General features: G+C 58.2%; 83 protein-coding genes and 1 tRNA gene (2 of these 84 only partly in view). 36 read left to right on the forward strand and 48 right to left on the reverse strand.

From position 1 onward, the window contains the following. The 7 genes from lpxD to HFP54_RS19205 form a co-directional block, all read left to right on the forward strand. A protein-coding gene (gene lpxD / locus HFP54_RS19175) for a UDP-3-O-(3-hydroxymyristoyl)glucosamine N-acyltransferase (RefSeq protein ID WP_146415771.1) crosses the window boundary here: on the forward strand, positions 1–162 show its end. 894 nt of this gene lie to the left of the window's left edge; the window shows 162 of its 1,056 coding nt (coding positions 895–1,056); its start codon lies beyond the left edge, outside the window; its stop codon occupies positions 160–162. Positions 163–165: 3 nt separating this feature from the next. Further along, on the forward strand, positions 166–1,083 hold the full coding sequence (lpxI, locus tag HFP54_RS19180) for an LpxI family protein (RefSeq protein WP_146415770.1): 918 nt from the start codon (positions 166–168) through the stop codon (positions 1,081–1,083). 21 nt (positions 1,084–1,104) lie between these two features. Then, positions 1,105–2,196 (forward strand): 4-(cytidine 5'-diphospho)-2-C-methyl-D-erythritol kinase, encoded by a 1,092-nt coding sequence (locus HFP54_RS19185; RefSeq protein ID WP_146415769.1) that lies wholly within the window; start codon positions 1,105–1,107, stop codon positions 2,194–2,196. A gap of 206 nt (positions 2,197–2,402) precedes the next feature. Then, a complete protein-coding gene (locus HFP54_RS19190) occupies positions 2,403–3,125 on the forward strand; it encodes a SpoVG family protein (protein ID WP_146415768.1) in 723 nt (240 codons plus the stop codon). Between the two features lie 54 nt (positions 3,126–3,179). Further along, positions 3,180–3,479, forward strand: coding sequence for a hypothetical protein (locus HFP54_RS19195; RefSeq protein ID WP_168566414.1), 300 nt, complete (start codon positions 3,180–3,182; stop codon positions 3,477–3,479). Between the two features lie 73 nt (positions 3,480–3,552). Then, on the forward strand, positions 3,553–5,010 hold the full coding sequence (locus HFP54_RS19200) for a methyltransferase RsmF C-terminal domain-like protein (protein WP_168566415.1): 1,458 nt from the start codon (positions 3,553–3,555) through the stop codon (positions 5,008–5,010). Between the two features lie 15 nt (positions 5,011–5,025). Beyond that, complete coding sequence (locus HFP54_RS19205) at positions 5,026–6,354, forward strand: MFS transporter (protein ID WP_315853940.1); 1,329 nt, start codon at positions 5,026–5,028, stop codon at positions 6,352–6,354. Between the two features lie 15 nt (positions 6,355–6,369). On the opposite strand, the gene rnc is transcribed toward HFP54_RS19205, so the two are convergent. Together rnc and HFP54_RS19215 are read right to left on the reverse strand one after the other, a co-directional pair. Next, on the reverse strand, positions 6,370–7,179 hold the full coding sequence (gene rnc / locus HFP54_RS19210) for a ribonuclease III (RefSeq protein ID WP_315853935.1): 810 nt from the start codon (positions 7,177–7,179) through the stop codon (positions 6,370–6,372). A gap of 161 nt (positions 7,180–7,340) precedes the next feature. Further along, entirely contained in the window at positions 7,341–9,089 is a 1,749-nt protein-coding gene (locus tag HFP54_RS19215; RefSeq protein WP_235952084.1) for an alkaline phosphatase, read from the reverse strand. A gap of 168 nt (positions 9,090–9,257) precedes the next feature. Here HFP54_RS19215 and HFP54_RS19220 point away from each other — a divergent pair, with 168 nt between their 5' ends. After that, positions 9,258–11,936, forward strand: a complete 2,679-nt coding sequence (locus HFP54_RS19220) for an MGH1-like glycoside hydrolase domain-containing protein (RefSeq protein ID WP_168566417.1) — start codon at positions 9,258–9,260, stop codon at positions 11,934–11,936. A 29-nt stretch (positions 11,937–11,965) separates the two neighbouring features. Here the strand turns inward: HFP54_RS19220 and HFP54_RS19225 are convergent, their stop codons facing one another. Continuing rightward, positions 11,966–12,220 (reverse strand): hypothetical protein, encoded by a 255-nt coding sequence (locus HFP54_RS19225; protein WP_168566418.1) that lies wholly within the window; start codon positions 12,218–12,220, stop codon positions 11,966–11,968. Positions 12,221–12,554: 334 nt separating this feature from the next. Here HFP54_RS19225 and aroH point away from each other — a divergent pair, with 334 nt between their 5' ends. From aroH to HFP54_RS19250, 5 genes are all read left to right on the forward strand, one after another. Then, positions 12,555–13,058, forward strand: coding sequence for a chorismate mutase (gene aroH, locus HFP54_RS19230; protein WP_168566419.1), 504 nt, complete (start codon positions 12,555–12,557; stop codon positions 13,056–13,058). A gap of 40 nt (positions 13,059–13,098) precedes the next feature. Continuing rightward, complete coding sequence (locus tag HFP54_RS19235; RefSeq protein WP_146415762.1) at positions 13,099–14,058, forward strand: hypothetical protein; 960 nt, start codon at positions 13,099–13,101, stop codon at positions 14,056–14,058. An 80-nt stretch (positions 14,059–14,138) separates the two neighbouring features. Then, positions 14,139–14,894, forward strand: coding sequence for a TetR/AcrR family transcriptional regulator (locus HFP54_RS19240; protein ID WP_146415761.1), 756 nt, complete (start codon positions 14,139–14,141; stop codon positions 14,892–14,894). Positions 14,895–14,903: 9 nt separating this feature from the next. After that, on the forward strand, positions 14,904–16,454 hold the full coding sequence (locus tag HFP54_RS19245; protein ID WP_168566420.1) for an efflux RND transporter periplasmic adaptor subunit: 1,551 nt from the start codon (positions 14,904–14,906) through the stop codon (positions 16,452–16,454). Between the two features lie 59 nt (positions 16,455–16,513). Then, positions 16,514–19,687: an efflux RND transporter permease subunit gene (locus HFP54_RS19250; protein WP_235952054.1), complete on the forward strand. Its 3,174-nt coding sequence runs from the start codon at positions 16,514–16,516 to the stop codon at positions 19,685–19,687. Here HFP54_RS19250 and HFP54_RS19255 read toward each other — a convergent pair. The 4 genes from HFP54_RS19255 to HFP54_RS19270 all read right to left on the reverse strand — a co-directional run bounded on the left by HFP54_RS19255 (position 19,617) and on the right by HFP54_RS19270 (position 26,304). Next, positions 19,617–21,869 (reverse strand): glutamine amidotransferase, encoded by a 2,253-nt coding sequence (locus tag HFP54_RS19255; RefSeq protein WP_168566422.1) that lies wholly within the window; start codon positions 21,867–21,869, stop codon positions 19,617–19,619. The genes HFP54_RS19250 and HFP54_RS19255 overlap by 71 nt on opposite strands. Next, a complete protein-coding gene (locus HFP54_RS19260; protein ID WP_168566423.1) occupies positions 21,866–24,310 on the reverse strand; it encodes an N-terminal double-transmembrane domain-containing protein in 2,445 nt (814 codons plus the stop codon). The genes HFP54_RS19255 and HFP54_RS19260 overlap by 4 nt, the downstream gene beginning before the upstream one ends. Before the next feature lie 25 nt (positions 24,311–24,335). Then, a complete protein-coding gene (locus HFP54_RS19265; RefSeq protein WP_168566424.1) occupies positions 24,336–25,223 on the reverse strand; it encodes a DUF58 domain-containing protein in 888 nt (295 codons plus the stop codon). An 82-nt stretch (positions 25,224–25,305) separates the two neighbouring features. Next, positions 25,306–26,304, reverse strand: a complete 999-nt coding sequence (locus tag HFP54_RS19270; protein WP_168566506.1) for an AAA family ATPase — start codon at positions 26,302–26,304, stop codon at positions 25,306–25,308. A gap of 205 nt (positions 26,305–26,509) precedes the next feature. Between HFP54_RS19270 and HFP54_RS19275 the strand changes: the two genes are divergently transcribed. Then, complete coding sequence (locus HFP54_RS19275) at positions 26,510–28,828, forward strand: DUF4159 domain-containing protein (RefSeq protein ID WP_168566425.1); 2,319 nt, start codon at positions 26,510–26,512, stop codon at positions 28,826–28,828. Between the two features lie 4 nt (positions 28,829–28,832). Here the strand turns inward: HFP54_RS19275 and HFP54_RS19280 are convergent, their stop codons facing one another. From HFP54_RS19280 to HFP54_RS19295, 4 genes are all read right to left on the reverse strand, one after another. Next, positions 28,833–30,158, reverse strand: coding sequence for an acyltransferase family protein (locus HFP54_RS19280; protein WP_168566426.1), 1,326 nt, complete (start codon positions 30,156–30,158; stop codon positions 28,833–28,835). A gap of 116 nt (positions 30,159–30,274) precedes the next feature. Beyond that, the gene (locus tag HFP54_RS19285) at positions 30,275–31,051 is read right to left on the reverse strand and encodes an exopolysaccharide biosynthesis protein (protein WP_168566427.1); all 777 of its coding nucleotides are present in this window, start codon (positions 31,049–31,051) and stop codon (positions 30,275–30,277) included. A 324-nt stretch (positions 31,052–31,375) separates the two neighbouring features. Then, positions 31,376–32,854 (reverse strand): DUF1501 domain-containing protein, encoded by a 1,479-nt coding sequence (locus HFP54_RS19290; RefSeq protein ID WP_168566428.1) that lies wholly within the window; start codon positions 32,852–32,854, stop codon positions 31,376–31,378. 100 nt (positions 32,855–32,954) lie between these two features. Continuing rightward, positions 32,955–36,479 (reverse strand): PSD1 and planctomycete cytochrome C domain-containing protein, encoded by a 3,525-nt coding sequence (locus HFP54_RS19295; RefSeq protein ID WP_168566429.1) that lies wholly within the window; start codon positions 36,477–36,479, stop codon positions 32,955–32,957. 283 nt (positions 36,480–36,762) lie between these two features. Here HFP54_RS19295 and HFP54_RS19300 point away from each other — a divergent pair, with 283 nt between their 5' ends. The 3 genes from HFP54_RS19300 to HFP54_RS19310 all read left to right on the forward strand — a co-directional run bounded on the left by HFP54_RS19300 (position 36,763) and on the right by HFP54_RS19310 (position 39,429). Then, positions 36,763–37,086, forward strand: coding sequence for a DUF4404 family protein (locus HFP54_RS19300; RefSeq protein WP_196784522.1), 324 nt, complete (start codon positions 36,763–36,765; stop codon positions 37,084–37,086). Positions 37,087–37,522: 436 nt separating this feature from the next. Then, entirely contained in the window at positions 37,523–38,935 is a 1,413-nt protein-coding gene (locus tag HFP54_RS19305; RefSeq protein WP_168566430.1) for a sigma-54-dependent transcriptional regulator, read from the forward strand. Beyond that, complete coding sequence (locus HFP54_RS19310; protein ID WP_168566431.1) at positions 38,932–39,429, forward strand: methyltransferase family protein; 498 nt, start codon at positions 38,932–38,934, stop codon at positions 39,427–39,429. The genes HFP54_RS19305 and HFP54_RS19310 overlap by 4 nt, the downstream gene beginning before the upstream one ends. Positions 39,430–39,454: 25 nt before the next feature. Here the strand turns inward: HFP54_RS19310 and HFP54_RS19315 are convergent, their stop codons facing one another. Together HFP54_RS19315 and HFP54_RS19320 are read right to left on the reverse strand one after the other, a co-directional pair. Continuing rightward, positions 39,455–41,110 carry a bifunctional aminoglycoside phosphotransferase/ATP-binding protein gene (locus HFP54_RS19315; RefSeq protein WP_168566432.1) on the reverse strand — a complete coding sequence of 552 codons (1,656 nt, stop codon included), beginning with the start codon at positions 41,108–41,110 and terminating at the stop codon, positions 39,455–39,457. A 36-nt stretch (positions 41,111–41,146) separates the two neighbouring features. Next, the gene (locus HFP54_RS19320) at positions 41,147–42,055 is read right to left on the reverse strand and encodes a universal stress protein (RefSeq protein WP_146415747.1); all 909 of its coding nucleotides are present in this window, start codon (positions 42,053–42,055) and stop codon (positions 41,147–41,149) included. A gap of 342 nt (positions 42,056–42,397) precedes the next feature. Between HFP54_RS19320 and HFP54_RS19325 the strand changes: the two genes are divergently transcribed. Together HFP54_RS19325 and HFP54_RS19330 are read left to right on the forward strand one after the other, a co-directional pair. Next, positions 42,398–42,769: an ArsR/SmtB family transcription factor gene (locus HFP54_RS19325; RefSeq protein WP_197138252.1), complete on the forward strand. Its 372-nt coding sequence runs from the start codon at positions 42,398–42,400 to the stop codon at positions 42,767–42,769. 178 nt (positions 42,770–42,947) lie between these two features. Next, positions 42,948–44,606, forward strand: a complete 1,659-nt coding sequence (locus HFP54_RS19330; RefSeq protein ID WP_168566433.1) for an FAD-dependent oxidoreductase — start codon at positions 42,948–42,950, stop codon at positions 44,604–44,606. A gap of 111 nt (positions 44,607–44,717) precedes the next feature. On the opposite strand, the gene HFP54_RS19335 is transcribed toward HFP54_RS19330, so the two are convergent. After that, positions 44,718–45,563: a hypothetical protein gene (locus HFP54_RS19335; RefSeq protein WP_146415745.1), complete on the reverse strand. Its 846-nt coding sequence runs from the start codon at positions 45,561–45,563 to the stop codon at positions 44,718–44,720. Between the two features lie 137 nt (positions 45,564–45,700). On the opposite strand from HFP54_RS19335, the gene HFP54_RS19340 reads away from it, so the two are divergent. Further along, positions 45,701–45,991 (forward strand): Trm112 family protein, encoded by a 291-nt coding sequence (locus HFP54_RS19340; protein ID WP_168566434.1) that lies wholly within the window; start codon positions 45,701–45,703, stop codon positions 45,989–45,991. Positions 45,992–46,044: 53 nt separating this feature from the next. Here HFP54_RS19340 and HFP54_RS19345 read toward each other — a convergent pair whose 3' ends face one another. The 13 genes from HFP54_RS19345 to HFP54_RS19405 form a co-directional block, all read right to left on the reverse strand. Next, positions 46,045–46,287, reverse strand: coding sequence for a hypothetical protein (locus HFP54_RS19345; protein ID WP_146415743.1), 243 nt, complete (start codon positions 46,285–46,287; stop codon positions 46,045–46,047). A gap of 308 nt (positions 46,288–46,595) precedes the next feature. Beyond that, entirely contained in the window at positions 46,596–46,937 is a 342-nt protein-coding gene (locus HFP54_RS19350; RefSeq protein WP_146415742.1) for a rhodanese-like domain-containing protein, read from the reverse strand. Positions 46,938–47,003: 66 nt separating this feature from the next. Continuing rightward, positions 47,004–47,924: a hypothetical protein gene (locus tag HFP54_RS19355; protein WP_168566435.1), complete on the reverse strand. Its 921-nt coding sequence runs from the start codon at positions 47,922–47,924 to the stop codon at positions 47,004–47,006. A 159-nt stretch (positions 47,925–48,083) separates the two neighbouring features. Next, the gene (locus HFP54_RS25295) at positions 48,084–48,449 is read right to left on the reverse strand and encodes a hypothetical protein (protein ID WP_197138250.1); all 366 of its coding nucleotides are present in this window, start codon (positions 48,447–48,449) and stop codon (positions 48,084–48,086) included. Next, a complete protein-coding gene (locus HFP54_RS19365) occupies positions 48,449–51,703 on the reverse strand; it encodes an efflux RND transporter permease subunit (RefSeq protein ID WP_168566507.1) in 3,255 nt (1,084 codons plus the stop codon). Before HFP54_RS19365 ends, HFP54_RS25295 begins: the two co-directional genes overlap by 1 nt. Positions 51,704–51,713: 10 nt before the next feature. Then, the gene (locus HFP54_RS19370) at positions 51,714–53,333 is read right to left on the reverse strand and encodes an efflux RND transporter periplasmic adaptor subunit (RefSeq protein WP_168566436.1); all 1,620 of its coding nucleotides are present in this window, start codon (positions 53,331–53,333) and stop codon (positions 51,714–51,716) included. 163 nt (positions 53,334–53,496) lie between these two features. Then, positions 53,497–53,943: a hypothetical protein gene (locus tag HFP54_RS19375; RefSeq protein WP_168566437.1), complete on the reverse strand. Its 447-nt coding sequence runs from the start codon at positions 53,941–53,943 to the stop codon at positions 53,497–53,499. A gap of 208 nt (positions 53,944–54,151) precedes the next feature. Beyond that, positions 54,152–56,242, reverse strand: coding sequence for a biosynthetic arginine decarboxylase (gene speA / locus HFP54_RS19380; protein WP_168566438.1), 2,091 nt, complete (start codon positions 56,240–56,242; stop codon positions 54,152–54,154). Between the two features lie 158 nt (positions 56,243–56,400). Then, on the reverse strand, positions 56,401–58,020 hold the full coding sequence (locus tag HFP54_RS19385; RefSeq protein ID WP_168566439.1) for an acyltransferase family protein: 1,620 nt from the start codon (positions 58,018–58,020) through the stop codon (positions 56,401–56,403). 222 nt (positions 58,021–58,242) lie between these two features. Further along, entirely contained in the window at positions 58,243–59,043 is an 801-nt protein-coding gene (locus tag HFP54_RS19390; protein WP_168566440.1) for an SDR family NAD(P)-dependent oxidoreductase, read from the reverse strand. A gap of 134 nt (positions 59,044–59,177) precedes the next feature. Continuing rightward, entirely contained in the window at positions 59,178–61,667 is a 2,490-nt protein-coding gene (locus HFP54_RS19395; protein ID WP_168566441.1) for a carbohydrate binding domain-containing protein, read from the reverse strand. A 301-nt stretch (positions 61,668–61,968) separates the two neighbouring features. Beyond that, entirely contained in the window at positions 61,969–64,188 is a 2,220-nt protein-coding gene (locus tag HFP54_RS19400; RefSeq protein WP_168566442.1) for a serine/threonine protein kinase, read from the reverse strand. Between the two features lie 178 nt (positions 64,189–64,366). Further along, positions 64,367–64,846: a Crp/Fnr family transcriptional regulator gene (locus HFP54_RS19405; protein WP_168566443.1), complete on the reverse strand. Its 480-nt coding sequence runs from the start codon at positions 64,844–64,846 to the stop codon at positions 64,367–64,369. A 266-nt stretch (positions 64,847–65,112) separates the two neighbouring features. On the opposite strand from HFP54_RS19405, the gene HFP54_RS19410 reads away from it, so the two are divergent. The 3 genes from HFP54_RS19410 (at position 65,113) to HFP54_RS19420 (ending at position 71,977) form a co-directional block, all read left to right on the forward strand. Further along, positions 65,113–66,936, forward strand: coding sequence for a glycosyl hydrolase family 28 protein (locus HFP54_RS19410; protein ID WP_168566444.1), 1,824 nt, complete (start codon positions 65,113–65,115; stop codon positions 66,934–66,936). Between the two features lie 184 nt (positions 66,937–67,120). Further along, on the forward strand, positions 67,121–68,068 hold the full coding sequence (locus HFP54_RS19415; protein ID WP_168566445.1) for a dihydrodipicolinate synthase family protein: 948 nt from the start codon (positions 67,121–67,123) through the stop codon (positions 68,066–68,068). 246 nt (positions 68,069–68,314) lie between these two features. Beyond that, on the forward strand, positions 68,315–71,977 hold the full coding sequence (locus HFP54_RS19420) for a WD40 repeat domain-containing serine/threonine-protein kinase (RefSeq protein ID WP_168566446.1): 3,663 nt from the start codon (positions 68,315–68,317) through the stop codon (positions 71,975–71,977). Positions 71,978–72,299: 322 nt separating this feature from the next. Here the strand turns inward: HFP54_RS19420 and HFP54_RS25300 are convergent, their stop codons facing one another. Continuing rightward, positions 72,300–72,485, reverse strand: coding sequence for a hypothetical protein (locus tag HFP54_RS25300; protein ID WP_206036299.1), 186 nt, complete (start codon positions 72,483–72,485; stop codon positions 72,300–72,302). A gap of 4 nt (positions 72,486–72,489) precedes the next feature. Here HFP54_RS25300 and pelA point away from each other — a divergent pair, with 4 nt between their 5' ends. Further along, positions 72,490–74,835, forward strand: a complete 2,346-nt coding sequence (gene pelA / locus HFP54_RS25305) for a pectate lyase (protein WP_206036300.1) — start codon at positions 72,490–72,492, stop codon at positions 74,833–74,835. Here pelA and HFP54_RS19435 read toward each other — a convergent pair. Continuing rightward, complete coding sequence (locus HFP54_RS19435; protein ID WP_168566320.1) at positions 74,793–75,398, reverse strand: hypothetical protein; 606 nt, start codon at positions 75,396–75,398, stop codon at positions 74,793–74,795. The two genes, pelA and HFP54_RS19435, sit on opposite strands and share 43 nt — an antisense overlap. A 4-nt stretch (positions 75,399–75,402) precedes the next feature. On the opposite strand from HFP54_RS19435, the gene HFP54_RS26535 reads away from it, so the two are divergent. The 3 genes from HFP54_RS26535 (at position 75,403) to HFP54_RS19450 (ending at position 79,313) form a co-directional block, all read left to right on the forward strand. Then, positions 75,403–75,516, forward strand: a complete 114-nt coding sequence (locus HFP54_RS26535; protein WP_527249673.1) for a hypothetical protein — start codon at positions 75,403–75,405, stop codon at positions 75,514–75,516. Continuing rightward, on the forward strand, positions 75,497–77,347 hold the full coding sequence (locus HFP54_RS25310) for a glucuronyl esterase domain-containing protein (RefSeq protein ID WP_235952055.1): 1,851 nt from the start codon (positions 75,497–75,499) through the stop codon (positions 77,345–77,347). The genes HFP54_RS26535 and HFP54_RS25310 overlap by 20 nt, the downstream gene beginning before the upstream one ends. A gap of 349 nt (positions 77,348–77,696) precedes the next feature. Next, positions 77,697–79,313 (forward strand): alpha-N-arabinofuranosidase, encoded by a 1,617-nt coding sequence (locus HFP54_RS19450; RefSeq protein ID WP_235952056.1) that lies wholly within the window; start codon positions 77,697–77,699, stop codon positions 79,311–79,313. 434 nt (positions 79,314–79,747) lie between these two features. On the opposite strand, the gene HFP54_RS19455 is transcribed toward HFP54_RS19450, so the two are convergent. Both HFP54_RS19455 and HFP54_RS19460 read right to left on the reverse strand, forming a co-directional pair. Continuing rightward, positions 79,748–79,832, reverse strand: a tRNA-Leu gene (locus tag HFP54_RS19455). Between the two features lie 180 nt (positions 79,833–80,012). Next, the gene (locus HFP54_RS19460) at positions 80,013–81,623 is read right to left on the reverse strand and encodes a sulfatase family protein (RefSeq protein ID WP_146415728.1); all 1,611 of its coding nucleotides are present in this window, start codon (positions 81,621–81,623) and stop codon (positions 80,013–80,015) included. A gap of 221 nt (positions 81,624–81,844) precedes the next feature. On the opposite strand from HFP54_RS19460, the gene HFP54_RS19465 reads away from it, so the two are divergent. Together HFP54_RS19465 and HFP54_RS19470 are read left to right on the forward strand one after the other, a co-directional pair. Continuing rightward, a complete protein-coding gene (locus tag HFP54_RS19465) occupies positions 81,845–82,945 on the forward strand; it encodes a hypothetical protein (RefSeq protein WP_168566448.1) in 1,101 nt (366 codons plus the stop codon). A gap of 279 nt (positions 82,946–83,224) precedes the next feature. Then, entirely contained in the window at positions 83,225–84,319 is a 1,095-nt protein-coding gene (locus tag HFP54_RS19470) for a DUF5658 family protein (protein WP_168566449.1), read from the forward strand. Positions 84,320–84,426: 107 nt separating this feature from the next. Here HFP54_RS19470 and HFP54_RS19475 read toward each other — a convergent pair whose 3' ends face one another. The 3 genes from HFP54_RS19475 to HFP54_RS19485 are packed head-to-tail and all read right to left on the reverse strand — an operon-like array spanning position 84,427 to position 88,829. Further along, positions 84,427–85,671, reverse strand: a complete 1,245-nt coding sequence (locus HFP54_RS19475) for a M20 family metallopeptidase (protein ID WP_168566450.1) — start codon at positions 85,669–85,671, stop codon at positions 84,427–84,429. After that, positions 85,668–87,038 carry a hypothetical protein gene (locus HFP54_RS19480; protein WP_168566451.1) on the reverse strand — a complete coding sequence of 457 codons (1,371 nt, stop codon included), beginning with the start codon at positions 87,036–87,038 and terminating at the stop codon, positions 85,668–85,670. The genes HFP54_RS19475 and HFP54_RS19480 overlap by 4 nt, the downstream gene beginning before the upstream one ends. Positions 87,039–87,041: 3 nt before the next feature. Further along, positions 87,042–88,829 carry a prenyltransferase/squalene oxidase repeat-containing protein gene (locus tag HFP54_RS19485; RefSeq protein ID WP_235952058.1) on the reverse strand — a complete coding sequence of 596 codons (1,788 nt, stop codon included), beginning with the start codon at positions 88,827–88,829 and terminating at the stop codon, positions 87,042–87,044. A gap of 476 nt (positions 88,830–89,305) precedes the next feature. Between HFP54_RS19485 and HFP54_RS19490 the strand changes: the two genes are divergently transcribed. From HFP54_RS19490 to HFP54_RS19510, 5 genes are all read left to right on the forward strand, one after another. Further along, the gene (locus tag HFP54_RS19490; RefSeq protein ID WP_168566452.1) at positions 89,306–90,454 is read left to right on the forward strand and encodes a hypothetical protein; all 1,149 of its coding nucleotides are present in this window, start codon (positions 89,306–89,308) and stop codon (positions 90,452–90,454) included. A 126-nt stretch (positions 90,455–90,580) separates the two neighbouring features. Further along, the gene (gene rplM, locus HFP54_RS19495) at positions 90,581–91,009 is read left to right on the forward strand and encodes a 50S ribosomal protein L13 (protein ID WP_146415722.1); all 429 of its coding nucleotides are present in this window, start codon (positions 90,581–90,583) and stop codon (positions 91,007–91,009) included. 105 nt (positions 91,010–91,114) lie between these two features. Further along, positions 91,115–91,528 (forward strand): 30S ribosomal protein S9, encoded by a 414-nt coding sequence (rpsI, locus tag HFP54_RS19500; protein ID WP_146415721.1) that lies wholly within the window; start codon positions 91,115–91,117, stop codon positions 91,526–91,528. Between the two features lie 238 nt (positions 91,529–91,766). Then, the gene (gene infA, locus HFP54_RS19505; RefSeq protein ID WP_094411247.1) at positions 91,767–91,988 is read left to right on the forward strand and encodes a translation initiation factor IF-1; all 222 of its coding nucleotides are present in this window, start codon (positions 91,767–91,769) and stop codon (positions 91,986–91,988) included. 19 nt (positions 91,989–92,007) lie between these two features. Further along, entirely contained in the window at positions 92,008–92,502 is a 495-nt protein-coding gene (locus tag HFP54_RS19510) for an FKBP-type peptidyl-prolyl cis-trans isomerase (RefSeq protein ID WP_168566453.1), read from the forward strand. 22 nt (positions 92,503–92,524) lie between these two features. On the opposite strand, the gene yaaA is transcribed toward HFP54_RS19510, so the two are convergent. The 12 genes from yaaA to HFP54_RS19570 all read right to left on the reverse strand — a co-directional run bounded on the left by yaaA (position 92,525) and on the right by HFP54_RS19570 (position 108,604). After that, the gene (yaaA, locus tag HFP54_RS19515) at positions 92,525–93,292 is read right to left on the reverse strand and encodes a peroxide stress protein YaaA (RefSeq protein WP_168566454.1); all 768 of its coding nucleotides are present in this window, start codon (positions 93,290–93,292) and stop codon (positions 92,525–92,527) included. Between the two features lie 121 nt (positions 93,293–93,413). Further along, positions 93,414–93,926, reverse strand: a complete 513-nt coding sequence (locus HFP54_RS19520; protein WP_197138233.1) for a ferritin — start codon at positions 93,924–93,926, stop codon at positions 93,414–93,416. A 143-nt stretch (positions 93,927–94,069) separates the two neighbouring features. Further along, on the reverse strand, positions 94,070–95,287 hold the full coding sequence (locus tag HFP54_RS19525; protein ID WP_235952059.1) for a hypothetical protein: 1,218 nt from the start codon (positions 95,285–95,287) through the stop codon (positions 94,070–94,072). Between the two features lie 211 nt (positions 95,288–95,498). Then, the gene (locus HFP54_RS19530; RefSeq protein ID WP_168566455.1) at positions 95,499–96,269 is read right to left on the reverse strand and encodes a tetratricopeptide repeat protein; all 771 of its coding nucleotides are present in this window, start codon (positions 96,267–96,269) and stop codon (positions 95,499–95,501) included. A gap of 133 nt (positions 96,270–96,402) precedes the next feature. Further along, positions 96,403–97,566 (reverse strand): iron-containing alcohol dehydrogenase, encoded by a 1,164-nt coding sequence (locus HFP54_RS19535; RefSeq protein WP_146415716.1) that lies wholly within the window; start codon positions 97,564–97,566, stop codon positions 96,403–96,405. Positions 97,567–97,800: 234 nt separating this feature from the next. Then, on the reverse strand, positions 97,801–98,736 hold the full coding sequence (locus HFP54_RS19540; protein WP_168566456.1) for a hypothetical protein: 936 nt from the start codon (positions 98,734–98,736) through the stop codon (positions 97,801–97,803). A 1-nt stretch (position 98,737) separates the two neighbouring features. Next, entirely contained in the window at positions 98,738–99,289 is a 552-nt protein-coding gene (locus HFP54_RS19545) for a YceI family protein (protein WP_168566457.1), read from the reverse strand. 161 nt (positions 99,290–99,450) lie between these two features. Continuing rightward, complete coding sequence (locus tag HFP54_RS19550; RefSeq protein WP_168566458.1) at positions 99,451–102,792, reverse strand: UTP--glucose-1-phosphate uridylyltransferase; 3,342 nt, start codon at positions 102,790–102,792, stop codon at positions 99,451–99,453. A 3-nt stretch (positions 102,793–102,795) separates the two neighbouring features. Then, positions 102,796–103,725: a sugar phosphate nucleotidyltransferase gene (locus tag HFP54_RS19555; RefSeq protein ID WP_146415713.1), complete on the reverse strand. Its 930-nt coding sequence runs from the start codon at positions 103,723–103,725 to the stop codon at positions 102,796–102,798. A gap of 295 nt (positions 103,726–104,020) precedes the next feature. Then, the gene (locus tag HFP54_RS19560; RefSeq protein WP_168566459.1) at positions 104,021–104,968 is read right to left on the reverse strand and encodes a sugar phosphate isomerase/epimerase family protein; all 948 of its coding nucleotides are present in this window, start codon (positions 104,966–104,968) and stop codon (positions 104,021–104,023) included. 62 nt (positions 104,969–105,030) lie between these two features. Further along, positions 105,031–105,924 carry a rhomboid family intramembrane serine protease gene (locus tag HFP54_RS19565; RefSeq protein WP_168566460.1) on the reverse strand — a complete coding sequence of 298 codons (894 nt, stop codon included), beginning with the start codon at positions 105,922–105,924 and terminating at the stop codon, positions 105,031–105,033. A gap of 121 nt (positions 105,925–106,045) precedes the next feature. After that, positions 106,046–108,604 carry a c-type cytochrome gene (locus tag HFP54_RS19570; RefSeq protein WP_168566461.1) on the reverse strand — a complete coding sequence of 853 codons (2,559 nt, stop codon included), beginning with the start codon at positions 108,602–108,604 and terminating at the stop codon, positions 106,046–106,048. Positions 108,605–108,900: 296 nt separating this feature from the next. On the opposite strand from HFP54_RS19570, the gene HFP54_RS19575 reads away from it, so the two are divergent. Together HFP54_RS19575 and cutA are read left to right on the forward strand one after the other, a co-directional pair. Then, a complete protein-coding gene (locus tag HFP54_RS19575) occupies positions 108,901–112,404 on the forward strand; it encodes a PPi-type phosphoenolpyruvate carboxykinase family protein (protein ID WP_235952060.1) in 3,504 nt (1,167 codons plus the stop codon). A 1-nt stretch (position 112,405) separates the two neighbouring features. Next, a complete protein-coding gene (gene cutA, locus HFP54_RS19580) occupies positions 112,406–112,741 on the forward strand; it encodes a divalent-cation tolerance protein CutA (RefSeq protein ID WP_235952095.1) in 336 nt (111 codons plus the stop codon). A 46-nt stretch (positions 112,742–112,787) separates the two neighbouring features. On the opposite strand, the gene HFP54_RS19585 is transcribed toward cutA, so the two are convergent. Both HFP54_RS19585 and HFP54_RS19590 read right to left on the reverse strand, forming a co-directional pair. Continuing rightward, the gene (locus HFP54_RS19585) at positions 112,788–114,623 is read right to left on the reverse strand and encodes an ATP-binding cassette domain-containing protein (protein WP_168566464.1); all 1,836 of its coding nucleotides are present in this window, start codon (positions 114,621–114,623) and stop codon (positions 112,788–112,790) included. Positions 114,624–114,740: 117 nt separating this feature from the next. Further along, positions 114,741–115,343: the 3' portion of an ABC transporter permease gene (locus HFP54_RS19590; RefSeq protein WP_146416225.1), read on the reverse strand. It continues 1,122 nt past the right edge of the window; the window shows 603 of its 1,725 coding nt (coding positions 1,123–1,725); its start codon lies beyond the right edge, outside the window; it ends in the stop codon at positions 114,741–114,743.

Consider the following 115,343-nt stretch of genomic DNA (forward strand, 5'->3'; position numbering starts at 1 on the left):
CTGCTGGGGTCACCGGCGACCGGCCAGCGGGAACAAATGCAGATCATGGCGACCGAACGGAAGTTGCCCGAGATGCGACGTGAACTGAAATCGCTTCGCAAGGAACTGCAGTCGCTGCGTCAGATCGTCGGCGACGACGTACCCGTTCGAAAGGCGGCGTGAACCATGGCCCCGATTCGTGGTGCGGATGCTGCGGGGCCGATCGGGCTGATCGCCGGTTGGGGACGCTTGCCTGTGTTGGTGGCTCAAACGCTAAAAGACAACGGGCATCCGGTGCATTGCATTGCGATCAACGGACACGCGTCTGCCGAATTGGAGGACGTGTGTGACGCGGTTCAGTGGTCCGGCGTCGGCCGTATGGGCGGACACTTGCGGTACTTTCGTCGTCACAAGGTGACCGGCATTACGATGGCCGGCAAACTGTTCAAGTCGGATTTATTGTATTCCCGATCGGTGTGGCGTCACTTGCCCGATTGGACGTGTGTCAGGGTGTTCGCACCATTGCTGCTGGGGCGTCGGCCCGACGCCCGCGACGACAGCCTGCTGACCGCGGTGACAGAACTTTATCTACGTCAGGGAATCGCGGTTCATGCCGCGACCGATTTGGCTCCGGAGTTGCTTGTGAATCAGGGACATTTGGCCGGTCCGTCGCCCAAGCCCGCATTGCAATCCGATGCCCGCGCCGGTTGGCGGGTGGCGCGTCAGATGGGCGGGCTGGACATCGGACAGACGATCACCATCAAAGACGGAACCGTGATCGCGGTTGAAGCGATCGAGGGAACCGACGCCTGTATCCAGCGCACCGGTCAGTTGTGCTCTCGCGGCGGTTGGACGTTGGTCAAAGTGGCCAAGCCGGACCAAGACATGCGGTTTGACGTTCCCACGATCGGTCCGCAAACGATTGCCAACGTTCATGCCGCCGGCGGCAAAGCGATCGTCATCGAGGCGGAACGGACGATCGTTGTCGACCAAGATCAAACCTATCGCGACGCCAGTCGCGCAGGAATTTCCATCATCGCCTATGATGACGCCGAAGTTTGCGGGTCATCGACCGAAGAGACGGTGGTTCGACGTGCCGCTTGATTTTTCTGCGCGATCGGAACCATGTCCAAAACCAACGCATCGCAAATACGGATGCTTTGCCCGGCAAAGCTGAATCTGTTTTTGGAATTGTGCAAACGCCGCGACGACGGATACCACGACATCGATACGGTGATGGTCGCCATCGACCTGGTGGATGAATTGCAAATCCGTGTTCGGCAACAGCCCGGCATTTCACTGCAAGTGGACTGGTCGCCTTCGCGTCGCGAGCTTGCCAAACAACTTGGCGTCGAACCGTCTTCGAAAGCTGCGCTGGGGCCCGATGCCCATGTCGATCCATCGCTTGCACCGGAGTCCGCCGCATCATTGCTGGACATCCCTTGCGACGAACGCAATCTGGTTTGGCGGGCCGCCGAAGCCGCGGTCAAACACTTCGATTTGGATTTCGGATTTGAAATCACGCTTGGCAAACGCATCCCGGCCGGTGCGGGCATGGGCGGTGCCAGCAGCAACGCGGCGATGACGCTGTTGGCGATCGCCACCCTGGTCGGACGCCGGGGCGACCTTGATTCGCTGCACGGCTTGGCGGCCGAGATCGGCAGTGACGTTCCCTTTTTCTTGCGACTGCCGCCGGCCCCGGATCCGGCCGGCACGGTGCCTGCGGGCACTCCAAACGTCAGCGAAAACTCCGGTGCGTCAATTTCGCCGGTCGCCTGGGCAACCGGTCGCGGTGAAGTCTTGCAGCCGGTGCCTATCGGCGGCCGGCTGAATTTCGTCATCGTCTACCCGGCGATCGCATTGTCGACGGCTCGGGTATATCAGGGGGCCACCGTGCCCGATTCCCCAATATCTTCGGCACCACTACGAAATAGCCTGAAGACCTTGGCGATCAGCGAAATCGGGCAATTTATGGGGAATCGGTTGACCGATCCCGCACGGAAAATTGCGTCTCGTATCGATGAAATTCACGAATCTATGTGGCAAAGCGGTCTGAAAGGGGTTCAATTAACGGGTAGCGGTTCGGCCAGTTTCGGGATAGCGGATACCCCCAAATCGGCCGGCTTGGCGGCTGAGACGCTACGTCAGCAATTATGCCCCGGTGCAAGAGTGATGACAGCGTGTTCGTTGCCTCCGCCCGCAAAGACTCAGACGTGACAACCGTGAACCCGTATTTCCGGATCCGACGCACCGCCCTAACCCGTGCGGCAGCCCGCTTCCATTGCAGGCCGCCGTCCCTTGGTTTGATTGAAAACCATTGCAGGACTTTGGGCGTGTCGAGTGCAGTGTTTGGACCGGTCATCAGGATTCGCCAGCGACAAGTTCGGCCCCACGACGTGACGGCAAGTTAGGGAGGGTGTTCGGTGAACATCACTGAAGTACGCATCAAGTTGATGGAATCCAGCGAAGACCGTCTGCGAGCATTCTGTTCGATCACGATCGACGATTGTTTTGTCGTTCGTGATTTGAAGATTATCGATGGGACCAATGGCCCGTTCGTTGCCATGCCCAGTCGTAAATTGGCCGGACACTGTCAACGTTGTGGCTACAAGAATCATCTGCGCGCGAATTTCTGCAACCAATGCGGTGGAAAGCTGCGGTTGGATGCGGATTTCAATGATTCGCCACAGAAGCTGTATGCCGACGTTGCCCACCCGATCAACAGCGAGTGTCGCGAGCTGATTCAGAACGCGGTGTTGGCAGAATTCGAAGCCGAAGTCGCACGTGCCAGCCAGCCCGGTTACCGTTCGCGGTACGACGACGATTTCGGTTTCGAAGACGTGAGCGCCGATGATCTGGATTCCGAGGATCGACGAAACTCGGGCAACCGCCCCGCCGCGTCGGCAAAGTCCAATGTGAACGAACCTGCGGCCAAGCCCAAACGGTCCGATGACCAGCGACAGGAAGCCACTTTGATCGATTCGGCCGGTGAAGCTGGCCCCCCGAGACCTAAGATGTCGGATCGGCCCGGTGATCGTGCCGCGGCTCAAGCGCGCACGACGAATTCCGCATCCGTGGAAGACACCGAATCTGAAAGCGACGCGGACGACCATGACGGCTTTGGTGCCGGTATCTTTGACGAATAGGCGACGCGATGGCTGTTCGGTTTCGCGATGCCAACATCCTGATGGTTTGACCTGATGAACCCACCCCCATCCGCAACCCGCCGCAACCGACGTCAGATCAGTCTTTCGTTCATGTTGTTGGTGATGCTGATTTTTGCATTGATGTCGGCCGGGATGTTGTATGCGTCTCGTGTCGATGCCGTGCAAAATGAATTGCGGGTCCTCTTTGGTGCCGACGTGGTCCCAGCAACCGGCGACCAGGGGCGTCTGCCACATTTGGTGTTCATCCTGTTCACGCTGACGTCGCCACTGATTCTGGCCGGCCTGCTGTCGACCGGCCTGGGTATCTATCGGCAATTGATTCGTCCCCGCTGACCCGCCACTTGTTGCGAACGTCGGGTCTGATAACCCCATTTTCGGTTCGTCCGGTCCCCGCCACAATTCGGGCATGACCGGCAAGAAAATCGAACCGACTGGCCGGGAATCTGGCGACTGGCGCAGCGAATTACGGGATTCGCTGGGTGTCTGTGGATTACCCAATGATCAATGGGCCGATTTCTTGGCGGCCCTGGAGGTCAATCACGGCAGCGTCATGCGGTTGCATCGTCGCTGGATTGACGATGCAAAATCGCAATCCGAATCGGACGGGATCCGGGCCGGTCATTTGGGGCCGACCGTGCCCTGGTATCACGGTGCGTTCCGACACGATGGTACTTGGCAGGGACGCCGGCCTGCGGACACGTTGCGGTATGCGGCCGGTGACTTCTTTCTGCAGGACGCCGGATCGCTGTTGGCGCTGGCCGCTTGCGGTGCGGACACCGATGAACTGGCCGGCGGTCTCGTTTGCGACTTGTGTGCATCCCCTGGCGGAAAAGCAACCGCGTTGGTCGAAGCGGTCGGCGAAAGTGGGTTTGTGTTGGCCAATGAGCCGATCCGGTCACGGCTGGCGGCGTTGGAGTTCAACCTGACGCGGACCGGAAGCGATCGTTGGGCGATCAGCCAAAAGGACCCGGAGGATTTGGCGTCGGAGTTGACCGGACAGTTCGACTGTGTGGTGGTCGATGCGCCGTGCAGCGGCCAAACGCTGGTTGCCCGCGGCAAGCAATCCGAAGGCTCGTTCTCAGCACGTCAGGTTCGGCACAGTGCTGCCAGGCAAAATCGCATCTTGGATGCGGCCGTGCGTCTATTGCGTCCCGGCGGCAAACTGATTTACAGCACATGCACTTTCGCGGTGGACGAAAACGAAGCTCAGGTGCAACGAATGGTTGACACCGCGTCGATGGTGCCGGTTCAGTTGGAGGCATTGCGCGATTATCGTTCTGTGGCCGACGGTTGTTATCGCTTGTGGCCACATCTGCACGACTGCGCAGGTGCCTTTGCGGCGCGATTGGACGCTGGCGGGGACGCGATGTCGACGCGCGACGAAGCTTCACCGACCCATGGGGGCGACCGAATTTCATCGGCAAAACGACACAAGAATCGGCGTGATCGTCGTGGTCCCAGACGCATTGAATTCGAACCCGGTGATTGGGTCACAGACGACGCGGCGGGACTTCATCAGCGGACGATCATTCGCGGTGATGTTGCCATGTGTGTACCGGTGGATGCACCGCAGTGGGTACCGTTGATCGCTGCGAAGTTGCCCGAGTTGGCCTATTGCACCGGGAAAACATGGAAGCCCGCGCACGGATTGGCGCGGCGGGCATTCGCATCGGTCACACCTGTGCAAACGATCCAAGTTGATGATGCCCAGGCACGTCGCTACCTGTCGGGCAACGTCATCGATTGTGCTCTGCGCGGTTGGGTGGTCGTTACTTGGCAGGATCGTCCCCTAGGCTGGATCAAATCGAATGGTTCCACTGGCAAGAACCATTTACCCGTTCCCTATCGATTGACCGGCGGTTGAAACTTGTTGCGTCGTGTGGCCTGGCGATTCCCGTTTTTCTATGGCTACGTGATGCTGCCGGTGGCGATGCTGGTGCAAATCTGTACAAGCCCTGGGCAAACCTTTGCCGTCAGTGCGTTTATGCCCGCGCTTCGCGACGATTTGGGGATGTCCGACAGTCGGTTATCGCTGGCGTACATGTTGGGGACTTTCTTCGCCGCCTTTCCACTGTCCGGGGTGGGCCCATTGGCGGATCGTTTCGGTCTGCGAGGCGTGACACTATTGGCGGTCGTTGCCCTGGCAGGAACCTGTCTAGCCGCTTCGACGGTGTCGGGGTTTTGGGGCCTACTGGCGGTGTTTCTGATGTTGCGATTCCTGGGACAAGGATCGCTGACGTTGTTGGGCAGCAACAGTATCGCAATGTGGTTTCGCAGCCGCTTGGGGCGGGTGTCTGCGGTGATGAGCATCGGGACCGCGTTGGCATTCGCCTGGGTACCGTCTTGGATTTCCCAGTCCATTGATGCCTATGGGTGGCGTCAAACCTACGTCCGCATGGCCGCGTTGATCGCGATGGTAATGGTGCCCGTCTTGCTGTTGGTCTTCGTGAATCGTCCCGAGGACATCGGGCAAAATGTTGACGGCCGAATCGATCGGGGACCCGACACAGCGGACAGGCCGCTTGGTCGGGGCACAGCGGATGATCGGCGGGAAGTGGATGTCGACGCGAATCAAGGCGATGCACCGGAGCAGTCGACTGTGACAACGCCAGAAGATGCCTGGACCCTTTCCGAAGCGTCGCGAACGACCGCATTTCCAATTTTGGCCGCCTGCAATGCGTTGTGGGCATTGGTGGGCACTGGGGTCCTGTTTCACTTGTACACGTTGTGTGCCGATCGCGGCATGCCGGACGCGTTACCTTCGGATCTTTTCAAGGCATTGGGGCTGTCGATGCTGGCGATGCAGTTGGTCGGCGGCGTGCTGGCGGATTTTGTGCCGCTTCATCGCTTGCTGGGGATCGGCATGGTATCGCTCAACTTGTCGGTCGGCTGTCTGATCGGTTGGGATTCCGTTCCGGGCTACTATGTGTTTGCCGTCTTTTTTGGTGGCGGTCAGGGTCTGTTGATTGCCGTCGGCGTGGTCGTGTGGGTGCGCTATTTCGGACGCCGACACTTGGGAAAGATCCGCGGGACGGTTTGGTGTCTGACCGTGGCCGGCAGTGGTTGCGGGCCGTTTTTGATGGGAATCTCGCGTGACCAGACCGGCAGTTTTCAGGCGGCGATTTGGGGATTCCTGGCCTTGTTGTCGCCGTTGATGGTGGCCGCCTGGTTCGCGACACGGCCACGCCATATCGACCCGGCGGTTTGAGACGCCGGCGGTGATTCAGGCGGACGTTTCGGCAGACGATTCGCCGGCAGCGCCGCTGGGATACGGCAGTGGTTCTTCACGCAGTTCGGCCAAAGCGTTGGCCGCGGCGCGTTGTTCGGCGTCTTTCTTGTTATTACCCCACGCGGGCGTGAAAGATTGTTCGCCGATGACCGCAGCAATCAGAAACGCCTTGCGATGGTCTGGGCCGGTTTCGCGAACCAGCTGATACACCGGAGTGTTGGCCAGATCACGCTGGGCATGCTGTTGCAGCGACGATTTGTAGTTGCTGGCCCCCTGGCTTTCGACCGCCGCGTCGACTTCGTCCTGCAGCCAGTCACGAATGCGATCGCGGATCGCATCCCGGCCGCCGTCCAGATAGATCGCTGCAATGACCGATTCAAAAACGTCGCTGACCAACGACCGGGGGTAGCTGCGGTTTCGCGTCACGCCGCGACCGACAATCAGGCATCGGTCCAGGCCCAAGCGACAGGCCACACGGCCGCAGGAACGCCGGCTGACAACGGCCGATTTGATCTTCGTCAAATCACCTTCGTTGTACTCGGGGTATTCTTCGAAGAGCCATTCGCAGACCATCAGGCCCAGCACGGCATCCCCCAAGAATTCCAAGCGTTCATTGCTGGCCAAGCGGTTGGAAGCTCCCGACGCATGAGTCAACGCCGCACGCAGCAGCGTTTCGTCGGAGAACTGATAATCGATGATGTCTTGGCAGCGACGGATTTTTGCGTCCTGGTCACCCGCATCCACGTCATCAATCAGATGCACGGACGTGGATTCAGGACCCAGCAACTGGTCCGGAGAGTTCACGTGTATTTCATTCGACAAAGACAGGAAAAGCCGCTGCGAGAGCATTTCCCACAGCGTTGACTTTGTCACACGCCGGTGGATGGGGGAACCGATCGATCGCCCCAGCCACCGGTGAGCGACCGTTATTGCAGCATATCGACCGACGGGCCCCCCGGCCAGAATCATTTTTCTGATTTGCCGACTTTGTCGGCTCCCGCCGCGGCGATGGTTTCCGGCGATTCGATGACCAAATAGTGCCCGTGGTCCGCAGTCAGCAGAATTGCGGTTTCCTGCCAAGCGTCATTCTTTTCCACCCAGTCGACCACGGCGTCAAAGGCGGCTTCACCGCTGAGCACCGCGCCGATGCTGTTGTCCAGGTTGTTCGCGTGGTTGGCCCAATCGACGTCGCCCGCTTCGATCATTAGCCAGAATCCGTCGGGATCTTGCTGCAGGACCTTCAGGGCGGCGGTCGCCATTTCGGCCAGCGTCGGGTTTTCCTTGATGTCAGCCTGGCTGTATTTTTCGGTGCCACGGATATCGAAGGTCGGTTTGTAATCACCGTCGGCGGTTCGGAACGGCAGGTGACCACCGCGGACGCCAAAGAATCCGACCAAGCGATGGTTACCTTTGACGGCTTGATCGGCTGCTTCGTTTAGCACATCCGCCCCATCACGGTCCTCTGTCCGTTTGGCGACCACGTAACGCCCGCCGTTGGCGACGTCGCTGCGGCGGAGGTCACTTTCGTGCAGATAGGTGTTTCCCGGCATGAAATTACTGCCCTGGACCTTGTCGGCACCTTTGCCCTGGCCGTAACCGCCGCCGATCAGCACGTCGACGCCCTGATTCGGCGCATCGCGATGAAACGACGATGGCAAGCCCAGCAGGTCGCGGCTGATGTCTTGATAATCTTTTCGTGTCACGTTGTTGGCGTATGCGCTGGCGGGCGTTGCGTGGCTGACCGGCACACTGGTGACCATTCCGATCGCAAATCCTTTTTCCCGTTGCAGTTGATGGGCGATTGATTCGGCGGCCTGGCCGAAGGCGTCGACACCGATCGCGCCGTTATAGGTTTTGATGCCGCTACACAGACTGGTCGCCGAGGCGGCGGAGTCGGTCACGGTGTGTTCGCGATCACGTTCCAGGCCGACCAAGTAACTGCGGCGGCTTTGTTCCATTGCCGGAGTGTGGCCACCACGTTGTGGGTCGTAGCCACCGGTGATGTCTTTTTGTCCGGTGACCGTTTGGGCGTCGACGTCAAAGGTCGCGCCGGATTGGCGTGGGCTGGTCACGACCACGCCATAGTCGGTTTCGACGCCGCGGTAGTCTTGAAACGACAGTCCGGTACCGCGTCCGCGTTCGTATCGGACCTTGCCCGCCTTGTACAAAGCGGCGGCCCGAGTGGTTTGCCAATCCATCCCGTCAAAGACGAAAAGCACGATGTTCTTTTTTCCCGCCGCGATTGCTTGTTGCTGCAACCGGTAGACATCGGTCTGGTCGAAATAGTCGGCCGACGGTTGGTGGGTACCCGGAGTGACCGTACCGTAAAGCTTCTCCAGACGTTCGCGATCGCTGTACACACTGCCTTCCTGGCGAAGCGAATCCAGTGTGATGCCGAACGTGTAGACGGGAATCAAACGGTTGCTGTGATTTGTCCAGCTGCTGTACTTGGTGGCGTCGACACCCCAGTGGCCCCAAGCGGTGGATTGTTCGCGAATCGCGTTGCTTTGCATATCACGGATCGCGTCGCCGGACGATTCGGAAGGTTCGGTCGAGTCAATCGATCCATTCGCCGTCGCTTCTGCAGACGTGGTTTCATCGGCTCTGGTCGCATCGGCAACCGCGGGCTGTGCGGAAAGTCGCGTGGACCAAGGGGCGATCAGGGCGAATGCGAGGAAGGCGGTGTAGATGCTGGATTTCGTCAAGGCAGTCATTGACACGGTGGGGTTCCAATCAAAAAAAACAACGGGCGGGCCACCTTTCGGGGGTGCAGGATGCACCTTGCTATGCCATCGTCGGTCCGCCGATCAGCCTTAGAATACTTTCCCGACTGCTTTGCGTCCGACCCCCTATCCAGCCAAATCAAACAGTTTTCATCGTTCATGAATGATTCGCCGACATCGACGACCGTTGAACACCAACGGCTGAGTGAGAATGAATCCCGCCAAAAGAATTGGAAACGCTGGGGGCCCTACTTGTCGGAACGCCAGTGGGGCACCGTTCGCGAAGACTATTCGGCCGGTGGTGATGCCTGGGACGATTTCACGCATGACCAATCACGCAGCCGCGCCTATCGTTGGGGTGAAGACGGACTGCTGGGATTTTCCGATCGACAATGTCGACTGTGTTTCGCTTTGGCGCTTTGGAATGGCAACGATTCCATTTTGAAGGAACGTCTGTACGGGCTGACCGGCCCACAGGGCAATCACGGCGAAGACGTGAAGGAAGTCTATTACTATTTGGATTCGACTCCCACACACAGCTACTGCAAGGCATCGTATCGGTACCCCCAAGCCGCGTATCCCTATGAGTTGTTACAGACGCAAAACGCCCGGCGGACGTTGGACGAGGGAGAATACGAGCTTCACCATACCGGGGTGTTTGATGACGACCGCTTTTTTGATGTCCAGGCGGAATACGCCAAGGCCGGCCCGGACGACATCATGGTTCGCATCACCATTACCAATCATGGCCCCGAGGCTCATCCGATCTGGGTGTTGCCCACGTTGTGGTTTCGCAACACATGGGTCTGGGGATGCCGTCACGAAGGCTGTTCGTTAAAGCCGCGTATTGAAAAGGTCGATGGCAACGCGGTGCGGACGCAACACGAGTTCCTGCAGCCGTTTCGATGCGAATTCGGTGATCATCCTGATGGCAATCAGGTGCCGTTGTTGTTCACCGACAACGAAACAAACCAAGAATTGCTATTCGGTGAAGAAAACTTTACGCCGTATGTCAAAGACGCCTTTCATCGCTATGTGATCAATGGCCAAACCGACGCAGTACAGCCGCGTCACTATGGCACCAAGGTCGCCGGCATGTACGCGATGACGATTCCCGCCGGACAGTCCAAACAATTCACCGTGCGGTTGTACGATCCGGACGCCGCCGGTGCGGATTCCGTTTCAGTGCCAGAAACCTTTGACCGTCGTATCGATGAAGCCAATGCATTTTATGACGCGGTACTGCCCGACGGCTTGGAAGACGACGAACGAAGCGTTTGTCGCCAGGCCTACGCAGGATTGTTGTGGAGCAAGCAGTTTTATCACTACATCGTCAACGATTGGTTGAAAGGCGATCGTGATGTTGCGGTGCCACCGGCGCAACGCCTGTCCGGTCGAAACAGTCGGTGGCGACATCTGTATGCCAGAGACATTTTGTCGATGCCCGACAAGTGGGAATACCCTTGGTTTGCCGCCTGGGATTTGGCGTTTCATATGATTCCGATGGCTCGGATCGACCCCGAGTTCGCCAAGCGTCAGCTGACCGTGATGCTAAGAGAATGGTACATGCATCCCAACGGCCAAATCCCGGCCTATGAATACTATTTCGATGACGTGAACCCGCCGGTGCATGCTTGGGCGTGTTTGCGGGTCTATCAGGAAACCGTTCGGCAGGGCTGTCCCGATCGCACTTTTCTGGCGACGTCGTTCCAGCGTCTGTTGATGAACTTCACCTGGTGGGTGAACCAAGTCGACGACAACGGCGATAACGTGTTCGCCGGAGGCTTTTTGGGATTGGACAACATCGGCGTCTTTGACCGCAGCAAGGGGTTGCCGCACGGGACCCAGTTGGAACAAGCCGATGGAACCGCATGGATGGCGTTCTACTGTGGAACGATGTTGTCGATCAGCTTGGAATTGGCTCGTGACGATGATTCGTATGCCGAACTTGCGTCCAAATTTTTGGATCACTTTATTCGCATCATCGACGCGATCAACACGATTGATGGCGACGGTCTATGGGACGAAGAAGACCAGTTTTACTACGACAGTCTGCACGTCGATGGGCGTCAGGTTGCGCTGAAGGTTCGGTCACTGGTCGGACTGATTCCGCTGATCGCGGTGCAGATCATTGATCAGGGGCTGGTCGAACAGTTGCCCGTGTTCAAGGACAAGCTGGATTGGTTTTTGAAATACCGACATCACTTGGCAAAGAATATTCACTGGGCCAGTGAAGGCTGTAGTGGCGAATCAATGCTGTTGTCCATCGCTTCAAAAGAACGCCTGCAAGCGGTCGTTGATGTGATGATGAAGGAAACGGAGTTCCTGTCAGATTTTGGCATCCGTTCGCTATCACGATGCCACGCCCAGCGGCCTTTCGAGTTGGAATTGCGTGGCGAAACGCATCGTGTCGCCTATGTGCCCGGCGAATCGGACAGTTGGATGTTCGGCGGAAATTCCAACTGGCGAGGGCCCGTTTGGTTGCCGGTCAACTATTTGTTGATCGAAGCCTTGCGGCGGTACCACCAGTTTTACGGTGACCAGATTCAAATCGATGCGCCCGACGGCTCGGGGACCAAAATGAACCTTTGCCAGGCGGCCGACGAGATCAACCGGCGTCTGACGCGACTGGTTCTGCGTCCAGGCGACGGGGCGGTCCGGCCATCGATGGCGGGCAACGTGCCGAGCGGGGAAAACCCGCTTTGGAACGACACGTTGTTGTTCTACGAATACTTCCACGGCGATACCGGTCAGGGTCTGGGGGCCAGCCACCAGACCGGTTGGACGTCATTGGTGGCGACGTGCTTGGAACGCGCCGCGGTGGCGCCCAAAACGTAGCGGCCGGACGTGGGGCGGGTGGATCCGGGTCAAGCGAATTTTTGAATCGCTTCGGCAACCTTGGCCGGATCGTCGGCGGCACGCAGCTTTTTGATTTGTTCGGACTTGAGCCCGATTTTTTCAAGATGGCTTTCCAGCCGCTTCCAAATCGTTTCCCGCTTTTTTCCTTCGCTTAGATACAGTTCCGTGATCGCTTCCTGGGCTTTTTGCAGCCCGATCGCGTCGCGGTTCTGGTAGTAGTTTTTGATGATTTTGTCTTGGTACGGCGTGCGATTTTGGGTCATCGGCGGCTCGAATCGTAAAGAAAAAGCCGGTCAATCGGTCCATGGATTGGGGCCGATCGACAGGCACGGGTGGGCAAGAACACGGGCAAAATGACCCGCGATCAGATTGCCACTATCGTCATTTATCGGTTCGGAATTGAAGCCGGTCCAGGGCGAACGGCGCCGTGCGTCTGGCGGCCGGCACGTTCGGTCACCCGTCGGGCCGACGAATCCCCCGCGACGCCCTGCCCAGAAGCCTGCGGGTCCTTTATCGTAGCGTCCACAGGATCGGGCGATTTTCGGGGCCCCGTGACGAATTATCCGTGTTCCTTTCTTTGACTGAAATCTGGCCAAGATGACTGTTTGCCGTGGAGTCCGAGGGGCGATTACGGTCCAGCAGGACACTCGTGATGAGGTCCTGTCGGCGACCCGCCAGCTGTTGGCGCTGATGATCCGACGCAACGGCATCGATGCGGCCGACGTTGCCAGCGCCATTTTCACGGTCACGCGCGATATCGAAAGTGAGTTTCCCGCGCTGGCGGCGCGACAGTTGGGATGGCTGGAAGTGCCATTGTTGTGCGGTTACGAAGTTTCCGTCGACGGTTCGCTGCCACGGTGCATTCGCGTGCTGATCCATTGGAACACCGACCTTCCACAAGCCGACATCAACCACGTGTATGTCCGCGATGCGGTCCGGTTGCGTCCCGATTTGAATGTTCTGCCGCCGGTGGACTTCGAAGAACTGGAAAGGTGGATCAGCGAACATCTGTGTGAAGACCAGTCGACGGCTAAGGCTGTTCCGGCATCCCAGGATCCCGCGTCTCCCGGAAGCGACGTGAAGGGAGCATCCGGTGCCTAGGCCGACCCAAGTTCGGTGGTCCACGCACGGGCGGCTCAGCATGTTGCACGCGGCGCATGTGGTCGCCGGAGGTGCCGGTTGCGTGGATGCGGCCACGGAAAAAGCGATGGCCGCGCCGGTGACACAAATCAATGCCCGCTTGGTGTCCGAGTCTTTGGACGTGTATCGCTTTTGGGATGCGGTGATTCGGACCGCCGCGGTCCGCAAAGACGGACCGGTTCAACGCAAAGCGGCGATCAAGGACTATGAGCAGGCGTTGTTGGATGCCGGTGGATCGGAATTGCAGTCCGAACAAACGGCCAGCGCCATTGCCGATTTGTTTTCTTCGGCGGGATCGGCGTTTGATCGCCGGTTTCCCAAGCTGAACCAGCAATTGGAATTGCGTGGCCGGCCGCTTCGTGAAGCCTGGGAATCCTATGGTCCCGGCCTGTTGAACCAAATATCCAAGAAGATCTGGCAGGGGCAGCCGCCAGACGATTGGTGGCCCGCCAAAGTCAACGGGTACTGGGTCCAGCCCATGCGGGGAGGCGACGGAGGTGTCGCGCCCGATGGTCGCTTCTGGATCGAAGCGATGTTGACCGACGCCCACCGGGAATTGCCGGAAGTTCTGCGGATCGCCTATTTGGTCACGCTGATCGCCGTGGACGAACACATCCGGCAACGCAGCGGCGAACAGTGGTTCACCCTGCCCTGGCCCGAAGCGGTCGTGGTGGTGGTTCTGGATGCGGCCGCCGAACTGGACTTGGTCGACGATCCAGAGTCCCGCATTCATCTGGCCGTTCGCCACTGGTTGCACCGCGACCTCTGGCTGGGCGAAATCCTGAAAGAATGGTCGTCGCAGTGGCACAGCACCGGTGCGGTGATGCCGGTGGCCGTCAAAGCGTTGGCCAAGATGATCGACCAGCATCGTCGAAAACTTGCCGACGATATCGAATCCGCGGGCCTGAACCTGTTGGACGACGAAATGCTCAGCGAACTCGGCCTGACTGACGACGACTGAACCCGTCGCGATGTAAAGAAATTGACAAAATGTCAAATTTGACAGCTTGTCAATAAATCGCATCGACGAATACTGGGGGTATGGATGTATTGACCCCCAAGCAGATCGAAATCCGTCAGCGCGAATCTCGGATTTTGGCGGCCGCCCTTCCGATGATCCGACGCGGCGGCGTGTCGGCCGTCAGCATGGATGCGATAGCCAAGAAGATTCGCTACACCCGCGGCACGGTCTACAACCACTTTCCCAACAAAGAAGACATCGTCCTGTCGTTGGCGGCGCGTGCTTCGGCACGGCGGGTCGAACTGTTCAAGTACGGCGTCACGTTGGGCAAGGCATCACGGGAGAAGATCGCCGCGATCGGGATCGCCTGTGAAGTCTACGTTCACGAATTGCCCGACGATTTTTCGGTCGAACAGGTGATCCGTCACGACAGCGTGTGGCAGAAGACGTCCGCCGGGCGACGCGACGTCTTGATGCAATGCGAAAACGAATGCATCGGTGTGGTCGGAGCCGTCATTGAAACGGCGATCGAACAAGGTGATTTGCAATTGCCACGTGGAAAGCAGGTGGCGGATGTCGTCATGGGGTTATGGTCGCTGACCTATGGCGGTCACGTCCTGGCGGCGACCAGTCCGTCGCTTAGCGAAATTGGGATTCACGATCCTGATCAGGCGATTCGTCGTAATTGCAACGCGATGCTGGACGGAATCGGTTGGCAACCATTGTTCGATTCGTCGCGATACAACCGGTATGTCAAACGCATCTTGCCATTGATGCGTCAAAAGGCGGACGAACTGAAACGGCAAACGGGGCTTGCCACTTCCACCGAAACCTAGGCCCATGACATGATCCAACGAATTGGATTGCTGGTGTTTCGCCCGTCGAATCGCCCGCTGGTCGCCGCATCGGTCATCACGGCCGTTGGATTGGTCGCGTTATTTGCCGCGTGGTCATTGTCGGGCGGCTTTGCGTTGCAAAACGTTGCAGCGGAGCCCGCGGCGGATGTCGCGTTGCTGTATGTCGATGTGATCAGTGTCGGTTCGGTAAAGCCGCCTGAACAAGTATCGCGGTATCGGGGAACCGTCCAGCCGCGTCGTGAAAGCTTGTTAGCATTCCGGCGTAGCGGGCGAATCGACCGAGTCGACGTCCATGAAGGAGACATGGTTCGCCAGGGCGACGAATTGGCGATGCTGGACGTGTCGGATTTGAAAGCCGAGCGGGATAGCCTGCAGGCACAGCTAGACGTTGCGGTCGCCAAGCATGCCGAAGCCGTCGCCGGACCGCGACGCCAGACGATCGCTGCGGCCGCCGCGGAGGTGGATCGGTTGCGTGCGGAAGTTTCCGCGGCGCAGTCTCGTTGGCAACGGGAACAAGTCTTGCGATCCCGTGGTGCTGGTAGCGATCAGAGTTTCGATGATGCGAAATTCGCCGTTCGGCGTTTGGAAGCGGCGTTGGAATCTGCGACGGCGGCCCACGAAGAACTGGCCGAAGGAACACGCATCGAACAGGTTCAGCAAGCAAAGGCAAACATCGACGTTGCCAAAGCCATGCTGCAGCGAATCGACGTCGATCTGAAGGACAGTCGCATTTTGGCTCCGTTTGACGGTTCGATCGCGCTGCGTCAGGTCGATGAAGGGACGATCGTCGGAGCCGATCAGCCCGTGTTCCGACTGATCGAATCGCCGCCGTTGGAAGCCCGCTTTGGATTGCCCCCGGAAATCGTGTCAACGCTGGCGGTTGGGCAGACGTTGCGAACGGAAATCGACGGTCGACGTCACTCCGCAATGGTTTTGCGAATCCATCCGGCATTGGACGTGGACACCCGGACGCAACGAATCGATGTCCGGTTTGACGCGGCCGATGACGTTTTGGTCGGGCAAGCAGTCACATTGTTGATCGCCACCCCGCAGACGTCCGGCCATCGTTCTTCCGTTCGGTTTTGGGTCCCAACAACGGCGCTCGTTCGCGGATCCCGTGGTTTGTGGTCCGTGTTGGCAGCGGTGGAAAACCCCGCCGCGAAATTCGATGACAGTCAACTGCAGGTTGATCGTGTCGCCGGAACGACGAAGGCCCGGACGCAAGATGTCGAAATGGTTCCCAGTACGATCGAACGCCGTGATGTGCGTGTCTTGTCGACTGATGGCCCGTGGTGCGAAGTCACCGGGATGCTTCATCGCGGTGATTGGATCGTCGGTCGGGGGACACATCGCGTGGGGCCGGGGACACGCGTCATGGCGAAACGAACGCCGCCGCTGCGTGATCCGGATGATTCATCAGCCAAGCGTCCGAAAGCCACTGCTTCCGAAACCACGATATCGGACGACACCGAGCCGGACGGATCCGCACGATGCGATCGATCCACGCGGTCGGTCCCGGCATCGGGAGACGACGTATGACTCGGTCGACACAGACACGCGGTGATGCGAATAGATCGGACGCACCGAATACGGAGGCCTTGCCAGATTCGTCTTGGATCGGTTCGATCGCGTTCGGTTTCTATCATGATTCGCGGCTGGCGGTGTTGATTTTGACGCTGATCATGGTCGCTGGCTTCAGCAGCTTCGCGATTCTTCCACGAATGGAAGACCCTGTCTTGGTGAAGCGTGCCGCATTAATCACCACACCATTGCCGGGCGCAGACGCGCAGCGTGTGGAAAGTCAGGTTAGCGAGAAGATCGAAAACCGTTTGCGAGACATCGAAGAGATCAAAGAAATTCGATCGATCAGTCGTGGCGGCATCAGCACGATTTCAGTGGAGTTGCTGGATTCGGTCACAGAAAGCGGAACCATTTGGTCGCGCGTACGCAGTCGCCTGGAAGACAGCCTGCAAGACCTTCCGCCCGATGCGGGACGCCCCCAGTTCGATGAACTGGAAGTTCGCGCCCACGCTTTGATCGTCGGGCTGACTTGGAACCGCGACGAAGCACCGGACTACCGGGTGTTGCGACGATTGGCGGTGGACTTACAGGATGTCCTGCAAAACTTGCCCGGAACCGACACGGTGTCTCGTTTCGGCGATCCAGGCGAAGAGATCGAAATCGAAATCGATCCTGCTCGGGCGGCATCTTTGTCACTGACGCCTGCAGCGATCGCGGATCAGGTGACGGCTTTTGACGTGAAGCGGTCCGCGGGCCAGGTCCGTCGTGAATCGATGGAATTGTTGTTGGAGGTCGGCAACCAGTTGGACTGGGTTGATCAGATCAGAGACATTCCGATCCGCCAAAGTGGCGATGGTTTTGTCCGTCTAGGCGATTTGGCGACGGTTCAAATGGGAGTTCCTGATCCGCCATCACGATTGGCGATGCTGGGCGGACGTCCCGCCGTGGTGCTCGGTGCAACCGTTCGATCGACGTATCGGATCGATCGCTGGACAACGAAAGCCGAACAGGCGTTGGCGGGTTTTCGGGAGACGATACCGGATGGGATTGAGATCGATTCGGTGCTGCGGCAATCGGACTATGTCGATCAGCGTCTACAGTCACTGGCCAGCAACCTCTTGATCGGTGCGGCAGCCATCTCTTTGGTGATCTATCTGTTGATGGGTTGGCGTTCGGCGGTGATGGTGACATTGACATTGCCGCTGGCCAGTTTGATGGTCCTGTTTTTCTTGCGTGTGGTTGGCATCCCGATTCATCAGATGTCCGTTACCGGGCTGATCATTTCCTTGGGATTGTTGATCGACAACGCCATCGTGATTGTCGACGAAGTGCGTGGACGATTGCGATCCGGACAAAGTCGAATCGACACGATGGTGAATTCGGTGTGTCATCTGGCGATCCCGCTGTTGGGTTCCACGGTGACAACCGCCTTGGCTTTCGCACCCATTGCGTTGATGCCGGGCCCGGCCGGCGAATTCGTCGGCTCCATCGCCATTAGCGTTATTTTTGCGATCTTCTCGTCATTGTTTCTAGCGTTGACACTGATCCCGACGATCGCCGCCCGGTGGCTGCCGAAGGTCGATCCGAACCAGGATTTCACACATCCAAAGCAAGGTCGGCTGCGACAGATCCATGAAAACGGCCTTCGCGCCGACGGCTTGGCATCCCATTTTCAATCGCTACTTCATTGGCTGTTGCGTCGTCCGTTGCGTGGCATCGCGGTATCAATTATCGCTCCGGTGCTTGGTTTTGCGTTGTTTCCGACTTTGAACGAACAGTTCTTTCCACCGTCGGATCGCAATCAGTTTCATATCACCGTGGAAGGTCCGGCCACCAATTCGCTTTCCCAGACACAGCGAACGGCTGCCGAAATCGACCTGGTTTTGCAGCAGTATGGGATGCAACGCGTCGACTGGTTTTTTGGCGAAAGTGCACCCCAGTTTTATTACAACGTCATTTCCAATCGAAAAGGGACCAGCAATTACGCCCAGGCGTTGGTTACCACAAGGGATGCCGGCGATCCGGTACCGCTGATTCGAAAGTTGCAGAGTGAACTGAGTCGCCGAATCACGTCGTCACGGGTGTTGGTCCGACAATTGGAACAAGGGCCTCCCTTTGATGCTCCGGTGGAGGTGCGCGTCTTTGGCCCCGATCTGCAGACGCTGCGCAATTTGGGCGATCATTACCGACAACTGTTGTCGACCATTCCCGAGGTCACGTATTGTCGGTTGGACATGAACGAAGTCTTGCCGCAAGTGTCCATCGGGGTGGATGGTGAATCGGCACGGTTGGCGGGATTGGAACCCAATCAAATCGCACGGCAACTGTTCAGCAGTTTGGAAGGACGCGTCGGCGGAAGCATTCTGCAGGACAACGAGGAACTGCCGATCGTTGTTCGGGTCAAGGATGCGGATCGAGGATCGTTGAATCGAATCACCAGTATGGATCTGGTGGGCCAGACGCCCGACGGCGCGGTGCGTTTAGTGCCGCTGGACGCGGTGGCCGATGTCACTCTGAATCCGGAAACGGCAGCCATTCCACGGTTGAATCGTCGGCGAATGAACGAAGTCGCCGCGTTCGTTCAAGCTGGTGTCTTGCCCAGCGTCGTGCAAGCACAGATCGAGCAACTGATTGCCGAAAGCGACGTGCCGTTACCGCGTGGATATCGAATCGAATACGGGGGCGAAGCGTCCAAGCGTGATGACGCGGTGGGGAATTTGTTTTCGACCGTTGGCGTGCTGGCGGTGTTGATGGCAGCGACGTTGGTGATGTCCTTCGGCTCGTTCCGATTGGCTGCAATCATTGCGTCCGTTGCCGCACTGTCGATCGGATTAGGACTGGGAGCTTTGGAGATTGCCGGTTATCCGTTTGGGTTCATGGCAATCATCGGAACCATGGGGCTGATCGGTGTGGCAATCAATGATTCGATCGTGGTGTTGGCGGCCATCGGCGCCAACGATCGCGCGGCCGGTGGCGACATCGATGCCATTGTGCACGAAGTGATGCATTGTTCGCGGCACGTCGTGGCGACGACGTTCACGACGATGGTGGGGTTTGCACCACTGATTCTGGATGGCGGCCGGTTCTGGCCGCCGATGGCTGTATGCATCGCTGGTGGCGTCGCGGGGGCAACACTGTTGGCCTTGGTGTTGGTGCCGTCGGCCTACCGTTTGGTGTCCGTCAAACCAAGCCCCATCGCCGACGCAGAATCCATTCCGATCCCAATGCCGTTGCGAACAGCAGGTACATGATCCAGCCGCTGATCGGGCCATCGCCCAGGCGGTTCTTCTGGACAATCGTGGCCACGTTGCGTTGTTGGCTTCGGCGGATCAGGTCGACCAATTCATCGGTTTGGTCGACGCCGAAGGATTGCCCGCCGCTTTGTCGGGTCAGCCCTGCCAGTTGTCGCATCAGCACGGGGTCAGCGGATGACCGAGACAGTTCGGCAATGTCTTGCAAGACTTCAAAACCCAGCGACGTGTCTTTGGTCGGTTCCGAAGTCGAACCTCCGGTCACACGCAACTGATAGATCCCCGCGGCCAGCGAAGTCGGCAATTGACCTTCCAATCGCAAACGCCCATCGTCCTGCGAAGATTGACGGTCAAAGGTTAAGGGGGTGACCGATCCATCATCGGCCACGGCTTGAACGGTCCAGTCGTCACGGGGCGACAGAGGTGGCGGAATGATGGCCGTGAATCCCGCCGGTGCATCGTCGGAGAAACGGCGGGCGGTCATGTTCAGCTGGATTTCTTCGCCGGAATCTCCGTCACGAGCCAGCAGCCACAGAACCAGTTGACGCCAGAATCGCCGGTGGAAATTTTGGAACCCATAGCGATGCCAACGAAACGTTTCATCGATTCCCAAGACGGCGACTCTGCCTCGCCCATATTCCCCGACGACCAAGAGTGGGTTTCCGTCGGTGGATTCCAGCAAGGTTTGCACCCCCGGTGCCGATCTTGGTGCGCCCAGATTACTGGCCCCGTTCAACGGGGGCAGTTGTGCCCAAGTCGTTTGCCGGGGAGTGTCGATCATGGTGATCGGGTGGCGGATGCTAGGCCGCAGTGTCAGAGGTCCTGGAATATCGGCGTTGCCGATTCGCGAAAGATCCACCGGCAAAACGCCGGCCAGCGGCGTGTCTTGATAGCCGCCGGCCGACAACGCTTCCATGCCACCGAGCATGACCAGACCTGAGCCGCTTGCCACCGCGTCGGCCAGCGATTGCCACTGTTGATCGCCAACAGCGGATGCTTCCAAATCGCCGATGATGAACACGTCGTGGCTGTCGGCCGTCAAATCATCGCCCAACGAAACCGGCCAGCGTGATCGGCTGTCCGCGGGAATCCATTGGTAATCCAAATCCAAGTCGGGGAAACGCAACGCACGACGCAGAAACTGTTGTTCTTCTCTGGGCTGGCCTTCCAGATAATAAATCCGGCCACCGCCCGGCATCACGTCGACAAAGGCCACTTGCGTGTTGTTGGGCCGGACGGTTTCGCCAGGCATGACGTCGGCTTGAACTTCCAGGCGATAGCTGCCCGGGGCGGGCGTGTCGACAGCGATTTGCACCGGAGTTCGGCTGATGGCGGATTCGCTAACAATACGTCGGACTGCCGCATCCGTCTCGCTACCCTGTGAATCGATCCAGCGCAGGCGAATCGGAATTTCGGTACCGGCCAATCCACGGCTTTCCAATTCGAAACGCAAGTCAAATTGGGTTCCCGCGAACAGTCGAAAACTTTCGGGCAATCCCGACACCGCGACGTCGCGCCGCTGATCATTCTGGCTGGCCGGTCCGATCGGGATTGTCCACAGCGGCAATCCGATGGAATCCATCACCGATGCCGCCTGATCCGCCGACAATGCGCCGCCGCCGGCGGATGTCGTTTCAGGCCCAACGGTGTTCGCGCCGTCGCCGATCAGAATCAATCCTTCGATCGATTGGCGATTGGCACTTTGCAGCGTCCAGCGGATCGGCGACGCCAGATCCGTCCGGCGGCCCACCGGAGACGACTGGTCGATCAGCGTTGCAGGATCGCTGTTCTCCGTTTCCGCCGTGGATGCGTACGTCAGCGGAATGATCTGCAATCGTTCAGAAACCGTTTCCAATTGGTCGGTCAGTGATTGGACCACGCTACGTTGGATGTCCCAGCGACTGGCGGCATCTCCGTCGGAAAGCGACATGCTTTGCGACGTGTCTATTGCAATCACCAGTGATGATTCTGATGGTTGTTGGTCGACGCGGACCCATGACGGCCCCAACAGGACCAGCAACAAACAGCCTGCCGCCAGTGACCGAAGCCCCAAAAGTGTTCGAAAACGACGCGGGTCACTCATTGACGGTGTGATCATCAGCAGCACAAGGGCCACCACGACGGCCACCAGCAACGCTAGCCAGGATGAATCAAACAGCGGATCGATTTGCCACCGCGTCATGCCGATATCCTTCGATTACCGGCAAGGCTTTGGATTCCGGACGTCGGTTGGGCCCCTTTGGCTTGACGATAAAAGCGGTTCCCCAAAACCTGTTCCAGAATGAACGCGATGACGGCCAACAACAATATTGGCGAACGCAAGGAGATCGACGGCGCGCCCTTGGTTCCGACCAACTCAATGTTGCTCAGGTCGTCGGTCAGCGTGAATCCGGTCTTGTCGTCCTTCGGACCTAACCATGCCGTCAGGTCATCGACCGATGCCTTTTCGGCAATCAGGTCGTCATCGTTCCAGTTGCTGCTGAACCCTAGCGTCCCTCGAGGGGATCGCAGCCAATAGGTTCCCACTTGGCTGATTTGGCCGACGGTCAAGCGTGGTGCGTCCGATGCGGTTTCGATTGGGGTCGGCAGATCGGATCTGGGCGAAAAAAGTTGCCAGCGGACGGTTGGGTCGGCGGCATCTTCCGAACGGTTGTTTGCACCGGAGCCTGTCGGCGACTTTTTCAACGCCGATAGTGACAACTGAAAAGGTAATCCGACGCGTGCCTGTAGCGTCCCCACTTTCGGCGTTGCCAGCCAGCGGACCAATTGCCGTGTCAGGATAAATGTTGGCCAAGCATCCGACCCAAAAAGATCGTTCCACCGGTCGGACGGGAAGGCGCCAGCGGCAAGCGGTGTCGTCATGACGGCAAGTCTGCCTTGGTCCCGTTGCATGGCGATGATTGCCGGATGGTCGGTGCCGGCGTACGCGGCCAACGTTTCTTGGTCCTTCTTCGGTTCAATTTGCCAGTAACGACGAATTCGAAAATCGCTCCATCGCGGCTGGGGATCTAGCGACGCCAGTTCGTCAAAAATTTGGTGACCAGGCCGGACGATTTCTAGAAAACTGCCTGGCGCCGGTACTTTCCATACACGTTTGAAGGTTGGCAGGACTTCGTGTTGATCAAACCCGCCGGTCAAGCGTGAGCCAGCGATGATTCCGGCGGCGGATCCTTGGCTGAAGAACGCATCCCAATCGATTGCGGCTAACAGGGACGCCGATGGATCCAGAAAAATGACGGCATCAAACCGCGATTGGTCGATGGCGGCGAACACGTCTTCGCTAATGACGTCGACCTGGAACGCTGAATTGGGATCGTCGGGGGCCAGCGGTGAAGTGGCTGCCCAAGCGATCAAGTCGGCTTGATCAGGGTCCTGGGTCACGATCAGCAACGGACGGCGTGGCTGGATGGACCAACTGAGGAATCGTTGATCGTCGGCCGCCAAGGCGTCGGATGACGCTAGCCGAATCATTCCATGTCGGATTCCAACATCGGGCTCCGGTGGCAGAGTGACGACAAATTCGCTGGAACGCCCATTCGCGATCGACACCACTGCTCGATCGACGACTCGGGATTCAGGGTCGATTCGAACGCCGTCACGGATCAGAGGACGCGTCGGATCGTCCGCGAATTGAATCAATTCCACCGTGGCGGTATCGGAACGGTCGTCGGCAGAGCCCTGGACAGTGATCGTTCCGCGGACCGCGGTTGCCTGCCCCAGTGGTGGATGTGGATCGTGGTGCAGCAATTTCAGCGATCGATTCGAAGCGTCGAATTTGCCAACGTCCAGCACGGATACCGCGACGCGATCGTCGACCAAAGCCTGTTGTGGAGGCGTCATCCAAGACGATCGCGACAGATTACTGACAATGATCAGATGGCGGTCTTCCAAATCGCTGTTTCCCAACAGGCGAAGCATCGCATCCAGCTTGCCACTGATGGGGGCGGCATCGGGACGCATGCGGACATTTTCGATCTGGTTGATTGCCGCGGCAGTGTCGGTGGCAAATACCACGGGGCGACTGGAACGGTCGGCGATCACAACGCGGCTTCCGGGCGCCGCCCGTCCCACCAGTTCTTTGGCGGCCACGCGGATGGCATCCAGATGGTTGGTCCCACCCGCGTCCCACTGCGAAGTGGGGCCGTTATCCAGCAGAATCGCCAAAGCAATCGGGTTCCGGCTAGCGGCGACCGGGGCATCGGATGCCAACAAAGAAAATCCGGCCCATCCGATCGATGCCGTACAGGCGATTGCACCCGAGATGGTGAGGGCCGCAATGGTTGATTTCGAAATCCCTCGAAACAGCGATGCGGTGGCCAAGCCCAACAACGCAAGGCCGGCGACCAGGCCGATTCCCGCGGCTAACCATGCGGTGGACAGTTCGCTGCGGACCAAGGGGCCCGCCAACGCGATCGCTAAAGCGGCCAATGCCAGAATCCGTAGCGCCAACAGCCACCAACGTTTGATTTTCAGTCGTGTACGGTTGCTTTCGAAACGCTGGGTCAGAAACCTCACCGTGGGAAAGGATTCGCGTCGCGGTTGTTTCGGCGCAATCAGGTGCAACGCGATCGGTACGGCGACCGCGAGAGTACCCAATATCAGTGTGGCGTTGACGAACGTCACGCAAGGCTCCGATGACAGGCTGGGCTTAGAACCGTGATTGACGTTGTTGAAGGTATTCCGTCAAGGCTTTATCGAACGGCATGCTGGTGTCCAGGGGAACATAGTCGATGCGAAGCTGATGACAGGCCTGTTCGTGCTGACGTCGAAAATCGTCGATCTGATCGATGTAGTCGGCACGAAATGCGTCTGCGTCGACGCTGACTGTTTCGCCCGTTTCGGGGTCTTCGAATTCGATTTGACCGTGATAGGGGAAGTGGACTTCTGCTTCATCCAGGATATGAAAGACGATCACGTCGTGCCCGGCGTGGCGCAGTTGTGCTAGCGACGCGATTGTCGATTCGGGTGACCCCAGCAGGTCCGAAAATAACATGATCAACGTGTGTTGTTTCAGCATCGCGGCGACCTGTGTCACACACGTGGCGATGTCGGTTTGACCGTCGGGGGTCAACCGTGACAATGCGGCCAAGCAATCGGCGACCTGACCGCGACGACTGCGGGCCGGCAAGACCGCGTTCAATTTTTCGGCGAATGTCATCAGGCCGACCGGGTCTTGTTGCATCGTCATCAGGTAGGCCAACGAAGCCGCCAGGCAAGTCGCATATTCGAACTTCGTCATGCTTTGCCGATGCGTGAAGCCCATCGACTTGGACAGATCCAACACCAAGTATCCGGTCAGATTGGTTTCCGCTTCGTACCGTTTGACGTAGTACTTGTCGGTCTTTGCGTAGGCCAGCCAATCGATACGTTTCGGGTCGTCACCGGGATCGTAGCGTCGGTGATCGCTGAACTGGACGGAAAACCCTTGATGAGGGCTGCTGTGCAGACCCTGCAGAAAGCCCCTCACGATCATCCGCGCGCGCAGGTCCAGTCGCTGGATCTGCTGAAGCGTTTCGGGGGACAGTGAATCAGTCACCGGCTGGGAAAGCTTTGTGTTGTGAAAAGGCGAATCCGATGGGGGCCGAGGATGGTGATCCGGGGCCTCGTTGGTGACGTGGTCAAGCGTTCTTGTCAGCCATGCGTGGCGGTTTGGGGACGGCAACATCGTCGATCAAGCGGCGAACAATTTCGTCCGTATCGACGCCTTCGGCTTGTGCCTGGAAGTTGGTAGCGATTCGGTGCCGCAGCACGGGCAACGCGATTTTTTGAATGTCGGCAACGTCAATACTGAATCGACCGTCCATCGCCGCAATGGCTTTGGCACCGCCGATCAAATTTTGCCCGGCGCGGGGACCGGCACCCCAGTCCACCAGCGATTTGACGTAATCGGGCGCCGTTGGATCGCTGGGGCGACTGGCGCGAACCAGATTCGATGCATAGCGAACGGTGAACGGATTCACGGCGATGCTGTTGACCAATTTCTGGACGTTCTGGATCGCGCGAGACGACAAGACTTTGTTGACCGTCGGTGATTCGCCACGTGTGGTGGCCGTCAGGATCTGTTCTTCTTCCGCAGCGGTCGGGTAGTCGATCCGGATCTTGAACATGAACCGGTCCAACTGGGCCTCGGGCAACGGATACGTCCCCTCCTGATCGACCGGGTTCTGGGTGGCAATCGCGAAGAATGGATCTGGCAACGCATAGGATTCGCGGCCCACGGTGACCTGCCGTTCTTGCATCGCTTCCAGTAAAGCGGCTTGAGTTTTGGGCGGCGTTCGGTTGATTTCGTCGGCCAGCAAGATGTTGGCGAAAATCGGGCCCTGAACAAAACGAAAGCTGCGACGTCCCGCTTCGTCTTCCTCCAAGACCTGCGTGCCGGTGATGTCCGAGGGCATCAAGTCGGGCGTGAATTGGACCCGCTTGAACGACACGTCCAAGATATTGGCCAACGTGCTGACCAAAAGTGTTTTCGCCAGTCCGGGGACTCCTTCCAATAAACAGTGACCGCGCGTAAAGATGGCGGCTAGCAATTGTTCGATGGTGTCTTGTTGGCCGACAATGACTTTGGCCAATTCGTTTCGCATCGTCTGTTGATGTTCCGCGAATTCCTTCAGCACATCGCCTAAGTTGCGTGCCTTGCCAGCCGGTGGTGGATCCGGCGGCGCGGGGGGCGGGCTCGCAGGCACGTTAGAATCACTCATGGACGCAACATTCCCTTCTTGGTTTTGTGATTCGGCGATGACACCAAACCGATCGGGCACGATCAAGTCGTATTTCACCCGTCGGCATCATACGAAACCGCGGTCGCGACGGACACTGTTCGTGTGGGCGGTGCTCGTGTGGGTGGTGGTGATCGCGCCGAACGCGGCGATCGGTCAAGACGTTGATGCGGTGTCGGTTCAACGAAGCATCGATCGTGGCGTTGCGTACCTGAAACAACAGCAGACCGAATCGGGTGGTTGGCCGGAATATCCGTCCTATTCATGCGGGCTGACCGCGCTGTGTACGTTGGCACTGTTGAACGCGGACGTTCCACCGAATGATCCGGCGATGGTGTCCGCATTGGCCTATTTGCGTCGAAACCGACCGGATCGGACCTATCCAGTCGCCCTGCAAACGCTGGTGTACTGCGAAGCCGGTGCGGCGGAGGACCTGCCACGCATCCGGCGCAACGTCGATTGGCTGGTGAAAGCGCAAAACAATCGCGGGTTGTGGTCCTATACCCAGCAGAAGGAATTCGGAGGCGATCCGTCCAATTCCCAGTTTGCATTGCTGGCCTTGGCCGCCGCGGTGGATCGGGGCGTGACCGTTCCCGAGGACGTTTTCGCGAAAGCAAGAACCTACTGGTTGGCGACCCAGCAATCCGACGGCGGATGGCGATACCGCGATGCCATGCCGGTGACGGGCAGCATGACGTGTGCGGGAATCGCTTCGCTGATCATCACCGAAGGCCGGATGACCGGCGTGAATTCAAGGGTCCAAGGCGACAAGATTCAATGCTGTGGTGGCGGCGATGAAGGGGCCGATCCGGTTCAAGGTGGTTTGGGATGGCTGGCACGATATTTTTCGACCCAAAGCAACCCGCAAGCGGGCGGTCAGAGCTACTACTACTACATGTACGCGCTCGAACGCGTCGGGCGTTTGTCAGGACGTCGTTTTATCGGCCAGCATGATTGGTACCGTGAAGGAGCTGATCGGTTGCTGCGTCTGCAAGATTCGTTTCAAGGATTCTGGCGAGGCAGCACCAATGGCGAAGATCGACCATTGGTGGCGACATCTTTTGCATTGTTGTTCTTAAGCAAAGGGAAACGGCAGGTGGTCGTCGGCCGGTTGCAGTATCCGTCATCCGATGCAACCGCTTGGAACCGTCACCCTGAATCGCTACGGCAACTGGTTCGACATTTGGAACGCGACTGGGCAAAAGACCTGACCTGGCAAACGATTCGCAGCGAAAACGCTCGCGTGACAGATTTGTTGCAAGCCCCTGTTTTGGTCATCAGCGGTCGACAGGCGATCGCCGGTGGTGATGTCTTGGCGGACCGACTGGGGGAATACGTCGATCAGGGCGGGACGATCTTATTCGAGGCGGAACAAGGTGACGGATGTGGTGATGCCATAGGATTCCGTCGTCAGTTTGCCGATTGGGTGACGCGCTGGTATCCGGAATCCAAGATTGAAAAGCTGCCAATCGAACACCCTGTCTGGTATGCCCAACGCAAAGTGGATCCTGAAATGCTGGGAAAGGATTTCTGGATTTATGGTGTGCAGGCTTGTTGTCGTACGCCGATCTTTTTCGTCCCCAAGTCCCTGTCATGTCGATGGGAGTTGTCGGGGTTGCTGTTTCGGCAATCCCAATTGTCCGAATCGGCCCGTTCACAGATCAGTGCCGCCGTTTCGGTGGGTGAAAACGTGATTGCCTATGCGACCGGACGTGAATTGCAAGACAAACTACAGCAACGATTCTTGCTGACTGGATCCACCGAAACGTCGCGGCAACGGGGCCAGTGGCAATTGGCCGAACTGGCGTTGGGGGCCGGTGGCGAAGACGCACGCCGGGCGTTACCCAACGCTGTGGGACTGCTATCGCAAACGCTTCCTGTCGCGGTGGCCCCGGTCGGCGATCCCGTCACGTTGGACGATCGAACCCTGAGCGACGTCACCGCATTGTGGGTGCACGGCAGAACCGATTTTCAGTGGTCTGCGGCACAGCGAAAGGCCGTTCAAACCTATTTGGATCGTGGCGGCTACTTGATCGCCAACGCGGTTTGCGGCGCGGAAGAATTCGTCAAAGCCTTTCGTCGCGAAATCGGCAAACTTGATTTGGACGAACCTCTGGCGGCGATCGCCCCTGATCATCCCGCGTTGACCAACCGATATGGCGGGTTCGATGTGCGACGTGTGACCATTCGACGTCCGAAACGAGATGCGAATCAGTTTGCGGTGCAAACGCGAACGACGTTTCCGATGATCGAAGCGGCGCGGGTGGGGCCCGCCGACAATGTCTTTTTTTCGCCGTTGGACCTTAGCTGTGCGTTGGAAAGCCAGAACTCGATTCAGTGTGCCGGCTATGGCACCGAAGACGCGACGCGCATCATTGCCAACCTGTTGCTATATGCGATGCAACAGCCGCCGGCCGATTGACCTGCTATGCGGCTCGGCGTCGTGGGGTGGCCGCGGTCTGCAGATGTTTCAAGATCACCGGGTCGGCATTCTCGGTGCCAGATGTATCCGGTTGTGGCGACCAAGTCATGCCCAACCAACGTCCCAATGCTGACTGCCGGACCACCGCTTCGTAGGTCAGCAGGGAAACCGACAATGCGGCAAAGAAGCAGCAGATTCCCTTTACCAGCGAAGGAATCTGTGGCAACAGAAACTTTATGTCGATGTGCATCAGGCCCAGCAAGGGATGATGGACCAGGTAGATCCAGAACGACGCGGCAGCAACATACTGTGTCTTCTTCGATATCGGGCGTTCTTGTGCCTGAAAGAAGCCGATGGCTGCCAAGCTAACCGCCCATGCGGCCAACGTGGTGGTGGTCCCCAGCAAGATGCCCGATGCCTGGGATATCACCGTGTCGGGCTGGTGTCCGGCCAGATTCCATCGGCCGACGGCCACCGCGGTACCAAGCGACAGTACGGCGGTGATTATCAACGGTCGCGCCAACGCTTGAATCCGGTGCAAGCGTTTGTCTTGACTGACGATCCAGATGCCGCCCAAGAAGAATGTTCCGCTGTAAATCCATTTACTGGGGACCGGCAAGAAATCATGCTGAAAACCCCAGACCACTTCGGGACGACAGCACAGTGTGCAGATTCCGATTCCCGCCAATAGAATCATCCCGGCAACTGAGCCGAACTGTTGTTGGCTGGATCGAGATTTCTTTTTGACGGGAGTTCGCTGCATCCACGTTGAGATGCCGGCAACGATGCCGACGTAAGACAACACGTACAGCAAGAACCAAAGGTGACTGGTGCCCCATAGGCTGTTACCCAGGGCGCCATCAATCTTCAGGCTTTTCAGTTTGACCGCGTCGACCCAGCCCTCGTACACCCAGCCGCCGACCCAGATATAGAGCTCCGCCGGCAGAATCACCATCATCCCGAACAGGAATGGCTTTCCCAATCGCGACAAACGCGTCCGCATCAAGTCGGCGGCACCGCGTCGCTGCAGTGTTTGCCATGCAAACATGCCGGTCATCACCAGGAACACCGGCATGATGAAGATTTCGATGCCCCAGAATGTGACGTCCAGCCACTCGCTCGGCGTGTCGCGAACGGGCCAGGCCAGTCCAGGCATCGGGTGCTTCAGATAGGGAACACATGCGTGAAGCAGGACCACGCCCAGCGTTGCCACGACGCGCAAACGCTCCAATCCCCCGTGTCGTGGTTTTCCGGCAACCGTGCCGGGATCCGCGGACCGGAAGGGGACGGAATCGACGTTTCCAGACGCATCGATGGATAGGACCTTCATGCGGGTGCCAGTACCAAACGGCCCGCCCAAAAATCAAGACCAAGCCATCGGTGGTCCGCATTGGGGCCGCGTCCGAATTCGGTCGATTCGGCATCGACGCTGTGCGGCTGGATGAATCATCCCATCGCGTTGAATCCGATCACCCCGACGGTGGCGATCGAAAAAGCGAATGCGACCAACGCGATCACGCCGTCGCGGGACAGCAAGGCCAACCCAAACGCAGCGAAGGCGGCACCGGCCAAGCTGCTGCTCATCGGAATCAACGACAGGATCGGTGTGGTTAGCGAAATCAAGATACAGATCACCGCCGTGGCGTATTGGCCTCCGCGTGTGACCAGAAACTCCAGCCGTGGCCGAGAACATCGGTCCATGAAATGTGCTGGTTTTCTTAGCCAGCCGACCGCTTTTGAAACTCCGTCGGACTCGACATTGCGGTTTTCCAACCAGTCTGGAATCCAAAAGTGGTCTCGGTTCATCAACAGTTGTGCCGAGATGATGATGATGAAGATTGCCAGCAAAATCGGGACGCCCGGGATGTCGGCCGGTCCCGGTGGAATCAACAACAATCCAGGTACCAGCAACAGCGGCCCGAAGGATTTGGAACCCAGTGAATCCATCACGTCGCCGATCGAGACGTGTGATTGATCCTCAGCCAAATCATCAATTCGGTCCAGCAGTTCGTCCAGAGATTGCACCGCCTTTTCATCATCGTCACCCTCATCGCCGTGATCGTCTTGGATGGCCTCCGCGTCGTCATTGAGGCGTGCACGCATTGACGAATCTTCAGGTGGCAAGGCACCGACATCAATGCGTCCCATGGGTGTGAATTCACCCATCCGGCCAATTTCGGGGGCAAGCTTGGGCGTGTGGTCTTGATGCGAAACGACGGTCATGACGTGCAACGGGCATGGGAAGGGCACCGATTCGGCCATCACCATGGATGGCGTCGAAGCGGCAAAGCGCAGACGCAGCCGTCGGGTATAGGTGCAGCGGTCGCAGGCGGACGCGGAGTGGGCGCTCCGCATTCGTCACAGACCCGCTGAAGTGAATCCGCACAGAGCGATCGGTAATCGATCATCGCGATCACCAATGACGGCAAGCACACGGGACGTCCGCGTGCAGCGGAATGGAGTAGCAACCGCTATGCCGCAAATCGTTCGGGGCGTTTCACCCGTCGAACGATCATGATTGTGTACCGCCTCGCGACGGAGTCCCCGTCACGCCAAGATTTCGTCCACCACGCGTGATGGTTCCACGCCGGTCAGTCGCTGGTCCAGCCCTTGGAAGGGGAACGTGAATCGTTCGTGATCAATTCCCATTTGATTCAAAATCGTCGCGTTCAAGTCACGGATGTGAACCGGGTCTTTGACGACGTTGTAACTGAACTCGTCGGTTTCACCGTGAACCGCACCGGGCTGGATCCCCGCGCCGGCCAACCAGACGGTGAAGCACTTGGGGTGATGGTCACGACCATAGGTTTCGTTGGTCAATTTGCCCTGACAATAAATCGTCCTGCCGAATTCGCCGCCCCAGACGACCAGGGTGTCGTCCAGCAAACCACGTTGCTTCAGATCGGTCAGCAATCCCGCCGACGGTTGGTCGGTGTCACGACACTGGTTCGGCAAGTCCTTGGGCAGATTGCCGTGTTGGTCCCATCCGCGATGGAAAATCTGTGTGAAACGGACGCCGCGTTCGGCCATGCGGCGGGCCATCAAGCAGCAATTGGCATAGGTGCCTGGTTTGGTGACTTCGGGGCCATACAAGTCCAGAACGTGTTGGGGTTCGTCACTCAGGTCGGCCAATTCCGGAACGCTGGTCTGCATTCGGAACGCCATTTCGTACTGCGCGATTCTTGCGCGTGTTTCCGGGTCGCCCCATTGCTGTGCGGTGTGTTGGTTCAAGCGTCCCAGCGAATCAAGCATTCGGCGACGAACGACCGGATCGATGCCTTCGGGGTTGCTTAGATACAGAACCGGGTCACCTTGGCTGCGTAGTGCGACCCCCTGGTATTTGCTGGGCAGGAAACCGCTGCCCCACAACCGGTTGTAAAGCGCCTGGGCTTCTTTACGACCGGTCCACGAAGCCGTCATCACCAGGAACGCAGGCAAGTTCTCGTTTTCTGTTCCCAGTCCATAGCTGAGCCATGATCCCAAGCTGGCTTTGCCGGGTAACTGGTCTCCGGTGCAAATGTACGTAATGGCCGGGTCATGATTGATCGCTTCGGTGTGCATCGATTTGATCAACGCAATGTCATCGACCTTCTTGGACATGTGCGGCAACAATTCGCTGACCATCGTGCCGTTTTGCCCCTGTGGCGCAAATTTGTAGATGCTGGGTGCGACCGGAAACCGAGCTTGGCCACTGGTCATCGTGGTCAAACGCTGCCCCTGACGGATCGATTCCGGCAAGTCTTTGTCGAACCAATCGGCCATCGTGGGTTTGTGGTCCCACATGTCCATTTGGCTGGGGGCACCCGACATGAACAGATAAATCGCACGCTTCGCTTTGGGCGCGTGGTGTGGTAATTCGGGCAACCCACCGATCCGTCCACTCGATGCATGGGGATTAGTGCCGGTCGACGATGGATTCGGTGTCGCCGCGTTGGCTTCCAATGTCGCCAGTGCCGCGGCGCCCAGCCCGACGGATCCGCGACGTAGAAAGGCACGACGCGATAGTTCGTTGATCAGATCGTTCATAAAGGATTGATCGCCAAGTGAAGCCGGCGGTAACAGTCCGGCAGGAAAGTGGAGGTTCTGTGGAGTGGCCGTCGACGTTCGGAAATTTTGCCGTCGACGCCTATTTGCAAACGACTTGGTCCAAGTTCATCACGGTGCTACAGACGACCGTCCACGCGGCATGTTGGGCGGACGAATCTCCCGACAATTTTGCGGCGGTTGTCGGATTTTCGGCGTAGTAGTTCCGCAGATCATTCAGCAAGACCACCAGTTCGTCGACCTGCGATTCGGACGGTTGTCGCAAGGTGACATGTCGCATCAGCCAAGCGGCGCGGTCGGTATCGTCGGACAAATCGGAGTGTTCGATCACGCGTGTGGCCAGTGTTTTGGCCGATTCCAGGTACTGCGGTTCGTTCATCATCAGCAACGCCTGCAACGGCGTGTTGGTTCGTTCCCGGCGAACGGTGCACGATTCGCGACTGGGGGCATCAAACGTCGACATTTGTGGCGGCGGGCTGGTCCGCTTCCAGAACGTATAGATGCTTCGGCGGTAAACGTCTGGACCGCTGTCAGCCTTGAAGTTTGCGGTGTTGCTGCGGGTGTAGCCCACTGCGTACCACAGTCCGGACGGTTGCGGTGGCTTCACGCTGGGGCCGCCCATGGTCGTGTTCAACATTCCGGCCAAGTGCAATGCCTGGTCGCGTAAGACTTCCGCATCCAAGCGGAACCGCGGACCGCGTGCAAAGAACCGATTGTTCGGATCGACGTCCAAGTGTTCCGGCTGTGCTTTGGCGGATCGACGGTAGGTTTCTGTCATGACCAACCGCTTCATCAGTCGTTTGACTTGCCAACCAGATTCGACAAAGTCGCCGGCCAAGTGATCCAGCAATTCCGGGTGGCTGGGCGGTTCACCCTGGCTGCCGAAGTCTTCGCTGGTTTTGACCAGTCCGGTGCCGAACAGTTGTTGCCAAAAACGGTTCACCGCGACGCGAGCGGTCAGCGGATGATCGGGCCGCGTCAACCAACGAGCCAACCCCAGGCGGTCGTTGTTCACGCCGTCGGGAATGGTGGGCAACCAATCGGGAACCGCGCGAGCGACTTTTTCACCGGGCGAATCGTATTGGCCGCGATTCAATACGTGAGCCTGACGCGGTTGCTTCGTTTCTTTCCAAACCAGTGTCGTCGGGATCGCTTCGTTTAAATCCGTTTGGGCTTTTTGGATCGCCCGTTCCTGCATCGTGATGGCGATCCAATCGGGGTGCTGACAGAAACCGCTGCGGAAGTATCGCTGCATCGCTTTGGTCAATTCCGCCGACCGCGTCGCCGGATCGGTCGCTGCGACTTGGTGGACATGGTCCGGGATCGAAACGCTGGGACCGGCCAAGGCGTAGTTCCAACGTAGCGGTCGATCATGCTGTACTAATCGGAACAGCAAGTGGTTTTCGCCTTTGCGCAGGTTCAGTTCCCACTGGTCACCCAGCGGGTCCAGTTTGCGATCTTGACGACGCGAAGCGACTTCCTTGTTGTTCAGATAGACGAGAAAGCCGCCGTCCACGCCCAGCATCAACCGGACCTTTTGGGCCTTGGGCGATTGAATCGACTGGTGGATGAACAGAACACTGGGGGTATCGGCCGATGCGACCAACGGGTTGATGGCGATCGCCGGCAGGTCGCCGCGATGTTGCCAACGATAGGTGCGGCCGCCGTAGTTGACGTCACGGTCGGCATCAAACGCTTTGCGGTCGATCGGGAAATCATCTTGATATCCCTGGTCGGCACGCTGCAGTTGAAACGGACCGACGGAATGCATCGGGCCGACGGTGACACGATCACCTTCAGGGATTGTCGCGCCGCGATCAGACAATGCCAATCGAATCGATTGAAATTGGTGTTTTCCGTACTGCGACAAAAAGCTCAAGCGAACCTTCAGTTGCACCGGAGCCTTTTCCTGGCCGGTTCGAATCGGCGGAAATGTAAACCAAGCATTGCGGTCGCCGACGCTTTGATGACCACCGACCGCCCAGCCGGCATTGCCGGTTTTGGTATCGCCGTCGATGGCATAGCTGACCGCAAACTTACCATCCGCCTGTTCGACATCCGCGGTCGCCGATTGGATTTTCAGCGGTTCCCAATTCCCGTCGCCGCGGCGAACCTGCAAATCGATTTCGCTAAGAACGACGTTTCCGTTGGGCGACGCACCCACGCGATTCGTATTTGCGTCGGCAATCGCGTGCAGATGCAGCGTTTGCCAGTCCGCATCGGCCGGAACCGTCGCCGTGATCGTGATCACGTCGGTATCGGCGGCGGTTTCGTTCAGCGAAATGGTGCCATCGTCGTCGACCGTCATCGCGACGCCGGACTTCGAATGAACGTCATTGATCGTTGGGGCTGCAATCACCGGATCGGATTTCAGCGACCGTTCCCAACGGCGTTGGTCTGCATCGACCGATGCGATGGGACCGTCCATTTCTTGTCGAACTTGGCGCAGGTCACGAGCCAATTGTTGTTGTTCGGCTTTCTGTTCTTCGCTGGGGACCTGGATGGTCGGCGCCGGATCCTCGACGTTCTTGTCCATCGCCGACCCGTCCAGACTGTTGAAGTACGCCGACAGGCTGTAGTAGTCCTTGCTGGTGATCGGATCAAACTTGTGGTCGTGACAGACCGCACAACCGGTGGTCAGGCCCAAGAAGACCGTTCCGAACGCGTCGGTCCGGTCGATCACGTTGCGTGCAAAAACTTCGTCATAAATCGAACCGCCTTCGTTGGTGGTCACGTTCAAACGGTTGAATCCGCTGGCGATCAACTGATCCGTACTGGGGTCGGGCAACAGATCACCGGCCAATTGTTCGGTGATGAAGGTGTCGAAACGTTTGTCGTCGTTGAACGCTTGAATGACCCAGTCGCGATAAGGCCACATTTCGCGATAGTTGTCCAAGTGCAGGCCGTGAGTGTCGGCAAATCGAACGACGTCCAACCAGTACCGCGCCATGTGTTCGCCATACGCGGGCGAATCGATCAGGCGATCGACCAGTCTTTCGTACCCTTCGAGGGATGGATCCGCCAAATACTCAGCAGCGATCGTTTCATCGGGCGGCAGACCGGTCAAATCCAAGCTGACGCGACGCAACAGGCTTTCTGGGTCGGCTTGATCATTGGATGACAAGCCGATGCGCCGGAGCGATGCTTCGACAAAGGCGTCGATGATCGAAAGGTCTTTGGCGTCGGCAATCTTTTGGACGTTCGCGGGGACTGTGTCGTCGATCGGTCGAAAGGACCAGTGCTGTTCAAATGTGGCGCCCTGGGCGATCCAACGCTCGATCGTGTCTTTCTGTTTAGCCGACAATGGTTTGTGGTAATCCGGCGGTGGCATCACCAGATCGGGATCACTTTCGCGAATCCTTTCCAACATCAGGCTGTCGGCCGGTTCGTCGGTGTCGACCACATCGAAGATGCCATCGGCGGTGTCCAAGCGAATGCCGGCTTGGCGATCATGTTCGTCCGGGCCGTGGCAGGCGAAACAGTGATCGGACAGGATCGGTTTGATATCGCGGGCGAAATCGACATCATCGGCATCGCTGGTCTTTCCGTCCGGGCCGTCGGCGAACCCAGGCCCTGGGACCGCCAGCGAAGCGATGACTGAGGCCATCAGGATTCCTGTCCAAGCCGCCAGCTTTCTGCGACTTCGTGCGAACGGTGGACGTTCGGCTGCAGGGTTCGCGGCAGTGGCGGCGGTGCGCGCGCGTGGATTCAGCATGGTGTCGACGAACCGTCGGAAAGGGGCGGGCAGAAAGGCGGGGCGGTGCGATGCAACCGCGTTCGCGTCATTGTACCGCACCCGCGGCCCGAATCGAACTGCTTTGCTAACAACTAACGCTTGCCAAGTCGCGACGCGGCGGTTCGTGGATGGTATTTTGAGGATTCAGAGACTGTTGATTCGTGTTATTTCGCGATACAGCAGGCTCGCCTCTCCCTTCACCCCCATCGGCAGCCCCAAGATGCGGACCGAACTGGAAAAAACACTCGACGACCTGCACCACCAATTGGAGTCCGCCGCGACGTTGGATCAGGACCAGCGGGCAAGATTGCGGCAGGCGGTGACCGAAATCCGCCAAAGCCTGGATCGGGAGGACGTCAGTTCCCAGACCCTGGCGTCAAGGTTGCGAGAGGCGACCGAGCAGTTTCAGGTCGAGCACCCGTCGCTGACCAACAGTGTCGGTCGCGTCGCCGACATCCTGTCGCAAATGGGCATCTAGCCTCTCAGGCGACCATCGCGGTCCGGCGGTGCACATCGCCCGGCGGGCCGACCGCGTTCCGATCGCTACTTTCGTCCGATCTTGCCTGCGATTCCCGAAGGCGATGGTGCGACGGGTGAAGGTGGGACAGTTTGTCCGCTTTTTCAAGCGTCCTGTGTCATAATGTCCCGATCGTCGAATGCGACGTTTCTAAACGCGATTTTCAGGCACAAATTCGTAGAATGCATTTGTGCCATTGTCGCGCACCGGAGCGCATCAAAGCGGACCGAAATTGCATCGTCGTACGAAAGGCGGTTGTGTCGTCGGTCGCCCAATGATCGATCTCCACGCGGGTTCGTATCCCGTCGCTCGCGGTGTGACAGCAGGGCACCGGCCGCGGGACCGGTCCCAGGATCGCCCGTGAATGCCTGGACCATCCCCATGTGTGATCGGAACCATGGACAACCGACTAATGAAGCTGCTGCTGGTCGACCACGACGATGACTTTCGCCAAGGCTGTGCACGTTGGATGCAGCACAAAGGACATCGCGTGACTCAGGCCACGTGCGGTGTCGAAGCGTTGCAGTTGTGCGAGCGGCACGGATACGACGTGGTCGTGATCGATATCGATATGCCGGGTGTAACCGGGCTGGAGTTCCTGCAGCGCGTTCGGCACGACGACCTGGATCTGGAAGTCGTCATCCTGACGGGCCAGGGATCGATTGCGTCCGCCGTGGCGGCGATGCAAATGGGGGCCTGTGATTATCTGACCAAGCCCTGCGCGTTGGGTGAACTGGAACACCACTGCCATGTTGCCCACGACCGAGCCGTCTTGAGACGCGAAAACCAGAACCTGAAAGCCGTGATGTCACGACAACGACCGTCGGCGCGTTTGGTCGGCCATTCGGCCCCGATCGCCTCGGTGAAACGGATGATTGAAAAGGTCGCTCCGACCGACAAGCCAGTGCTGATCGAAGGTGAAAGTGGCACCGGTAAGGAAGTCGTCGCCCGCTTGATTCAAAAGCACAGCCACGTCGCCGAACGACCGTTCGTCACCATCAACTGCGCCGCACTTCCCGAACAATTGGTCGAAAGCGAATTGTTCGGTCACCTGAAGGGATCCTTTACCGGTGCAACGGCCGATAAGCCTGGTCTGTTTGAAATTGCCGACGGAGGGACGCTGTTCATTGATGAAATCGGTGAATTGCCGCCATCGCTGCAACCCAAGCTGTTGCGTGTCTTGGAAGACGGGTCGATGCGGCGGATCGGTTGCCACAAAGAACGGGTGGTCAATGTCCGCGTGATCGCCGCCACCAATCGTGATTTGGAAGCCGAAGTCGAACAGGGGCGATTCCGGCGTGACCTTTACTATCGAATCAACGTATTGTCGTTGCGATTGCCACCGCTGCGTGATCGCGTCGGCGATATCGATGTGTTGATCGATCATTTGTTGCCCGATGACTGGCACGTCGACGTCTTGGCCCGACAAGCCATGAACGCCTATCACTGGCCGGGCAACATTCGGCAACTGATCAACGTGTTGGAACGCGCGATGATCTTGGCCAGCGGGCAAGAAATCACGCTGGATGATCTGACCCATGATGTCGCCGACTGTACCGGCGACGCCGAATGCCAAGTCGCTACGGCCACCCCACGTTCGATCCTGGACCAGGCCGGCATGCAAGAAGGTCGAACGCCGCTGACGATCGATGAACTGACCAAGACGCATGTGCTGGATGTGCTGTCAGCGTGCAACGGCAACAAGGCAAAAACGGCACGCATGCTGGGCATCCACCGACGAAAACTGTATCGCTTGTTGCACCGCTATGAAGGCGATGCCGTTCCGGCAACCGATGACGTTGTTCAGTGACACCGGCCCTGGATCCCTTTGAAGTCAACAAGACGGATCGTGTGGGATGGATGCTGGTCACCGCCCAGATGGTTTTGGCTGCGGCGTTGGTTCTGTCATCGCGGTGGTCACCACCGAACACATGGATGTTGGTTTTGATGGTGCCAGGAATCGCCGTCGCCATCACGGCATGGCTGGCGATTGGACTTCGGCGTCTTCGGATTCACCCCACTCCCGGGCAACAGACGGTTTTAACGATGACTGGGCCGTATCGTTGGGTACGGCATCCGATGTATGTGGGTTTGCTGTTGTTCACGCTGGCACAGTTGCCGTTTGATTGGCAGCCCTGGCGATTCGTGTCTTGGGTGTGCTTGCTGGGCGTCCTTTGGAAGAAGTCTTCGATTGAAGAGGACGCTCTGGTGCAACGATTCGAATCCTATCACGACTATCGATCAAACACCGGGCGTTTCTTGCCACGGCGAAGCCCATCACCGGATGGAGCAACCAAACGCTGAACGCCGCTGACGTGATGTCGAAAACTCAGCCGCTCGAACAGCCTGCTTGTCGCTCATCGGGAACTTGAACCACGTGGTACAGTTCCGATTCATCCAGTGGGTCGTGATGACGCTGTTGATGATCCAACACCGACAGGTCCGCATCGGATGCGCCGGACAATGGATGCGCTGATCGGCGTTGCAAACGTTGCCGCAAAATTGCATCGTCCGGTTGGCAGTCCAGGATGCCGAAGTGTGCACCGGTGCGTTCAGCCAATTCCAGAAATCGCATTCGGCACGCTCGTCGCAGGAACGTGGCATCGACGACCACCGAATCGCCATGATTCAAGATGGTTTCCGCCAATTGAAACAAGGCGTTGTAGGTGATGCGATCACCTTGAGGGCTGTACATGCGCCGGGCCACTTCATCGCGCGGCCGGTCTTCGGCTTGCAATCCAAAGTGCCGTTTTCGTTCCACGTCGCTGCGAATTCGAATCGCGCCGCACTGCTTGACAACGTTACGGCTGAGCGTCGACTTGCCGCTGCCGCTGAAACCGTGGGTGATCCAAAGCCGACGGTCGGTGGGACGAGAAAACTGTTCGGCCAAGTCGATGTGATTCACACAGTCGTCCAGTGCCTCGTGTCGCTCACTGTCGGTGACCCGTTGTTGGCGACTGCGGATCCAGGCAACTTTTGCTCGTACCAATGCCCGGTCAATCAAGTACCAACGCAACAGGTGCAGCGATTCATGATCACCGGTGCGATCCAAATAATCGTTGGCGAACGCGCGACAGAAATCCATTCGACCGCGTGCGGCAAAATCCATGGCCACAAATGCGGCGTCACACAATACATCGATGCAGCGAAATGCTTTGCAGAACTCGATGCCGTCAAACGGCGTCAGTTGTCCACGCCAGTGGATCAAATTGGCCAAGTGTAAATCGCCGTGACATTCACGCACGAAGCCCTGTCGGAATCGTTCCGCAAAGACATCTCCGTGCAAATCAACGAAGCGCCGCATCCAAGAGACCAGAGCGTCCAGATTTTGTTGTGCCCTGTCGTGCGGGACTTCCGCCAATGCATTCAAGTTTTGTTCAAAAGTCGACAAGACCTGATTCGGCGGGCTGCCGGCGGACTCACCGGTTACCCGCCCAGCTGACTGGTGAAACTGGGCGATCACCTTGGCCAGTGCTTGCACCGTCGCATCGTGAATCAAACCTTGGGCAAGTTGCGCATTCAGGAGTGCGTCGTCGGGGAACCGAACCATGCGAACGGCATAATCAACCACTTCACCGACGTTGGGATCGCCTTGGGGCATCGGGGAAACTGGGTGCGGAGTTTCCACACGCAGGGATGTGCCGTGGTGTCGGATGGGAACAACATCCAGATACAGTTGCGGGGCGAAACGACGGTTCAGCCGCAATTCTTCCTCACAAAAAAACTTTCGCTTGGCCAGAGTCGTGTAGTCCAAGAAATCGGTGCGTATCGGTTTCTTGACTTTGTAAGCATGGCTGCCGACCAGGAAGACCCAGGAAATATGAGTCTCGTGAACCTCCACCGGCCCGTCGGCGTGGTCTGGAAAAGCCGACGGGTCGCGAAGTGCACGGTGCAGGGGTTGGTTGCCCTGTGGTGATTGTTTGCCGCGCATTGGGTGGTGACGGCGCAGGGGATCCGACGAGCTGTGGTTAGCGATATCGGGCATGGTGAGGGCCGATGATTCGGGCGGATGCCGGATGAATCATTCGCTGTTGCTGGACGATGACTTCAAGCCTTCGATCATCCGGTTACGAGTGATCCAAACACTGCACGGGGCGTGCCGCAAAACATAGCGCGACACGCTGCCCATCAGCAAACGCCCCAACAGACCGCGCGGAGTTTCCCCGGCGACTACCAGGTCGGATCGCTTGTCTTCGGCAAAACGCACCAAAGCTTCGCCGATGTGCTGGCCTTCGATCACGTGGCAAGACGCTTTGGCGACATGGGGGGCCAGTTCCGACGCCAGCTCGGTCAGGTGCTCGGTGGCTCTGCCGGAAAGTTCTGGATCGGGTTCCAATTCGCCATACATGCCCGGCCAGTAAGGCACCACACTGACCAACGAGACGTCAGCCGCTTTGCCCCAGTGGGTGTCACGCAGTTCTTCGATCGCGGCGCGGGCCGGCCCGCTGTCTTCGTACCCCACCGTGATGCGGACTTGGCGTGGTTGTTTCGCCAGCCCCGTGGGACGAACGACCAGAACGCTGCACGGCGCATGGGTGGCCACGTAATCGCTGGTGCTGCCCAGCATGATTCGGCTGACCGTGCTGTGGCCTCGCGCGCCGATGACCACCAAGTCGGCATTGGTTTGTTCGGCGATGCGGACGATTTCCGGACCCGCCGAACCTCGCGGTGCGACATGGTCAATCGACACGTTGGCGCCTTCGAACATGTCTCGAATTCGAGCCGCCGATTGTTCGGCTGCGTCGCGTTCACGCTTCAACAGGTCCTCCAACCAGCTTTCGACCGGTTGGGCGCGATAGCTGTAGCTTGGCGGATGAATCACGGTGGCAATCGTGATTTCCAATCGGTCACGGTGGGGCAGATGCGACAGCAACCAGGCTGCTTCTTCGGCGTTGGCCGATCCGTCGGTGGCGATCACGATGCGCTTCATGACTGGGCCCTTTCCAATGATGTGGAATACGTTCGACCGTGGGACGCACTGCCGCAACGCCGTCGGTCATGGCACGGCGACACCGCAGCGAAACAATGGGCAATCGGGATGCCGATCCCTCGAAAACCCAAATGGGCGATCTTTCGTGTCCTTTCGGATCGTCTGCATGGCTCATTATCGCACACCGAAGGCCGCTGCGTGCGTTTGGGATCAGCCCGGCAGGTGCGTCCGACCGCCGCAGCAGAAGACCGTTGGCGGATCGCGGGACCAGAAAGGACATTCAATATGTCGTAAGCTGACGATACGTTGGAGGTATTCGTACAAGACACCCAGAGCACGCTGATGACCACACGTACAGCCAAGCCGAGGACCGGACGATCAAAAGCCGGTGCGGAAAAAAACGCCAAGCCAAAGAACAGCGGCAAGCCCAAGGGCAGTGTCGAAATGCTGACCGAGGCGGCGGAGTGCCTGAAGACTTTGGCCCATCCGGTGCGTCTGCGCATCGTTCAGTTGTTGCTACACGGCAGATTCACCGTCGGCGAATTGGCCGCCGATTGCCAGATTCCCGACAACGTCGCAAGCGAACATTTGCGACTGCTGCAGCGATGCGGCTTTTTGACCAGCCAACGCGAAGGCCGCCGGGTCTACTACCAAGTGGCCGAACCCCATCTGGAACAATTGATGGCGTGCATCGAAGGAAGATTCATTCGCTAACTGCGTCGCGGTCGGACCCACCGGCGTGTGGGCGATCTTTGGGCAACGACCATTCGTCACCTTACGAGCTGACGTGACATGCCCGCAGCATGACGGCCGGAACGTGGGTGATGTTCGGGCCGCCGCCACGACGACGCTTTCCATCACCAATGGTTTGAATACAGGAGATATCGGATCCATGAAGATCGTCATCATCGGCGGTGTCGCCGGCGGCGCCTCGGCCGCGGCGCGGGCACGACGCCTTAGCGAAGACAGCGAAATCGTCGTCATCGAACGGGGCGAAGCACCGTCGTTTGCCAATTGCGGGCTGCCCTATTACGTGGGTGGCGAAATTCAATCGCGTGACAAGTTGTTGGTCGCCCCGATCGAACGTTTGCACGGACGCTACCGATTGGATGTTCGGGTTCGCAGCGAAGTTGCGAAGATCGATCGTGCGAACAAGACCGTGGATGTAAGAGATCTGCGTGACGGGACGACGTATCAAGAAAGTTATGACAAGCTGATCGTTGCGACCGGCGCGGCACCCTTCCGTCCCGACTTGGACGGCATTGATCATCCCCGCGTGATGGAACTACGTGACCTGAAGGATGCCGACGCAATGCATGCCGCCGCGGTCGGGCAATCCGGAAAAGCGGTCGTTGTGGGCGCAGGGTTCATCGGCATCGAAGTCGCCGAAAACCTGGTCCGCCGGGGTTGGGACGTCACCGTCGTCGAACTCGGCGACCAGATTTTGCCGCCCTGGGATAAGGAAATGGTCAATGGTCTGCACGATCATTTACGCGGTCACGGCGTGACGTTGCAGTTAAACGATTCGGCCGACCGGTTCCAGGATCGCGACGGCGGCGTGACAGTCCACTTGAAGTCCGGCGGATCCATTGACGCCAGTTTCGTTGTTTTGGCGATCGGCGTGCGTCCGGAAAGCCGCATGGCGGCCGATGCCGGTATCGAATGTGGCCCGCGTGGCGGCATCGTCACCAACGCGCAAATGCAAACCAATGATCCCGATGTCTATGCCGTCGGGGATGTCGCCCAAGTGACCGATGTGGTGACCGGTTTGCCGACCCAGATTCCGTTGGCCGGCCCGGCCAATCGTCAAGGCCGAATCGCCGCCGATCACATCTTCGGGCGGGCGTCGACGTTTCGTGGAACGCAGGGAACCGCCGTCGTAGGCGTGTTTGACCGAACCGCCGCGATGACGGGGCAAAGCGAAAAGCTTCTGAAACGTGCCGGAACGTCGTATCAAAAGATCTACGTTCATCCGACTGACCATGCCGGTTACTATCCGGGGGCCCAGGGGATGACGTTGAAGTTGTTGTTTGATCCCGATTCGGGGCTGATCTTGGGCGCTCAGGCCGTCGGCGGTGCGGGCGTGGACAAACGGATCGATGTGATCGCGACCGCCATCCAAGCCGGTTGGACGGTGGAGGATCTGGAGGAAGTCGAACTCTGTTACGCCCCCCAATACGGGCACGCCAAAGATCCGGTCAACATGGCCGGCTTTGTCGCATCCGGCGTTGTGCGAGGGGATCAACCCGTCGTGCATGTCGAATCGATCGCTGACGCGATGCCGGTCGAAGAATTCCGGATCGATGTTCGCACACCCGGCGAATTCGCCAAGGGACATCTGCCCGACGCGGTCAATGTTCCGCTGGAAGAACTGCGGGATCGACTGGATGAAATCCCGCGAGATCGATTTGTCATTGCATATTGCCAGGTCGGGCTGCGTGGCTACATGGCCAGTCGCATTTTGATGCAGCGTGGTTACGACGTGAAGAATCTGAGCGGTGGCTACAAGACGTGGATCCAGCACCACGGCGAACAAGTGCCGGTCGCCTGAACCGGCTAGGTCATATCACCAGGTGCAAATGGACAAGACGATGCATCGGAGTTGATCCGGTGCATCGTCTTGTGCGTTTCAGATGATCGTTTCTTAGCGAAGCTTCCGAAGCTATCGCATCAACGTTGCCGCTGGCATCGTGGCAATGCCGACACCGGCGGCCGGCGGAGCCGCCAGACCGTATCCGCTGGTGCGTGGTGCCAAGGTGGTGGCCGGCTGTCCGGCCTGACTGATCGATCGGTTGTCGGCGGTCGATCCGACCGGCGTGGTGCCGGCGACGGTGGTCGATGACAACCGCGGCGCGTTGGTGGACCGGGCTAAGTTGGCGGATGACGATCCGAACGGGACGATCCGCTCTCCCGAACCCAACGGTCGCAACCGTGCGGCCAAGTCCGAAGTGGCTGTCGACGCGGCTTGACGGGTCACTTGGCCCACCGGTTCGTAATCGACGCGTTCTTCGCGAACGATTCGGTGAACGGTCTCGGGAACCTGGACGGTCTTGGTTTCCGCGACGTATTCGGTCCGTGTCGTTGTTTGATTGACGACGTCGGTTTGCGTCTGCCAGTGAACCTGAGGCTTGAATCGATACGCCAGCGACGGCTTGGCGAAGGGATTCCAACGGTTGGCGTAGTAGGGTTCCAGGACGGTTCGCGTCACCGGATACAGGGTGGTCCGAGTGGTCGGTCGCGTCTCGGTGACCGTCCGAGGCGCATAGGTGGTTTGCTGGCGTGAAACCATGCGTGTTTCTTGGACCGGCCGTTCGATCGTCTTCTTGACCGGGGCATAGCCGATTCCGGTGGTCGGATCGGTGTACAGCCCCGATGACGCTTGCTGGGCGGTGGCGTTGCTTGCGACCCCACACAAAATGCCTGCGGTCAACAAGGTTCGTGGCAGCAGAGCCGGGCAATGACGACCGCTGGCGACCGTCGAAACGCGGGATAGAATCCGATGCTTCATGGCTGGTCCTCGCCGTGTTCGATGTGTTTGAAAAGACAGCGGTGTTTCACGATTGTGACCTGACCGTAACCGGATCAAACCGGCACCGCTCGGATTGAAGCATCGGCCGAGATCAGACTCTCAACGCAGTAAAAAAAATGATTGATGCGGATTTCGTCGCGATGTTGCGGTGCCCCGTCGACGGCAGCCAGCTCGAATTGGTGCCCCCCGATTTGTTGGGGCAGATCAATCAGTGGATCGAAGAAAAACGGCTTTTTAACACTGCCGATCAAGCCGTCAGCGAACCGATCGAGGCTGGGTTGCGACCGACCGGAAGGCCGGTGATCTATCCGGTCCGCGCTGGCATTCCCACCTTGGTGCCCGATGAGGCGATTCGATTGCCCGACGAAAGTGGGGCGGGCGGTGAAACTGACGCAGCGGATCACTGACGCTAAGCCCACCGCAGTTTCGTTGGTTTGATGGCGGTCACCGGAAAGCCGCCTTATGACCAGTCCGGACCTTCGTCGCTGCCCGGATCGCCGCACCAAGCGGCCAATGCGGCGATGACTTGATCGCGACCGGATGCATTGGTCCACAACGAATCGTCGACGTCCAAACGGATTTCGTATTCGCCTTCGCGGGTACAGTCGTCTTCGCCGCAAAAGTGTGGCACTTCGCTGACCCAAACGATCCGGTATAGGGGGACGTGCTTGTCATCGATAACGATAAGCGGCGATTGCGACATGTCGTGACCTCATTCATCGGATGAATCGGTATCGCGGAAAACGGTCCCGCGTGTCGGCGGATGAACTCCCGGAGCTTCCTCTTTTTCCGCATTCCCGTGCTCGACCGCTACGTTCTGCAGTTTACAAGAAGTCGTCGAGATCGTAGCCGGGACTTTCGCGAATTTCGCTCGATCGGGAACCGAAGCGATCGAGCGTCCAAATTTCTGGGGCGTTGAATCGTCCGCTGCGGCGCACCTCCGAGGGGTGATTCCGCCGATCAATCACCGGAGCATTCGACGACGCGTTTGGGCAAGCATCCGATCTGGCGTCAGTAGCGTGGCACGTCCGCATCGATTTGTTGGCTCCACAAGTCGATCCCGCCAGACATGCTGGTTGAATTCGAAAATCCACTTTGTCGCAATGCAAACACCGCGTGCAGGCTTCGCACCCCGTGGTGGCAATAAACGATGATGGGACGATCGCGATAAGGTTCCAGTTCACCGATCCGACTCGGGAACTCGCTTAGTGGAATCAGCTTGGCTCCCTGGATCCGTGCTAGTTCAAATTCGTCCTGCTCTCGGACGTCGACTAGCACCACGTCCGGATTCTCCTGGATTGCGGTTTGTGATTGGACAACGGTGATTTCCAAGGGGACATCAGAATCGGGCAAAGCAAAGTCTCTGTCGGGCAAACTTAGGGCAAGGCGAGCATTGGGTCAGATCGACAAACGGATCACCTATTGAGACGGCGGCTGGTTGGGGGGCGAAATGGAGGCCAGGATCCGCGTGTGGAAGATGATTTGATCGGGGTACATGGAAAACACCATGTCCGGATAGAACGCCGAGATCAATCGCTCCAGCGAGACCGTGTCACGCCGTGTCGAACTGTACGAATTGATCATCGATTCGGACAAGCTGATGCGATGATCGGATTGATTCAACCCGGCCAGTTCCCTGGCACGCTGTTCCGCCGCTTTCATCGCTTGTTGCACCATCGTCAAACGTTTCTGGGTGGTCAAGTTAGCGGCAAACAACGCGATCGGGCGTGATATTTGGCTGGACGACGGTGAATAGATCACTGATCGCGAAGATGACGATGATTCCACCAAGTCCTCCGGTGGAAGGACTTGTAAAAGGTTTTGAAGTTGTTGTTGACCTTCGACCAAGTTTGATTCTTGGTCGAGTGCTCGGTCGTCCATTTCGTCCAAGATCAGCATGACACAGCGGGCGATCGTTTTCGGTTCGCTGGTGACGCCGTTGCGAGCCCGAAGAGCAATGGAACTGACGGACTGCGATTCCGGACCGGCGGAAAAGAACGCGGAGTGTATGTGAGCTTGGTCGCACCCCATTTCCGCTGCGGCACGTTCAATGACCAGCCGGCGTCGACGCAAACCTTCGATCGCGTCTTGGGAATCGGTCGCGCTGCTGGTTAAGGGAATCACCAGTGCGATGTGTGTGGGGGCCAACGCGGTCTGGCTGACATGCTGGATTGAAAAACGATGCGCCGTGTCGGTTTGACTTGCGGCGTTCGCACCGGCCGGATTCACTTTCGCGGTCGTTGTATCGTCGGCGCTGACCGATCGATGTTGGCCGGTCAACAACAAGCAGATGATCACCACCGTGGCAGCGACAAGCCGGTGAACGTTTGCGAACGACATGACCATGACCCCTCGTGAATAGACCCAAAAATCGGCTGGCAAAACCGAGAGACATCATAGCCAATCCACCACTCTGAAACATAAAACGACCACCGCCAGGAAGCGGCGGTCGTGTCATTTCAGGCACGGTCGCGATTCGCGTGATTGAACGCTGAAACGCTACATGGTCGGGGCCGGCGGGCGTTCGCCAAATTTGGCTTCGTAGCGTGCGGCGAACGCCTCAAAATTCTCCGGATGGCACTTGAAACACTGCGAATCTGGTCGGTTGTGTTCATCGCACCAGTCACCCTTGGCCTGGAAATCGGCCAACAGGGATGTGTCACATAGTGGGCATTCGGATTCGGGGACTCCGTGTTCGCGGCACCACCAGCCACTGTGATCATCCGCCATCGCCACGACTTCATCACCGCCCTGGCCATCGACCTGTTGTGTGGACAACGATTCGTCGCTTTCGCTCTGGCAACCGGTCAACAGACAGGCTCCGGTGCAAAGAACGACAGCCATGAAATGGTTCGTATAACTCATCACGATTCTCTCTCAGAAGACAACAAGGAATGGCCCGCGTCCGCAGATGCGGAACTTGGGCCGGAAGGAAGGGATGTGCAGCCCGTGCCAAGATCATCAGCACTTCTTTCCGCCGATGACGTCAGCGATGGGCGATCGGTGGGTGGGCGATCGGTGGCATCGCGAACGACCACGTACAAGACTCGTAACACCAACAACGACATCACGGTCGCACTGATAACGCCACCGATGACTACGGTGGCCAACGGACGCTGGACTTCGGCACCCATGCCATCGCTGAACGCCATGGGGACAAAGCCCAACGCGGCGACCAGAGTGGTCATCAGCACCGGACGTAAACGTGTCATTGCCGCTTGATGAACCGCTTGCTGAAGCGGAACGCCTTGGCGACGCAACGCTCCGATGGTCGACACCAACAGCATGTCGTCCAGCACGGCGACGCCCGACAATGCAACGAATCCGATCGCCGCACTGATCGAAAACGGCATGTCGCGAATCCATAAGGCAAAGATTCCGCCTGTCCAAGCGAACGGGATTCCGGTGAAAACACGGACCGTGTCAATCAGATTGCCATACGTCATGTAGAGCAGGCTTAGGATCAACGCCAGCGCGATCGGTACGACGATCATCAGACGCTGTCGCCCGCGAATCATGTGTTCAAACTGGCCACCGAATTCGACGTAGTATCGGGACGATGGCATGACGATGTTTTGAGCGATCGCGGCCCGGGCTTCTCGAACAAAGCTGCCGACATCACGCCCACGAACATTGACCGAAACGGTGACGCGGCGTTGTCCCCATTCGCGGGCGATCTGGGACGGGCCGGTGGTTACCGTGACGTCGGCCAAGCGTTCCAGGGGGATTTGTTGGCCGCTGGGTGTGGTCACCGGGATCGATCGAATCGACGGAACATCATGTCGCGCATCGTCGATCAAGGTCACGGTAAGCGGGAATCGCAATTGGCCTTCGAAAACGTCACCGACCGGTCGGTTTCCGATGGCCTGGACCAGGTCCAACACTTCCGCTGCGGCGATCCCGTACCGGGCGATTTCGTCTTGGCGGATGCGGACCTGAAGCATCGGTTGGCCGGTCAACTGAGTCGCGCCGACGTCGGCGGCCCCCTCAATTCGCAGCAATTGTGTCTCGATCTCGCCGGCCTTTTCCGCCAGCGTCTCCAGGTCATCACCGTAAAGCTTGACGGCGATGTCAGATCGTGAACCGGTGCCCATTTCATCCAGCCGCAACTTGATCGGTTGGGTATAGGCAAGACGCTGTCCTGGCAGATCCCGCAACACTTGTTCGATCAATGCGGTCAATTCGCCCTGTGTGCCCGCTTTGACCCATTGGTCGCGTGGGCGAAGCGTGATGAAGACATCGGTCAGTTCCAATCCCATCGGATCGGTGGCGATCTCCGCTGATCCGATGCGGCTCCAGACGTGCGCGACCTCATCGGGAAACGATTCCAAGATGGCGCGTTCCATTTGGGTGTTGAACCGAATGGAATCTTCCAGTTCCGTTCCCGCCAATCGAACCACATTGATCGCAACGGCGCCTTCGGAAAGCTGAGGCATGAACTCGGTCCCCAGATTCGGGGCGATCATTCCAAACGCCACGACCAGCACGCCGGCTGCTAACCCGATCACCGCCAGCTTTTGGTTCATCGTGAACCGCAACACCGGTTCGTAAAGCCGTTGCAGCACGCGGACAAGCCATGGTTCGCGTCGGATCACGCGTTTGGGCATCAGTAGGCTGGCCAACACTGGCATCAGAGTCATTGACATCAGCATCGATCCGGCCAAAGCAAAGATGACGGTCATCGCCATCGGCCGAAACATTTTGCCTTCGATGCCTTCCAGCGTCAGAATCGGCAGGTACACGATCATGATGATCAGTTCACCGAACAGCGTCGGGCCTCGGACCTCCATGGCCGCATCGCGGATGATTTCCAACCTTGATTTGCTCTGTCGTTCACCGACGATGCCCAGGTGGCGGACGCAGTTTTCAATCATCACCACTGAACTGTCGACGACCAGGCCGAAGTCGATGGCGCCCAGGCTCAGTAGGCTGGCCGCGATGCCGAATCGCCACATGCCGGTGAACGCGAATAGCATCGACAAAGGAATTGCCAGTGCGACGATCAGGCCGGCACGCAGGCTGCCCAGAAAGATAAACAAGATGGCCACCACCAACAGACCGCCTTCGAAAAGGTTTCGGCGGACTGTTTCGATCACCGAATCGACCAGTTCGGTGCGGTCATACATCGTGACCAATTGCATCCCGCTTGGCAGGTTGTCACGGATTTCTTCGATCTTGGTCTTCAGTTCGTGGGTGTACTGATGGGTGTTTTCGCCCATCAGCATGAACCCCAAACCCATCACCGCTTCGCCACGTCCGTCGGCGGATACCGCGCCGCGTCGAATTTCATGACCGATGTCGACGTTTGCGACATCGCGGATGCGAATCGGCGTTCCCTCGGACGCTTTGACGACGATGTCGCCGATCTGTTCGACGTTGGTGGTCCGGCCGATTCCTTGGACCAGCAACATTTCGCCCAGTCGATCGATCTTGCCACCACCGACGTTTCGATTGTTCTGTTGCAAAGCGACGATGACATCGGTGAACGTCAGTTGACGGGCGATCAGGCGTGCCGGATCAACACGCACTTGGAACTGTTTTTCAAAGCCGCCCCAACTGTTGATCTCTGCCGTACCGGCGACGGTTCGAAGTTGTGGTTTGACGATCCAGTCTTGGGCGGTTCGCAATTCGGTCAACAAACGTTGGCGCTGTTGCGGTGACAGTTCCGTGAAATCGACGTCTGGATACGTCAGGACGTAATGAAAGACCTCTCCCAAGCCGGTTGCGACCGGCCCCATCGTTGGCGGTGACACTCCAAAAGGTAGTGTGACGGTGGCCAAGCGTTCGGCGACAACTTGACGTGCAAAGTAGATGTCGGTGTCGTCATCGAATGTGACGACGACTTGTGAGAACCCGAACTTGGAAACCGAGCGAATGTTCTGAAGCGACGGCATGCCGCTGAGAGCTTGCTCGATACGGTAGGTGATTTGGCGTTCAATCTCCTCCGGTCCCAGGGCGGGCGCGGTCGTGTTGATCTGCACCATCACCGGCGTCGTGTCGGGGAACGCGTCAATGTCCAGTTGGGACAGCGCGTACGCCCCGGTGCCGAACAATGCGACCAGGCTTAGCAACACCGCCGCACGGTGTCGCAGGGACAGTTCAATCAGATGCTTCAGCATGTCGATGGACTTAGCGACCGCAGGTGCATCCGGCGCCCAAATTGCCACGCAGCAATTGGGCTCTCAGGACGTCGCTGCCCTTGGTTGCCACGACTTCGCCGGGAAGAACGCCGGCGATGATTTCGACAAATCCGGCCTGTCTCGCGCCCGGGCGAACCGACCGGGTGACAAAGAACTTTGGTCGGTCCTTTTCAAAAAATCTGGAGTCACGCACAAAGACCACGTGCCCGTCCCCGTCCCACTGCAATGCGGTTTCGGGCACGACGATCGAATCGGGTTCCTGTCGCAAGATGACTTGGCCCAATCCGAACGACTCGTTGCGCAAACTCTGGTCTGGGTTTTTCAATACCGCGCGGACCGCGACGGTGCGTGTGGTGGGATCCACATCGGTGCTGATCCAGGTCAATTGTCCTTCGTGCGTTTTGTCTTGACCGTCAGGACGATAGCGAACGGTTTGACCCAGATGAACCCATTCGGCCTGTTCAGCGGGAACTCGCAAATCCAGCCAAACTTGACGCGTGTCGACGACGCGGAAAAGCTCATTGCCGCGATTGACCACTTCGCCGACATTGGTGCGAAGTTGGGTTACGACGCCTTGCAGCGGAGCGGCGACGACGATCAGATTGGATCCGGAAAGGTCTTGTGGCCAAGCCTCATTGGATTCCGGACGTCCCAGACGCCGGACGGTCATCTTTGCCGCTTCCAATTCAAGCGTTCGCAAACGATCGATATCGATGGGCAGTCCCAGGTTGGCCAATCGTCCGGCCGCGTCGTCCACATCGGCACGTGCCTGTTGCAACTGGTTTTCAGCATCCAGAATTCGCTTGCCTGAAACGGCGCTGCCGGCCAACGGACGCAAACGACGAAGGTTGTCGCGACAGAAATGTTCGTGCGAAAGCGCCGCTTGCAATTCGGCTTTGATTCGTCCGGCTTCGGCACAGTCGACAATCCCCAGCGTCTGGCCTTGGTCGACCCATTGCCCGATTTGGACCAGGATGCGTTTGACCGTTCCATCGGCCGGCGGCGACACCTGAGCCAGCTTGGTTGCATCGTACCGAACGATGCCCGCCGCATCGATGGATTCGATCACGGTGCGGCGGGTCACCGGTTCGACATCCACGCCGGCCTTCTCCATTGCCTGCATCGAAGCGAATTGAATGCGGACACCGGCGGTGCTGCTGATCGGCAAGTTCGTCGGGCGCGGCATGGACTGAAGCGCGTGATCGGCACGCCGCAGATCTTGATCGGTCACCTCGGCCGGTTGCGATGTTTCGGCCAGTGTCGGATTTTCCAATACGCACCCGTGGACGCCGTGCGTATTGCAGTACGTCAACGAAGGTGCGTCGTCCAGCAAGTTTGGCCGACAAACGATACAGATTTCTTCGGGGACACCGTGGCTGGGGCACCAATTTGCCTTCGCGTCGGGCGTCTGGTTCGCCGTCAACGTTGAAAAACTTGGCAGCGTCCATCCGGTGGCATGACCGTACCAAGCCAAGACGCCTAGCACCGCGAAAACGCATGCCGTGGGGATCCAGCTGGTGGCTTTCCATACGATCGTACGGATCGATGTCGCGGGACGTTCCAGCGAATCGGACGGCTTGGGATTGGACACAGAAACGGTGGGCGGCATCACATTGCCTCCGTGGGCGGTACGTCAGGAATCGTCGGAACGTGATGTTCCGACGCTGCGTGCATGCCCGAAGCGATTTGACGTCATCAATGGTCACCGTAGGACCAGACGTCAGGGACAGGCACGTGTTGAAATCGACAAAACCAAGGGGTTCGATCGATCGTTACAAACGCAACGTGCACTGAAGCAGCAAGCGGTCTTTCCCGCCGATCGACAGACCCACGTCGTCATGCGAACGTCGAAGGCGTATCTCGCGAGGCATGATCGGGTGGTCCAAACCATCGTTACCGTCGATGAAATGGAACAGGTCCGTCGGACGTGTCGAATCCACCACCGCATCGGGCAGCAGAGCCCCATGACAGATGCAGTCGTGGCAATCACCCGGACAATCCACCGGTTGCGGATCGCCAGTATCGTCGACCAGTTCATCAGCCGCGTCGGTGTCGCAACCACAGCAATGGTCGCAAGCGAACGCAGCACCAGCGGGTACGTTGGTGCCGATACCCAACGTTGATGCACCATCAACCGCCGCTGCACAACAGCACCGATCCAGTGCCGGACAAGCCAGCACGGTAAGGATCAGACACAGATGCAGAAAACGCTCGAACAAGTCGCGAAACTATGGTGCGGGGATAACGGAAGAATCGGAGGGGGGAGGCGATGCGACCGCAGCATTGAAGGTCGCCGGCCGGGCGTGGCTGGGTACCAGTGCTATACAAAATGTCGCTAAGCAAACCGCGGCCAAACGATCGTCGTCGCCTACCTTACCCATTGTTCAAGCCATTTCCGGCCAGGTCAACTTTGAAAATTGTGTCGATTCACTCCGGCAATGGCGGGTCGGTGAATTCCGCAAGGGTCTCTTCCTGCGATTTATCCTCCAAAGAACCAATGATCGGAGTGCTTTCGATCCCGTCATCACTTTGGTTGACCGTCGACGCCAATTCAAGCGATTCGACGTGCGACGACAACGACGGGTAGGTGTATTGCTCGAAAGTCTGCAGAAAGCTTTCTCGCAATTCCTGTCCGTGTTCCCGGTCGATCACGTTCTGTTCGATGGCATCATCAATCGCGACGCACAGGCGATCGCTCAGGTCCGCGACGTCGTACTGCAGGTATTCCAAGACGCGTCCCACGGTGTCACCACCAATCGCGGAACAGATCACCGGGCCACCGTCTTGGAACTCGACGTGGACCGCGTTGGTGTCGCCGAACAAATTGTGAAGGTCCCCCAAAATTTCTTGATATGCCCCCACCAAAAAGACGCCCAGGCGATACGGATTGCCGGGAATCAAACGGTGCAACCGCAGTGTCTGGCAACGCTTGCCCCCACACACAAATTCATCAATCTTTCCGTCGCTATCGCATGTGATATCGCCCAAAACTGCGTGACGCGTTGGTTCTTCTTGCAAACGATGGATCGGCATGATGGGGAACAGATGCTCAATCGCCCAAGCGTCGGGTACCGATTGGAACAACGAAAAGTTTGCAAAGTAGGTGTCCGACAGCATCCGGTTCAGCGATTTCAACTCCTCCGGCATCTCGGGCAATTCATTGGCCAAGTCTCGCACCTTGTGGCAAAGTGCGAAGTAAACGTTTTCGGCCGCGACGCGCTGTTCCAGCGGCAGATAACCGCCGCTAAACAAATTCATGCAAAGGTCCAGCGACACCTGCGCATCGTGGAACGATTCCATCAGGTTGTCCGCGTTCAGGTGGCTGAACGCCCACCACAAATCATGAACCGGCTGTTCATACGACTCCGGTGGTGATGTTCCTTCGTCATCGGATGTGGCCGTTGCGGTCGCCCAGTCCGGCAGTTCCGGTGAACCTTGCGCGGCAACGCCCAACGTGTCAAAGACAAGCACGCTGTGTTGGGCAGCCACCGACCGCCCGCTTTCGGAAAACAGTTCCGGATGCGGAACGTTCGATTCATCGCACACCGTTTGGATTTGATACACGATGTCGTTGGCATACTCCTGCATCGAATAGTTCATGCTGGACTGCGAATCCGATTTGGAACCGTCGTAATCGATTCCCAGTCCACCGCCGACGTCCAGGTGACCCAGCGCCGCTCCGCGTCGGTACAAGTCGACGTAAATCCTGGCTGCTTCCAAGATTGCGGACTTCAGTTGACGAATGTTGCCGATTTGGCTGCCGACGTGAAAATGCAACAACTGAAAACAGTCGCCCATTCCCATTTCCAACAAGTGATCCAAGCACTGGGTGACCTCCGCGACGGTCAGGCCGAACTTGCTGCGGTATCCGCCGCTGGCCTGCCAACGCCCGGAACCACGGGTCGCCAGTTTGACCCGGATACCAATCCGCGGACGCACACCGGCGGCATTCGCCAGACGCAAAAGGACGTCCAACTCGCTTCGTTTTTCGATCACCGGAAAGACTTTGCGGCCCAGTCGCTGGGCGGACAATGCCAGGTCGAGAACCGCTTCGTCCTTCACACCGTTGCAAACGATCGGTGAATCCGGCGGTGACATCGCGATGGCCGCCAACAGTTCCGCTTTGCTGCCGGCCTCGATTCCGAATCCCAGTTTGGCGCCGGTTTCGACGATTTCCGCGACGACGTCTTTCTGTTGATTGACCTTGATCGGAAAGACGCAGCGATAGCGGTTTTGGTACTGATGGTCGTCGATCGCCTGGCGAAAACAGTGGTCCAAGCGATGCAAGCGATCACGCAGGATGCCGCCGAAGCGAACCAAAATCGGCAACCGCATTCCGTCGGCCACCAACGATTCGATCAATGCGTGCAGATCGACCGACGCCTGAGGGTCGCGATCAGGCGATACCAGTACCGTGCCGTCGGGTGATACATGGAAATAGTCGTCGCCCCATCGATCGATCCCATATTCGTCCACTGCGTTCTGAATCGACCATGCGGTACTGATGGATTGCGTCAATGCACCAAAGCCTTCGGAGAATAACGTCGGCGGTCATCCAAAAGATGGGACAACCCAAAGCGCGCACAGTATCCAAACGGCATTTGATTTGGTCTAGCAGCGATTCGCCAGAATTTTGATGTCTTTTGGGGCATCCATCTGTGGTTCACGCCGTCTTGCTAGGACGGGCCTGACGACGCAATCTTTGCCTCCACTACCGTGTCCGTTCCCGGTGGTGTGTCGATCAAAATCGCATCGGTGTGATCGGGCGTAGGCCGGTGTCGTCCCGGTCGCACCCGTTTGCCGTTTAGCAGTGTTCCGATTGGCGTGTACCGAACGAGGTATTGGTAACTGATCAGCAAGACCACGGAAGTCACGACGCAAATGATCGGTAGTTTGATGTAGGGCGACAAATCCCAATCGCGGACCCACGCCTGGACCAACAAGATGACCGGCATGTGGGCGACGTACAGCCAATACGATGAATCGGACAGATACCGCATCACGGGGCTGTGGGCGTGGCAATAACGACGAAACAGTCCCATCATTCCGATGGACATCAGCCAAGCGTAACCGGCTTGGCACAGCAGGCCGACGATGCGATGCGTCTGGTTTCCAGCACCGCCCCAGGTCAGCCCGACAGGAAACAAAACGGCTAACGAAACCAGCAACATCGCCGGCCAGTGCCGCGACAACCGGCCCGTTGTGTCATCGGCGCGGTAATACAACGCGCCGAAGAAAAAGAACACGGCGTAATAGGCAAGCACGACCGGCAATGGCAGCAAGCCGATCGAAGTGTCAGGACCGAATTGGCCCGCGTTGCTTTTCATGGACGCTTGCAGGAGTGCGGTCACCGGCACCACCAGCACGATCACCCAAAACGCCGATGCCGCCCACATCGTCGGTAATGCCCATGGAAGACGTCGATAGATCCACACGCCGATCACAAACCCGACGACTAGGAAGCACAGGAACCACAAAAACCATAGATGCAAAAACACGGGAACGAAAAACAACGCGGCCAGCAATGCTTGCGCTGCCTCCTTTGCTTGGTCGGCTGATTCCGCTGTCGTTGCTGAGTCGATGGACTTCTCCGGAATCCACTGGGCGATCCTTTGGCGACCGGCTTGAACCGCTTCCTGCTTCACGGGCGCTTTGACAAAGCCGGCGATCATTTTGGTCAGTGACCAAGGTGCCTGCATCACATCAGCCGGAGTCTCTCCCTTGTAGTTGGCCAAGGTCGGGTCGGCACCATTGCGGATCAAAACCTCCGCTGCATCGTCACGCCCCAAAAACGCGGCCAACAGAAAGGGCGTCGCACCATCGTCGGATCGTGCATTGACGTCCTGGCCGTCGTCGATCAACGCCTGGATTCGGTCGGGCTGGTCCATGATCACGGCCGCCCAAAGGTTGTCGGCGCTGGCGTTGGCATCGGCGGGTTGCTGGACGAACGCCGATACGATCCACACCGACGGGATGATGGTGAACAACCCCAAAACCAAAGGTAGAAAAATCCGCCGAAATCGATGCCACAGCAAAGCCGGGATGCCGCGTCGTCGCAGCAACATCATTGTGAAAAAACCGCTGATCAGAAAAAAAAGCGGCATCCGAAAGCCATGGATCATCGACAGAATGACGCCGAATCCGTCGGCTTGCCGGCTGTCTTGCACCGCCCAACCCGATGCCACCGGCAAGAACGAAATCATGCCGTGCAACACAATGCCCAGCAGCATGGCGACCGCTCGCAAGGCATCCAGATCATGTCGGCGCGGATCGGAAAGAATGGCGGCTTTCGACATGGCACGGATGCTGATTGATTCGGCGGGGCGACGGCGGGAAAAGGCCGGTGAAGGATCCGTTCATGACAGAACCCGGCTAAGTGTGCCCCCAAACGATACCGCTTTCGCCGGGACCGAATGAATCTTGGCAATCCGGCCGATTAAATATTGCCGTGCGTTGATCCGACAGGCTTTCGATGCGAATCCGTCAACGCAAATTCGTGATCGATCTGGACCCGACGACTACTTTCCGCCTTTTAATTCATCGTGCAGGTATTTCGGCAATGGGCTGGTGGTCGACCAACCGCCATCGACGACGATGTTTTCACCGGTGATTTGGCCGGCCCGCTGGTCCGCCAAAAACAATGTTGCATAGGCAACGTCACCCACGTTACCGACGCGTCCCGATGGGCACACGCTGGCCCAGCCGTCGGCGTATTCCTGGTCTTCGGAGGTGCGCTCGTTCAACGTGGCGCCGGGCGAGACGACGTTGACGGTGATGCCGTGCGGCCCCAGTTCATCGGCCAATGAAATGGCCAAGTGGCGGATCGCTGCTTTGGTCATGCCATACGAACTGGTGTGGGCATGGGACTGCATCCCGCAAACCGACGACATCAGTACGATGCGTCCGGCGGTCTTGGCGGCGATCATCTGCTTGGCAGCTTCTTGCACGCTGAAATAGGTGCCGCGCATGTTGACGTTCATCAAATAATCGAACTCGTCGGGCTGTACCTTCAAGAACGGGGCAAAGACGGTGATGCCCGCATTGGCAACCATCACATCCAGTCCGCCGTGTTGGGCACTGAAATCACGAACATGGCCCTGAATCGCTTCGACATCGGCCACGTCGCAGGGATATCCGGTAATGTCCGCGCTGGGGTACTGGTTGCGAAGCGCTTCGACAGCTTTGGCCGTCGTTTCGTCGCGTCGTGCGTTCAGGCCAACGATGGCGCCTTCGGCAGCGAACTGGCGGCTGATCTCGTAGCCGATGCCGACCGATGCGGCAGTGACAAAGACTCGTTTATTCTCAAAACGCAATGACATCGTGGGCGTGATTGGGGTGAAGCGATGAAGAAAGCATGACCCGGTCGCGACCGACCGCCGACGGCATGATCTTAGCGATGATCGACTGGCCTTGCCCACGCCCTGGACGTTTGCCGTGTTCCCGTGAGTCTGTCTTAAGGACGCTGAATCAAGTACCACAGCGTCTTGTATTTCGGACCCAGCTGGATCCCCGATCGGTCGCCGGCCAAACGAACCGGTACTTCGGTTTGCGGTTCGCCCGATGCTGTAAGCGATGTCACGTTGACCTTTCCAGGAATCACCACCGATGCGCTGATGCCCTCGGCGATCGTCGGTGCGTCGCCCCAGTCGGTGCCCACACTGGTGCGAGATTCATTCCACCGCATGCCGGTGTTTTCAACGCGTCCGACCAGAACCAGCAGCATTCGTTCGGAGGTTTCGATCGGCCGGTTGTCCAACGAAGCCAGGCCGAACGACGCAAATTTTCGGTCCAGCCCCCGAACAATCAGCGAAACGTCACCAAGCTTGATCGTGTGATCGGCCAACTGTCCGACGGCAGCTCGCACCGTGGGAGCATTGACGACAAAGGTCGCCGGGCCGCCGCCCTTGTTGTCACCCGGTTGCCAACGGACTTGGCTTGTCTGTGCGGTGGCATCGGTGACGGTCTTCCGCCTGATCACGGGCGTGTCGGTGTGGCCCACTTTGACTTGCAGTCGGTGTTTCATCAGCCAATCGTCTTGTGCTGCCGCCGCGGACCAGTGATCGCTAATCGATGCATCGGCGTGTGTCGCATCGGTCGGGATCTGCAACGTCATGGATGTTGCCAACGGGTGGACCCCACCCTGACGGAAAATCTGTTTTGCGATGGGCAGCCACACCAAGTGCCCGGGGTGATTGGCCAATTCGAAGTACGAATCAATACGTGGAACTTCCGGAGCCTCCGATGAATTCATGTACGAAAACTGATAGATCGCGTCCCAATCCTGCATTGCCGCTACCGACGACAGGATCGGAAACATCTCGACCGCCGATTCGTTTGGCGCCGGATGGTTGTATTCACTGACGCTGAACGGCATCGCCGCGACACGATGTCGGGCGATCAAGCCGATACGGCCGCCGTCGGATTCGCCGATCATGGATGTGTTTTCGATCGTCCAGTTGGACGGATCCCAAGGCCGTCCCGGGAATCGGGGGTGCTGCCAGTACCCGTGCATGTCGATGAAGTCGGACCAACGCGATTCACGCAGGATCCCGGCGGTTTTGCCGTAGCTGGCTTGGGTGTTGATCACCATTGCTTGCAGGCCAAGATCGAGCTTCAGAAAGTCTCGCATCATGACGTGATAACGCTGTTCGGTATCCATCAGGAATCTTAGGTAGTCCCGCTGTCGTGGCACGGTATCGACACGACGCGTCAGCCGGACATTGCCCTCAGCGATGCTTTGTGATTTTGCGGTTCCCAAGACTCCGCCGGGACGAAGTGATGCACCGGAGAACCAAACCGATCCGATGTCATTGCCCATCACCCAACCGACACGACAAACGTCTTGATGGCTTTCGGTCGCACGAAACGGCAAATCAAATCGTTGCCATCGCGACGTCAATTGCACGGCGGTTTGTAGGCCCAAATGATCCCAGGGATCGATCGCCAGCCGGGCTTCGGGACGGACGGTTCGTGGTCGATCACTCTTTGCCCAAAAACTGAACGTGTACAGACGCCCGGCTTCCAAGCTGAGCCCGCGTTGATTCAGTTGGAAATGCCATTCTTCGCTGCCGGGCCGGGTGAGTTCACAGTGAATGCCGAAAGATTCACCCTCCGGCGCGTCCTGGCTGATTTGAATGGTCGCTTCGGCCGGCGCGGGGGCCTGCAGATTCCAAGCGTCCAGTTCGCCGCCGGCAGCCGGTTGGGCAAGCATGGGGGCACCCAGCGGCTCGTCGACTTCGCCCCAAGCCCGACGCGCCTGGTCGATGTCGTCGTATCTTGCCGCCAACCATCGATTCCATTGCTTTTGAAGTTGCGGGCCCCACGGTTCGCCCAGATCCGCCAGAGAATCCCAGGGGGCAGTCGTCAGGCTGTTTTCGTTGTTAATCTCCACACACAGGATCGCCGGTTCATCCACATAGGTCGTTCCCGTGTAGGGGTTGCGATGCGTCAACAGGTCCTTGGCATATTGTTTTTGAAGTTGGATGTAAGGCGCGTAAAAGTTGTCCAAGGCTTTGCCGTACCGAAAGGCTCGTTCGGTGCTTCGATCAATGCCGGGGTAATCGCGGGAAACGTGTAAGTTCAGGTTGCTGTAGATCCCGTTCTGTTTCAGCTGGGCGATCAGCCAATCCAGTCGGTCCAGCTGGTCAGCGTCCAGTCGTTTGCGACCGCGATCCCAAATGCCACGCGGGGCGGACGCATTGTCCATGTGATGGAATCGAACCACGTTGACGCCTAACTGCCCCAGTCGTTTGGCGATGGCCGTGGCATCGGTCTTGTCGGGGAATGCGCCGCCAAAACAAAGGTTGGTACCGATGAAGCGAATGCGTTCGCCGTTGCCGTCGACGAAGTGTCCGTCGTTGACCGTCACTCGTCCCGGCTGTCCGGCCGGAATGATCACATCATCGTCGACCAGAAAATCAAGCCGGTCGTCGACTGCCGACATGCCAAATTCAAACCAGCCTTGGGGTTCTTCAGCGGAACCCGGTATCCAGGTGCTCGAGACGACCAGTGCGATCGTCAGAAGTATTCGAAAAACAGCGGGATGCGAAAACAATGAACGCACGAATGAATGAAGTAGTGACATGCGTTTGCACCGGAGAGTCGGCTGGAGGGGATGGGGGCATGCGGCCGGATCATCCGATGTCATTGGATGCGATCCGCGGGCGTTCGACGTGGTCACGCCAAGCGATCGTCGGCCACGATCAAGGTGGGGATACCTTTATCATGCGTCACCGTGACCTTGATTAGGAGGTCGGCGGCGAAAAATTGGGGCCGACTGCGACGGTTTGTTCGATCGTCGCGTCGACATCGGTGGTCTGGTCGATGAATCGATGCCACCATTCTTTCGCGGCATACTTGTCCCAGCGTGACGCGTCGACGCATTGGGCCAGGGCTTGGTCCAGCGCGTCGGCATCCTTGGGGCGATCGTCCGGCGATTTTTCCAGACACCACATCAGGGCACGCTCCAAGCCGGCGTCGACGGGGCGTCCCATTCGTTGTGACGGGGATTCCGGGCTTTCGCGAACGTGTTGTTGGCACAATTCAACGATGCTTTGACCACGGAACACGTTGGTGCCGGTCAGCATGTAGTATCCGACCGCACCGACGGCGTACAGGTCGCTGCGGTGATCCAAAGGTTGGTGTTGAATCGCTTCGGGCGACATGTACAACGGCGTGCCGGTCAGCGATCCGGCCTGAGTCATTTCGCGGTCGGAATCTTGTGGTTTGACCAATCCGAAATCCAACAGCTTGACGAAATCCGCCATGCCGCCACAGCGGGTCAGCATGATGTTGGCTGGTTTGACATCTCGGTGGATCAACTTCTGTTCGTGGGCTTCGGCCAAAGATCCACACAGTTGACGCAGCAGATAAATCACGCGCCCGGCCGGTTGTGGGCCGAACCGACGGATCAAGTCATCCAAGCTCAGCCCGTCCAGGTATTCCATCGCGTAGTAGAAAACGCCTTCGGGAGTTCGACCGTAATCAAAGATCGCGATCGTGTTGGGATGGGTCAGGCGGCACGTCATTTGAACTTCGCGTTCAAAGCGTGCGATGGCCTGTTCATCATGGCGATCGACGTTCAGTAGCTTGACCGCGGTCGGACGGTGCAGCATTTGGTGATGGGCACGATAAACTTCGCCCATCGCGCCGGCACCCAATTTTTCATCCAGTGAATATTGCCCTAGGCGTCGTGCTTCGACCACCGCTTCGCGTCCTTGTCGTTCCAATTTGGATGCGTACAGGGTCAGCCCGAACAGCCCGGCGGTGACCAGCACCAGTAACGCTGTCAAACCCAGGAAAGCGATCCGAAGTGATTGCAGCGACTGGAATGCTTCGGAGGTATCGAATTCCGTACCCACGCCGATGTCGAATTCGTCCAACCACGTCCACGCGCCGATGACACGAACGCCGCGATAGTCGCGATATCCACCAACGTTCAGCCCTGATTCCCCGGCAGTCGCCGACTGGGCAAGCGCGGTCAACGGTTGCTCATTTCGCCGAAGCTTGGGGCGATTGCCCGTGGTCATGTCGACGCCGGGATCACGCAGTTGGATATTCAACAGCGACCGAACGTGCGGACTGTCTTCCAGCAAGCCGATTTCTTTCAGCGTTTCATCAAAGCGGCTGGCGGTGACCATCAGACCGTCACGATTGAACGCGTACGTTTCCCCGGTTCGGCCTGACCGTGCGACTTGCAAGATCTTCGAAAACTCATCTTCCGGACGAATCCGCAGACACAGCGCGGCCAAGATTTCACCGTCGTCCTGTTGAACGGGCGCGTTGATGAACATTACCGGAACGCCCGCACGGATTTCACCGTCGACATCGGGCATGGCCAGGATGCTTTTCATCGGCGGCAGGTAGTGCGTTTCGCCGGCGAAGATGGGTTCAAATTGAGGCAAGAACTTCTGTAGCAACTCCGTGTTGCCGACGGCCCCTTCAATGTCACTGGCCAACACCAAACCTGTGCGATCGACCACCATGTAACCCTGGATGTTTTGGGTTTCCAGCCAATCGTCCAACAAATCGCTTAATGTGCGTTGTTCGGTTGCGGACAACAACGCCGCGGTACGCTGCTGCGCTGTGGCATCATCGGCGACCTGCATCAAGCCACTTACCAGGTTCAATACCCGTTCGTCATGGCCCAAGGATTCCGCGTCTGCTTCACGGACGTCCAGCCAGATCTTCAAAGCCGCCACATCAGCGTTCAACAAGGCTTGTAATTGCTGGGCCAGGGTGTGTTCGACTTGGCGTTCGACGTGGCGGTGCGTGAACCAGCCGACCAGAAACAAAATCACGGCGGCGATCAGGGGCCATGTCCACAAACGGCGGCGGGTGAACACCAAGTTGGAAAGTGCCGATGTCGCCACGTTCTTGATGCGTGACGCACGAGATCCCAAGACGGATTGCTTGGACTGGGATACATCGCTGGCATAGGAGGAAGAAGTTTTGGGGCCGCTCATGATTCATTCTGGCAGCGTCCGAGGGCGAACCGTGCGAAACGCTTTGGCAAGGCTGTTGGGGCTATTCGATTTTGGGCGGGGGAAAAGCCCCGGATTCGGCGGATGTGACGTGCCATTCGTTAGCACGATCGAAGGACTTGCTGGGTATTCTGAGCCGAATCCGCGGAAAACGCCATGCTCAAGAACATGCTGTTCCGGCCGTACCGGCGTGACGCAACTGGAAAAGCGCGTCGTCGGCGACTCTCAATCGTCGACTGACTTCGCGTCCCAGGTTCATCATGATCATCGCGTACTGTTCGACGTCGTTGCGCAACAGAATACCCAAGGATCGGGTCGGAATTTGGATCGTCTGGCAATCCGATTCCGCGTAAACGCTGGCCGAACGTGGACAAAAATCAATCAATGCCATTTCGCCAAAGCAGTCGCCCGGGCCCAGGTGGCCCAGGGCAAAAGTTTGATCGTGCCAGATCCTTTGAACGGTGACAGATCCCGATTCCAGGATATAGACGCAGTCGCCGCGGTCACCTTCGTGAAAAAAATATTCACCCGCGGCAGTGTGCAATTGGGTGGATTCACTTAGCAAAAGTTGCAGCGATTCCGGTTTCAATCCTCCAAACGCGGGCATTCGGCGAAGCAGTTCGACGCGGTCATCAGACATGGCTCGACTCACTTTCAAATCGTTGCAATCAAGACGCGATCGTATCGGACAGAACCGTTCATCGTACCGATCCGATTCATCGCGGTGGCTGTCAAAATTGCCGATCTGTTGTGACGCAATCGAAGACGATGGATTCTGTGGTGCCTATTCTGACGTACAGATTGGGGCACCTTTGTCGTATTGTCAGCGAATCACCAATGATCGGGTGAAAACGTCACCCCCGATCGATCACAGGCCGATGTCACTTGCAATTTGTGGGCAACTTGATGGATGACGCGATGGTTCCGCTGTACAACCAACGAACAACGGCGACAAAACCTGTTGCCCGCGAAAAGATCGATTCGCCAAACCTTCAATACCAGATGACGCAGGAGTGCCCGATCCGTGTGGCGTTGCGGTCGTCACGTCAGGTGCTCGGTCTAGTTGCGATCGTGGTGTTGTGCGTTGCGGCGGGGCAACGGGTGGTGGCACAGCGACCCGAAACGCTTCAAGACGCATCGACGTCATCGGTCAATCAAGACAAACCATGGGCCGTTTTTCGAACGCCAGGTCTTGGTGATTCCCAGCGGTCACCTTTCTATCGCGTCGAGGTCCAAGGACAGCCGGCGGATGTCTATGTCACGCGACCGCCGGCGGGCGACGGACGCACCGACGGCGCGGCCTTTGATCGTGCCGATCGTCGATCGTTCAGTTTTGCGACTTTCCAATGCGGCAAGGCGGTGGATGTGAAGGTGCAGAAGTTGAACGGGGCCTTTCAGCAGGTTCGTCTGCGCCCGAGTCGAAAGATTGGCGTCGACTTCGACATTCTTCAGCAAGATGCCCAGGCCGGCTGGGTCAAGATTCGCGTGCACAAGCCCGGTGTGAAAGTATCGGTGGAGTTCATTGATCAGCACTTTCGCCAGCGTCGGGATTTACCACGTGACGCACTGCTTTTGTTTGCAGACCCGATGGCTGAACAGCACGAGCAATTCCTTGGTGGGCCGGCGATCGACGACGACGATATCGGCTACGTGACACCAGGAGCCAAACTTGCTTCTGTTCAAAGCAAGCCGGTGATTGTCTTCCCACCCGGCATTCATCGGATCGGCGACTGGAAGGTGCCGGAAGGTGTGCAGCGGATTCATCTTCAAGGCGGCGCCTATGTGATGGGCGCCATCGATGCACGATCCGTGGACGGTTTAATGATGACAGGATCCGGGATCTTGTCCGGCGAAGACTTTCCATGGCGATCGCAGCACGGTTCAGACGAACCGGTGATGCATGACCCATGGAAGACGTCCATCAAATTGGTCGATGTGGGGCCCGATTTCAAAATCCAGGGGGTCACTCTGGCCAACGCACCCCACTTTGTTTGCAATACGTTTGACCATGGCGGCACGATTCGCAACGTCAAGATTCTTGGCAGTTGGCGATGGAATAACGATGGTTTCGACGTGCCACGAAACGGCATCGTCGAGGATTGTTTCGTGTCGGCTTTTGACGATGCATTCAAGCTGTATCACGACCATGCGGTGGTGCGGAACTGCGTCGTGTGGCAAATGAACAACGGCGCCGTTTTTCAGTTGGGGTGGTTCGGGAAAAACGTTTCCGATGTGCGTGTTAGTCATATCGATGTGATTCATACCGAGTACACCGGCACCAATGAAAACTGGGGCTTGGTCAGCATGGCCCGTCATGATGGAGCCGGTGTGATCGAAGACTTTGTGTTTGAAGACATCGTGATGGAAGGTCCCGTTGCCCGGCTGATCGGATTGCACTTGCACGAATCACCCAAACAGAAAATTCGTGACATGCGATTTCGCGATATCAGCGTGGACCGGTGGTTGGACCCGAGCGATTACAACAACATCGCGGAAACTGGCAACGTGCCTTCGCAAGCGGATCCGTCGGGGGTGACGAATGTCGTTGGTGGTGACGTGCAAGGCTTGGCTTTCGAACGTCTGCGGGTGGCCGGCGAGTTCATCAGCCAGCAAAACTTTCAAACGACGGGACGATTCACTGTGATCGGATCGCCCGAGGTAAGCTTTCCATCGGATGCATCCTCCGGCGACCATCCGAAGTCAGAAAGTCGCGATGCGCGGCAAGATTGATATCCAATGTTGATGTCCCGCTGTGTTCAACGGGTTTGGCACGCGGGATGGACCCGGCATTGCCAAACGATATGATCGGCGGCTAGGACTTGGATTGCTGCACAAGATGTCGTGCCGACGGCGCGGCTCCGACTTTCGCAGCAAGCGTCAGACTTTTTGTTAACGATCGTCAGCAGGCAATCGGATGAGTGATGGCTCGGTTTTTCGTGGATGCATTCCCGCGCTGATGACGCCCTGTGATGAACAGGGCAAGCCAAATTTCGGTGCTCTGGTCGATCACGGCAAACGGATGATCGATGCCGGAATGTCCGGGGTCGTTTACTGTGGATCGATGGGCGAATGGCCCTTGTTGTCGGATGCACAACGGCAAGACGGTGTCAAAGCACTGGTCGATGCCGGGGTTCCGGTGGTGGTCGGGACCGGCGCGATCAGTCCCGCGGTGGCCGCGGATCACGCACGTCATGCCCAACGTGTTGGTGCGGCCGGGCTGATGGTCATCCCGCGTGTGCTTTCGCGCGGGACATCGGTGGCCGCACAACGGAATCACTTTGCCGCTGTCCTAGCAGCAGCACCCGATTTGCCCTCGGTCATCTACAACAGCCCGTACTACGGCTATGAAACGAAAGCGGACTTGTTCTTTGAACTCCGTGATCGTTTTGCGAACTTGGTGGGATTCAAGGAATTCGGCGGTGCCGATTCACTGAGCTATGCCGCCGAACAGATCACCAGCGGCGACGACGGTTTGTTGTTAATGGCAGGCGTGGATACCCAGGTCTTTCATGGGTTCGTCCGCTGTGGTGCCGACGGTGCAATCACGGGAATCGGAAACTGTTTGCCCGATGCGGTGTTGCGGTTGGTCGATCTGTGTCGAAAGGCTGCCGCCGGTGACGTCCTGGCTCGTCGCTATGCCAAAGAACTGGATGACGCCTTGGCCGTCCTTTCACGCTATGACGAGGGACCCGATTTGGTGATGTACTACAAGTACTTGCTGTATCTGCAAGGATTTCGGGAATACCGAAATCATCTCGAGCCCACCGATGGGTTGTCGCCCAGGCAAGCCGCGTTTGCCGAGTCTCAGTTGCAGTTGTTCCAGGCATGGTGGGATCAATGGGTCCCACAATGCGAGGCTTGATTTTGCGGACGCCATCGCCGCGGGGGGGGGACCTTCAGCGGCGTGAGAATGATTGTGCAAAAATCAGCTCCCGCATGTTCGACTTTGGCGTTTCGATGGACCATCATAGAGCGGGGCCTTTGATTGGCTCTGCGGGGTGCTATCGTTTCTAAATCTGACGGGGGCCGTGCCGAGTCGCTGAATGATCGGGTGTAGCCGGCGATGGATTCCTAGTCAGGCAAACGGACATGACATTGCAGGGCTGGCATGACCCGATCCGAAAACAAGACGCTGGACGAGGTGATTGCTGCGTATCTGCAGCGGCTGGAATCGGGGCATCATTTGGACCCCGAGGAATTCGTCCGTCCCTGGCCTCGCCATCGTGATGCGTTTTTGGGGTTCATTCAAAGGGCGAATCCGGGGAACAGTGCGGGCGATACCGAGGCCGGTCACGGGGCCCAAACCGGAACGGAGCCGAGTCTTGGTGGGGATGCCAAAGACCCAACCGCTCACGACAATGCCGCGGCACCACCGTCCGATTCATCGTTGGTGTCGGACGAATCCCGTCCGTCATCGCCGACCGGTGATGCATCGGCCGAACTCCATGTCCGGTCCGGCCGTCCAGACGTGGTGGGCGAATACCGGCTGGAACGTCTAATCGGCCGGGGCGGAATGGCCCGAGTGTATCTGGGGCGGCGGCAATCGGATCAGCATCCTGCTGCGGTCAAGGTGCTGGACGCCGTCGCGGCCTCGGATGAAGTGTTGGTGCAGCGGTTTCGGCGTGAAGCGTCGGCGATCCGATCATTGGATCACCCACACATTGTCCCAATGCTGGATTTCGGATCCGACGATGATGTGTCGTATCTGGCGTTGAAGCTGATCGATGGTTGCACGCTTGCCGATTTGGTGTCGGCGATGCGAATCGCTGATCCACGATTGCAGAATGAATCTGATTCGGAAATCCAGTCTGGCGGTTTGTCGACGGTCGGGACGATGTCTGCGGAGATGCCATCAACATCGGATGGACGCGATCAAGAAACTGATGAAGCATCCATTCACTCGGGTGCAATGCATGGTTTTCGTCCCAATGCGATGGCGTGTTTTGCTGCGTCGGCGAAACACGGTGACCGTTTCCAGGATATCGCGGAAATGATCGCGGTGGCGGCCGATGCGTTGCAGGCGGCTCATGATCAGGGCATGGTGCACCGCGATGTCAAACCATCCAATTTGATGTTGGATACCACCGGGCACCTGTGGTTGACGGATTTCGGACTGGCGTCGCTGGGGGAAGTGCACACGGTCGTAACGCAGACGGGGCAGGTGATCGGGACGCCACACTACATGAGTCCCGAGCAGGCCGTGGCCGATCAAGGGCAAGTCGATCACCGAAGTGATGTCTATTCACTGGGGGCGACGTTGTACGAATTGGTCACCGGTCGGCGGCCCCATCACGGGGATCGGTTTCGCATCTTGATGGAAATCAGCGCCGGTCGGTTCCCGCCACCGTCGAAGGTGTTGCCCGACGTTCCCCGGCCGTTGGAAGCGATCATCTTGAAGGCGATGCAGCGAATGCCGTCGGATCGCTACCAGGCCGCCGCGGACATGGCCGCCGATTTACGACGATTTGCGGTGGGAACGGCGACCGTCGCGCGGACGCCCGGCCCCGCCGATCATGCGATTCGCTGGGTGGTATCCAATCCGAAAGCCACACTTGCCGTTGCGTCTCTTGCCGCGTCCATCGTGCTGGCCGTCATTGCGGCCCAGTACGTGATGGGCCAACGTCTGGCCAGGTTCAACCGCGAACTGGGGACGGCCAACGAGACGCTCGAACGCACTAATGCCGCGCTGGCCAAAAGCAATTTGGATTTGGATCAGAGCCAGCGGCGGTTGCGGCGGCAGTTGTATGTCGCCGATGTCGCCGCCGCCTATCGCGCCTACGATCGTGGCGATTTCGACGCAGTGGAGCAACTGTTGGATCGTCACGACCCGGACCGCGTCGGGATGGAACCTGGGGCGTATGATCCGCGCGGATTTGAGTGGCGGTTGTTGCGGACCATCACGCATCGCCCCGCCCCGTTGCGGATCGAAGCCGATCCGAAGGGGGTGACCGAGATCGCGGTCACCAGTGATGGGCGTCAACTGGTATCGGTCGGGAATTCCGGGGACGTGGCGATTTGGAGTCTGGCCGATGGACCCTCGTATGGGCAACTGATTCGCCGACATCCGATCGGCGGGCGTCTGGATGCCATCGCTGTTTCGCCGGATGCGAAGTGGTTTGTTACTGGATGTAATGTGCCGTTGGGAATCAACTCGGTTCAGGTGCATCGCATGGAAGATGGCGAACTCATTCGCCGATTGGAAGGCCATGGCTATTCCGTCGAATCGGTTGCGATTTCGGCCGATGGGCAGTTTATTTCGACCGCGGGACGCTATCACACTGTGAAAGTGCACGACGCCGAAGGCAACTTTATCGGCAGCGGAATGGCCGAATCCCGTAACGAATCAATGACCTTTGCACCGGACGGTGAAACACTTTTGACGGCCTATCGCGAGACCGATGAAACCACCGGTGAATTGGTTGGATACAGCATCAAGATGTGGCCGGTGGCGGACATGGATGCGGCGACGAAGTGGCGAACCGTATTGGACAGTAAGTCGTTCGCGTTTTCAGGCGATGGCCGAAGGATCGTTGTGGCGAACAACAATGACTTTGCGGTCTATGGCTGGCCCGATCGTAAGCAGTGGAAGCACCATCGCGGCATTCGCGGGCGACTGCGTTGCATCACGCTGGACCATACGGGGCAACACGTCGCGGCGGGCTGTGACAACGGCCTGGTTTATGTGTGGGATCTCAATCGTCCGCTAGATCGTCCGGAAGTGATCACGGCCAGCGATCGCAGGATCACCAGCATCAAATTCATTGACGCGAATACGTTGGCCGAAGGTGGCGAAGACGGCGTGATCCGTATCTACCGTCTCAATTTGTCTCGCCAACCGTTCCGCTCCATTGGTGACCCGATGATCAATATTGCGGCGGCGAACCCGGCGGCGACGCAAGTCTATACAAGGCTGCAGGAAGGCGGCGTCCAGAAGTATGACTTGTCGACCTTGAAGGTCACCAAGGTGGCCACCGAAAACGACACGCAGCGGCGTGCGATCGATGTGTCCAGCGATGGCCAATGGTTGGCGGTGGGCTGTCAGGGACGCGTCGTCGTCCAATCCGTCGACGGTCAAAACGTGGTCGCTCGGTTGCCGATCGTGGGTCAGCCCCAAGAGCCGGATGCGGTCCGGTTCACCAAGGACAATCAATACCTGTTGTTGCTATTCGACGACCATCTAAGGCGTTACCGAACATCCGATTGGACCGAGCAGGGACGGTTGATGGGCCCGTCGCCCGGTGCCAGTCGGGTGGTCACGCTCGATCAACGAGATCGATACTTGGTCGTTTCCCACGAATTGTTGTGGTGGATTGATTCGGAAACGATGCGTTTGGTCGATCAACGTCCCAGCCAGTACGGCAGCTACTGCAGCGCGGCCGTTTCCGCCTCACAAGAACTGCTGGCCGTTGGACATCATGACGGCACCATCGAACTGCTGCGGACATCGGATGGTTCTCAGCGTCGCTTGATGCGTGGGCATCGTGACAGCGTCGACGACATGTGTTTCATCGAAGACGACCAAACGTTGGTTTCCGCATGTTCCAGCGGAACACTTCACTATTGGGATGTGCGCAGTGGTCGCGACCTGGGCTTTCTGAAATTCGAACATCGCCAATCCGATCGCTTGTTTTTCAGTGAATCGCTACAGCGTCTGATGGTTTTTGGCATCAACGATCCGTGCAAGGTGCTGGCCGTCGATCCTTTGTTCGCCGACGATTCCTCCACCGCGCAGGCGGCCCCAAAAAAGGCGATGACACCAGCACCGCGTTGATCCCGATGTCACGAAAGAGGCGGGCATGTCAGCGGGGCCGACAGAATGCGGTCTGAGTACTGGAATAGAAAAAAAGAGATGGGGCGCGAGCAATATTTCCCAAGCAAGGACTCCTCTGCTGTTCGAAGAAACACGGCAGCGGGATCCCGGCGACGGCTCACTGACGCATTCGTGGCCCATCTACGCATAACCGGCCACTTATCACCGTTTCCGTTACAATCGAAGGTTCCAGCGACCTAACCGCGAAGATTTCCGTTCCTTCCGATGCTGATGGATCGAAAATTCACGCCGTTTTAGAGTTCCCCGACGGCGAACCCGTTCTCTACGCATATCGACGAATGATTCTGAACGTCAACGCGTCGGACGCCGTGACCGAACCACCCAAAAACCAGCGATCGCGAGGTGTTATGATGTCGGACTTTCCATCGATCGCAGTCGTTTTTGCCAAATGATCGTGGATGAAACAAGACTCGGGGCAGTGCTGGACTTCATTGAGAATCGGAATCATCAGTATGCTTCACCGTCGACATCTTCACGCCCTGCACTTGTGTTTATCCGCGATCCTCATTTTGATTGTTTCAGGAAAGAGTACTGACGCACAAATTCGATTCGACAAGAACTTGCTTAAGAATGATGACGCGTGGTTTCAATCCGACGTCGCTCGGGCAGTTGCCGACAATGTGATCCAATATCAGTCGCCGCAAGGCGGTTGGCCGAAAAGTACGAATCTGGCGAGGCCGCCGCGTGCCCCCGATGACATTCCACGGCCCGGCGACGGTCGTGCAAACAGTCTTGATAACGATGCCACCACCGTGCCGATGCAGTTTCTGGCTCGGATGGCGCATGAAACCGGCGACATTCGGTACCGAGATTCATTTCTAAAGGGTGTCGACTATCTGCTTGCCGCTCAGTACCCGGGCGGCGGCTGGCCTCAGTTCTGGCCGCTGAGGAAAGGATACTACTCACACATCACATTTAATGACGGGGCCATGATTCGCGTCATGCATTTGCTTCGTGATGTGGCGGATGGAGAAGCTCCCTACGGATTTGTCGATGGGATGCGACGACGCAAGGCAGCAGAAGCTGTTCGGCTTGGTATCGAATGTATTTTGAAGTGCCAGGTGGTTGTCGATGGTGTTCCCACTGTGTGGTGCGCACAGCATGATGTCAAGACGCTGGCCCCGACGCAGGCCCGCAGCTACGAACATCCATCGCTCAGTGGTAGTGAAAGTGCCGGTGTATTGATATTTCTGATGAGCGTCAGCGACCCAACGCCCGAGATGATGCGGGCGGTCCAGGCCGGCGTCGAGTGGTTCGACTCGGTAAAGATCGAGGGCTACCGCTACAACAAAAGCCAAACGGGTCTTGCGCTCACCAAAGATCAACAGGCCGCGCCACTGTGGGCTCGTTTCTACGAGATTAAATCGAATCGTCCGATCTTCAGTGATCGCGACGGAGTGATCAGGTTTGACATTCAGGAAATTGGAGGCGAGCGGCGCGGCGGATACTCATGGTACGGAGACTGGGGGCAGAAGGTCGCACAGGAGTATTCCCAATGGCCTCATCACGAGGGTGTGAAAAAACAATTGCGATCGCGATCCAGGCGTATACCAGAGCACAGCGGTGCCAGCAGTCATCGTTATCGCGCGATCGTATCGACCGACATCGGTGGCACGGATCCGGACGACTTTCAGTCCATGGTTCACCTACTTGTCTATTCCGACTTGCTTGATCTTGAAGGGCTGGTTTCGTCGCCATACGGCGAAGGCCGAATGAAGGACATTCTTGATGTGATCGATTGCTACGAACAGGATTACGAATGCCTTTCAAGCTATTCGGACAAATACCCCAATCCGGACATCCTGCGTGCGATCACAAAGCAGGGAGAAATCGAGCGTGCTCCCTATGCGGGCGTAAGACGGCCAACCGAAGGGTCTCGTTGGATTATTGATTGTGCACATCGAGATGATTCTCGGCCGCTTTGTCTCCTGGTCTGGGGTGGGCTAGAGGATGTCGCCCAAGCATTAAACGATGCGCCGGGAATTTTGCCAAAGTTGCGTGTTTATTGGATCGGCGGCCCCAACAAAAAGTGGTCTCCGGATGCTTATCAATACGTCGTTGATCATCACCCGACGCTATGGATGATCGAATCCAATGCAACGTATCGCGGCTGGTTTACCGGTGGCGATCAATCGGGTGTTTGGGGCAACGAACGATTTGTGTCCGAGCACATCAAGGGCATCGGTGCGCTCGGGAACTTCTTCGTTCGGCAGAAAGCCGACATCAAGATGGGCGACACACCGTCGGTCGGCTGGTTGCTTAACGGTCGTCTCGAAGACCCGAGTCGCCCTGGCTGGGGAGGCAGGTACGTTCGAGCATGGAAGCGGCCCAATCTGAAATTGAATCGTCTGCCGAAGGAGTCTGATCGAATCGAAGTTTTCGGGATTCTCGAATTAGTGATACCCGCTGGAGATGCGCCGCCAGACGCAAAGGCGACTTTGATAGTCGAGAATCAGCGTCTGATTGGGCATCTGGCTGACGACAGGACGATGCGGTTTCGGTTCTGTCCAAAAGCCGCGAAACAATACTCGTTCCAGCTCGAAAGCAACGTGGCATCACTGGACGGTTTAAGAGGGGCAATTACGGCCTGTGCACCCGAGCCCTCGGTTGCCGCACGTCCTGATACCAGGCTGCCAAATTGGTGGACGGATGATCTGACACCATCTCTGGCGGAAGGCCCGCACAGTGGGGCAAAGACCGTCAGCCGTTGGCGAGAGTCCTATCTCAGCGACTTTGCCGGCCGCATTCTTCGCTGTCAGCGACCAGCCACAGTAAACGCTGCCGAGGTCACGCCATGATGATAAGAAAACTTACCGTAAGCCATCGAAGACTTACGATCCTGATTGTACTTGTTGTATGTCTTCCGGGCGTCAAATGGGGCAATATCGTTTCCGCTCAGGACTCGCCATCTGCCGATCGCCTGATGTCTCTCGGTCGAACGCGTGTCTCGATCAACGATGGGTGGCGTTTTATCAAGTACGCCGATGCGGAAGACGCCGACGCTTTGATCGATGACGTTCGGCCAGAAGTCACCGACAAAAAGGACGACCGGCCGGCTGACACGGAACCAACCGAAGCAGAAAAAGTCGTGGCAAGTGATGAAACGCTGAAGCCGTGGATTCTTCCGTCGGGAAAGGCATTTGTTTCCGACCCTGCAAAACGAACGCAGCGCCAGGACGGAAACACGGGCGTTGGTTTTCCGTTCGTTCAGAATTCGTTCGACGCGCACGGCACGATTGTTCCCCAGGCGAACCACCAATTGACATTCCACGTCGAAGGCCCTGGACACATTGCCGCCACCGACAACTGGTGATCCCACGTGTTTCGTCGCCTTCCCGTCAGCCACGCGGCCCGCCTTCAACGGTTTGTGCCTTGCCATTGTTCGCACAAAGAATGGTGAACATGGTGAGATTCGCGTGACGGCGACCACCAAGGGGCTGCCCCTTGCCTCGGTCACGATTGCAGCTGGGACAAAATAGGAAGCAAAGACGCTTTATGCGAATCAACCCTCGTCGAATTGAACATCCGATTCATCCTTTCGTGGCGAGGATGGACGACACGCACTATGCAAATCTTCCGGCAAACGACAGTCGCACTCAGGAAGCGAGTATGAGAATCCATATCACACTGATGTTTGTTTTATTGGCGTCGGTAAAACTGTTCGCCCAGGACGTGCCGCTGGTTTATGACGTTGAGCATATGGGGGCAAAGTTCGACGCGCCCGTGTTTCCCGATTATGAAAAACTGCCAGTTGTCCGCCCGTTGCCTGATCCTTTCGCCTGGTCCGATGGAAGCGGTCGTTCGACGGACTTCCGAGACTGGAGTCGACGGCGGTCGGAGATCAAAGCCGAGATTGAACATTACGGGATCGGACAGAAACCGCCTCGCCCGAAAAACATCACAGCGGATTTCAAAGACAGCACTCTGACGGTCAACGTCACGGAGAATGGCGAAACCTTGGTCCTGACGGCGCGTGTTCGTCTGCCCGAAGGTGACGGACCGTTTCCAGCAGTCATTGGAATCGGGTTTGGTGGCGGCAGCGGGAGCCTTCCGTCCGACATTTTTGCCAATCGCAACGTCGCGATGATTGGTTTCAATTTCAGCCAAGTGATGTCGCACACTCAGAAGCGAGGTCAGGAACCGATCAATCGGCTGTACCCTGATTTGAATCACATCGGCGCGTACAGCGCGTGGCCGTGGGGAATCAGCCGGATCATCGACGGCTTGGAACTTGTGGAAGGAGTACTTCCAATTGATCGCAAACATCTCGCGGTCACTGGCTGTTCCTTCGCCGGAAAGATGGCGCTGTTTGCTGGGGCCTTTGATGAAAGAATTGCACTGACCATCGCACAAGAATCCGGCGGAGGCGGCGCGGCAGCGTGGCGTGTTTCCGAAACGCTGGGGAACGTTGAAACGCTGGGGAAAACTAGTCGTGCCTGGTTCCTTGAAGACATGTTCCGCTTCGGGAATTCCGTTGAAAGACTTCCGTATGACCATCACGAACTGATGGCAATGGTGGCTCCACGCGCATTGCTAGTGCTTGGCAATCCCGATTATGAATGGCTGGCCGATGAATCTGGATACGTTTCCTGCCGCGCTGCTCACGAAGTGTGGAAAAAGTTTGGCATCGCCGATCGCTTTGGATTCTCGATCGTCGCCGGACACCAGCACTGTCAACTTCCTGACAGTCAGCGTCCGGAAGTCGAAGCATTCGTCGACAGATTTCTTTTGGGAAAGAAGGGTGTCGACACGGTCGTCGTAAAGCATCCGTTCGGCGATCTTGAACACACGATGTGGTACGACGGATGGACCACCGGCAAGTCGACATTCCCGACGCCCGATTCGACCCGCGTGGAAACGCTGTCCTTCGAGGCGGAAGACCTGAAACGCGGAACCGACTGGCTGGTCGCAAACGACGAAAAGGCGTCAGGCGGGAAATACGTGACCATCAAGTCCGGTATGAACAGCCCCCAAGCGGCTCCATCCGGCGTAGCCGCAACACTGACCGTTCCATTCACGACGAAAGAAAACTCGAAGTACCATTTATTTGCTCGAGTCAATTGCCCGTCGGCCGATGATGATTCGTTCTGGATCAAAGTCGACGATGGGAAGTTTGAACCAGCGAACGGATTGGGAACAACCGGCTGGGAATGGGTCAAGCTGGGTAGCATGATTCTGAAGCCCGGCGAGCACACACTGGCCCTCGCCTACCGCGAAGACGGCGCGTTGCTCGACAAAATCGTATTCACGACCTACCCGTTTGGCCCGGCAGCGCTGGAATCAAATGTCGCGGCGCCAGGCGGTCTTTGAAGGAAGCGGTCGGATCGCGTTTCAAGATAGGCGTGGGAGTCAGCCATCGCGTCCTCCAAAACGCGGAAGACGCTACGATCATTACGAAGCGTTTCTGAAAATTGGCTCCGGAAAACGTCAGGAAGCCACAGGGCATTCATCCAAAAGAAGGGCAATGAGATTTCGAAACAGCCGATGCCCTTGCCGACTTTGGCATTCACTTGGGGCAAGCCAGACATGAGGTCTGGCGAACGGCGTTGCAGCCCGTCCTGGAGAAGAATCTGGGCGAGCCGGCTAAAATCGAACATGCCGTTTCACCAATGGGAAACCCTGGACTCCGACCCCGAACCCACAATCACGGTGTCTGTTAATGAAGATTAGTTTTCAAATGCGAATTGGAGTTGCCCTGCTACTTCTGTGGGGTTTCACCCATCCTAGCCACGCACAAACAAAGATCGTTGTCGACGCCACAAAAGCGGATTCCGTCATCGCTCCTGAAATCTATGGGCAATTCGCGGAACACCTGGGAGGCTGCGTCTACGGTGGGCTGTGGGTTGGCCCCGATTCGCAGATTCCCAACGAGCGAGGCTATCGCAAGGATGTTCTGGACGCGCTTAAGCGACTCAACGTTCCGGTTCTTCGTTGGCCGGGCGGTTGCTTCGCAGACGATTACCACTGGCGTGATGGCATCGGGCCGCGCGACGCGAGGCCCCGAACGCTCAACATTTACTGGGGCGGCGACGAGACGAATGCGTTTGGCACGCATGAGTTTCTCGATCTTTGCGAAATACTCGGTTGTGAAGCCTACGTGGCCGGAAACGTGGGTTCCGGCACGGTCGAAGAAATGCGTGAGTGGGTCGAGTACATGACAAGCGACTCGAACAGCACGCTCGCACAAATGCGGCGAATGAACGGGCGAGAGAAACCGTGGCGCGTCAAGTACTTCGGTGTTGGCAACGAGAACTGGGGCTGTGGAGGGAACATGACGGCCGAATATTACTCCGACCTCTATCGACGTTATGCCACATACGTTCGAAACTTCAGCGGCAATCGCATCACAAAAGTCGCGAACGGACCAAGTGGTCGTGATGTACCGTTCATGGATACCTTGGTCCGCAACGCCCACAGGCAAGCCGACGCCTTTAGCATGCACTATTACGTTCTGCCCGGGGCCGACTGGAACGCAAAAGGAGACGCATTGAATTTTCCGGAGTCAGAGTGGTTCTCCGTCATGCAGCAGACGTATCAAGTTGAGGATCTAATCAAGGACTACATCGCGATCCTGGACGAAGTCGATCCTAATCGACGGCTTGACCTTTACGTCGACGAATGGGGGACCTGGTACGACCAGGCCCCGGATGCACCATCCGCACTCTATCAGCAAAACACCATCCGGGACGCCGTTTCAGCTGCTCTGTTCTTCCACATCTTCCACGAACATGCCGACCGAATCACGATGGGAAACATCGCACAGGTCGTCAACGTGCTGCAAGCAATGATCCTGACTCGCGACGATCGAATGCTGCTGACGCCGACGTATCACGTCTTCGAAATGTACAAGATTCATCAAGGCGCAAAGCATATTCCTCTGGACGTGAACAGTCCGGCCTACACGTGCACGACCGCGAATGAACCACCAACCAATCCTTCCGCCAGTTTCAAGACTGATGCAAACTCCGACAAGTCGTGGAGCAACCAGGTGGATGCGATCTCAGCGTCCGCGTCACTGACAGCGGAAGGAATGATCAACGTGTCGCTGGTGAACACATCACCGACAGAGTCCTACCTGGTTGAGTTGGCTTTCGAGGGCTTGGACCTGACCAAAGCAAACGGCCGAGTGCTTAGTGCAGAGCGGATCGATGCTCACAATACGTTTGACGATCCGGAAGCGGTGCAACCACAAGTAATCCGAAACTTGATGACCGTCGCAAACACGATCCAGATCACCATTCCGCCTGCAAGTGTCTCGGCAGTCACTGCTCACTAGCGGACAACGGAGACAACGTGTCAGCCGTGCGTCGGTGAAGCACGCATGCCATGGACGGGCGCGGCGCTGCGTCCGTAACCCAGGTTGCTGCGCAGATGATTGCTCGCAGTCGGTCCTCGCAGCGAAGTGATATTCGGAGCGTCTTCGTCAATCACACTCCCATTCCTTGAAGCGTGTGTGCCAGCTTGCACATGTTTTGCGGATCAATCCGTGTAGGATCATCCTGGATATCACGAGCCCGGGGGCCGTTGGCGCGAGCTTGCGATTGGAAGCTCGTGCTTGGTCTGCGGCGGACGCTGGTAGCGTTGTTTGACGAAAGGAAAAGTGCCGTCGTTTCAACCCTGTCACCGAAGGGGCACTGATTCAGTTGAAACACGAAAAAAGGCCTCAAGCAACAACGTGCTTAAGGCCTGTTGGGCTCGGTAAAGACCGAGTGCGGATGAGAGGATTTGAACCTCCACGTCCTTATCGGACACTAGAACCTGAATCTAGCGCGTCTGCCAGTTCCGCCACATCCGCTGAAATCGCGCCGAAGAAAATCTTGGGCGATTGAAAACTGCGGCCGCTGACGAACGAAGAATCGGCGTCGCGGCCACGGCAGATTCAGGAAGATATCGCTTGGTCGGTTTGGTCGCAAGGGCAGCGAACAGCCTGGTCGCTGCCCGCCGCCGAACTCAAAATTCCCTGGTCTTCTGGGCCCTACGGGCGGCTGCGTCCCGCGGCGATCAATTCGGCCAGTTCGGCCTTCATCCGCTGGGCGACATCTGGGTGCTGGTCGATCACGTTGTTGGTTTCTCCCGGATCGTCGGCCAAGTTGAACAACTGGAATTGCGGGATCGGATCCCGGACCAATCGCAGGTGAATGTTGTTGGCCTTTTTGCTGTCCGCGCGGACCAGTTTCCAGTCGCCGACACGATAGCCGTAGTTGTCGCCTTTGCCGTTGTCTTGCTGGACCAGCGATTGGCGGCCCTGAGCGTCGTCGGCACCCAGCAGTGCGTCCGAAACGTCAAAGCTGTCCAAGCATGCGTCGTCGGGCAACGCAACGCCGGCCATCGCGGCACAGCTGGCGGCCAGGTCGACGGTGCAAACGATTTTGTCCGATACGCCGGGACGAATGGTGCCGGGCCACCACGTGATCAGCGGGGTTCGGGTGCCGCCCTCGTAAACGTTGTACTTTCCGCCGGTGAACGGACCGTTGGGATCATGGTCGCCAAGCTTTTCAATCGCGTCGTCTTTGTAACCGTCGTCCAAGACCGGACCGTTGTCGCTGCAGAACACGACCATGGTTTTCTGGTCCAACTGCAGGTCTTTCAATGTCGAAATCAGTTCGCCGACGCACCAGTCCAGTTCGACGATGGCATCGCCACGAGGACCTAGGCCGGATGTGCCTTGGAAGCGTTCGTGCACCGCTCGGGGAACGTGCAGGTCGTGACTGGCGAAGAACAGAAAGAATGGTTCGCTTTGGTGGTCTTTGATCCATTGCTTGGATTCACTGACCCAGCGGTCCGAGAGGTCTTCGTCACGAAAACGGGCCGCGTGGCCACCGGTGTAGAAACCGATTCGGCTGATGCCGTTGTGGATGGTCGAATTGTGGCCGTGCGACCAGTCCATCTTCAGCGTGTCGCGATGGGAAATGCCGGTGGGATGATCGGGAGATGGCTTTTTCTGGCCCACCCACAACGGATCTGCTGGATCCAGGTTCAACACGTGGTGGTCCTGAACATAAACCTGCGGAACGCGATCGTTGGTCGTCGGCAGCAAAAAGCAATGATCAAAACCAATCTCCAGCGGTCCGGGGGAAAGCTTGCCGTTCCAATCAGGCCCGGCGTCTTTGGTGCCCAGGCCCAAGTGCCATTTCCCGATGACCGCGGTGTGGTATCCGGCCGACTTCATCAGCGAAGCAATGGTGGTGGTCCCGGCCGGGATTAATGCGGGGCTGTTGGGCGGCGCAATGCCGGTGCCGTCTTCGCGAAACGCATAAGTGCCGGTCAAAAATGAGTAACGCGTCGGCGTGCAGGTCGATGCCGAGCAATACCCGCTGGTAAAGCGAAGGCCCTCGGCGGCCAATCGATCGATATGTGGCGTTTCCAGTGCAGCGTGCCCGTAACAGGAAACGTCGCCGTATCCCAAGTCGTCGGCCATGATCACGATGACATTGGGTGGATCCGCCGACTGGGCCGACGCCAGGGGACCGCCCAAGCCCAGGACCACAAGGCAGCACACCAGCGATACGACGCCCTGGTTAGACCGGACGTGCCGGTGCAAGGCGGTGGGGACAATGTTGTTGTCAAGTGATGCGGATGGTTTCATCCGGCCGGTCTCCTGAAGATGCGTCGGGTTGAATCGGGAACCACAGCATAGCACGGACACGTTTCGGATCGCGTGCGATTGGGCGGATTCGACATTCGGGCAGTGGCACGTGGACAAGCCACTCAAGCGACCCGATGTCCCGTCGGCTATCATCGAACTTGGGCACAGGCTCTGCACCCGATCGCCGGCAGACCGCAATTCACCAGATCGAGGCAATGCGAATGCGATTCGTTCAACGACGGCCCGTCAGAGGCATCCCAACACGGTTCGGGCATGGCCTGTGGTGGGCCGTCTGCGTTGCATGGGTGGGCATCTTTGTTGCCGGAACCCCAGGCCGCGGGGACGCCGCCGACGAAGGTCCTTCGGCTGATGTCGTGGTCGTGATCGGCGCGGCCGGGACCGACGAATACGCCGAACCGTTACGTCAGTGGGCCGCCGAACTGGACGCCTTGCGGGATCATTCCGACATCCGGTTGCAAGTGATCGGCAGCCCCGTGGCTTCACCCGACGCCGCAGCCTTGGCCGATGTATCGAGCGAGTCCACAAACGATCGCCAGCGATTGCGTCAGGCTTTGGCCGAACGTGTCAAACCGGTGACCGCCACTGGCGATGGTGATGCCGGGCCCAATGGTGGGCCGACGTTGTGGTTGATCCTGCTGGGTCACGGCACCTTTGCCGACGACGTCGCAAAATTCAATTTGGTCGGTCCCGACGTGTCCGCCGCTGAGTTGGCTCAGTGGCTTTCGGCGACTTCGTCGCGCACGGTGATCGTCAATGCCGCGTCGTGCAGCGGACCTTTCGTCAATCGGCTTTCCGGGCCCGATCGAGTCGTCGTGACGGCGACCCAAAGCGGAGACGAACGTGACTGGACAAGATTCGGCGGCTACTTTGTCCAAGCGATCATTTCCGACGCCGCTGATTTGGACCACGACGATGAAACGTCGGTCTTGGAAGCCTTTGTAATGGCCGCCGGCAAGACCCGTCAGTTCTATCGGGATGCCGGACGCATCGCCAGCGAACACGCATTGATCGACGACAACGGGGATGCCCAGGGGACACCGGCCCAGTGGTTCGATGGGCTATCGGCGGACCAGAAGCATGCCGAAGCCGACGGAAATCTTGCCAAGCGAATCACTTTGGTCGCTGCGTCCGACCAGCCCCGGCTGGACGAGGCCCAGCGTGCCGAACGGGATGTGATCGAGGGCGAATTAGAAACGCTGAAACGTCGGAAGCCGAAAATGAATGCGGCCGAATACTGGAGCACGCTAGAAGCGCTGATGCTGCGGCAAGCCGAACTTTACCAGCGATCCGCGGACCAGTAGGCCGTACTCAAACGCATCGGGTGAACCATCGAAGCGTCAAATCGACGCATCGTCCGAAATTTTCACAAAAACCTATGGCGGCATGCCTGCCGTAGTCGCGGCGTCAGTGGCGCATTGAAGATTCCTCTGAAAATTTGTCAACGAAAGCGATACCCACCGGGGCTGAAAGGGTTCATTTTGAAGTCGGGTGCTCACTTTTGAAGTGCCGATTTGAAAACAGAACCCGCTGCGGGAGTTTCTTTGAAACAGGCCCGCGAACGCTTTGACGGTGCAAGCAAGATGTTGACGAGTCAAACATTCCGGTCGCGGCTGACCCCGACGCTGTTGATCAGTTTTGCCGCCCTGCTGGTCGCACCCACCGCCGATGCGGTGGAGGTTGCCTATCGCAGGGACGCCAAGACGGTGGCTAATTCGGGTCTCTTGTTTCTGGACGGCCAGTACATCGCGCCGCCTTATGCGGTGGGTTGGGATCTTCAATCCGGCTTGATCGTCAATGGTCACGAACTGGGCCGACAGTATCTGGGAAAGCCGGTGGAGGCATCGCCGGCCGGTGATTCCGGCTCAATACCGCAGCGGCGTCGCTTTTTCGCCCGAATGCGCAGCAACCGCGTTCAAACGTTGCAGCAGTTAAGCGAAATCATCAATGCCACCTTGTTGGGTGATGCTCGGTCTGTCGTCGTCCTTGAAAAAGGCTGCCACCCAATCTTGTTGGATTCTTATGAAGGATCGCCGGAATTGCTGTTGGCGATTCACACCCGCACGCTCGGTGCTTCCTTGGACGAAATGTTGGATTCGATCGTTCTGACCGATTCGGATCGTGCACACTTGGCGCAGTTCGTTACCGATTTGGAAATCACGCCGGAGCTGGATGATCGAGTTCGTTACGCGTTGGACATCTCGGATCAAATCGTTTTGATGAACGAATCGAATACGGAAAAGACGGCCGTGTTGGATCAATACACTTATCCGCTGACGATTTTTGCGATGATCTGTGTCGCTTGTGGGTTCGGGCACTTGCTGCAACACAAACCGGTCTTGGAATCCACCGGTGATCCGCAAACCGATTCGTCACGCCAGCGTACGATCGTCATGCGATCCCTGTTGATCTTTGTGTTCTTGTCGGCGGTTGATTTGATTTGGACGATGTTGGCGTCGCACACCGGTTCGATGCGTGAACTGAATCCGCTGGGCAATGGTTTGTTAAGCAATCCGACGCACTTGATCGCGTTCAAATCTGCCGTGGTGATGATGTCGGCGGGGATTTTGTATGTGCTGCATCAACGATCGGTCGCACAGATGGCATCCTGGTGGGGGTGTTTGGTGCTGACGTTGTTGACCGCCCGTTGGTTGATCTTCAACTCGATGTTCATGTAGTCGCCGGTCGCGGGGCGACGATCGACTGCGTGTCTGGTTCGTTGAACTTTTCACACAAAGGACCGCCGTGTCGGTGCGTGGCCCACTTCGATCTTGGCGGATTTCGATCAGCGTCCACACGCCCAGTGGCGGACGATCTGGTCAAAGCGTTCGATACCATCGGCAATTTGCCGAAGCGAAATGGATTCGTCGCTGGTGTGCGCTTGGGCGATGTCGCCGGGGCCTAGAACGACACGCGACCGCAGTTCGGTCAGCACACCACCGTCGGTTCCGTAGCAAACCGTCGCCGGTTGGGTGCCGGTGATCGATGCCAGTTGGCGGATGTGGGGCTGATCGGCTTCGCACCAAAACGGCGGACATCCCGGATGCCGTGTGAACTGGATGCCCTGTGCTTCGGCCAGCGTGCGAACTTCGTCGATCAAATCTTCGCCATCAATTCCCGGCATCGGCCGTAGCGAACACCAAGCCTTGCACCGGGGCGGCGTGATGTTGACCACATTCATGGAATCGCTGACGCCGAAGTTCCAAGACAGCGTCGGCGGATCGAACTGATCGTTTTGGTACTGCGGGTCTGATTCGGTGCGGTGATAGATTTCCAGCAACTTGTCCAACAACGGCACCATGGCGATGTTCGCGTTGATGCCGTCTCGGGTACTGCTGTGCCCCGCCCTGCCCTGGCTGGTCAGTGTGAACCCGGTGATGCCTTTGTGAGCGTGGTAGACCGCAAGGCCGGTCGGTTCGCCGATCACAGCTAGCGGTTGGGCTTCGACCATTTCGCGGTACGCCCCGCTGTGCTGGACCAAGTGCTGTGCACCCTGGAAACCCACTTCTTCGTCCGCCGTGCAGACCACCCAGATCGGCGCCCGCTGTTCATCCGCGGCAATCCCACGCAACGTTTGGATCATGACGGCCAATGATCCTTTCATGTCACAGGTCCCGCGGCCGAACATCCGCCCATCGGTGATGACAGGCGCGAACGGATCACCGCCAGGTCCGTCCCAGCCATCGGCCGGAACCACGTCGGTGTGACAGAAATACGCGAATCCCGATTCGATGGGGAACGACGAATCAACGGGACGTGATGAACCATCCGATGTTCCCGCCGCGTCGGTCGTCGCTGTGGGGACTGGCGGCCTGACCGCCGCGAGGTTGGATTTGGTGACACCTCTTGCGTCGACATAAGTGCTGTTTTCGACGCGAAACCCCAGTTCCGAAAGGACGTCAGCGATGTGCGCGTGGATGTCCACGTTGCTGGTGTGGCTGATCGTCGGATAGCGGATCAGCGATTCCAACAATTCACAGCATTGGCCGACGGCGGCGGAACGGGCGGGCTGAACAGGGGGCGGGGTCATGGATTCCATTGTTCCAAAACACGAATCAGCGCGTCGCGATCGGCGCCGATGACTTCCGTTTGGATTGATTGCAGCCAGCCCAACGCTTGTCGCCGATCCGCATCGGTTCCGGCCGACGGGCTGACCGAATGAAAGCACGCGCGGGCGGCCAATGCCGTGTCGCCAGCATCAACCAGTGAATCGGCGGCCAAACGGTCGACCAGGGCGATGGGCAGGCGGTCGCGGGCGAAGCGTTTGTTGCGTCCGGCGGTCCGCACGATGACACGATCGGGCGACGATTCCACCAAAACAACTTTAACGGCGCTGGTCAAGTCGATCGAATCCCCCGGGGATAACTGGTTCAACGATCGGTCCATTGCTCCGCGATAGTACTGGGCCAATTCCGCGAACTGACGAACGGACTCCGCACGCCGATCTTGCTGGGAATTGGCCGCGGCGGCAACGGCGGTTTTGGACAATGCGATTGCCCGGTCCAGTTGGCCCGATCGCAGCGCGTTCATGGCGTCTCGGTAAGCATTATCGCCACGACGAATTTGGTCGGGGTTCACCGCCGGCGGTTCAACGGGCGGCCCGGTCGGTTCAGGGCCGGGCATCGTCGCGGGATCCGGTGATGTCGCAGGCAAGGTATCCATCGGTGTGGATGGCTTGGCGGTCGACGGCGGCGATGGGTCGTCGGGAGATCGTTCATTCGGCGATGTTGTATCCGAAGAAGAGAGTTTCTGGTCGAACCAGGAGTCACCGAGATCCGCGGCCAGTGAAGACCGATCGCTGCGGCCGGGCTGTATCACCGGCGGCAGTTGTGCATCATTGTTTTGCCGCTGGTTCTCCGGTGCAACGGATGGTCGTTTTTGAGCGAGCGGTGCGTCGACCGATGCCATTGGCGAATCCCCATCGCCGACGTCCGTCGAATCGCCGTCACCCGAAAACAAGGTGACGCCTGCCCAGCCGGCCAGGCTGGCGACCGATGCGACGACCAGCGTGACAGCCAATCCACCGGGGCGACGTTTGGACGCCCTGCGATGGGGGCGATGAGCGTCAGGATCGGGTGTGATGAAAGGATCATCCCCGGTGTCCGGTGATGACCGCGTGGCAACGGGCGGGGCCGTGGCTTGAGGGTGGATTTGCGCGGGGGCTGCGGCCGGAATTGCCAGGGGGATCGCTTCGGAATCCTCTTCGCCGCCGGTGGGCTGCACCGGTGCGGTCGGTGGCTCGTTTCGCTCCGGTGCATGGGGTTGTTGTTTTGTCGCCGGCTCGGGCGTGGACGGCGGATGCGGGGTGGTGACCGCCGGCTGCGCAGCGGTCTTCAGCGGTGCCAGCGGGTCACCGGTGGGCAACCACTTGGCCAATGGATCGGAGGGGCCGGCCATGGTCTAAGGCGTTTCTTCCCACATGTCGTAAAGCGGCATGTGACGGTAATAGACCTCCAGGCAATACAAGCTGAGGCAGGTCGTATACAGTCGTCCGCCGGCACGGTCGCCCCACTTGTCGCCTTGTGGTGCCCAGCTGCCTTTTTCACGCCCACGTTTGGTTTGCGCTTGAGGCAACGCTTCACGCATGCGGTTGTTCCACAGCGACCAAGCGGACGTGCCGTAGTGGTGCAATACCTGGGTCGCGTAGTACCAGTAATAGACGTCCGACTGGTCGATGTCGAACATGTAGTTGTCCAGCAAGTTTTTGACACCGCGTTGCATCGAACGGTGTTCGCGTTGCCAGCCGGTGTATTGCCGAATCAGTAATCCCTCGGCGCTCATCGATGGTGTTTCACCATAGCCGGGCAAGTAGCCGTAGGCTGAACCGGCGCCCAAGGACACCGTGTCCATGAACCGGTCGATGCCGTACCAGACTTTGTCGTCGATTTTCAAATCAGGTGCCTGGCGACCGCTTTGAAACGCCATCACGTACCAACCGGTCACCGAAAGGTCGCCTTCGATGTCGCGGAAGCGGTAACGCCAACCGCCGGTCGCCGATTGGGCGTCGCTGCAGTAATCCAGCGCCGCTTGCGCGTAGGGCTTCAGCCATGAATCGCCGGTCATCGCATAGGCTTCGCACACCGCGATGGTCGCTTGAGCTTGGGCATAGGCCTGTTCGTCGTCACCGCTGACGACTTTCTGACAAAAGAACCCGTCACGACGCTGTTCCTTGGTCAAGAACTTCAGGCCCTTGAGGACTTCATCCGCATAGGTTCCTTCGCGGTGAGTGTTGCCGTCGCCCATGAAGGCCAGCAGTGCCATCGAAGTCGCCGCGATCTTGTTCTCGTTTCGCACGCCGTCGCGATACGGCCCCCGCATGCTCCACGCACCGTTGTTCATTTGTTGACGTTTCAGCCAAGCCAAACCCAGGTCCACCGCTTCGGCCGTTTGCGGGGTTCCGCCGTATCGTTTCATCAATTCGGCTTTGGTCGCTCCGCGGCGTCCACCGAACATCGGATTGGTGACCTGAACCATCGGGCCGACGCCGATGTTTGCCTCGGTCGGATCCTTCGGTTGGTCGACTTTCAGTGAATCGAATTCCAGCGGCGTGTCGAAATCGATCGGCGCGTCTTCGATGAATTCCGATTCGGCGTCACTGAGTGCGTCGACCGGATCGATCGAAAACTCTGCCAATGCATCGAACGAATCGCCGGTGGAATCGCCCAGCACCATCATGACGGTGCCCAAGCCTTCGCCGACCGGTGTGCTGATCAACCCCAAAATGACCAGCAAGATCAGGTGCACGATCATGCTGATCAGCCACGGCGGGGCTTTCTTGGACAGGTCTTCTTTGGGCTCTTCGGCTTCGCCAGACGGTTCAGCGGCGGCCGAATCGGCATCGACATCCGCAGTTTCACCTTTCGGCGGTGCGACAGGTGCCGATGCCGACGGCTTTGCTGCGGGCTTGGCGGACGATTGTGGTTTCGGCTTCGTCGCGGCCGGATCGGGCAGTTCGTCGAGCTCGCCTCGCCAGCGTACCCCTTTGGCCGAACCGACACCGGTGGGCGGTGGCGGCAAGGGTGGTTCGCCCGTCGCGGCGGGTTGCTTGCGTCGGCCTTGATGGGATGTCGGCGGCGGCGGTGGGACCAGCGGTGGCGTCGGCGGCGACGCATCGGTGGGGGAACCGTTGGGAACCGGTGTTCCGGCCGACGATTTGGACGAGTCGATCGAAGGTTCGAGATTCGACATCCGCGCCCCCGTCGCAGCAGCGTCAAAAGATGATGGATGATCAGAAAAGTTGCAGGCGGCGAACGGTCAACCGGATGGCCGGTGAGATTCCCCCGAGTTGCCCACTGCATGAGGACGATTACGTCGACGCGATCGTTCGGAAAAAGTCTCACTTTCCCCGGTGAGACTGCTTCCGGTGGGCAACGATGCTTGACGGGATCGGCTTCGTGACGCTCCAGTCTAGCACGGTGATCCGTCGGATGACAAAACGATTTGCTGCGAAGACGGCTCCACTGCCGATCGGCCCATCATTGCCGCCGGATCGGTCCGGTGGCATGGCTTCGGCGTGTGCTGTCGGTAACGATGAATCGGATGCTGCAGACTTTGCGGGACAGGAACACAGGCAAATGGCACCCGTGAAAGGGATCCCTGCGATGCGAGATCAAGAATCAACCTGTCCTTTGGCGGGGTCGAGCGGGGTTGCAGACGGGCGACCGATGTCGCCGTTTATTGGCCACCGATTGGGTTCCGGCCACGCGATCGAGACGGTCCAGGGGAATCACTGGGGATTCATGCCCGCGCAGGCGTTCAGGGCCATCCTGGTCGTCGCACTGCTGTGTGGTTGCGGCCCGGTCCGATCGCAAAGTACTGGCCAATCGCAAAGCGGTTTGTCGTCGGGTTCGGATTCGGCGGAAGCTGTCGGCGAACAACAGCCGAATCGGCCCGTCGGCACCGATGCGTGGGTCTGGATTCAGCCCTCGATGCCCAGCGGCCGTGCGTCCAACGGGCCGGGGGCCAATCGGGATGAGGATTTTCGATGGTTTCCCGATCCGATTCGCCGGCTGAGAGTTCAGATCATTCGCTTTGATGCCCGGCGACTGGAATACGTTCAGTCCCCCGATCAGCCGGAAACCAACGTGGTCGCTGCGGACCGAGTGGTGTGGGCGATGCCGACACGCTGGCAGCCCGGTCAACGTCAGGCCATCGACGCGTTGATTCGTGGCGATGACGACATGGCGTTGCGCGGGTTGTTGCAACAAACCGAAAAGCGGCCGGCGGTCTGGTTGCAGCAGTGGATGTCGATGGCTGCCGCCCAAGCCGCATCGCGCAGCGGGCGTTCGGAGATCGCGTTGGAAATCGTCCGGCAACTTGATCGGCGACCGATGCCACCGATGGTGGTCGGCTGGTTGCCGGTTTGCTGGTTGTCGTCGTCGGGACGGGCCGGCGGAATCGACGCCCAGGCGGCACGCGCGGCCCTGTCCGATCCATCGGATGCGGTGCGATTGGTCGCCGCATCGGCATTGCTGGAAAAGGATCGGGCCGCAGCTTCGGCCGTCTTGGCCAGACTGTCTGGTGGACAGCAGCGACCGCTGATCGCCGCGTTGGCGTCCGCCCAGCAGATGCGGACGCTAAATCCCGCGCAGTGGGCCGAGGATTGGGCCATTCATTTGCGTCGTGTGGAGACCCTGCCCCTGGCAATACAGATGGGGCCGTTGTCGATGGCGGCCGAACGCACTGACAGGGCCGGCCTGGATTCAGCCGCCGAAGACCTGGAAACATCGCTCCGCTGGGCCCCGGTCGCCCCCCATCCGGCGCGTCCGGAAACGCTGCAGATGTTGGTCCGCGGCGAACCGGAGGGGCCCTGACATTCGTCGGAAACAAAGGCGATATTAGGACTTGCCGCCAAAAGGACTTGCCGATAGATTCCGCGATTCGTTCTAGCAAGTTCCTTAAGATTTAAAGTCAGTCTCGTGGCGGTTCAGCGAACCTTCATGGCCAAACCCGGCCAAGTCGAACAACACTGGTATCACGTCGATGCATCGGACGAAGTCCTGGGCCGGCTGGCCGGCGACATCGCCGTTGTGCTGATGGGCAAGCATAAGCCGGAATACACGCCGCACGTCGATTGCGGTGACTTCGTCGTCGTGACCAACGCCGAAAAAGTGGCCATGACGGGCAACAAGATGAGCGATCGGCACTACACGTGGTACACCGGATATCCCGGGCTGCGTCTGGAAAGCTATGGCGATCGTCGCGACCGCAAGCCGGAAGATCTGATTCTGCACGCCGTGCGTCGAATGCTGCCCAAGAACAAGTTGGCCGCAAAGATGCTGAAGAAGCTGAAGATTTACAGCGGCTCGGAGCATCCGCATACGGCTCAACAGCCTTCGGAATTGCAGCGAACTAGCAAAAAGGTCTGACACTGACGTGTCGACTTGAAAGTCAGGGCCTCATTTTTCGAGGCGGCTTTTCATCAACGTCACATCCATCCGCGTCCCGTTCATCATCGCACCAAACAGCATTCCATGGTTTCCATCAAAAAGGACAAGATCAGCGGCGATTGCCTGGGCACCGGCCGACGCAAAAGCAGCGTCGCGCGGGTCCGTGTCCGCCCCGGCAGCGGCAAAATCGTGATCAACCGCAAGCCGATCGAAGAATATTTCGCCAACGAACAAGACGTTGCCGCGATCCGTTCGACCCTGGATGCCGTGGAATTGGGCGACAAGTTGGATGTGTTTGTGCGTGTCAGCGGCGGCGGAATGACCGGCCAGAGTGGTGCCGTCCGCATGGGGCTGGCTCGTGCTTTGACCGGATACGACGAATCGCTGCACGAAACCCTTCGCGACGGCAACTTCCTGACTCGCGATTCGCGAATGAAGGAACGGAAAAAGCCCGGTCTGCGTGGTGCCCGTCGTGGCGTCCAGTTCAGCAAGCGTTAAATCGCCGCTGGCTACATTCCGACTGGTGTTTGCGTCAGTTTTCGCTACGATCTGACGCACCGGGATCTTTGGCGCGTCGCTTGCACCGTCACGCAAGGGTTCTGTATCCTGCCAAGCCGTCATGGGTCACCATGTGTGGTGGCCGGCCGGTTTCTCTGAAAAATCGGCCTTTTTCTCTTCTCGGGCTCGGTGCTCGAAAAGCGGCAGCAGGTTTCATCGGTTAACGGAAATATCAGTTTTGGGAAAGAAAGAAGAGGCCTTCGAAGTCGAAGGCACTGTCACGCAAGCCTTGGCGAACACTCGGTTCCGCGTGCAATTGGAAACAGGTAACGAAGTCATGGCGCATGTCGCTGGTCGCATGCGGAAGCACTTCATTCGGATCGTCCCCGGTGACAAGGTTCGCGTCGAACTGTCCCCCTACGATCTGACGAAGGGCCGAATCACCTATCGCGAACGCTAATACTTCATCGATCGTCGCTATGCTTGATCTTGTTCGTTTCAATGACAATTCTGGCGTCGCCACGGGACGATGCTGTTTTGTTTGGGTCGTGGTTTGTCTGGCCATCACCCTGGTCGGTTGTAACGTACAGACTCGCAGCAGCAGCCCGGGCCCGATCGATGCGGACGCCCCGGAAGAATTTTCGACCACCGATTCCGGGTTGCAGTACCGGATTCTACGCAAGGGAAACGGGAACACGCCGGGCCCGACCAGTCGTGTCGTCGTCGATTACGTGGGCACGATGGACAATGGCATCGAATTCGATAGCTCGTACCGACGATCCGATCCGACGTCGTTTCGATTGACGGATGTTGTCCGTGGCTGGACCGAAGGACTGCAGTTGGTCAGCGAAGGCGGGATGATCGAGCTAAAGATCCCGGCGGAACTCGGCTATGGCAATTCCCCGCCACCCGGCAGCGGAATTCCGATCGGTGCCACGTTGAATTTCATCGTCGAATTGCACGAAATCAAGTAGACCCGGCGTCAGGCCGCGATCTCTAGCCGCGCAGAAACACCGGCTGGTTTTCCTTACTGCTCGCCGCATCGTATCGATAGCCGTCCGCGTCGAACGTCTGCAGTTTCTTTGGCGTTTTTGCTTTTTTGCGAATCGCCCATGATGCCATCGTCCCTCGTGCGACTTTGGCAAAGACCGTGATCATCTTGTATTTGCCGTCTTTGTTTTCCTTAAAGACGGGGGTGATGATCGGGAACGGAAACGTCTTTGGGCCGATCACTTTCAAATATTCCTGGGATGCCAAGTTTAATAGGAACTTTGCGCCGGCCTCTTCCATGGATTCGATCAAACGGTCTCGGACCTTGTCGCCCCAGAACGCGTAGAGATCCTTTCCACGGTCCGTTTTCAGCGACGTGCCCATCTCCAGTCGGTACGGCAGCATCAGGTCTTTCGGACGCAGCACGCCGTACAGACCTGACAGGATGCGAAGGTGGTCTTGGGCATAGTCCCATTGTTTGGACGTCCACTGGTCCGTTTTCAGCCCACGATAGACGTCGCCTTGAAAGGCACACGCAGCCGGCCGACCGCCATTTCGCGCGGACGGAATTTCCCAATCCTGAAAACGCTGGTGATTCAATTCGGCCAACGATTCGCTGATGCCCATCAGGTCGCGAAGCGCATTCTGTGTTGTTTCGGCCAGTTGTGACGCCAATTGTTGGCTGTCGTCGGGGAACGGGATTTTGGTCGTGCCGGTCACGGAGACTGGCGAATCAAAGTCCAAAGTTTTCGAAGGCGACAATATCGACAGCATGGATCATTCGGTCGGGCGTAAGATCGGTCCGGTGCCACGTCTTCGATTGGCTGAAAATCGCGGCCACCGGTTTCGTGCGGTGGTGAAGCGGGGCGGGGGATACTGCTCGTGCGGTGGCGACTCAGCCGGCATCGCCTTCGGTTTCCGAACCGGTGCGTTGACCCACTTGGTCGTCGATCATCAACAGGCCCATCGGGTTGTCGCCGACTTTACGAAGCTTTTCGACGATCGACAGTACCGTCGATTCTTCTTCAACCTGCTCGCTGACGAACCACTGTAGGAATGCAATCGCCGCGTGGTCACTATGCTTGGCCGCCAAGTCCACCAACTCGTTGATCTTTCGGGTGACCAGGCACTCGTGTTGGTAACTGTCTTCGAAAGCCTCCAGAACGCTTCCGAATTCGATCTTCGGAGTATCGATCTGTTGCAAGATGACTCGCCCGCCACGTTCGTTGATGTGGTCGACGAACTTCATCGCATGCATGCGTTCTTCGTCGGCTTGCAGCTGCATCCAGGACGCCATGCCGTCCCAGTTTTCGGCGGCAAAGTAGTTCATCATCGACAGGTACAGATACGACGAATAAAACTCGGCGTTCAGGTGATCGTTAAACGCGTCTTGGATTTCTTGATGCACGACATTGTGTCCGGCAGGAAAGGAAGCGACGTGGAAGGCTCGGTCCGCAATCTATCACGCCATCAGGGTCGATCCCACGAGGGATGTTTGTCGGAATCACATGTCATCGACCATGCGCAATTGCACGGCGATGTCGGCGGAATTCATTCCATTGCGGAAGCATTTTCGGACCGCCTGCGACCGGCGACCGCAGCGTAGGCCAACAGGTCGCTGCGGTCCAAGCAGTGGTCGCGGAGCCGCTTTTCCACCACGGCCGATTGGTCCGCCGGAACGTCGCCGAGCAATTCGATCAAACGTGTGATGTACGTTTGCAAAGGAATCTCAGCAGGCATTTTGTCGATCATGACCGACAGTGCTTTGGCGGGCTGGTCCGATCTTGCCAGCAGTTCCGCGTACGTTTCGATCGCACCGGTTCCGTGTACTGTCGGATCAACCGTTTCGGCTTTGCGTGCGAACAATCGCAGATTGTCCGGCACGTCGTGTCCGAGCAACGTTCGATAAAACGCGCGGTACATCGGATAGAATTCGGCAAACGGTTCATCGCCAGGGTATTGGAATTGGCTGTTCAGCTTGGAACCATAGTTAGTAAGTTCCAGGGCCATTTCCAGTTGTCGTGGATCGGTCAGCACACTGGCGATCTTTACGGTGGACGCCAAGTGGGTTGTGTCCAGGTGGTAGCCGCCACCGGCCAAGAGATCGGGATTCTCTTGCAGCAGTTGCCCGAGCGACTTTGAGGCAAGCTGACCGGCATCGGGGGCGGACGACGAATCTTTGGTTCGACCCTGGATGTCTTGTCGGACGAGTTCGGTTAGTTCGTTGTAGAAGTGCAGCAGCAGTTTTTCCGCTGCGGCTTGGCGTTCGGCCAACGGCATTCCCGCGATCGTTTGTTCGTACATCGTGATGCTGTTGCACGTGCCTTGATGCTCCAGCACCAACTCGTAACCACGCCCGACGTCGATCGCTTCGTGTACCAGCACCTGGATCAGTGCGTCATAATTATCGTCGTCGACATCGACCGACGACATCAATCGACGCACCAATTCGCGATCTCCGGTCGGCCGAAGATACATCCAGCCTTCCATCACGCGACCTTGTTGGATCAACATCGCGCCGGCTTCGCGGCACCCCCGCAGCAACCCGTCCTCCAAGCGTCGCTCGGTCTCCGGTGAATGTTGGCCTTCCTCGGAAGTGGCGACCGCGGGCAGGCCCAGTTCCAGCCGTGTCGCCATCTTCATGGCCTCAAATAACTCAACCGGCTGACCCTGCGCCCGATAATGTGCCAGCATTTGGCGAACGATGCTTGCTGCATCCTCTGTGGTGTCACGCAGTCGCGTGGTGAAATCTTCGGTGCGATCGTTCAAAACGGTGGAAACCTGTGTGTCGGCGGGGCATCTGGGGTAAGGGCCGAAGACAAGATTTGCGGCATGTGTCAAAGCAGCTTTCGATCATCTTGGGGCCATGGTCATTCCAAACGCTTTGGATCTTGTTGGCAAGCCTGTCCAGCCGATCCGTGGCAATTGACGTTGTGGGTCGGGCGGCGATGCGTTTGGAATGACAGGGTATTGGCTGGGATCACGATCCGGCCGTGTCCGATTGCAGTTCCGACTGGACGTCATGCAAAGCCTTTTCATAGTGCTTCAGCGTCGCGGTCAATCCCAGCGTTCGAGCGGTGTCGCACAACAAACGCAATGCCGCCAAGCGAATCTTCGGTGGGGCAATGATTTCACGCCGCAGCGCACACAGACGCAACGATTTCAACGCTGATTCGGATTCCCCCAACGCGAGTTCGCTGCGGGCACGCATCAGAAATGCTTGAGGCGAATAATCGTCACAGCTCAACGCCGGCTGAACGGCATCGATGGCGTTTTGAAAATCACCGGCATCAAAGTGGGCTTCGGAAAGAATCACACACAAGTGCTTCAGCGACGCATCACGCTTCAAACGCGCGGTGCAAATTTCAATGCGTTGCCGGATCCAATCCCGCTGGCTGCGAACCAGTTCTTCGTCGGCTTCGGCCGAATTGACTCGACTGGCCAAGTCGTTGGCTTCGCGGAACTGCTGCAGCGATCGAGCCAGAATGGCTTCTTCCAGCTGCCACTGCACGTCATCGTTATCGGGAAAGATCTTGGCAGCTTGTGCCAGCACCCGCTTCGCTTCCAATGGCCGGTGTTCGTCACGATACAACCGTCCCAGTTCCAAGAATTGGTCGACGTTGCCGTGGTTTTCCCGAATCGCACGTTCCAACTGCTGACGTCGTTCCAACTGGACCTTCGGTTCCATCACAGCCTTGCCGGGCTGCGGATCAGGGACCTTTTGCTGGAGCGAATCGTCGGATGAATCCATCGGGCCGTCGCACGGCGGTGACTGGGAAACGGAGCAGGTGACACCAGTTTAGCAGGAACCGATTCGCCCGGCGTCGCAACACGAACGTCGCGACATCGGCGGGGACCAGCGGGGGCACAGCGCGACACCCAGATCACTCGGCGACGTCCAGGTACAATGACCGGACGTTGTCCGCATCCAAGGCGATCGGGTTGAAGGTTCCGGTCCATTGTCGCAGGGCGTCGTCGGCAAATTCGTCGATCTGGCCGCTGGGGATTGCCAGGTCCGCCAGGTTGGTCGCCAACCCCGCACGCCGGACCCATTGCTGTACCAAGTCGGCCAGTCGATCCGACGGGTTTCGGTCCGATGGGGGCAGATCCAATTCACGCAACAGTTCGGCATACCACTGTTGATGCTGTTGCCCGTTCAAGCGGATCACCGCCGGCAACATCAGCCCCACCGCTTGGCCGTGGGCGATTCCGTGACGAGCGGTCAGCGGGTTCGCCGTTGCATGAGCCGCACCCAACATTGACGTCTCGATGGCCATGCCCGCCAAGCTGGCACCCAGTTGCATTTGGCTGCGTGCTTCCAGGTCGTTCGGATCGTCCAGCACCCGTGGAAATCCTGACGCCAGCATCCCAAAGGCTCGTCGGCTGTACGTGACCGACATCTCGTTCCGGCGTTTGGTGACGTACGTTTCGATCGCGTGTGACAGGGCATCAATCCCCGTCAATGCGGTCACGCTGGGCGGTTGGGTCAGGGTCAACGTTGGGTCAAGCAAGGCGACACGGCATGCCGCGCGCGGATCGCCGCACGGCATTTTGACATGTGTCTTGGCGTCGCTGATCAAAGCAAACGATTGGCTTTCGCTGCCGGTGCCCGCTGTCGTCGGCACCGCGATCATGGGCAACAAATCCGTGGTCGCTTTTCCTACGCCCGCGTAGTCGTGGATGGATCCACCACAGCAGTAAACGAAATTGATTCCCTTGCAGCAGTCCATGCTGCTTCCGCCACCGAGTCCGACCAAGACATCCGGTTGAAAATCTGCGGTGCAACGTACGCCTGCGTCGACCATGTCGGAAGTCGGGTTTTCACCAAAGTCGTGGAACGAAGCGGTCTCCAGACCCGACGACTGCAGCAATCCCATCGCATGATCGAAGTGCCCGGCATCAATCAACCCAGGGTCACAGACCACCATCACTTTGCGGACGCGAGGACCGTGCCCCGCCGAAATCTGTGCCGTGATATCGCCCAGTTGATCCAACGAGCCATCACCAAAGACGAAGCGTGTGCGCTGTTGAATGTCGAACGGTTGCATGTTGGATCGGGCGGGAAGGTTGGGATGGCGGGCGGCAAGTGCACACGATGGACGGACGGCAAAAGCCCGGCGGCGGACGGACGACGAAATCGACCGCAAAATCATTATCAACCGCGAACACATTGTACGCCGGTCTTGACCGGGCGGTTTTAGGCAAAACAGTCCTGCCGGGCGATGCCCGACCGAATGACCAAGTTGGAAACGGTGACACCGACCAAGCCCCGATGCCAGGCTTTACCACGAGGTGTCATCCACCGTCAAAAGCAATTGCCAAACGCACACACCGATCAACAATCCGGCGATCATCGCCGCAACGGGGACACGCAACCACCATGGCCGCCGACGGATCGGAAAGTCAGTCACGGCGATGCAGGTCGGGGCGAACAAAGCGACCGCATACAGCCATGCCGGATAGTCTTCCCAGGTGTAGAACCGGGACGTCGTGGTCAATGCCGCGATCGCTCCGGCCAGCGGGTAAAACACGGCCGACACCACCCGCGACGGCAAAGTCGCAGCGCCCCGCAATGTGACGACGATTTGACAGGCAAGTGTTGCGGAAATTGCCGCCAAGCACCACTGCGCCGGGGCGGCATAGTTCAGTGCGGTCAAAAGCATCGCCGGACCAAGTCCGGCCAAGCCCACCAGCAAGAGCCAGCTTCCTGCACCGCTCCGGTGCAACGACTGGAATGATGCGGTGTTCAGCAGGACGCTGGCAACAACCAGCGCGAACCATGTTCGATGAAGCGGCAGTGTGTCGACCCAGCCGTCGCCGGTTGGCAGCACCATGAATGCGAGCCATGTGGAACCCAAACCGACCAACAGCATACGCCAACCGTTCCAAGGTTCGGTGACGGCGAACATTCCACACGCGGCCAGGACCAGTACGAACAATGGGGCAATGATGCTGCGCCACACTTCATCGTCGAGCACCCAGGCAGAAAACGATTGATCGCTTTCCGAAAAGTGATAACCAGTGGCCAATGACGCAAGCATGGCCAAGCACCATCCGGTCGCGGCCACCAGAGCAGCCGCACCCGTTCGATTCCATGGCGATGTGGTGGCGGCGACATCGCCAGTGCCGGCAATACGACCGGACGCCCAGGCGGCGATAAATGCGATCACAGCTGGCAAGGCGATACAGCCGACCAGCAACTCTGTGCTGAAAGTCACTCTAGGGAACGAACTTCAAAGTCGCTTTGATGGCGACGTCGTTGTCGATCTTGCCTTGGCCGTAGGTCATGCCCCATTTAGTGCGATCGATTTTGAAGTCGGCCGTCAGTGTTGCACCGTCCGACTTGGCCATGCAAACCACGGGGACTTCGACCGTTTCCGTTTTGCCCAGCATCGTCAGTTTCCCGACCATCTTTCCGGTTCGCGGTTCATCGCCGGCCACCATCTTGTCCGATTCAAATCGGATCTCGGGATACTTGCGAACGTCAAAAAAGTCGGGGTTCTTCAGATGGTTGGTCAGCTTCGGATTGTCCGACCACAGGCTGGCCGTTTGGATGACCACTTTCAACGACGCGTCCAGTGGATTCTCTGGATTAAGCGTCGCATCGGCTGTGAATTTCTTGAATCCGCCGTCGTGCTTTCCATCGGGCTTGGTGCCCACAAAACTGATCTTCGAATCATCGGGGACCAATTTTAAGCCTTCGGCACCGGCCGGTGTGTTCAAGAAAAACGCGGCACAGGCAACCGCGGACAGCATCATACGAAGCGACATGGAGGGGCTCACAAACGAGGGAGTCGATCGAAACCGGGGGAGAAGGGAAAAACGCATGTCCCGGTCGGGACACCGTTCAACCCGACCAATAGTCTAAAGCTGCGACAACCCGCCACGGTCACCCGAGAAAACTTTTTCGCCGATGCTATTCCGAAACCCGGTCACGATAGGGTGGTGTCCCAGTCGCACAGTGAATCGATGTATCGGGCGGTCCCGTCACGATTCCAGCTGTCCAATTGATCTTGCGATTTCAGTTGCCGTCCGCGTTGCATCGGCGTGACGAAAAAACCACTGGAAACGTCAGGCAGTGCCGACATGTCGCCCCACAGTTTTTCAAACTGGCTGACCGGGAAAATGTCTTCTTGGCCGTGGCCCCAACGTTTCTTGACATCTTTCAGCGTGATGTAGGTTGGCAATCGTGATGCAGCATCGCGAACGGCACGGTCCACCCTGGACGCATCGTCCAGGTCGTTCACCGACAGACCAAACCACTTCAGCAATCGGTGGATGTCGATCCACGTGGTCATGCTGTTGTAATAGGTCAGCCCGAATTCGATCTCTTCGTCGGGCATGGCAAGGCCTTCCACCAAACGGACGCGTCCGTCGACACGGGCCAGACCGCCGCCACGATCTTCCAGTCGCCGTGTGATGACTTCGAAGTTCAGGTCGTTTCCGGACTGCAGGTGCAGTCCCAGCAGCCCGGGGTCGACGTTGGCGCCCAGTGTGTCGATGTTGTGCAACATCAAGTGCTGCAGCGTCGGCTGACGCTTCAGCATTGCGGCCAACGTTCCGCTGCGAATCAGGTTGGGTACTTCGTACCAGTGACCGACCGGATGCATGCACTGGGCGGGCAAGTTGTCGGTGTAATCGCTGCCTTCGCCCTGTTCTACCGCCCACTGTGACAATGCCGCGCGCAAACTTTCGCGAACCTTTTGCTGTTGTTCGTCCAAGACTTGCTGGGCCGTTTCTTCCCACATGAATCGCAAGTCGCGAAGCATCGGAATCATACGCAAACCGACGCTGCGTCCAGTGGAAACGAAAAGGTCACCTTCGAAACCGTAGTTGTCTTGGCGTTTGATGGCTTCGCGGATGGCTCGGTCGGTCAACCAACTGGTGGTGACCACGTGCGGGATCGATCCACCGAACCGGCGTGTGACCGCGCGATTCTTGGCCAAGTGCACTTCAAGAAAGTTGCGATGGCGGCCGGCGAAACGATGAAACGGATGCAACGCCTTGCAAACGCCTGCGCCTTGAGTCCAGCGGCTGCCCACACCGGCGGCCAAAGTGACGATGCCGATCCGGCCGTCGGCAATCGCGCGACGTCCCAAATCCACGGTCGATGCGTCGATGGGGAGTCGCGCGTCGATCAAGTCGCCCGAATCGACGTCTTCGATCGACGCGTTGGCCCCCAGTCGATTTTGGGCCAATCCCAATCGGCCACTGCGTAGATCAGATCGAATCTGTTCGTGTTGCTGTCGATCAAAACCGGTCTGTTCCAAAATTTGTCGCAGCGGGCTGTGATCGCCTTCCGATTTTGTGGCCGCCGGCAAAATGGATTCCAGCAATCGCATTGGATCGGTTTCGTTACCCGATGCGAAATCACCGGACCGGCGAATCCCATGTCCGACGTTTTGCAGTTCGTGCAGCGTGATCTTGGACAATTCGCGTGCCGGTCGACGCAAGGCCGCCGGCAACATCATCTCGTAATAGCGACCGGGCAACATCGCTTCGTTGCCGCGCCGCAAGGTTGCGGCGGTGCCATTGTCGTTGATGGCGAAATCGTAAACGACCGGGTCCATGGCAAAGGGCAACGCGGTTTCCATTTCTCGTTTGACGCGGATCATGGTTTCGCCCAGCCAAGCTTGTGCCTTGGGTTTGACGGTGGGATCAAAGATGAATCCCATGCCGCCACCGGACATGCCGCCCAGCATCCAAAAGCCCCAGAACTGGTCGCCGTATTTCTGTCGACAGGATTCAATCAGCCGGTCGGTGAATCGGTTGGTCGCCCAGGGGATGATTGATTGCAACGGGCCTTCGAAATTTCGCGTGGTCGCATCGCCCACCGCGCGGATATCGCCGCGCTGCAGCGCATCGACCACTTCGTCATAAATCCGCATCGCTTTCTGGCGACCGGCCCATTCTTGTTCGCCACGTAACAGGTAGTGCTCGGTGACCATTTCCAGGATCGGGCCGACATTCTGGGCCATGCCGCCGTGGACCATGATCAGGCTGTCTTGCAATTTTTGTCGCGTCGCGTCATCGACCTTGTCGCGGTCCAGGACCGTGTGCACTGGCATCAGACGCCCGCGACTGATGCCATATTCCGGGTCTCCTTCGCCGGCGGTCGCACCACAGATCAGCTTGATGCCCGGCCAGACGCCCCCGGAATCTTGCCACCCGCCGCCGCTGCCGCCGATCCATTCGCCCAGGATCGCGCGTGCTGCGACCAAGCGACGGTCCGATTCGGTCAACACACCGGTCAGCTGTCGGACCTGTCCGGTGGCTCGCATCAGAATGGAAATCAACGACCCCAGCAGGTTGGTCGACACGGCCAGACGCGAACCTTTCGGTATGTCATTGATCTTGCTGACCAGTTCAAAGCCTTTGCCCGGGCCGATCATCCGCGCCAGCAGGCTTTCCAAAGGTTCCTGGCATCCTTCCAGTCCCGGCGGAACGATGCCGGCAGCGATCACCGCGGCCTTTAGCAGCCCCAGATAGTCACGAGCAAAATCAAACATTTCGCCAATGCTGGTCACATCGGTGGACGCTTTCAAATCGACACTGACCAAGCGGATCACGGGTTGGTCGATGACGCGCAAATACGTTTCGATCGGCGGACGGGGCGCCGCATCACGCCCGCATACGCCCAGATCGACCGATACGTTCAGGACGCGTGCGCCTTCGGGGAAATCCATCCCGAGAAAAAAGATATCGCTCCATGCGGAGTGTGAAAAATCCATCCGAACCGCCGTCGTTTCGCACAACAGCGGGGGCAGTGATTCGCCGGAGGCGGCCATCAACTCCGGTGAAAACCGCAGTGGATGATCGGCCGGATGCCCCAAGCGAAACATCCATTGGTTGCCTCGCACCGTGCGGACACTTTGCTTCACCTGGTCGGCCAGCGTTTGGAATCCCAATCGGTGATAGGCTTCTGCCAACGCACTGCATAAACCATCGCTTGCACCGGAGTCGGCCTGGGTTTCCAAAAAAACTTCGATGGCTTCCAAGAACCGTCGTTCCAGCAAGTGTTGATAGCCGTCGAAGGGGATTTCGCTTTGACGCGTCGGGTCCAATCGGGGCGGCAAGTGATAGCGATGGATTGCAGCCAAAAAGAACAACGCCCGAACACGACGGTACAGGTTGCGTTCGTCGCGTCGAAATTGATCCAGCTGGTCGGCGGCCGCGATCAATTGGTCGCGGTCCATCGTCGCGACCACGGATTCCAACGATTGATTGCGAACCAAGTCGTCATCCGAGGTGATGATGTCAATCAGTTTCGTCATGAATCAGTTCCCCGATCCATCGGGGGCACCGGCGGCTTGGCCGTCGGACGTGTCACTCTTGCCGGCCATGTCGGCGATACGGCCTGGGTGTTGGGCCAACAGTTCGACCATTTCGGTCAAGATTTGATCGCGATCGGTTCCCGAAAGCCCGAACGCCAACTGGGCGACCAACATGCCGTATTTGACACCGATGTTGTATCGATTGCCCTCGACGCGATAAGCCAAGTATCGGCTGCGTGTCGGCAGGGTTGCCAACGCATCTGACAGCGTCGCTTTCTTGGCGGACGAATCGGCGTTTTGCTTCGCGACAACTTCGTCGACCGCATCCATCGCATCGGCGGTCAGTACGTGCATTCCAAAGAACCCCAAGTAGTGGCCGCTGCGAAGACCCGCGGTGACCAATTCCTGTTCGGCTTGGGTCGGCGTGGGCTTTTCCACCACGCGGCTGACTTCATACAGGTCGCTGCGTCGCGGGACGTGCGTGCCGGCAACGACGCCGAAATACGGCAACCGACTTTCCCGGGTGGCTTGAACCGCAGATACGCTGCTGCCCAAATCGCTGGCGACATCGATCAGTTGCCTGGCACAGGTCTGATGCGTCTGGCTCAGGTAAAGGTGATCGCCGACCAGGTGCAAGATCGGTTCGCCGTCGGCAAAGTCACGTCCTTGGGCGACCGCGTCGGCATATCCTTGCGGCTGATTTTGGACGACGAAATGCAGACAACCGATGTGCGGGCCGGCTGCTTTGCGAAAGCTGTCTTCGCTGCCCGGTGCGATGACCAGACAGATTTCTTCGATTCCCGCCGACAACGTTTCTTCGACAATCGACTGTAGCGCCGTTTTGTCTTGGCCGTCCCGGTCGACCAAACGTTGCAGTGGGATGGTCGATTGGTCGGGGGCCGCCGCGGTGATCACGGCTTTGCGAATCTTCATGATGGGCGTGTCGGTCGGTGACGATCGGTCGGTAGACGAGGCAGACGTTCGGCATCCACCAAGCGATGGGCGGGCCGCCGTCACCGGGCAGTTTAATCTGCACCTGCGGCCTTTGGAGTGGGGGCCCAATCCGGCCAAGTGGCCGGACGCCGGTCCGCCGCGGTCGCGACGCGGTGGGACACATCCGTCCGTGTCTATCGGACACCGGTGCAACGGCATGTCTGGGCCGGCACGTGGTGCGGCACCGTCCCGAGTCGGCCGGAGATTTTGCGAATCTTTATCGGCCCGAACGCTGCTACGCCGACCGTTCGTTCAGATAGCCGATGCTTTGCTTGACGCTGGCGATCGGATCCGGCGACTGATCCTGTTCAACATGGCATTGGTCGACGCCGATCTTTGCCGCCAATTTCATGATTGCGGGCATGTCCAGAACGCCATCGCCGACCTCCTGGAATGCGTCCTTGGGGACGGCGCCTTCGTCGTGAATCGTGCCGACGCCCTTTTTCAGATCTTTCAGGTGGACTTGGCTGATTCGCGCTGCCAACTGACGCATCAATGCTTCCGGATCGTGTCCGCCGATCTTGGCCCAGAACACGTCCAATTCAAACTCAACGGTTTGGGGATCAAACTTTTTGACGAACACATCAAACGCGGTCGTCTTGCCGTCCAGTTTTGCGAATTCGAAAGAATGGTTGTGATAGCACAGCCGCATGCCGGCGGATCGTGCTTTTTCGCCCGCGGCGTTGGCCCGGTCGGCGATGCCGCGAATCTTGTCCAGCGTGTCGCGAGCATTCTTGCCGATGTAGCCGAAAACGATGTGCCGCAGTCCGATGGTTTCGGCCAATTCAATCGTCCGGTCCACGTCGGGGCCGTTGGATTGATCCGGCGTGGCGACGGCTTGCCAGTTCATGAAGGCGCTGTGGACGGCCAAGCCCAAATCGCGAGCCATGGCGGCCAAGTCGATCGCGTCGTCGTCGATGTTCATCAATTCGACTTGGCGATACCCCGCGTCGGCCACGGCTTGCAGCGTTGCCTTGGGATCATCCTTCATCTGGTTGCGCAGCGTGTAAAGCTGCAGACCGATGCGGTCCAGGTAGGGAAGCGGTTGTCCGTCCGACTTAGCGGCTTGATCGGCCCAGGCACGCAGCGGACTGGCCAAGCCGGCAGTCAATGCGGCGGCGGCACCGGCGTCGCGAAGAAAGGATCGGCGGCTGGCGACGGGAAGCGATGGATGCTTTGACATGACGGTGCGGGGGGAAGATGAATCTGGGGATTTGGGGCAGGTCAAAAACGAAAAGAGAGGACTTATTCGGCCTGTTGCCGTTTCTTTCGCTGCCTTGCGCTGTAGCGTTCCAGTGTGCGGCGTTCGGCCGCCGTCAAACTGTCCTCGCCGTTGCGATGAATCTTGTCCAAGATCCGATCCGCCTCTCGGGCTTCCTGAGCAAGTTTTCGGTCAGGGTCATGCAGTTTAAGCTTCATTCGTCGTGATCGCGAACGAATTTTGTCAGACATCTGGTTCACGCTCCCCAGCCCGCCGGCCAGGAATCCCAGGTTCCACCCGCGGAAAAAGTAAAGCAGGCCGAACGCTGCACCGGACAAGTGGACTTGGAATGCCGTGTTGCTGTCACCCGCCAAGCCGATCGCGCCGAACAGATCAAAACCGACGTACAGCACCGCCAGCACCCATGCTTTGACGGGCAATACGAACATCAACAAAATTTCGGTGTTCGGAAAATAGCAGGCGAACAAAATCGTCACCGCCACCACCGCGCCGCTGGCACCAATCGTCGGTGCATCGCCAAACGCCAGCCCAGAGATCGCCGCGGCGAAACCGCCGACGATGATCGCGCACAAATAAAACCGCAGGAATTCAGCCGCCCCGATCCGTTGTTCCACGATACGGCCGAAGATGAACAGGCCGAACATATTGAACAGGATGTGGCGGATGTTTTGATCGTCGTGCACAAAGCCGTACGTCAAGACCTGCCAGATCTTCCACGGCTGTGTCAGCGATTCGGACGATACGGCCAGCCACGAAGCCAGGGAAAACCCGGTTTCGCGGTCGCTGAAAATCATGTCCGCAAAGAACACCGCCACGTTGATGATGATCAACGTGATGGTCATGCTGCGGGGGTTTTCGACACGGTCCCAAGGCGAACGCATGCCGCCCCGGCCGTAATCTCGGTCGTAAAGACCCATGGGTGACTCGTTGGTGACGGGTGGGATAGCGAACCAAAGTTAGCAAATCCCACCACGCGAGAGAACATCGAGCCCGCAAAGCTAAGCCGCCACCGCACGGCGGCCGGCGACGGCCGATGCCTCAGTCAGCCGACGCGTCGTCGCTGGTCGAATTGGCGTACAGCGAATGATCGCTGCGGCCACCGGCACGCAGGTAGGCCACCAAGTCGGCGATTTCGTCCTCGTTCAAGGTGTCGACCAAGCCGCTGGGCATCATGCTGTTTCGTGCCGGGGCGGTTTCTTCGATCGTGTCGCGATTGATTGACGTCAAGCTGGACGGATCCAGCATGTTTGTCATCACACTTAGCTTGTTCCCGCTTAGGTTGATGACGCGTCCCACGACGACGCGACCGTCATCGGTCAAGAACTGGGTTGCCCCATATTGATCGCTGATGACTTTGCCCGGTTCGATGATCGACGACAGAAGATCCGTCACGCTGAACCGGCCACCGGCACCGGTCAGGTCGGGGCCCAGAATGCCGCCTTCCAGTCCCATGCGGTGACACTTGTAACACTGTGCCGCGACAAACATTTCTTTGCCACGTTGAAAATCAAACGCACGACCGGGTGATGCCACATGCTGGGCCAAATCGTCCACCGACCACTGTTTGACCAGCGGGCGAGCTTCTTCGGCAACGGCATCGGATTTGACTGGAGGATTCAACACCGAGGCAAGCGTCTCGCGGGCGTCGTCGGTTAGACCTTCGGCGGCCGCGTCCTGGATGTTCTTGACGAATCCGCCGAACGACATGCCGCCACGGGCATCACGCATGCGGTTGAACCAAGCAAAGTAGTCGCGTTGGACCTCCGCCGGTGCGTCGCCGATGCGGTGCCGTAGGATCATTGCATAGTGAATCTGACTTTCCTGGCTGGGCGCATCGTTCAGCTGCGCGATGACACGGGGCACGATGCCGTCGGCGTTGACGAACACCAGCAAACGTGCCAGTTCGCGGTCCAGATTGTCCTTTCCGCTGGGAAAGCGATCGTTCAACTGGGCGACGATCTGTTGACGCTGGGCGTCCGAGGGCGTGGCGACCTGGTCACCGGCATGCAACCGCAGGAACGTCAACGCGTAGGCTCGCGTTAGGTCAATGACCGACTGGTCATCTAGGGAATCGACGTCAATGTCGCCAAGAGCCGCCAAAACCTGGCCGCGATGATCGGGCGTTCCGACGCGAGCGATGGCCACGGCGGCCTGGATCACGGCGCGATCGTTTTCCGATTTCAGTGCTGCGTTGATCCACTGGGCCACGTCGTGGTGTTCCAGGGCGATCCGCGATGCAAAACGGATGGCTCGGTCGTCGTGGCCCAAATTGCGTACGGCCAAATTCAATGCGACGTCGGTCGGTTGTCCGGTGTGCAGTTTCTCGATCCGGTGGCGAAGCCGACGCAAGTCCTTGGCGGTGTCATCGGATTTCGGTGCGGCCGAGTCGTCTTCGTCGCCCACGTAGCGGATTCGATACAAACCGCTTTGGGCCCGGCGACCGCCGATGGTGAAGTACATCGCTCCGTCACCGGGATGAAAGGCGATGTCGGTCACCGGCAACGGCGCGCCGGTGGCGAAGGTAACGAATTCACCGGAGTAAGTGGCCCCATCGGGACGCAGGAACACCGCGTGAATGTTGCCATAGCTCCAGTCAGCGATATACAACGCGTTTCGGTACTGTTGGGGAAAACCACTGTCGTATCCGAAGGCGATGCCCGTCGGCGATCCTGGGCCGATATCGACGGCGGCACCGAACGAATCGGGGTAATAGGCCGGCCATTTTCCGGTTCCGTTTCGCCAGCCGAACTCAGCACCGCTGATCACGTGATTGACTCGGGTCGGGCGGTACCACGGCGTGCCGACATCCCATTCCATATCGGCGTCATAGGTGAACAGTTCGCCGTCGGTATTGAACGCGATGTCATAGTGGTTGCGGAATCCGGTCGCGATCAATTCGCGATTGCCGCCATCGGGATCGAACGCGACGACGAAGCCACCCGGTGCCATCCGGTTGGCGTTGTGACCGCGGGCATCCGGCATGCGGCCCAGCAGATGGTCTTCGTCCCAGACTTTAGGGACTCGGCTGATGGCCAAGTCATCGGGCAAGTTCGTGTTGTTGCCCGCGCACGTCACGATCCGTTTTCCGTCGGGCGTCAGCACCATGGCGTGGGGACCGTGTTCGCTGCCACCGTTCATCGGCAAGATGTGTTCTTTCTTGTCGTACTGGTCATCGCCGTCGGTATCGGTCAGACGCCAAACACCGCTGGGAAAGTCACGGGAATTGACGTTGGCGTACAGCGAACCGAACGCACACAACAGACCCTGTGCACCCGCGAATTCGATGTCCAGCTTTTCCACGTCGGCCGCATCACCGCTGACATCGATGCGGTACAGCGCCCCGTATTGATCACACGCGATAAATCGCCCTTGCGGGTCCACGGTCAAACTGACCCAAGATCCCTGGCCATCGGCCTCACTGCCGCCTTTCCCGGGAACTTCATAAACCAAGTCGACGGCAAACCCATCGGTCACACGGATTTGATCCGGTGGTGTGACGCCCAAGCCGCCGGCGTGTGAGTGCGGTGATAGCGGGATCAAACAAAGCAATCCCGTCAACGTGAAGGCAATGGTTCGGAAGGTCGGTGCGGCTGGCATGAACGGCGTCAAGATGGTGCGAGGGGGGGAAACGGCGGGAAGCCCACTTGTCGGTGGAGCATTTTGTCACATCCTAACTGGTTAACGGAGCCGGCTCCAACGTTGACCGGGGCGAATTGTCGCGACAACGAAACGCTGCCGCCAATATTCGGCACAATGCAGGGGATCAGCCGCTGTATCCGCTCGGCCAGCGTCCGGTGGGAACGCGTCTCCCACCCCAACGATCGATCCACTGACCCACGCCACTTTTCACCCCAATCGAGAATGCTATGTCAATGATGAAGGAACGGGCCACCATGCAACGCAGCCTCGGATGGGATCGTGAAATCGCGACCTCGCCCGGTGTCCGCGACAATCTGCGGAATTACATCACCCTGCATTTGGCCGCCGCGGGGCTGCAGCCGCCAGAACAGAACACGGTCGAAGACAGTCTGGGCGAATTCTCCGCACAGATGCTGGAATCGCTGCGGCAAAAGAACCGGTTGTTGACCAGTTATCGCGCTCCGGTGGATGCCCGCATCGAAGGATTTCTGAACCGCTATTTCGGTGACCTAATCGGCGATTGTCCCGTCGAACTGCCCAACCAGTCGTTGACCTTGGACCGCCACGGAATGGCGCGGGAGCTAAGCCTGCCCGTCGATGGGGACAAATTCGAAAATGACTTGATCAAATCTTATCGCTGTGAAAACGGGATCCTGAACAATCCCCGTCACGACCGGCGAACGACCGCGGGAACGTTTCACATTGTCGAAGGCGGGCTGCCCATCCCCGGTGATAAGCGATCGGTGCCTCGCGAGACCGCTTTGCGTCTGTTCCGTGCGGCGATGACGCCACCCCAGGATTCGATGCTGTTGCCCTACACGTCGCAATCCAAGCAACCCGGACACACTTGGGTGTCGTTGTTGCTGCGGCCGTTGGTGTGTCCCGAGGTCCCCGGGGTCTGTGTGGCCAAGTCGATTGAGATGCGTTTCTATGCACCGGCATCACTGGTCAGCAACTTGGACTTTGTCGAATCCATCTTCGGCAACGCCGGTGATCCCATGGTGCCGGAAAACGATGCCGGATTGGATGTGGAACACTGGAGCGGGCACACCGGATGCGCGATCCTGGCGCCTCATTTGTCCGAGCTGACAAAAAAGGAACTGGGGCTGCCCCACTACGACGACGCAACCGAACGCCAACGTCGCGATTCGATGTGTTGGAAGGACGAGAACGAGAAATACAACGACGGCAGCGCGTTCAAGTTGGCGTGTCGCGATGAAGCGGGCGTGATGGTGACCCTGATTGCCGACAACTATTACGGCTACTGTAAAAAGGAAGTTAAAACACAGATCAGCTTCGCCGCCAATTTGATGGGCAACGTCGAAGAGGAACACGCCGGTGGCGCGTTGGCGTTTGCGTCTTATTCCTTGGGAGAAGAATTCCAAGTCAACAGCCGCCGGTACAACGGTCGCACGTTTGCCGATTTGGTGCGTGAATATCCCAGCTTTATTGAACCGCAACCTAGCGGCTATGGCATCGATCGCCAGCATCCCGGTGTGATTTATATCCCCGAAAACGCGTTCGTCACGTTGAAGGAACGTTGCATTCGCTGGGAACACGACGGCAAAGAAGTCCGCATTAAACTTTCACCGGACAACGAATACATCACACCGTCGGGTTACCGGATTCGCTTGGAAAAACACCCCAATGCACCGTCTTGGCGTTTGGTCGGGACGATCGGCGAAGGTATTGCCTGCCACAAACCTTGCACGGTCAGCGGCGGTGGAAAAAGCGAAATCAGCAAGAGCCTGCGGGATTACATGTTGTACGGGCCGATCTTTATCGCCGACCGTGATAAAGACTTTGCCAAGCTGGATGAAATCTTCAATCGATCCTATGCCGATCGTTGGCGCGACGACACCGACGACAAACCGGATTACAAAGACCGCCCCAGTCGCAGTGTGTTGGATCCGTCCCGCAGTCTGGGCAGCATGATTCAGTTGTTGACGCCACAACCGAATTACAGCGATGAATACATCCAGTGGCTGAACACGATCCCCGATCACGTTTATGCCGCGGCGTTGATCATCAAACGTTTCATGCGTGACGAAATGCGAGGCAATTGGCGCGACTTCTTTAGCGTCGACATCGTCAATGGTTCCCCCGGACATGAATTGAAATTGGGCTCGCGGTCGTTGGTGGGGACCTACCTTCGTGTGGGGCTGGATGATTCACGTTGGCGAACGTTCAAGTTGCGGCAAGACTTCATCGCCGCGGCAAAGGTCCAGCGCGAAGACGACATCAGCGCCAGTGTGGTTGTTCCCGCGACGTCGATCGCCAACTTGGGCAAGGCGATTCAAGAAGCGGGAAGTTATAAGTTTGTCGAAAACTGTGAATACCGTTTGTTCCAGCGTCCTGACGATGCGATCCACCGCGGTTTGGATAAACAGACGGAAATTGACCTGTCGCGACCTGGAAGTTTCATTAGCAATTTCCAACCGCTGGGGCCGGACGAGTCCAATGAGATCGTCGACGATGTGATTGAGTTTCAAAACTTCACCAAACCGATGAAGGACATGCTGTCACGGGCCGCGTCGCGTGAGCATGGCTTCGTCGTCAGCACCGATCGGCCGCGTCTGGTCAACGGAAAGCCGACGAAAAACCCGCGATACTTACAGGATCGCCCCGATGCCGTACGCGTGCGTGACACCTATGTCGCGTTTCGCAGCGTGCAGTTGCACCGTGCCCTGAAGGAAGACCAGCCGGTTTACATTCCCGTCGGGGCGGTGTTGGCCGGGCGTCGGAACAATCCGCCGGACGAGAAGGCCGGCATTCGATCGTTGGCGGTCTATTCGCCGCTGCACTATCAAGAATTGCCCGAGTTACTGATGGATTGGGTTTGTTCGCTGACCGGAAAGAGCCCCAGCACCACCGGGGCGGGCAGCGAGGGCGCATTGACCAAGGGGCCGTTCAACGCTTTGCCGCCGTCGATCGATTTGAACGCCGCAGTGGTCTCGATGATCTTGACCGGGTTGGGCGGTTTCAGCACAGCGGCTGGTCACATCGGTCCGCGTTTCGAATTTGGGCACGACGTTTCACTGTTGATTCCCGAAATCTGGTGCCGCATGTCGGCCGAAGAACGCGATCCCGCGGCGATGATCAAGAACGGCATGTTGGAGCCGTTGAAGGATTTTGAAGTCGACGGCAAATCTGTGCCGGCCAGTCGCCTTGGATATCGGATCACACGCAAGTTTGTGCACACTTACTTGGCGCGTGTCTTTGACAGTCCCGATAAAGTCTTCACCGATGACATCCTGAAGCCCGAGTTGCAGGACGCTGAATCGTTTGCCGATGGCATTTTGCACATCGCCGAAGCTCAGCAGCGAGTGGCCAAACGGTATTTCGAAGACGGCAGTTATGAACTGGCATGTCCGCCGCTTCAGGCGATTCTGTCGATCCTGGCCAACGGTGACTACGAGGGTAAAACGGTCGACCATCCGGACGTGCGAGCGTTGTTTGACCGCGATCATCTGTTGGCCAGCGATTGGTATCGCCGTCGATTGGTTGCCAAGCAAACGCGTGACATTGATCACTGGAAAGGTTTCGAAAATCGTTTGCAGGCCTACTTGGCGGAACCGTCGAATCTGCGTTCGGGCATCGCGGATGTCGCCAAGCAACGATTGCAAGTGGTCGAAGATCGTTTGAAGGAGGCACGTTCCGAAGCCTATTTGGACAGCCTGGTGGGAACCCTGGGTGCCGATCCGTTGCAACCTTCGTTAAGCGACCCGTCGATGGTTCGCAAGCTGGCCGGTGTCTGACATGTACGACCGGGTGGCCGCGATGGTGCAAGTCGTCACCACCGTCGAAACATCTGAACAGTCCGAACAGGTGGCCGAACATTTGTTGGATGCACGTCTGGCCGCGTGCATCCAAGTGGATGGGCCGATACGCAGTCATTACGTGTGGAAAGACACGCGAGAATCGGCCAGCGAGTATCGTTTGGTCATCAAGACACGATCCGAATTGACCGAGATGCTGGTTCGCCGGCTATCCGAAATCCATCCGTATGAAACGCCGGAGATCTTGGTAACACCCGTGATCTGGGCGGCGGAGGACTATTTGGCCTGGGTTCGCGAGCAAACCGACGGTGCCTAGCCGCCGGGCCAAAGCCGACGGTGCCAACGATGATCACCAGCGATGATCAGGCGTCTGTTGCGATCGTGCTGCGTCGGCGTCGGTAGGGATTGAACAACAGGTAATTCAGGTGGCGATACAAATCGCTGTCGTTCAATAGATCCGTGTGGGTGCCTTCACCGACCAAGCGAGGACCATTCAACAGGATGACGCGATCGGCCAAGCGAAGCGTTTGCAGTCGCCGCGGCAAGACCACGACCAGGCTGCCTTGATCGGCCAAGTTCTTCAGCGCTTTCAAGCACGGATCGTCCGCCACATGTTCGGCGGGCGGCGAAGATTCTTTGGCCAGGATGATCGGCGGTCGGTGCAACACCGCGCGAGCGATTCCCAGGGCATAAGTCACTTCTTGTCCCAATGATCGATCACCAGGGGTCAGGATGGTGTTCAGGCTTTCGGGCAAACGTTGAAGCTGTTCGTAGATCCCCAACGATTCCAACGTGTCTCGAATGTCACTGTTGTTGATCGAGTCATCGCCGCCGCGCAAATTTTCAAGCACGGTGTCTTCCCAGATCGGCCCGCTCGGTTCGACCCACATCACATTTCGTGCAAGTGCTTGTGGGTGCACATCCAGCAAGGGAATTCCGTCGATTTCGACCTTCCCACCGCTGGGCCGGCCGAATCCCATCAGCAATTCCAGTAGTGCTTGGCTGGAAACGTCATCGGTTCCCATCAGCACGACCAATGATCCGGGATTCAATTGCAGCGTTAGGTTGCTCAGGATGGCGTCGCCGGCCGAACTATTCAGCGACACGTCGTGAATCGCGACCGAGTCTCGCAGGCCACCCAGGCCGACACGTTGTTCGCTGGGCGCCATTTCACCGCTGCGGTTCAAATACAGATAGACCGATTCGCTCGAACGGCCGCTGGTTCGCAACTGGCTGGCCAGACGTGACAGACGCCGCGAGGAAACCGATGCGCCGGTCAATGCCAGACCGAGGACCAAGCCGGCGGGCAGGCTTAGGCCCCGCTGAACGCCGAACAGGTTGACGCCCAGTCCAAGGATCAGCACGCCGATCGCCACCGATGATGCCAGGAAAAGGATGGGCCAAAGTCGGGCGCGTTTTTCGTCCTCCACCGCCAGTCGACGGTACAGCGTTTCCAGTTCGCTACTGAAGGCCGTGTCGGCAAGCCCGTCGGCTTGCAGCCGGGCCAACAGCGGTGCTTGGCCGACCAATTCCGCCATACGATTGCGGGTCCGTGGCAATTCCCAATCGGTCAGTTGGTCGGTGTCATGTTCGCGCAAGATTCGAAACAGCTGCCAAACCATCAACCCGCTTAGCACGGCCAGCAATGCCAGCCACGGATTGACCAGCAAGGCCAGCGTCACGCAGGTGCCTAGGATCAACACGCTGCGTGGAATGGATCGATACCAAAGCGACAGACCTTTTTGCACGTTCGGCAGGTGCTGGTCGATCAGCGTTTGGGCACGCACCTGTTGGGCCGCGGCGCCTTCGAATTCGGCCCGGCGCAGGCTTTGGCGTAACAGTCGGGCGTGCAGCGATTTGACCACGCTGCGGGCCCGACGATCGGCGGTGCGGCGATTCATCCAAATCGCAAAGCAAAAAATGGCGGCCAGGAACACCGAAACGACGACCAGTTCGGCCAGTTGGCGTAGCGGGGCCTGATCGACCAGCCATGAGGGAACGGGAAGCTCCAGGTGGCTGCCCAGCCGGACCGATGTACCCGAAAGGCCCTCGTTGTCCAGCAGTTGGGCAATCAGCCCCAGCAGGACGACCTGTGCCGGTACCAGAACGCCCGCCAAAGCGGACCAAAAGAACGTGCCCAGCGATCCGCCGGCGTCGGGTTCCGACCGGGCGGCCGCCAATGTGCTGAATCGGTTCAATGCAGTGGACTCCCGTTGCAGGCCCAGCGGACACGCTGTGCGATGGGCCGATGCCCGCACCGTCCACCACAACGGAGCCGGTGTGGGGGCCGTTCCGATGCAACAGGTCGTGGCGGGTTATGCCAAATCGCGGTCTTCGAATAACAACATCGCGAGCATCCAAATCGCGACCACGAAAACCACAAGATAATTGAATGCTCCGGCCAAGTAGATCGGTGGGATGGTATTTCCGGTATCCACCGCCGCTTGGACGTTAAAGACGTTCAAATTGGGGACGATGACAGCAATGAATTTACCGACAAATCCCACCAATTCATTGTTGTCCTGGGCCGACGCCACCAGCGGCGAGGTCAAATTTCCGATCACGTACACGATGAAGCAGGTGATGAAATTGGCCAGCAGGGGCAGTCGGGTGGCCAACGCAACCGCGATGCCGCCGATCACCATTGTTTCCATGAAATACAGCGTCAAAACGGGCAGCACGGACATGATCTGTTCATGGCATTCCTGCCACACCGGCGCCGATTTGGTCAGTTCACGAGCCTCGAAAATCGGCTTGTAGCTGAGCACCAAAATCAAGACGGCTGCCATGATCAAGAACATCACCAGCACGGTCAGCATGATTCCGGTGTACTTGCCCAGCACAAACGCACGTCGGCTGACGGGTTTGCTGAGCACCGTCAGGGCGGTCCGGCCTTCGATTTCTTCGCTGACGGTCGT

The sequence above is a fragment of the Crateriforma spongiae genome (genome assembly GCF_012290005.1).
GTDB lineage: Bacteria > Planctomycetota > Planctomycetia > Pirellulales > Pirellulaceae > Crateriforma > Crateriforma spongiae.

Excerpts from the sequence above, each read along its gene's own strand:
- lpxI (WP_146415770.1), top strand. The coding sequence starts at position 166 with ATGGCCCCGATTCGTGGTGCGGATGCTGCGGGGCCGATCGGGCTGATC.
- HFP54_RS19185 (WP_146415769.1), top strand. The coding sequence starts at position 1,105 with ATGTCCAAAACCAACGCATCGCAAATACGGATGCTTTGCCCGGCAAAG.
- HFP54_RS19195 (WP_168566414.1), top strand. The coding sequence starts at position 3,180 with ATGAACCCACCCCCATCCGCAACCCGCCGCAACCGACGTCAGATCAGT.
- HFP54_RS19200 (WP_168566415.1), top strand. The coding sequence starts at position 3,553 with ATGACCGGCAAGAAAATCGAACCGACTGGCCGGGAATCTGGCGACTGG.
- HFP54_RS19215 (WP_235952084.1), bottom strand. The coding sequence starts at position 9,089 with ATGACTGCCTTGACGAAATCCAGCATCTACACCGCCTTCCTCGCATTC.
- HFP54_RS19220 (WP_168566417.1), top strand. The coding sequence starts at position 9,258 with ATGAATGATTCGCCGACATCGACGACCGTTGAACACCAACGGCTGAGT.
- HFP54_RS19225 (WP_168566418.1), bottom strand. The coding sequence starts at position 12,220 with ATGACCCAAAATCGCACGCCGTACCAAGACAAAATCATCAAAAACTAC.
- aroH (WP_168566419.1), top strand. The coding sequence starts at position 12,555 with ATGACTGTTTGCCGTGGAGTCCGAGGGGCGATTACGGTCCAGCAGGAC.
- HFP54_RS19235 (WP_146415762.1), top strand. The coding sequence starts at position 13,099 with ATGTTGCACGCGGCGCATGTGGTCGCCGGAGGTGCCGGTTGCGTGGAT.
- HFP54_RS19240 (WP_146415761.1), top strand. The coding sequence starts at position 14,139 with ATGGATGTATTGACCCCCAAGCAGATCGAAATCCGTCAGCGCGAATCT.
- HFP54_RS19245 (WP_168566420.1), top strand. The coding sequence starts at position 14,904 with ATGATCCAACGAATTGGATTGCTGGTGTTTCGCCCGTCGAATCGCCCG.
- HFP54_RS19255 (WP_168566422.1), bottom strand. The coding sequence starts at position 21,869 with ATGACGCGGTGGCAAATCGATCCGCTGTTTGATTCATCCTGGCTAGCG.
- HFP54_RS19280 (WP_168566426.1), bottom strand. The coding sequence starts at position 30,158 with ATGAAGGTCCTATCCATCGATGCGTCTGGAAACGTCGATTCCGTCCCC.
- HFP54_RS19285 (WP_168566427.1), bottom strand. The coding sequence starts at position 31,051 with ATGACCGTCGTTTCGCATCAAGACCACACGCCCAAGCTTGCCCCCGAA.
- HFP54_RS19290 (WP_168566428.1), bottom strand. The coding sequence starts at position 32,854 with ATGAACGATCTGATCAACGAACTATCGCGTCGTGCCTTTCTACGTCGC.
- HFP54_RS19295 (WP_168566429.1), bottom strand. The coding sequence starts at position 36,479 with ATGGCCTCAGTCATCGCTTCGCTGGCGGTCCCAGGGCCTGGGTTCGCC.
- HFP54_RS19305 (WP_168566430.1), top strand. The coding sequence starts at position 37,523 with ATGGACAACCGACTAATGAAGCTGCTGCTGGTCGACCACGACGATGAC.
- HFP54_RS19315 (WP_168566432.1), bottom strand. The coding sequence starts at position 41,110 with ATGCCCGATATCGCTAACCACAGCTCGTCGGATCCCCTGCGCCGTCAC.
- HFP54_RS19320 (WP_146415747.1), bottom strand. The coding sequence starts at position 42,055 with ATGAAGCGCATCGTGATCGCCACCGACGGATCGGCCAACGCCGAAGAA.
- HFP54_RS19325 (WP_197138252.1), top strand. The coding sequence starts at position 42,398 with ATGACCACACGTACAGCCAAGCCGAGGACCGGACGATCAAAAGCCGGT.
- HFP54_RS19330 (WP_168566433.1), top strand. The coding sequence starts at position 42,948 with ATGAAGATCGTCATCATCGGCGGTGTCGCCGGCGGCGCCTCGGCCGCG.
- HFP54_RS19335 (WP_146415745.1), bottom strand. The coding sequence starts at position 45,563 with ATGAAGCATCGGATTCTATCCCGCGTTTCGACGGTCGCCAGCGGTCGT.
- HFP54_RS19340 (WP_168566434.1), top strand. The coding sequence starts at position 45,701 with ATGATTGATGCGGATTTCGTCGCGATGTTGCGGTGCCCCGTCGACGGC.
- HFP54_RS19345 (WP_146415743.1), bottom strand. The coding sequence starts at position 46,287 with ATGTCGCAATCGCCGCTTATCGTTATCGATGACAAGCACGTCCCCCTA.
- HFP54_RS19355 (WP_168566435.1), bottom strand. The coding sequence starts at position 47,924 with ATGTCGTTCGCAAACGTTCACCGGCTTGTCGCTGCCACGGTGGTGATC.
- HFP54_RS25295 (WP_197138250.1), bottom strand. The coding sequence starts at position 48,449 with ATGAGTTATACGAACCATTTCATGGCTGTCGTTCTTTGCACCGGAGCC.
- HFP54_RS19365 (WP_168566507.1), bottom strand. The coding sequence starts at position 51,703 with ATGCTGAAGCATCTGATTGAACTGTCCCTGCGACACCGTGCGGCGGTG.
- HFP54_RS19370 (WP_168566436.1), bottom strand. The coding sequence starts at position 53,333 with ATGCCGCCCACCGTTTCTGTGTCCAATCCCAAGCCGTCCGATTCGCTG.
- HFP54_RS19385 (WP_168566439.1), bottom strand. The coding sequence starts at position 58,020 with ATGTCGAAAGCCGCCATTCTTTCCGATCCGCGCCGACATGATCTGGAT.
- HFP54_RS19390 (WP_168566440.1), bottom strand. The coding sequence starts at position 59,043 with ATGTCATTGCGTTTTGAGAATAAACGAGTCTTTGTCACTGCCGCATCG.
- HFP54_RS19395 (WP_168566441.1), bottom strand. The coding sequence starts at position 61,667 with ATGTCGGCAGTCGACGACCGGCTTGATTTTCTGGTCGACGATGATGTG.
- HFP54_RS19400 (WP_168566442.1), bottom strand. The coding sequence starts at position 64,188 with ATGAGCGGCCCCAAAACTTCTTCCTCCTATGCCAGCGATGTATCCCAG.
- HFP54_RS19405 (WP_168566443.1), bottom strand. The coding sequence starts at position 64,846 with ATGTCTGATGACCGCGTCGAACTGCTTCGCCGAATGCCCGCGTTTGGA.
- HFP54_RS19410 (WP_168566444.1), top strand. The coding sequence starts at position 65,113 with ATGGATGACGCGATGGTTCCGCTGTACAACCAACGAACAACGGCGACA.
- HFP54_RS19415 (WP_168566445.1), top strand. The coding sequence starts at position 67,121 with ATGAGTGATGGCTCGGTTTTTCGTGGATGCATTCCCGCGCTGATGACG.
- HFP54_RS19420 (WP_168566446.1), top strand. The coding sequence starts at position 68,315 with ATGACCCGATCCGAAAACAAGACGCTGGACGAGGTGATTGCTGCGTAT.
- HFP54_RS25300 (WP_206036299.1), bottom strand. The coding sequence starts at position 72,485 with ATGATTCCGATTCTCAATGAAGTCCAGCACTGCCCCGAGTCTTGTTTC.
- pelA (WP_206036300.1), top strand. The coding sequence starts at position 72,490 with ATGCTTCACCGTCGACATCTTCACGCCCTGCACTTGTGTTTATCCGCG.
- HFP54_RS19450 (WP_235952056.1), top strand. The coding sequence starts at position 77,697 with ATGAAGATTAGTTTTCAAATGCGAATTGGAGTTGCCCTGCTACTTCTG.
- HFP54_RS19460 (WP_146415728.1), bottom strand. The coding sequence starts at position 81,623 with ATGAAACCATCCGCATCACTTGACAACAACATTGTCCCCACCGCCTTG.
- HFP54_RS19465 (WP_168566448.1), top strand. The coding sequence starts at position 81,845 with ATGCGATTCGTTCAACGACGGCCCGTCAGAGGCATCCCAACACGGTTC.
- HFP54_RS19470 (WP_168566449.1), top strand. The coding sequence starts at position 83,225 with ATGTTGACGAGTCAAACATTCCGGTCGCGGCTGACCCCGACGCTGTTG.
- HFP54_RS19475 (WP_168566450.1), bottom strand. The coding sequence starts at position 85,671 with ATGACCCCGCCCCCTGTTCAGCCCGCCCGTTCCGCCGCCGTCGGCCAA.
- HFP54_RS19480 (WP_168566451.1), bottom strand. The coding sequence starts at position 87,038 with ATGGCCGGCCCCTCCGATCCATTGGCCAAGTGGTTGCCCACCGGTGAC.
- HFP54_RS19485 (WP_235952058.1), bottom strand. The coding sequence starts at position 88,829 with ATGTCGAATCTCGAACCTTCGATCGACTCGTCCAAATCGTCGGCCGGA.
- HFP54_RS19490 (WP_168566452.1), top strand. The coding sequence starts at position 89,306 with ATGTCGCCGTTTATTGGCCACCGATTGGGTTCCGGCCACGCGATCGAG.
- rplM (WP_146415722.1), top strand. The coding sequence starts at position 90,581 with ATGGCCAAACCCGGCCAAGTCGAACAACACTGGTATCACGTCGATGCA.
- rpsI (WP_146415721.1), top strand. The coding sequence starts at position 91,115 with ATGGTTTCCATCAAAAAGGACAAGATCAGCGGCGATTGCCTGGGCACC.
- HFP54_RS19510 (WP_168566453.1), top strand. The coding sequence starts at position 92,008 with ATGCTTGATCTTGTTCGTTTCAATGACAATTCTGGCGTCGCCACGGGA.
- yaaA (WP_168566454.1), bottom strand. The coding sequence starts at position 93,292 with ATGCTGTCGATATTGTCGCCTTCGAAAACTTTGGACTTTGATTCGCCA.
- HFP54_RS19530 (WP_168566455.1), bottom strand. The coding sequence starts at position 96,269 with ATGGATTCATCCGACGATTCGCTCCAGCAAAAGGTCCCTGATCCGCAG.
- HFP54_RS19535 (WP_146415716.1), bottom strand. The coding sequence starts at position 97,566 with ATGCAACCGTTCGACATTCAACAGCGCACACGCTTCGTCTTTGGTGAT.
- HFP54_RS19545 (WP_168566457.1), bottom strand. The coding sequence starts at position 99,289 with ATGTCGCTTCGTATGATGCTGTCCGCGGTTGCCTGTGCCGCGTTTTTC.
- HFP54_RS19550 (WP_168566458.1), bottom strand. The coding sequence starts at position 102,792 with ATGACGAAACTGATTGACATCATCACCTCGGATGACGACTTGGTTCGC.
- HFP54_RS19555 (WP_146415713.1), bottom strand. The coding sequence starts at position 103,725 with ATGAAGATTCGCAAAGCCGTGATCACCGCGGCGGCCCCCGACCAATCG.
- HFP54_RS19560 (WP_168566459.1), bottom strand. The coding sequence starts at position 104,968 with ATGTCAAAGCATCCATCGCTTCCCGTCGCCAGCCGCCGATCCTTTCTT.
- HFP54_RS19565 (WP_168566460.1), bottom strand. The coding sequence starts at position 105,924 with ATGGGTCTTTACGACCGAGATTACGGCCGGGGCGGCATGCGTTCGCCT.
- HFP54_RS19570 (WP_168566461.1), bottom strand. The coding sequence starts at position 108,604 with ATGCCAGCCGCACCGACCTTCCGAACCATTGCCTTCACGTTGACGGGA.
- HFP54_RS19575 (WP_235952060.1), top strand. The coding sequence starts at position 108,901 with ATGCAACGCAGCCTCGGATGGGATCGTGAAATCGCGACCTCGCCCGGT.
- cutA (WP_235952095.1), top strand. The coding sequence starts at position 112,406 with ATGTACGACCGGGTGGCCGCGATGGTGCAAGTCGTCACCACCGTCGAA.